The following is a 115,343-nucleotide window of genomic DNA, read 5'->3' as shown; positions in this document are numbered from 1 at the left end:
GCTGGCGGCCAAGCTGGTCATGGCCGAGCCGCTGGTGTCGGCACGGACGGTGGCCATCGCCAATTCGGCGGCCTACAACCGTTCCGGCGGGGAAATCAACAACGTGCGTGCGGCGGTGATGCGCCTGGGGTTCCGTACCCTCAATACCATCACCACCTCGGTGATCGTGCGCCAGCTGGGCCGTACCATCAATAACCCGGGCATGCGCATCAAGTCCGCGCAGCTGTGGGAGCACTGCGCCCATGTGGCCGCCACTGCCTATGTGCTGACCTCCAAGCTGACCAAGGCTGACCCGGAGACGGCGATGTTTGCCGGCATCGTGCACGAGGTCGGGGGCTTTTACCTGTTGTCGCGGACCGATGATTATCCGGGCCTGCTCGACGGCGGTACCGAGGACTGGATGGAATACGGCGAAAAGATGATCGGCCGCGCCGTGCTCAAGAAGCTGGGCGTGCCGCAGCCGGTGGTGGATGCCATCGAATCGCTGTGGCATGGCGTACGCGTCTTGCCGCCGCAGACCATCGGCGACGTGCTGCTGCTGGCCAAGGAGCTCTCGCCGGTGCCCTCACCCCTGCAGCGCGCGGCCGTGGCCGAAGCCGGCATCGGCGGCGAAAACCTGGTGGATGACTACATCGGCGATCAATCGCTGCGCGAGATGCTGGATGATTCGGAAGAGCAGATCCGTACCTTGACGGCAGCGCTGCTGGTCTGAATCGATAGTCGTTGTTGCACACCCTCTACGGGTGTGGATGCCGAGCCCCACAGGCCCCGCGTTGTGGGGCTTTTTCATGTCCGGCCGCAGCTATCTGGTCAGCCCGCGCCAGCCGACGATCAGCCAGTCGCGTTTGCCCAGCCTGGGGCGCTGTCTGAAGATATCCCCCTGCACGCGTTCGATGCGCTCCAGGATGCGCAGGCCGCCTTGCACCACCATGCGCAGTTCCAGCCCGATGCGCCCCGGCAGTCGGCGCGCCAGCGGTGCGCCGGACAGCATCAGGTTGCGTGCGCGTATGATCTCGAACTGCATGAGTTGCTGCCAGCGTGGTGCGCTACAGCCGTCGGCAATGTCCTGCGGGCTCACGCCGAAGCGCGCCAGGTCTTCCAGGGGGAGGTAGATGCGCTGCTTTTCCCAATCGATGGCCACGTCTTGCCAGAAATTGATCAATTGCAGGGCACTGCAGATGGCATCCGAATCGCGCAGGTTCTCTTCAGTTGCTGCGCCGTAGAGGTGAAGCATTAGCGTGCCGACCGGATTGGCGGAGCGGCGGCAGTAATCCAGCAAGTCTCCGTAGCGGGCGTAGCGGGTGGTCACCACATCCTGGCGGAAGGCCGAGAGCAGGTCACGGAACGGCTGCAGCGGCAGCGCATGGTCGACGATGGTCTGCTGCAGGCGCTGGAAGATCGGCGTGGTGCAGCGGCTGCCGGGGGCGATCAGATCCAGTTGTGCTTCGTAGGCCTGCAGGGCCGCCAGCCGCTGCGCCGGTTCGGCATCGCCTTCATCGGCGATATCGTCGGCGCTGCGGGCGAAGGCATAGATCGCCCCCACCGCCGGGCGCAGGTGCGCCGGCAGCAGCAGCGAGGCCACGGGGAAGTTCTCGTAATGGTCGACGGCCATGAGGGGGGCGAGCTCAGAGTGGCGGCTCAGTCGAACTTGTCCTTGAGCAGCGCCTCGATGGTGGCGATGCGGGTTTCCACGGTCTCCAGCAGGGCCTTGGGCATGGTGCCACCGGCATTGAGTTGCGCGGCCAGCGAGCGGGCGATGCCCATGGCGCCTTCGGTGAACTGCTTGCCATCCTTGGACAGCACGGCTGCGGCCGTGAAGAGGGTGGAGAACAGGATCTGGTCGGCGGTGTTGTTCTCGATGAACTTGTTCAGCAGCGCATTGTGGCTTTGCTTGAGTGCGTCGAATTCTTCCTGGGTAGGCATGGGAGATCCTCGGAGGTTGGGGCTGGACGGTGGGCGATCTCAAACGGACGCGCGCCCCGCAAAGGCGCGGATTGTAGCAGCTATGGGGGTGATGTGGCTTAGCCGGTCGGCCGGTCGATTTCGATAGCAAGAAATCGAGTGGCGCCGAGCGGCAAGCCCCATAGAGTGCGGTCTCCGATGACAACAGAAGGAGAAACACCATGGCTCTACTGGAAGGAAAGGTCGCGCTCGTCACTGGAGCGTCAGCCGGGATCGGCAGGGCGACTGCCTTGCTATTGGCCGCGCAGGGCGCGTCGGTGATCCTGAATGCGAGGAACCGGGAAGGCCTGGAGCAGCTTGCGGCCACCATCAGCAGTAGCGGCGGCAAGGCTGGCTTGCTGGCAGGAGACGTCGGGCAGCCCGCGACCCACCAGCAGTGCGTGGAGCTGGCCATGAAGGAGTTCGGCGGGCTGGACATCGCCGTCAACAATGCAGGGGCACTGGGAGCGCTCAAGCCGCTTGCGGAGATCACCCCGGACGAATGGCAACATACCCTGCATGCCAATCTCACCGCTGCCTACCTCGGCGCGCGCAGCCAGATCCCGGCCATGCTGGCGCGTGGTGGGGGCGCCATCGTGTTCACCTCCAGCTTTGTGGGGACCAGCGCAGGCATTGCCGGCATGGCGGCCTATGGCACGGCAAAGGCCGGGCTGATGGGGCTGGTCAAGGGCATTGCGGCCGACTATGCGGTGCAGGGGATACGGGCCAATGCCTTGCTGCCTGGTGGCGTCGATACCGACATGGGCGGCAGCCCGGAGCAGAAGCAGTGGGCTGCCGGCCTGCATGCGATGAAGCGGATCGCGCAACCGGAAGAGATCGCTGCAGCGGCACTGTTCCTGGTCAGTCCGATGTCCAGTTTCGTGACGGGCGCGGCGCTGTTTGCGGATGGGGGAAACAGTGCGGTGAAGTGATACGGCAGCGGGGCTGCGCTATCTGCTTGCGGGGGTGTTGGGGACACGATCGGCCTGCCCGACGGGATGGTGATCCTGTCGTGTCGGGCCGATGGTGGCGCTGCGTGATTCTGGTGCGAGGAGGGGGACTCGAACCCCCACACCATTGCTGGCGTCAGGACCTAAACCTGGTGCGTCTACCAATTTCGCCATCCTCGCTGAAGGTGTCGGGCATCGGCGCGATAGCAGTCTGGAAGCAGGTTTGCCGCAGATTTGCCGCTACCGATGCAGGTAGCATTTTGTCAAAGCGCGCCATTGTACTGCAAGCCGTTGCAGCTGTCTGCGTTTTTCTGCGCGGACATTTTCTGCTGTGAATCCATCGGTAGTACCATGCCGGCTGGCTTATCACGGACCGGGGTTTGCATGACACGCTATCGTCATTACAAGGGCGGCATTTACGAATATGTCGATGAGGCCATTCTGGAAGCTGATCTGACGCCCATGATCATTTATCGTGCGGCGGATGGGCGCTTGTGGCTGCGCCCGCGCGAGGTGTTCTTCGAGATGGTGGAGGTGGAGGGCAAGCAGGTGCCGCGCTTTCAGAAGATCGAGGAATGAGGCAAGGCACGGCGTCTGGATGGCGAAGGCGATGCAAAGCTGTGTCGCGGAGTGGCCGAGCTGAACAATGCTCGGCTTTGTCGGTCTATTTGCAGAACCTTCCTTTAACTTATTCGGCTTTTCATCATTTCATATGAATCTTCAAGTATGCCTGCGGGCTGGGGTGGCCTTTTCCGCGGCTCTTCTCGCTGTTGCTGTTGTTCCGCCGACTTCGGCGGAAGAGCTGGCCGACGTCAGCACGGCTTTCCGCTGGCTGGGCAAGAATGACCGCGTGGTTATCGAGGCCTATGACGACCCGAAGGTGGTCGGCGTGACCTGCTATGTCTCACGCGCCCGCACCGGTGGCGTGAAGGGAACGGTGGGACTGGCGGAAGACAAGTCCGAGGCCTCCATCGCTTGCCGCCAGGTGGCTCCCAACGTGCAGTTCCAGGACAAGCTGCCGGTACAGGAAGACGTCTTCAGCGAGCGCATGTCCATCCTCTTCAAGCGGCTGCACGTGGTGCGGGTGGTTGATGCCAAGCGCAATACGCTGGTCTATCTGACCTATTCGGACAAGCTCATCGATGGCAGTCCGATGAACGCCGTGACGGCCGTGCCGGTGTCGCCGTCCACCCCGATTCCGTTGAAATAGAAAAAATTCACTAAATTCTTTATAGATGGGCGCAGCGGCAGCGCGAGCGGGTACGGTCGGCTGCATCGTTGCCCGCCTGCAGGCTGGCCAGACGGGCTGTGCCCCGGTTTTCCCTCTGTTTGCAGGGTGGCAAGCCCATTTTTGGACTATCGGCGCTTTTTGCGTATAAAATAGCGAGCTTTAGCGCGGCCGGGCAGGGCGCTTGTCGTCTGCAGTCATTCGATTGGGACACAGCAGGAATGCTCCGGCTTACGGAATTCTTAACATTTGGACGATTTAAATGGCAACTGCAGTCGAAACCCTGAGCAAACTCGAACGTCGTATGACCCTGTCTTTCCCGCTGGCCGATGTTCAGGCTGAAGTGGAAAAGCGCCTGAAGGTGCGCGCCCGTACCGCCAAGGCGCCGGGTTTCCGTCCGGGTAAAGTGCCGATGAAGATGGTTGCCGCCCAGTTCGGCTACCAGGTCGAAACCGAAGTCCTGAACGACAAGGTTGGCCGCGCATTCAACGACGCCGCCGTCGAGAACAACCTGCGCGTGGCAGGTTTCCCGCGCATCGAACCCAAGACCAGCGAAGAAGCCGGCGAAGGCAAGCTGGCCTTCGACGCCACTTTCGAAGTCTATCCGGAAGTGGTCCTGGGCGACCTGACCGGCGCTGAAGTCGAAAAGACCACCGCTGCCGTCTCCGACGCCGAAATCGACAAGACCATCGACATCCTGCGCAAGCAGCGCGTGCACTACCACGTCAAGGGCGAGCAAGGCGCGCACGGCGACGGTGGTGCCGACCAGTCGGCCCAGAATGGCGACCGCGTGACCGTGGACTTCGTCGGCAAGATCGACGGCGTGGAATTCCAGGGCGGCAAGGCTGATGCCTTCCCGTTCGTCTTGGGCGAAGGCCGTATGCTGCCGGAATTCGAAGCCGCGACCATCGGCCTGAAGGTCGGCGAATCCAAGACCTTCCCGCTGGCTTTCCCCGAGGACTATCACGGCAAGGACGTGGCCGGCAAGACCGCCGAGTTCACCATCACCGTCAAGCAGATCGAGTGGGCGCACATGCCTGAAGTCGACGCAGTCTTCGCCCAATCCCTGGGCATCGAAGACGGCGATCTGACCAAGATGCGCGAAGACATCAAGAAGAACCTGGAGCGCGAAGTCACTGCCCGCACCAAGGCCAAGACCAAGGACAGCGTGATGAACGCCCTGATCAAGGCTTCCGAGCTGGACGTGCCGACTGCCCTGATCGACCAGGACGTCGAGCGCCTGTCCGAAATGGCACGTCAGGACATGGCCCAGCGCGGCATGGATCCGAAGGTCATGCAACTGCCCAAGGAGTTGTTCACTGCCCAGGCCGAGCGTCGCGTGCGCCTGGGTCTGATCCTGGCTGAAGTGGTCAAGCAGAACAAGCTGGAAGCCACCGAAGAACAGGTCAAGGCCCAGATCGAAGACTTCGCCCAGAGCTACGAAGACCCGCAACAAGTGCTGAAGTACTACTTCTCCGACCGTCGTCGCCTGGCTGAAGTCGAAGCCCTTGTTTTGGAAGAAAACGTCGTCAACTACGTTCTCGGCAAAGCCAAGGTCTCGGAAAAGCCGGTTTCGTTCGACGAACTGATGGGTAATCAGGCGCAAGCGTAATCCGGTTTTCTCTAGTAGTATCAGAAAACTCTTACGCTTAAGGATGCATACATGACAGGTCTGATGAAGCAATCTGCATTGGATACGCAAATGCTCGGCATGGTGCCGATGGTGATCGAACAGAGCGGTCGTGGCGAACGTGCCTACGACATCTATTCGCGCCTGCTGAAGGAACGCATCATTTTCCTGGTCGGACCGGTCAATGATGCGATGGCCAACCTGATCGTGGCCCAGCTGCTGTTCCTGGAAAGCGAAAACCCGGACAAGGACATTTCCCTGTACATCAACTCGCCTGGCGGTTCGGTTTCGGCCGGCATGGCGATCTTCGACACCATGCAGTTCATCAAGCCGCAGGTGTCGACCTTGTGCACGGGTCTGGCTGCCTCCATGGGCGCTTTCCTGCTGGCCGCTGGCGCCAAGGGCAAGCGTTTCTCGCTGCCGAACTCTCGCATCATGATCCACCAGCCTCTGGGCGGCGCCCAGGGCCAGGCGTCGGATATCGAGATCCAGGCACGTGAAATCCTGTACCTGCGCGAGCGCCTCAACAGCATCCTCGCTGACAAGACCGGCCGTAGCGTCGAACAGATCAGCAAGGACACCGATCGCGACAACTTCATGTCGGCTGACGCCGCCGTGGAATATGGCCTGATCGATAAGGTGCTGACCGAGCGCGCTTGATCTGCATCTTCTTGCTTCAGTGCAAGGCCGCAAAAAATGCCCGAACGGAACATGTTCGGGCATTTTTTTTATCAAATTTTGACGAATTTGGCACAGAGCGGGTTTTCTGCTTCTGTTTGCTTGATAAATGGCACTCTCGCTGACATATAACGGTCATACGGCAGTCCTCTGAAGCAATAAGGGGCAGCTTAAATGACCAAGCCGTGACGAATCCGGATTTCGCGGGTATGATCGGGTCGTAACTTCTATCCTAGTAGCTCTATGTCTGAGAAAAAATCCTCCAGCGGCGAAAAACTGCTTTACTGCTCCTTCTGCGGCAAGAGCCAGCATGAAGTCAAAAAGCTCATCGCGGGTCCTTCGGTCTTCATCTGCGACGAATGCATCGACCTGTGCAACGACATCATCCGTGATGAAGCTGCCAGCGTGGAAAGCGTAGCCGGCGCCAAGTCGGATCTGCCCACGCCACAGGAAATCACCGACCTGCTGGACCAGTATGTGATCGGACAGGCTACTGCCAAGCGCATCCTGTCGGTGGCGGTGTACAACCACTACAAGCGCCTGAAGCACCTCGGCAAGAAGGATGATGTCGAGCTGGCCAAGAGCAACATCCTGCTGGTCGGCCCCACCGGCTCCGGCAAGACCTTGCTGGCGCAGACCCTGGCGCGCATGCTCAATGTCCCCTTCGTGATCGCTGATGCGACCACGCTGACTGAAGCCGGCTACGTCGGCGAGGACGTCGAGAACATCATCCAGAAGCTGCTTCAGAACTGCAATTACGAAGTCGAGAAAGCCCAGAAGGGCATCGTCTACATCGACGAGATCGACAAGATTTCCCGCAAGTCGGACAACCCGTCGATCACCCGTGACGTGTCCGGCGAAGGCGTGCAGCAGGCGCTGCTGAAACTGATCGAAGGCACCATGGCTTCGGTGCCGCCGCAAGGTGGTCGCAAGCATCCGAACCAGGACTTCGTGCAGATCGATACGACCAACATCATGTTCATCTGCGGTGGCGCCTTCGACGGTCTGGCCAAGATCATCTCGGATCGCTCCGAGAAGAGCGGCATCGGTTTCTCGGCCAGCGTGAAGAGCCAGACCCAGAAGAGCAATTCCGAAGTGCTCCTGAACGCGGAGCCGGAAGACCTGGTCAAGTTCGGCCTGATTCCGGAACTGGTCGGTCGTCTGCCTGTGATCGCCACGCTCAACGAGCTGGACGAGGAAGCACTGATCCAGATCCTGGTCGAGCCCAAGAACGCGCTGATCAAGCAATACGCCAAGCTGTTGCAGATGGAAGGCGCTGAGCTGGAAATCCGTCCGGCCGCCATGCACGCCATCGCCAAGAAAGCCCTGGCACGCAAGACCGGCGCCCGTGGTCTGCGCTCCATCCTGGAACACGCCCTGCTGGATGTCATGTATGAATTGCCCAGCGAGCAGAACGTGGCCAAGGTCGTCGTGGATGAAAACACCATCACCAATGGTGCCAAGCCGCTGTTGATCTACCACGACCAGCCAAAGGTCTCGGGCGGCTGATCGCCCGGGCTGCAACAGGCCTGAGCAGTAAAGTGTGGTGCGGCCCCGGAGGTCTTTGGGGCTGGCCACACCGTAGCAAGAAGCCACCCCGAAGTCCGGTCACCGCAAACACGGTAAAATAAACCGGCGCACATACACTGGCTTCCATCGAAAAGCCACCCGGAGCTAGCTTCGTGTGTGGCTTTTTTATTTTGTTGCGATCATGACAACGCGCAACCGGCGAATATTTAGTCTGCCGGACTTGTGTTTTGGTCACTCGTGCCAACATCATTCACAGTACTTATTGATAAGGCCCGCCATGACGACTCCTATACTCACAGAACAATCGCAATTGCCGCTGTTGCCCTTACGGGATGTGGTTGTCTTCCCGCATATGGTGATCCCGCTCTTCGTCGGCCGCCCGAAGTCGATCAAGGCGCTGGAAGCGGCCATGGAGCAAGGCAAGAGCATCATGCTGGCGGCCCAGAAGGCTGCCGCCAAGGATGAACCTTCGGCCGAGGACATCTATGAAATCGGTTGTGTGGCCAATATCCTGCAGATGCTGAAGCTGCCCGATGGCACCGTGAAGGTGTTGGTCGAAGGTGCTCAGCGTGCACGCATCCATTACATCAGCGAACTGGAAACCCATTTCGTCGCCGACCTGACCCCGGTGGAATCCGAGCAGGGTGACGAGGCGGAAGTCGAAGCCATGCGCCGTACCATCGTGCAACAGTTCGACCAGTACGTGAAGCTGAACAAGAAGATCCCGCCGGAAATCCTGACCTCGCTGTCCGGCATCGATGATGCCGGTCGCCTGGCCGACACCATTGCCGCGCACCTCCCGCTGAAGCTGGAGCAGAAGCAGGTCATCCTGGAAATCTTCAACGTCGCCAAGCGCTACGAGCACCTGCTCGGCCAGCTGGAAGGCGAACTGGATATCCTGCAGGTGGAAAAGCGCATCCGTGGCCGCGTCAAGCGCCAGATGGAAAAGTCGCAGCGCGAGTACTACCTGAACGAACAGGTCAAGGCCATCCAGAAGGAACTGGGCGAAGGCGAAGACGGTGCCGATCTGGAAGAGCTGGAAAAGAAGATCCTGGCCGCCAAGATGCCCAAGGAAGCCCTGGAAAAGGCGCAGTCCGAGCTGAAGAAGCTCAAGCTGATGTCGCCCATGTCGGCCGAAGCCACCGTGGTGCGCAACTACATCGACACCCTGGTCGCGCTGCCCTGGAAGAAGAAGTCCAAGGTCAATAACGATTTGACCAATGCCGAGAAGGTGCTGGAAGGCGACCACTATGGCCTGGAGAAGGTCAAGGAACGCATCCTGGAATATCTCGCCGTCCAGCAGCGCGTGGACAAGCTGAAGGCGCCGATCCTGTGCTTCGTCGGTCCCCCGGGCGTTGGCAAGACCTCGCTGGGCCAGTCGATTGCCCGCGCCACGAATCGCAAGTTCGTGCGCATGGCACTGGGCGGTGTGCGTGACGAAGCCGAGATTCGTGGTCACCGTCGTACCTACATCGGTTCCATGCCGGGCAAGATCCTGCAGAGCCTGTCCAAGGTCGGCGTGCGCAATCCGCTGTTCCTGCTCGACGAGATCGACAAGCTGGGCATGGATTTCCGTGGCGATCCGTCGTCGGCCTTGCTGGAAGTGCTGGATCCGGAACAGAACCACACCTTCTCCGACCATTACATCGAAGTCGACTTCGACCTGTCGGATGTGATGTTCGTGGCGACCTCGAACTCGTTCAACATCCCGCCGGCACTGCTGGACCGGATGGAAGTGATTCGCCTGTCCGGTTACACCGAAGATGAAAAGACCAGCATTGCGCAGCGTTACCTGCTGCCCAAGCAGATCAAGAACAACGGCCTGAAGGAAGGCGAGATCAGCGTGGCCGAATCGGCCATCCGCGACATCATCCGCTACTACACCCGCGAGGCTGGTGTGCGCTCGTTGGAACGCGAAGTCTCGAAGATCTGCCGCAAGGTCGTGAAGATGCTGCTGCTGAAGAAGCAGGAGAAGAAGGTCACCGTCACCTCGCGTAACCTGGACAAGTTCCTGGGCGTGCGTCGCTTCGACTTCGGCATCGCCGAGAAGGAAAACCAGATCGGCCAGGTGGTCGGCCTGGCCTGGACCGAAGTGGGTGGCGACCTCTTGACCATTGAGGCGGTGAACATGCCCGGCAAGGGCCAGATCATCCGCACCGGTACCCTGGGCGATGTCATGAAGGAATCGATCGAAGCCGCTCGCACCGTGGTTCGCAGCCGTGCTCGCAAGCTGGGCATCAAGAGCGAAGTGTTCGAGAAGAGCGACATCCACATCCACGTGCCGGAAGGTGCGACGCCCAAGGACGGTCCGTCTGCCGGTATCGCGATGACGACAGCGTTGGTCTCGATCTTCAGCGGTATTCCTGTACGTGCGGACGTGGCGATGACCGGTGAAATCACCTTGCGCGGCGAAGTATTGCCGATCGGCGGCCTGAAGGAAAAGCTGCTGGCTGCGCACCGTGGTGGCATCAAGACCGTGCTGATTCCGGAGCAGAACGTGAAGGATCTGGCCGAGATTCCCGACAACGTGAAGAACAAGCTGGAAATCATCCCGGTACGTTGGATCGACAAGGTGCTGGAAGTTGCCCTGGAACGTCAGCCGGTGCCGCTGAGTGAAGATGAGGCCATCGTCGACACGGCGGTTGCCGCCAAGGAAGACAAGACCGATCCGGTCGTCAAGCACTGAAATGTCTGACATGTCGGACTGGCTGTGCAGGTAGCCTACTGCACAGCGGTTTGTCAAAAGCGCCTCATGAGAGGCGCTTTTTTTTATGCTCGTTTGCTTGATGATTCAGGTTCCTGCCTGCTGGGATGAAGGTAAGGATCCTCACTGAAAATCGCGACAATCCCGGAAGCCCGCTTGACACCTGGGGATGCGGCTTGTTTAATAGCCGCTACGGAATTTTTCCGTAAGGCAATCGACGGGCAGCAGGGCTCGGTCGCGATATGTCGGAGCCCGGGCGATGTCGTTTGAATTCAAACAGATCAAATACTTGTTCGAGGGGCGTAAGTGAATAAAGGCGAACTGATAGAACACATTGCCGGCGCAGCGGATATTTCCAAGGCAGCGGCTGGACGTGCAGTGGACGCATTCATTGGGGCAGTCAAGACCACGCTGAAAAAGAACGGTACCGTGACCCTGGTGGGTTTCGGCACCTTCGCCGTTGGCAAGCGTGCGGCCCGGACTGGACGCAATCCCCAGACCGGAGCGGCCCTCAAGATCAAGGCGTCCAAGGTTCCTAAATTTAAAGCTGGCAAAGCATTAAAAGATGCTATAAAATAATGTTCTTTCGTTGCAGCGGTAAGAGAGCAACGAGACTGTTAAGGTTGCCGGGCGCTTAGCTCAGTTGGTAGAGCGGAGCCCTTACAAGGCTTAGGTCGGGAGTTCGAGCCTCTCAGCGCCCACCAGCATCTTGCAGTCGGCACCAGTTTAGGAGCGGTAGTTCAGTTGGTTAGAATACCGGCCTGTCACGCCGGGGGTCGCGGGTTCGAGCCCCGTCCGCTCCGCCAGATAAAACGCCTCGTTCGAAAGAACGGGGCGTTTTTGTTTTTGCGCAGCAAAAACCAGCGGAGTGGAGGGAGCCGCCTGCGCGGCTCCCGGCGGGGCGAGAAGGGAATCGCTTGCAAGCGATTCCGCGGCCTGCGCAGGTGTAGGAGAGCCCCTGCCGCTGCGCCAGATAAAACGCCTCGTTCGCAAGAACGGGGCGCTTTTGTTTTTGTTTTTGCGCAGAAAATTGGGAGGCAAGGAGACGAATCTCTAGCACGCCGACCCCTATTTGGAAAAGACACAGTTACCGACTGGGAAGATTACGCGACACGCTAGAAAAAATTTGAGTTTTCCGTACTATTTCCATCCGGAAATGCTTACACTAAGCCGGAATTTGCAGTTTCTCAAAACAGGAGACCGGCATACGCCGGGGCGCAATGATGTTTTTGAGGGAACCCGGCCTGTCACACAGGCTGAGGAAGAGGGCTTGAGCCGCTCCCCAAAGATGTAAGAAGAACCCATCGAGATGCAGTAGCGGATTCGCGCGTAGTGCAGTGACAGCAAGAGCAGGGTGACGACCAATCGTATCGTCTTCCTGCGATGGCCTGCACGTTTGGCATCTAATGGGATTAAGAGGGGGTAGCGATGAAGCTCGCCAATTTCAACATTGGCGTCCGCTTGGGCGCAGCATTTGCAGTGGTCTTGTTGCTGATCGTGGTGACCGCCACGGTCGGGATCCGGAACCAGTCTTCCAACAACGCTGAAATCAACAGCATCGTCAACGAGAAGTACCAGCTCATCGCCTTGAGCAACCAGATCAAGAACAATGGCTACAAGGCCAACGCAGTATTGAGCAACATCCTGCTGGCCGCCACACCGGAAGCATCGGCCAAGTACATGGACGAATACGCCGGCCTGCGCAAGGCCAACACCGAGGCCTACAAGCAGCTTGAAGGCATGCTCGATTCCGACAAGACCAAGGCCCTCTACGCCGAGCAGACCACTGCCCGCGCAGCCTATGGCGTGGCCGTGCGCAAGTTCTTCGAACTGATGAAGAATGAGGACCGCGCTGCCGCCACCACGCTGTACCAGGGCGACATGTCCAAGCTCCAGCTGGACTACTTCGTCATGGTCGACAAGATGGTCAATTCGCTGGCCAAGGAAATGGTGGTCGATGCCGGCCAGGCAGCCGAAGACGGCCAGATGGCCGTGATCCAGATGCTGGTGCTGTCGGCCGTGGCCGTGGTGCTGGCCTCGGTGGTCGGGGTGCTGATCACGCGCTCCATCACCGCCCCGGTACGTCACGCGGTCATGCTGGCTGAGACCGTGGCACAGGGTGACTTGTCCTATCGCCTGCAGGCCAAGGGCAAGGACGAGATCAGCCGCCTGCTGCAGGCGCTGCAGCACATGAGCGATAACCTGCATGACACCGTCTCCAACGTGCGCAACGGCACCTCGGCCATCGACATGGCCGCACGCGAACTGGCGCAGGGCAACCTGAGCCTGTCGGATCGTACCGAACAGCAGGCCAGCTCCCTGGAGGAAACCGCCTCGGCCATGGAGCAGCTGACCTCGGCAGTGCGCCAGAATGCCGACAACGCCTTGCAAGCCAGCCACCTCGCCGTCTCGGCCTCGGACGTGGCCGTGCGCGGCGGCGCTTCGGTCGAGCAGGTGGTCAACATCATGAGCGCCATCAGCACTTCTTCCGGCAAGATCGCCGACATCATCGCCGTGATTGATGGCATCGCCTTCCAGACCAACCTACTGGCCCTGAACGCGGCAGTCGAAGCAGCCCGTGCCGGCGAACACGGTCGCGGCTTTGCCGTGGTGGCCAGCGAAGTGCGTGGCCTGGCCCAGCGTAGCGCCGTGGCCGCCAAGGAAATCAAATCCCTGATCGAAGGTTCGGTCAGTCACGTCAAGGCTGGCAGCACCATCGTCGAACAAACGGTGGCCACCATCGATGAAGTCATCGCCAGCATCAAGCATGCGACCGATCTGATCACCGACATCAGCGCCTCCAGCAAGGAGCAGAGCGAAGGCATCGAGCAGATCAACCAGGCCATCAGCCAGATGGACCAGATGACCCAGGAAAATTCCGCCCTGGTGGAGCAGAACGCTGCCGCCTCCAAGGCCTTGCAGGCCCAGGCCGAGCAGCTGTCGGCCCTGATGGGACGTTTCCGCCTGAGCGAACTGATCGCCCATTCCGGATATGCCGGTGCGGCACGCGGTGGCGTGCGCGAAAAGATCATCCAGCCCGAGCTGTCCCTGATCCAGGGCTAGTAGACGGATAGGGTTACCCGTTTTTGTGTGAACGCAGTGTGGTAAGAGGGGCCGTGAGGAGACCATGGCCGGCCATTCACGGCCGGTCGTGACAAGAACAAGGCGTCCCATCCGCAGGCATTGCGGGTGAGGACGCGATCATCGTCTTTTCCGTCAAGGGCATGTCCGCAATTTCGATTTCGAAATGATCTCGAGCTCGTTGTCGAGCGTGATGCGACATGTCCGTGCACTTGCCTAGAAAGGTTCGCCATGCCACTTCATTCTCCGAGTTCACTCGGGCAGACTTCCTCCACAGCGCGCCAGGCCCTGGCGTATGCCCGCATCCAGTCCTTCATCGATGCCTACCGCAACGAGGGGTATCGCATCGCCGATATCGATCCCCTGGGCACGATCTCGGTGCCCGACATTGCGGCTCTCCTGCCGCAGACGCACGGGCTGGAGGACGAGGACATCGCGCTGGCACAGCATCGCTTCCTCGACGGCCTGGGCCTGACCAATGTCAAGGAGCTGACCCATCACCTGAGCCGGCTGTTCTGCGGCCCGCTCGCCCTGGACTGCAGCGGCGTGCGTGACGAGCCGCGCCGTCAGTGGCTGCTGGCGCGTCTTGCTGCCCGTGACCCCGGCGCCGAGCCGCAGGCACTGGAACGCGCCGCCATCCTGGCCCGCCTGGCAGCCGCCGAGCAGTGGGAAAACTATCTGCAGCAAGACTATCCGCAGGCCAAGCGGTTTTCCCTGGAAGGTTGCGAAAGCCTGCTCCTGTTGATGGATACCCTGGTGGAGCGTTGCAGCTTCTACCAGCTGGACAAGCTGTTCTTCGCCATGCCGCATCGTGGCCGCCTCAACCTGCTGGTGAACCTGATGCAGATGCCGGCCGCCGAGATCGTGGCCTACTTCGATGCCAGCAAAACCACCCTGGCCGCCGCCAGTGCGGTGGATCTGCCTTACCACCTGGGTGCCGAGGCCGTGCGCCATACCGCACTGGGCCAGGTCGGTCTGTTCCTGGCGCACAACCCCTCGCATCTGGAGAGCGCCTATCCGGTCCTGCTGGGCATGGCCCGCGGTTACCGCGCCAGTCACCCCAAGGCAGCGCCGCCCGCCTCGGTGGTGATCCATGGCGACGCCGCCTTCTGCGGCCAGGGCGTGGTGATGGAGTCGCTCAAGCTGGCCCAGCATCCGGGTTACGACGTGGGCGGCACGGTTCACGTGATCGTCAACAACCAGATCGGCTTTACCACACCCAACCCGCTGGATCCGGAAAACCACGGCTACTGCACCGACATCGCCCGCATCGTCGGCGCGCCGGTGCTGCACGTCAATGCCGACCAGCCGGAGGCGGTGTTGCGCGCGGCGCGCATCGCCTTCGACTACCGCATGCAGTTCCACGCCGATGTGGTCATCGACCTGGTCGGCTATCGCCGCTGGGGACACGCCGAGCAGGACACGGCTACCGTGACCCAGCCGCTGCTGCATGGCTTCATCGACAAGCATCCCTCGGTGACCCGGCTGTACGCGCAATCCGGATGGCCTGGTTCTGATGCGGGAGCCGCCCTGCTGGCCACCAGCAGCCAGCAGGCGCTGGCCGCCTTCAGGGCCAGCCGTCCAGGTCATGCCGCAGCGTCGGCGGCGACCTCCACCTCGGAGCGTACGCAGGACAAGACCTCCGAAGCAGCAGCCGCGCCCAGCCTGAACCAGATGCGGCAATGGGTGGAGCGGATGACACGCCTGCCGGCTGGATTCGAACCACATCCGGCCATCGTCAAGCTGATCGCGCAATGGCAGCACAGCGTGGCCGCGCCCGAGCACCCGTGCAGCTGGAATTTTGCCGAGAACATGGCCTATGCCTCCCTGCTCAGTGTCGGTCACGGCGTCCGCATTTCCGGCATGGACGTGCAGCGTGGCACCTTCATGCAACGTCATGCCGTGTGGCATGCGGTGGATGAGGCGCAGGCGCAGCAGCGGTCCTTCCTGCCCCTGCGCGAAGTCGCAGCACCCCGCGCCAGCCTGGAAGTGATCAATTCGCCCCTGAGCGAAGAAGCGGTGGTCGGTTTCGAGTACGGCTTCAGCGTGCAGGCGCGCCCGGATGCGCTGACGATCTGGGAAGCCCAGTTCGGTGACTTCGTCAACGGCGCCCAGATCATGATCGACCAGTACATCACCTCCGGTCGTGGCAAGTGGGGCTATGCGTCGGCGTTGACGATGCTGCTGCCGCATGGCTACGAAGGCGTGGGGCCGGAACATTCCACCGGCTATCTCAGTCGCATGCTGCTGCTGTGCGCGGGTCAGAATATCCGGGTGGCCTATCCCTCCAGTTCGGCGCAGTGGTTCCACCTTCTGCGCGATCAGGCCCTGCATGCGGACCGGCCGCTGGTGGTCTTTACGCCCAAGTCGGTGCTGCATGGGGAGCCGCGTGCCAGTTCCCCGCTATCGGACTTGCTGGAGCAGGGCTTCCAGCCGCTGCTGGGCGACCCTGAGGGGCCGCAAGCGTCCGCGGTACGGCGTGTCGTGTTGTGCAGCGGCAAGGTGCGCTACGACCTGGCCGATGCCCGCGCCAGCGCGCAGGACCAGGACACCGCGCTGCTGCCGGTGGAGCAGCTCTATCCCTTCCCGACGGCGCAACTGGGTGACGTCCTGCGCAGCTATCCGCAGTTGCAGGAAGTGGTGTGGGTACAGGAAGAAGAGCGTAACCAGGGTGCCTGGCTGTGCGTGCGCGATGCCATCGAAGCCGCCTTGCCGGAGACGGTGCGCCTGCGTGCGGTCTATCGCCCGGATACCGCCTCTGGGCCGACCGCCTCCAAGGCCAGCCATTACGCCCAGCAGGCAAGCCTGGTGCAAGCGGTCTTTGCTCAAGGCTGAGCGAAGGAGGGCGAAGGAGGGCGAAAAAAAACGGTGCACTTCTGCGCGAAGTGCACCGTTTACCCCCTCCGGTTTTCCCCGGTTATCTGGTCGTGTTGACGTTGTAGTCCGCAAGTTAAGCTTTAGTCAAGTAACTTTCGTGCTGCAGCTGCTCAAGTCCGGCTTCAAAGGCGCTTCGGCATGCGGCTGCCGGGCGCGTGCAGCGTATTTGTCTCAGTAGGTCAGCGTGACCGTGACGGTATCCGAGTAGGCGCCGGCCAGCGGGGTCTGGGCGGCGGGAATCTGGCCGTAGACGGTCAGCGTCTGGGTCAGGCCCGAGCCGGTGCCGGTGGCGGTATCGGTGCCGATGGTCGAGCCCCAGTTGTTGGTGCGGGCTGCATCGCGGTAGAGGGCATAGTTCAGGGTGCCACCGCCGGCCGCGCTCATCTTGCGGCTGCTGACGGTGGAGCCGCTTCCGGTGCCGGCATCCAGGCCGACGTTGTAGGCGGTGCCATTGGTGCAGAGCACGGTGATGGTGCCGGACTGGTTGACCACGCTCTGGGTGTAGGCGCCGAAGGCGATGGCCGAGCCGACCACGGTGCAGGCGGCAACCACCGAGGCGCTGATGGTCAGCGTGCCGCTGGCGGTGGCGGCGAAGGAAGCCGGAGCGCTGGAGGCCAGGACGACGGCGGCGATGGAAGCTGCAACGAAACGATTCTTCTTGGCAAAAAACATTTGGTTTCTCCGGTGTTGGCCGCCCGTCCTTGCCCCTTGCAAGAACTTCCCTGTGCAGCGCTGGTATGGAGACACTTTAATTTCCGGGCGGCGCCAGCGACATCCGGCGATTCCCTAGCCACCCGCCAATCTGCGTCAGGGAAAACCTGAGCCGCCACATCGGCTATGCCCAGCGACGTCCAGCGACTTCCAGCGATACGGCCGGCGCCAAGCGCTCAATAGGTGATCAATACCGTCAACGTATCCAGATAGCTGCCGGCCTTGGCATTCTGGCTGCCCGGCAAGCGGCCGTAGACCGTGTAGGTCTTGACCACGGGTGTGAGAACCTGCAGCAGATAGCCATCGGTGATGAAGCTGGTGCTGGAGGAGCCGTCACCCCATGTCGAGGTCCGTGCCGAGTTGGTATAGACCTGGTAGTTGAGGCTGTTGGCGCCACTGAGCATCTTGCGCTGCGCATAGGCGCCGCTGCTGCCGGTGCTGAGCTTGACGGTATAGCCGATCAGCAACGACACCGTGGCCTGGCAGGTCACGGTGATGCTGCCGGTATTGTCCAGATGCGCACTGGACTGCGGGTCATACAGCCCGAACGCCACCGGATTTGTGGCCGACGAGCAGATCTGTTGCGCCTGCACCGGGGCGCATGCCAGCAGGACAAGGGCCCAGGCCAGGGCCGGGCGGATTGGAGGGATCGTCTTCATGTGTTCTCCATGATGCCGGTCGCGTTTCAATGGCAGATCACGACTTCGTTGCTCATGCCGCCTTCGCTGCGCGGTTGCGGCGTCAGCGTGGCGTGGCATTGCGCCCCCGAGGGCAGCAGTACGTCCAGCGTATTGACCGGTGCCAGTTCCTGCAGGTAGCTCACGCCGTCATAGCCCACGGGCGCCTGCAGACCGGTCTCGCGCACGCGGATGCTGGCGCCTAGCGGAATGAACTGGCCCACTGCATCCTTGAGGATGATGGTCACATCCGAGGCCCGTCGTGCATTGAAATGCACCACTACGCCGGAGCGATCGCGCGGCCGGATGTACTGGTCCGGTTGGTCCAGTTGCAGTGTCAGCGGCAGGTCCAGCACGTCCACCGAAATCTTGTTGACGTCGTAGGCGCGCAGGTCGGTCAGCAGTAACTGGCCGTTGTCGTCGGTGCGGCCAGCGTAGCGGTTCTCGTTGTAGATGCCGACGTTCTTGACGCCGCTGGCATTGACCACGGCAAAGCTGTCCTCGATCCAGTCCGAGGCGAAGCTGCCGCCATCGATGAAGGATACCGAGCCGCGCGCCCCCAGCCGCTGGCTGGTGGTATGGGCTGCCTGCGAGGCGGCCGCGGTGAGGCTGCCATAGCGGCTCTTGTAGTTGAGCTGGGCAATGCGCTGCTGATAGCTGCCTTCGGTGTCCTGCAACTGCCAGCCCAGGTCGCCGATGGCCACCGTCGAGCGACTGGCCTGCAGGGTGGCGGTGCGCTGGCCATTGTTGTTGCTCACGCTGGCACCGGCCACATCGCGCCCGCCGAAGGGGATGATCAGGCCGATGGTGGCGCCATAGCCGCTGTTGCGGAAGTCGCGGTAGCCGGTCAGGTACATGTTGGAGCTGCTGCCCACCGATTTGAACCAGGTCACCGTCACCGTCTCGCTGTCGGCCAGGCCGCTGGTGCCGGTATCGGTAAAGAGCAGCGGGCTCTTGCTGCGCGCATAGGCCATGCTCAGCGAGCCGCCGCTGCCCAGGTTCAGGCCCAGCGTGGCGATGGTGGCCGCGCGCGAGACCGGCGCGCCCTGGATGGCGCCGATGTCCTGGTAGTTGCGGGTGGACTGGGTGCGGGTCAATGACACGCTCACCGGATCGGCGTTGCGTTCGATGGCCAGCGACACCTGCTGGCCCGAGCCGCTGTCGGCACTGCTGGCGGCCAGCGAGGTGGCCAGCACGGCGCGGTTGCCGAGATTGAAGACAGCGCCACCACCGGCCAGTTTCAGGCTGCGCATGGCCTCGGCATGGCCCTCCAGCGTAAGGATGTCGCTCATCCCCTGGCGGGCCGTGCCGGACAGGGCGAACTGCCCGTAGTCATTGCTGCGCAGGCCATAGCGGCGGCGTACCCAGCCACCCTCGACCGAATAGGACGACAGGCCCGGTTTCAGCAGGCGATCGGTGGCGTAGAAGTTGATGGTACGCAGGGTCTGCCGTCCCAGTTCGTCGGTGACCGCCACCGCGATCTGGCCGGCGCCACTGGCGATAGGAGGCTGGCGGATCTCGAAGGGGCCGGGCGGCACCGGTTGCGAAAGCTGGCGCACGCCATTGACGAACAGGTCCACGGTGGATGGCACCACGGTTTCGCCGCCCAGCGAAGGCGTGGGGAAGCGCACCAGGTCCGGACGCAGGTTGAAGTCCGACGCGTACTGGAAGCCGCCCAGTCGCACCGAGCGGGTCCAGGCCAGGCTGCCATTGATGACGTCACCCAGGCGGTAACGCGTCAGGCTGGCCGGTTGGGAATAGGTATAGGTGGTTTCCAGGCGGGCCGATACGCCGCCGCTGTTGCCGGTATAGCCCAGCCCGGTCGAGCTGAGCACGCCGCTGCCGCTGAACCAGCGCGCATCGAACAGCCCGCCCAGGGCATGCTGGTTCTGGCTGGAAGTGGCCAGCAGATCGTAGTTCAGGACCAGCCCGCGCCCGCCCTCCGACAAGGGAACCCGGCTGGCAATGCTGGTGGCGTCGATGTCGGTCGTATTCATGAAACGGGCCGCAATCATGAGGTTGATCCGGGCAGCGCCCTCGTCGAGGTCGATCCCGGTAGCGATGGCGCGCAGGGGAATCAGTTCGTCGTCGGCACCATCCACGCGCAGCTTGAGACTGCGCAGTTCGGCCGCGGTCGCATACAGGGCTTGCTGGCGACGCGTGAATTGCGCCACCAGATCGGTGCCGCGGCCGTTGATGGACACTTCCAGCAGCAGCACCTCGTCACCGGTGGCGGCCCGTGCCACGGTCGCCGTGGCGCCCAGCAGCACCAGCATCAGAGGCATTAGCCAGAGCAGCAGCAGCCGTTTCAAGGCGCCACGGTGAGTTCGGTATCAATCGGCCCGGCATCACTGTTGGCAGTCAGTTTGACTTTGCTGCCTACGGCAAGCGGGGTCTCGGTGTCGATCAGGTATTGGCGGGTGATGCCGGCCAGCGTATAGGGGTTGCCGCCTGCCGGTGCGGTGATCTTCTTGCCGTTGGGAAGGGTCAGCGCCAGGTCCAGCAAGCGGGCACGTCGGTTGCCCAGGTTCTGCACCACCAGACGCGCCGGCTTGCCTGAGCGTAACTGGTAGTCAAGCTGCGGCTTCGGCATGCCGGTAGGGGCAATGAACACCGGCATGGAAATCCGGAACTTGAAATTGATGGTGGCGCCTTCCGCCGCGGAGGGAATTTCGTCGATCAGCAGGCGAAACGCGATCTCGCCGGCCCCCGCTGCCTGGCGCGACACCACGCGGATCACCTGGGACGCACCCGGCGCCAGGTTGAACACCGGCGGGCTGATGATCAGGTTCTGGGTAGGTTGCAGATCATCCTTGCTGTCGACCTGGTTCCAGTCGTAGGCACGGATCTGCAGCGACACATTGTGATTGTCGTTATTGACGATCTTGATCACCCCTGCCGTGCGTGAGGAGGATAGCTCCAGCACCACGGGGGCAATCTCGAAATTGGAGGCCTGCGCCTGTTGCCATCCCCCTGCCGTCATCAGGCAGCCCATTGCACAGACACGTGCGAGCCGCCACAACATGGTTTCTGATCTCGTCACGCTACGAAATCCCCATTCTGGTTGTCAGGTATTTGTCAATTTTTTGCTAGATTAAAACGAAACCGCGACAGGTCAAACAAAAAGTTGCAAGGCAGCCACAGAATTTAACTGAAAGTTAAATATTTCCTTTCGTCAACTTGCGTATTGGGATGGAAGATGTACGTCTGGCGCGGACGTAAAAATGGCGCGACTTCATGTGAAAAGTCGCGCCATGCATGGAGGGTGCGGGTAGGGAAGTGATCGCAGGCGGTGCCTGCCTGCTGGCGCATGGCCTGCGCCGGCCAATTCGGTAGTCAGTAGGACAAGGTAATGGCGACCACGTCGCTGTAGCTACCGGCTCGCGCTGTCTGGCCCGCCGGGATATAGCCGTAGACCGGCACGTTCTGGGCGCTGCCGTTACCGACCCCGGCGACCGTGTCGCTACCACTGCTGTTGCCCCAGGCACGGGTGCGGGCAGCATCCTGATACAGGCCATAGTTGAGCGAATTGGCCCCGTCGGCAGTGGTCAGCTTGCGAGTGGCGACATTGCCGCCTGCGCCGGTGCCGGCATCCAGGCTGATCGTGTAGCTGGTGCCGGCGGAACAGGCCACGCCGATCTGGGCGTTCTGTTGCAGCGCGCTGGACGCATAGACACCAAAGGGCAGGGCGGCGCTCTGCACCACGCATTGGGCCGGGACGATGGCACTGATGTCGAGCTTGCCGGTGGTGGAGACGGCCACGGCATTCACGCTCAGGCCAGCCAGGAGACCGACGGCAAGGAAGAGGGCGGGTGATTTTTTCATCATGATGCGATGCCGGCAAATGTCTGTAAAAGCTGGAATATATTATAGAATTAATTTGAGTATTTACTCTGAAAACGGAGTCAAAGGTGCAGGCAAGCAACACCGTTTTCAGCAAATTTTAAGAATTTGCTTCGATTTGCTGACAGAAAGAGAACAATTGATGCCAGATCGTCACATTCCGGCATCGCTGCAGACAGCAAGGAGACGTACCCACGGCAGCGCTGCTGACCGTGCAATGGGGGACCGGGCGCAGCACCGCCGCGCGCCCGGAATGGAGATCCTGCGAAAAGACCATGCCCGCGCATCGCTTTGCGCGCCGGTCATGCAGGCGGGCGATCAGGTAACCGCTCCGCAACTTCAGGACGTGACCGCCAGACCGATGAAAAGTAACCGATGTGACCGATGTGACCGATCTGATCATATGATACATGCCGATAACTAGACAAAGCGGGCTGGCACGCGCCAGTACCGGCCTCTTCTTCCTGCTGGCCTTGCTGCTCTCGCTGGGCGTGGCAGCATTTTCCTATTACAGCGTGCGCGATTTCGAGCAGCGCGCAGTCTGGTTGCAGCATAGTCACGCCGTCATCAACAAGCTGGAAGTCGCCAATTCGACCGTGCGCGACGCGGTCAGCAATTCACGCGGCTATGCCTTGTCTGGCAACCAGGAATACCAGGCCGGTTTCGAGGCGGGCGTCAGGCAAATCGAGGTGCTTCTGCAGGATCTGCGCCGGCTCATGAGCGACAATCAGCAGCAGCTGCAACTGCTGACCCGCACGGAAGATCTGGTATCACAGCGGATCAGCCTCTCCCGTCGCCTGATGGAGCTCAGTCCAGACGAAGGGCGCCAACGGGTACTGGAAGGCAAGGACCTGAGCGATCGCATCCGCAACGGCTTTGAAGAGATGAAGAGCAACGAGAATGCACTGCTTGCCCGGCGTGCCCATGACACCGCCGCCAGCGCCGACCTGACCATCATCATGGTGGTCAGCGGCAGTCTGCTCAGCATGGCCTTGCTGGTGATGGTCTACAGCAAGCTGCGCCGCGAGATGAGCCGTCGGGTGGAGGCGCAGCAGCGCGCCCAGGCCTATTCCGACGAGATCGAAGACCTTTACAACAACGCGCCCTGCGGCTATCACTCGGTCGATGAGACCGACAAGACCATCATCAAGATCAACGATACCGAACTCAAGTGGCTGGGCTACACACGCGAGCAGGTGGTCGGGCGCATGACCCAGCTCGATCTGCTCAGCCCCGTGAGCGCCGAGCGTTACCAGCGTGATCTGCATCCGCAATTCCTGCTCAAGCGCGAGATCAACGGCATCGATCTCGACTTCCGCCGCGCCGATGGCAGCGAATTCACGGCCCTGGTCAATGCCACGGCCATCCCCAGCCGCGACAACAGCAAACTCATTAGCCGCACGGTCATCTATGACATTTCCGAGCGCAAGCGCGCCGAGGACGAGATCGAGGCCCTCAACGCCGATCTGGAACGGCAGGCCCAGCACCTGCATAGCGTCAACAAGGAACTGGAGAGTTTTTCCTATTCCGTCTCGCATGACCTGCGTGCTCCGCTGCGTGCCATTTCCGGTTACGCCATGATCCTGGAGGAAGACTACGCCAGCGTGATCGACGAAAAGGGCCGCGAACAGCTGCAGGTGATCCGCCGCAACGTGCGCAAGATGGATGAACTGATCAACGACCTGCTCAAGCTGGCCAAGTCCACCACGGGTGAACTGACCTTGCAGCGTTTTTCGATGGAAGAGGTGGTGGGCCAGGTCATCGCCGGCCTGCGCCAGGAAAATCCGGCCGTGCAGTTCGAGGTTGCGCCGCTGGAAGGCGCCGTGGCCAATCGCGGCCTGATCACCCAGGTCTGGGAAAACCTGCTCTCCAATGCCGTCAAGTTCAGCAGCAAGAACGACCAGCCGCTGGTGCGGGTGACCATGGAAGTCGGCCCCGAAGAATACATCTATGGCGTGCATGACAACGGTGTGGGCTTCGACATGCGTTATGTGCACAAGCTGTTCGGCACCTTCCAGCGCCTGCATCGCCAGGAAGAATATCCAGGTACCGGCATCGGGCTGGCGCTGGTGCAACGCATCGTGATCCGCCATACCGGCCGGGTCTGGGCCGAGAGCACTCCCAAGGTGGGCGCGAGCTTCTATTTTTCGCTGCCGCGCAAGGGTGTCATGCCCAGCCTGGGTGATGTGCGCTGAAGTGGCATGATCGAGGCCCGGCATGAGAGCAATATCGTATGAACCAATGTGCTAGCCGCATTCTGAACAAAGAGTCTGACCGAGAGAGACCTGCCCCATGAGCATTCCCCTACGCGTGCTGTTCGTCGAAGACATGGAAGAAGACGCCGTGCTGATGGTGCGCGAACTCAAGCGCGGCGGCTTCGAACCGACCTGGCAGCGGGTCGACGACGAACAGGCCCTGTTGGCGGCACTGCACGAGCAGCGCTGGGACATCGTCATCTCGGATTACTCGATGCCCATGTTCAGCGGCGTGGAAGCCCTGAAACTGGTCAAGGCCGACAACGACCAGACGCCGTTCATCATCGTCTCCGGCGTCATCGGCGAGCAGACCGCAGTGGAGGTGATGAAGGCCGGCGCCCAGGATTACTTCCTCAAGAGCGCCATCGCCCGCCTGCCGCACGCGGTCGACCGCGAACTGCGGGACGCCCAGGCGCGGCGCAAGCAGCGCGCCAGCGCCCAGGCCCTGCGCGAGATGCAGGCGCGCTTCAACGCCTTCATGAATGCCGCGCCGATGCCGACCTGGATCAAGGATTCGCAGCTGCGCTACAGCTACGTCAACCCGGCGCAGTCGGCTTTCTTCGGCATGACCCCGCATGACATGGATGGCATGACCGACGCCGAGCTGATGAGTACCGGCGCGGCCCAGGCCTCCCAGGAGTACGACCGCAAGGTGCTCGACGAGAAGGTCGAACTGCATACCCAGGAAACCATCTTCGACCACAACCACAATGCCCGCATCCTCGATGTCGTGCGTTTTCCCATCAGCGGCGAGGGCAAGGGTGACATGGTGGCCGGGCTGGCCATCGACGTCACCGAGCGCGAGCAATCACGGCGCGAGCTGGAGCTGGCGATCCAGCGTCAGCAGTTGCTATCGTCGCGGGTGATCGAAGTACAGGAGCGCGAGCGCCAGCACCTGGCGCGCGGCCTGCATGACGACGTCGGCCAGTCCCTGACGGCACTCAAGATCAACCTGGAAACCATCAAGAAGACCGGCACCCTGGAAGGCCCGTCGCTGCAGAACGGCATCGACATCGTCACCGCCGTGCTGGCCCAGGTGCGCAGCCTGTCGCTGGACCTGCGTCCGCCGCAGCTGGACAACCTGGGCCTGATCGCCGCCCTGCGTTCCTACGTGGAGCAGAAATCCAAGCTGGCCAACGTCAATGGCTGGTTCGAAAGCAGCGGCCACGACGGCGAGTTGCACCACGACATCGAAAACACCGCCTTTCGCATCGTGCAGGAAGCGGTCACCAATATCCTGCGTCACGCCAGGTGCCAGAACATCTGGGTCAAGATCGACCGCCAGCAGGACCAGGTCTATCTCAGCATCCGCGATGACGGTCGCGGCTTCGACATCGAGCGTGCCCGCAGCAACGCCATTTCCGGCACCAGTTTCGGCCTGCTCAACATGGAGGAGCGGGCCGTGCTGGTAGGCGGTTCCATGGATATCACTTCAGCGCCCGGCGCAGGGACGGAAATCGTCATGCACCTGCCGGTCGCTCCTATCGTCAGGAGGTTGTAATGCTTACACGAATCATGCTGGCCGACGACCACGCCCTGGTGCGCAGTGGCATCAAGGCATTGCTGACCGCCATGCCGGGCGTGGAAGTGGTGGGCGAGGCGTCCGATGGCGCCGAGGTCATCGAGATGATCCCGCAGCTGAAACCCGACCTGGTGCTGCTGGACATCGCCATGAAGGGGATGAATGGCCTGGAAGCGCTACGTCGCCTGCGCGGCGAATACCCCACCATCCGCTTTTTGATGCTGTCCATGTACGGCAGCGAGGAATACGTGATGCAGGCCTTGAATGCCGGTGCCAACGGCTACCTGTTCAAGGACTCCGCCGCCACCGAGCTGGAAAAGGCGCTCTACGAGGTCAAGCACGGCCGCCAGTACCTGGACTCCCACATCTCGCGCGAGGCCCTGGACAACTACATGAAGCGGGTCGCCCAGAACGGCACGCCGGTGGAGGTGCTGACTCCGCGCCAGCGCGAAATCCTGCAACTGATCGCCGAGGGCAACAACACCAAGGAGATCGCCTACCAGCTCAATGTCAGCGCCAAGACCATCGAGACCCACCGGGCGCAGCTGATGGACCGGCTGGATATCCGCGATGTGCCGGGCCTGGTGCGGTACGCCATCCGGACCGGGATTGCCACCCCGGACAAGTGACAGCTTTACCTGGTTAAGGAAAAATCTGATTTTTTTTGAAATCGCCTGTGCAATAATCCCCTGACAGTACCGGGATCGGCGTCGGTACTGGTGTTCCAGCGAATCGCCGATGCTGGAAACTAGGGGAGGTCAGTTCCCGACGTCCCTGACGTCTTTCGGTGGTGGCCAGATGTGGTCGGTCCGGCAAGAATAGTTCCAGCTTGAAATTTACTGAAGAAAGCGATCCATCCATGGATATCGAGCAATATGACATCATCCTCGTCGACGACAGCCCGGAAGTGGCCGAGTTGACTCGCCTGGCGCTGGGCAGCCGCAAGCTGGCCGACAAGCTGACCTGGTTTGCCGATGCGGAACTGGCCGAGGAGTTCTTCTTCCAGGGGGAATATGCACACCGCAAGGACCTGCACCCCTACCTGATCCTGCTCGATCTGAACCTGCCGCTGATGAGCGGTCACGATTTCCTGAAGATCATCAAGTCCAATGCCGCCACCTCGCACATCCCGGTGGTGATGTTCTCTTCCTCGGACGACCAGCGCGACATCAACCAGAGCTATGAACTGGGCGCCAATGGTTACGTCGTCAAGTCCACCGACCCCAAGGAATTCATGGGCACCGTGGTCGATACCGGCATCTACTGGCGCAATCGCAACCGCCCGGCACGTAACGGTGAAGATGCCCCGGCATCCCCGGCGGCAGCTTCCTGAGAGGAGCCACCGGTCGCCAGGCCGTTGTCCCAACGAAAAAGCGCGGCTGTGACCGCGCTTTTTTCATGCCGTGCTGCAGGCCGAGACCGTGGACGGGTGGACGGGCCAGGCCCGGGGTTTCACCCCGGAAATTGCCGCAGGCCATCCAGGTCGTTGATGGTGATGCTGCCGTAATCCACCTTCAGCAGGCCGGCCTTTTCCAGTACCTGCAGGGCCTGGTTGGCGCGCTGGCGCGAGGTGCCGGAGAGATTGCCGACTTCCTCCTGCGAAATCTGCAGGTTGCGGCCGATGCCCGGGTTCAGGTAGGGATTGAAGAGGGCCGCCAGGCAGCGTGCCACGCGGGCATCCGGCTCCAGCATACGGTCGTATTCCACCAGCGAAATGAACAGCGCCAGGCGCTCGTTCAACTGCGTCACCAGGAAACGGTTGAAGGGGATGCTGTTGTCCAGCAACCAGATGTAGGTGGCCTTGGGCATGTACAGCAATTCGCTCTCGCGCAGTGCCACCACATCGTACTTGCGCGGCTCGTCCTTGAGCAGCGAGCCTTCGCCCAGCCAGCCGCCATTGGCCATGCCGGCGAAGGACACGGTCTTGCCCTCGGGCGAGACGCTGCTCATCTTCAGCAAGCCTTCATGCACGCCGATCCAGTGCGCCACCGGGTCACCCTTGCGGCAGACATAGCCACCGGCGGCAATCTTGCGGCTGACCACTTCGGATTCCACCCGGGCCAGTTGCTCTTCGGTCAGCGCCTGCGCCCAGATGCTCTTGGACAGCATGCGTCGAATTGATGTCTCCATGATGATGCGTCGCAATATCGAAAGTTTGTCAATTGTCGGTGAGATGACATCCACTGGCAACCTCTCACTCTACTATCATCGCAAAAAAGGCCTGAACCAAACCCAGGCCAATCATAGAGACAGGACAGCTGGCATGCCCGACACAATGACTGCCGCAGTAAGAGCAGCGTAAGCCTGGCAGCACAGACTGATCCGACACCGGATTCGCCTCGATACACGGAAAAGTGAACGGGCGAATCTTTCGAACCTGCACAAGAAGGTGGGAAGATGGTGGAGACGAGACAAGACAACCAGGCCGCGACCTTTCCGCGGCTGCTGCAGGCGCATGCCCGCCAACGCCCCGAGCGGGCCGCCTTCCGCGAGAAGGACCTGGGCATCTGGCAGACCACGACCTGGCGCCAGGTGGCCGACGAGGTACGCAGCTTTGCCTGCGGCCTGGCGGCCCTGGGCTTCAAGCGCGGCATGAGCCTGGCCATCATCGGCAACAACTGCCCGCGCCTGTACTGGGCCATGAGCGCCGCGCAGGCGCTGGGTGGTATGCCGGTGCCGCTGTACCAGGACGCACCGGCCGCCGACATGGCCTATGTGCTGGCCGACGCCAACGTCGACTTCGTCATGGCCGAAGACCAGGAGCAGGTCGACAAGGTCTTCGAGATCAAGGAAAACCTGCCTCGCATCGCCCACGTCATCTATGACGACGAACGTGGCATGCGCAACTACCACCAGCCCGAGCTGCTGTCCTTTGCCCGCGTGCAGGAACTGGGGCGCGCCTACGAGCACGCCAATCCCGACTTCTTCGAGAAGGAAGTCGCGGCCGGCTCGCCCGACGACGTCGCCATCATCCTCTATACCTCCGGCACCACCGGCAAGCCCAAGGGCGTGTGCCATTCGCACCGGGCCATGATCACCACCGCCACCACGCTGGTGGAGTTCGATCACCTGGACCAGGACGACGACATCCTGTGCTACCTGCCGCTGGCCTGGGTGGGTGATTTCCTGTACTCCTTCGCCCAGCAGCACGTTGCCGGTTTCTGCCTGAACTGCCCGGAGTCACCCAATACCGTCATGACCGACCTGCGCGAGATCGGCCCGACCTATTACTTCGCGCCGCCGCGCGTGTATGAAAACATCCTGACCCAGGTCATGATCCGCATCGAGGATGCGGGCTGGCTCAAGCGCAAGATGTTCCACGGTTTCATGCGCGTGGCACGTCGGGTCGGCATGCGCATCCTGGATGGCAAGCCGGGCGTGTCGCTGATGGACCGGCTGCAATATGCGCTGGGCGACCTGCTGGTCTACGGGCCATTGAAGAACGTGCTGGGCATGTCGCGCCTGCGCGTGGCCTATACCGGCGGCGAGGCCATCGGCCCCGACCTGTTCGACTTCTATCGCTCCATGGGCATCAACCTGAAGCAGCTCTATGGCATGACCGAGACCTGCGTGACGGTGTGCATGCAGCCCTCGGGCGACGTCAAGCTCGATAGCGTGGGCCGGCCCATGAAGGGCGTGGAAGTGCGCATCGACGACAACGGCGAAGTGCTGGTGCGTTCGCCCGGCCTGATGAAGGAATACTTCAAGCGCCCCGACGCCACTGCCGAGGCCATCGACGCCAACGGCTACTTCCACACCGGTGACGCCGGCTTCTTCGACAGCGACGGCCACCTCAAGATCATCGACCGCGCCAAGGATGTCGGCAAGATGGCCTGCGGCAGCATGTTCGCGCCCAAGTACATCGAGAACAAGCTGAAGTTCTTCCCCTTCATTAAGGAAGCGGTGACCTTCGGCAATGGCCGCGAGCAGTGCATGGCCTTCATCAACATCGACATGGATGCCGTGGGCAACTGGGCCGAACGGCGCAACCTGCCTTACAGCGGCTACACCGACCTGGCCGCCAATCCGGCAGTGTACGAACTGGTGCGCGAATGCGTGGAAAAGGTCAATGCCGACCTGGTGGCCGACCCGCTGCTGGCCGATTCGCAGGTCCATCGCTTCCTGATCCTGCACAAGGAACTGGACCCCGACGACGAAGAACTGACCCGCACCCGCAAGGTCCGGCGCGGCTTCATCGCAGAGAAGTACGCGGTGCTGATCGAGGCGCTCTACGACGGTCGCGCGTCGCAGTACATCGAGACCCAGGTCAAATTCGAGGATGGTCGCCAGGGCATGATCGCAGCCGACCTGAAGATCGCCGAGGCCAAGACCTTCAAGACGCTGCAAAGCGCCGCCTGAGCAAAACGCAGTCCCGTCCCGGGCGCCCGCAAACGGCCCGGCCAGCAGCGTAGCCCGACCAGACCACCGCTGAATGAATACGACCATGAAACGACACCTGTCTTCCGAAATCCTGCCCTCGGGCCTGCCGCCCGTGACCAGCCCCGATGAAGAAGCAGCGGCCGTGGCCGCCAACGGGCGCCGCATCGGCGAGGTCATCCTGGACCTGCAGAACATCTCGCTGTCCTTTGGTGGCGTGAAGGCGCTGACCGACATTTCCTTCGATGTGCGCGAACATGAAATCCGCGCCATCATCGGCCCCAACGGCGCCGGCAAGAGCTCGATGATCAACGTCATCAACGGCGTCTATCATCCGCAGAAAGGCCAGATCCTCTATCGCGGCCAGCCGCGCCTGGGCATGCATCCCAGCGCCATCGCGCGCCAGGGCATTGCCCGCACCTTCCAGAACATCGCGCTCTTCAAGGGCATGACGGTGCTGGATAACATCATGACCGGGCGCAACACCAAGATGCGTTCGGGCCTGTTCTCCAACGCCCTGTGGTGGGGCGCGGCCCGCAACGAGGAAATCGAGCATCGCCACAAGGTCGAGGAGGTGATCGATTTCCTGGAAATCCAGCACATCCGCAAGACCCCGGTGGGACGCCTGCCTTACGGCCTGCAAAAGCGCGTGGAGCTGGCGCGGGCGCTGGCGGCCGAACCGCACATGCTGTTGCTGGACGAACCCATGGCCGGCATGAACGTGGAAGAAAAACAGGACATGTGCCGCTTCGTGCTGGATGTGAATGACCAGTTCGGCACCACCATCGTGCTCATCGAACACGACATGGGCGTGGTCATGGATATCTCCGACCGGGTGGTGGTGCTGGACTACGGCAAGAAGATCGGCGACGGTACGCCTGAGGAGGTGATGAGCAATCCCGAAGTGATCAAGGCCTACCTGGGGACCTCGCACTGAGGCTTGATACGGGATCGGCTGCGATGCAGGGCATCAATAAATAATATAAATAATAAAAACAATATCGAAGGCTGTAGCAAGGAGACGACATGCAATTCTTCCTCGAAGTCACCCTGAGCGGACTGCTCTCCGGGTTGATGTATTCACTGGTGGCCCTGGGCTTCGTGCTGATCTACAAGGCCTCGGGCGTGTTCAATTTCGCGCAGGGGGCGATGGTCTATTTCGCCGCGCTGGCGGTGGTGGGCCTGATGGAAAAGGGCATGCCGATGTGGGCCGCCATCATCGGCGCCTTCGTGGTGATGATCCTGGTGGGCCTGGCCACCGAACGCTTCGTGCTGCGCAAGCTGGTCAACCAGCCGCCGATCACGCTCTTCATGGCCACCATCGGCCTGACCTTCTTCCTCGAAGGCCTGGGGCCCTTGCTGTTCGGCAGCGAAGTGCGCCCCATCGACCTGGGCATCGTCGACGAACCGATCCAGTCGGTGATGGACAGCGTCGGTATCGGTCTCTCCAAGTTCGATCTCTTTGCCTCGGGCATGGTGGTGGCGCTGGTGGCGGCGCTGGCGCTGTTCTTCCAGAAGACCAAGGTGGGCCGGGCGCTGCGGGCCGTGGCTGATGACCACCAGGCCGCGCTGTCGCTGGGTATCCCGCTGCAGCATATCTGGGCCGTGGTGTGGGGCGTGGCCGGTTTCGTGGCGCTGATCGCCGGCCTGCTCTGGGGCTCGCGCAATGGCGTGCAGTTCGCGCTGACCATGACGGCGCTGAAGGCCTTGCCGGTGCTGATCCTGGGGGGCTTCACCTCGATCCCCGGGGCGATCGTGGGCGGGCTCATCATCGGTGCTTCCGAAAAGCTGGCCGAAATCTATATCCCGCCGGTGATGCAGGATGCCTTCGGCGGCAACTTCGGCGGCATCGAAGGCTGGTTCCCGTATGTGTTCGCGCTGCTGTTTTTGCTGGTGCGGCCGGAAGGCCTGTTTGGCGAGCGGCATATCGACCGGGTATGAGAGTGGGGCGAAGCAACGATGGCGATCTGACGCCGTTCGCCCTGAGTAGGCCGACGGCCGTATCGAAGGGCAGTTTCCGTGATCGGCAGCCGGTGCACAGGCTTCGATACGCCGCCTGGGGCGGCTACTCAGCCCGAACGGGCTGTTCAATCCAGCAACAAGGAGGATGCAATGCTGTACCGTGAAGCCGGACAATTCAAGACAAGCTACATCGCCGACAGCCAGATCTTCCCGATCCGCCAGGATCGCATCATCTTCACGCTGTTCATGGTGTTCGCCTTCGTGGCCGTGCCGCTGCTGGGCAGCGAATACTGGTTCTCGGCCATCCTGGTGCCGTTCCTGGTCTTCGCGCTGGCCGCACTGGGCCTGAATGTGCTGACCGGCTATGCCGGCCAGCTCTCGCTGGGGTCGGCCGCCTTCATGGCGGTGGGGGCCTACGCGGCGTACAACTTCCAGTTGCGGGTGGAGGGCATCCCCATCGTCGCCACGCTGCTGCTCTCGGGCGGTTGTGCGGCACTGGTGGGCGTGCTCTTCGGGTTGCCTTCGCTGCGCATCAAGGGCTTCTACCTGGCCGTGGCCACGCTGGCGGCGCAGTTCTTCGTGGTGTGGGCGCTGACCAAGTTCCCCTGGTTCTCCAACAACAGTTCCTCGGGCGTGATCAGCACCCCCAAGATCGATTTCTTCGGCATCGCCATCGACACCCCCGTGCGCAAGTACCTGTTCGTGCTGGCCGTGGTGAGCGTGCTGGCGCTGGTGGCCAAGAACCTGGTGCGTTCCTGCACCGGGCGCGCCTGGATGGCGGTGCGCGACATGGACGTGGCCGCCGAGGTGATCGGCATTCCCCTGATGCGCACCAAGCTGACCGCCTTTGCCGTCAGCTCCTTCTACTGCGGCGTGGCCGGTGCGCTGTATGCCTTCTGCTACCTGGGTTCGGTGGAGCCGGACGGCTTCTCGCTGGACCTGTCCTTCCGCATCCTGTTCATGATCATCATCGGTGGCGTGGGCAGCATCCTCGGCTCCTTCCTCGGTTCGGCCTTCATCCTGCTGCTGCCGATCTTCCTGGACAACGCGCTGCCGCCGCTGGCCGCGCTGCTGCACCTGCCGTTCACCAATGCCACCGTATCGCACATCCAGATGATGGTGTTCGGCGCACTGATCATCTTCTTCCTCATCGCCGAGCCGCACGGGCTGGCGCGGCTGTGGCAGATCGCCAAGGAAAAACTGCGTCTTTGGCCGTTCCCGCACTGAGGGTTCGCCGAGTGACGCAACACTGCATCAAGGTAGGCGGGGGCCGGATCACCGGCGCCCGATAAAAGTCGGCAACGACAACATAAAGGAGACGAGACCATGAAGACCATGAAGCATCTCAGGCAGCTGGTAGTGGCGACCGCCTGTGCCGCCAGCCTGCTGTCGGCGGCGGCCCCGGCGCTGGCCCAGACCAATGACCAGTTCATTGCCATCCCCAGCTACCGCGTCGGCCCCTATGGGACCAATGGCCAGTCCTACTACGGCGGCTATGTCGATTACCTGAACTACGTCAACCTCAAGGAAGGCGGCGTCAACGGCGTCAAGCTGTCCTGGGAAGAGTGCGAGACCGAGTACAACAACGCCAAGGGCGTGGAGTGCTACGAGCGCATGAAGAACAAGAACACGGTCACCCACGGCACGGCCATCAATCCCATGGCCACCGGCATCTCCTATGCCCTCATCGACAAGACCGCCGAAGACAAGGTGCCGCTGGTGATGATCGGCTATGGTCGTACCGATGCGGTGGACGGCTCGGTGTTTCCGTATGCCTTCCCGCTGGTGACGACCTACCAGATGCAGGTCTCGGCCATCGTCAAGTACCTGGCCGGCAAGAACAATGGCTCGCTGGCCGGCAAGAAGATCGTCTTCCTGTACCACGATTCGGCCTATGGCAAGGAGCCCATCGTGGCGCTGCAGGCCGAGTCCTCCATCGGCAAGTTCAAGCTGGTGGAAATCCCGGTGGCCCACCCCGGCAACGAACAGGGCGCGCAGTGGCTGCGAATCCGCCAGGAAAACCCGGACTACGTCATCTTCTGGGGCTGGGGCGTGATGAACCAGACCGCGCTGAAGGCGGCGCAGAAGGTCGGTTATCCACGTGACAAGATCGTCGGTTCCTGGTGGGCCGGATCGGAAGAAGACACCATTCCGGCAGGCGAAGCCGCCAAGGGCTATCTGTCGGCGACCTGGAACGTGGCCGGCAAGGATGTCCCGGTGATCGCCGATATCGACAAGGTGGTCTATGGCGCGGGCAAGGGCAACATGCAGGACAAGAACAAGCTCGGCTCCATCCTCTACAACCGTGGCGTGTCGGCTGCCATTGCCACCGTGGAAGCGGTGCGCACCGCCCAGGACAAGTTCGGCAAAGGCAAGGTCATGAGCGGCGAGCAGGTGCGCTGGGGCTTTGAGAACCTCAACATCACCGATGCCCGTCTGAAGGCCCTGGGTGCCACCGGTCTGCTGCCGGAGATCAAGACCTCCTGCGACAACCACGAAGGATCGGGCAAGGTGAAGATCCAGCAATGGGACGGCAGCAAGTGGGTGCTGGTGTCGGACTGGATCGAGGGTAACAAGAACCTGATCCACCCGCTGTTCAAGGCTTCCGCTGCGAAATACGCAAAAGAAAAAGGCATCACTCCTGCCTGCATGAAGTAGGCGCTTGCGCCGGCGGCTTTGCTCGTCTCCCACCGCCGCCGGTGCTTTTTTGGAAATGCGACAGACCATGAATGCCACACCGATTCCGACCAGTGCCAGCACCGTCCACAGCGCAGCCGCCCCGGCGGTGGCCAAGGCATTGGCCATCAACAATATCGAAGTGATCTATGACCACGTGATCCTGGTCCTGAAGGGCGTCTCGCTGGATGTGCCCGAGGGCAAGATCGTGGCCCTGCTGGGTGCCAATGGCGCCGGCAAGAGCACCACCCTCAAGGCCATCTCCAACCTGCTGCATGCTGAGCGGGGCGACGTCACCAAGGGCAGCATCGAGTTCCGGGGCGAGCGGGTGGACCGCATGACGCCCAATGACCTGGTCAAGCGCGGTGTGATCCAGGTGATGGAAGGGCGCCATTGCTTCGGTCACCTCACCGTGGAAGAGAACCTGCTCACCGGGGCCTATACCCGTGGCATCAGCCATGCCGAGGTGAAGCATGAACTGGAAAAGATCTACGATTATTTCCCGCGCCTGAAGGTGCGGCGCAAGTCGCAGTCCGGCTATACCTCCGGTGGCGAACAGCAGATGACGGCGATCGGCCGCGCCATGATGGCCAAGCCTTCGATGATCCTGCTGGACGAGCCCTCCATGGGCCTGGCGCCGCAGATCGTGGAAGAGATCTTCGAGATCGTCAAGGACCTGAACAGCAAGGAAAAGGTCTCCTTCCTGCTGGCCGAACAGAACACCATGGTGGCCCTGCGCTATGCCGACTTCGGCTACATCCTGGAAAACGGCCGGGTGGTGATGGAAGGCGCAGCCCGCGAGTTGGCCGATAACGAGGACGTCAAGGAGTTCTACCTGGGCGTGTCCGGCGCCGGGCGCAAGAATTTCCGCGACATGAAGTTCTACCGCCGCCGCAAGCGCTGGCTGGCGTAAGGGGAGGGCCCATGTCCGATCCCACCGAATTCATGCAGCAACTGGACGCCCTGGAACGACGCGATCCGGCCCAGCGCGAAGCGCAGCTGATGCAGGCCTTGCCATCCCTGCTGGCGCGCGCGCAGGCCGCACCGGGCTGGGCGCGCATCCTGGCGGGCATCGACGCTGCGGCCATCCGTTCGCGCGCGGACCTGGCGCAATTGCCGGTCACGCGCAAGTCGGACCTGAAGGAACTGCAGACCCGCGAAAGCCCCTTCGGCGGGCTCAACACCACGCCGGCACGTCAATTGCGGCGGCTGTTCGTCTCGCCCGGACCGATCTACGATCCCGAAGGCCATGCGGCCGACTGGTGGCGCTTTGCCAGCCCGATGAAGGCGCTCGGCCTGCAGGCCGGCCACATCCTGCAGAACTGCTTTGCCTACCATTTCACGCCGGCGGCCTTCATGGTCGAAGGCGCGGCGGCCCGCCTGGGTTGTGCGGTCATTCCGGCCGGCATCGGCCAGACCGAGCTGCAGGTCAATGCGATGACGGCCCTGAAGCCGGATGCCTATGTCGGCACGCCTTCCTTCCTCAAGATCATCATCGAGAAGGCGCAGGAAATGGGCGCCGACATCTCCAGCGTGCAGCGTGCCCTGGTCAGCGCCGAAGCGTTGCCGCCGTCGCTGCGCCACTGGTTCCATGAACACGGCGTACCGCAGGTGCTGCAGCTGTATGCCTCGGCCGATATCGGCAATATCGCCTACGAGACCATGAGCGACGGCGCCGTGCATCCCGGCATGGTGCTGGACGAATCGCTGATCCTGGAAATCGTGCGGCCCGGCACCGGCGATCCGGTGGCCGAGGGCGAGGTGGGCGAGGTGGTGGTGACCTCCTTCAATCCCGACTATCCGATGATCCGCTTCGGTACCGGTGACCTGTCGGCGGTGGTACAGGGCATCTCTCCCTGCGGGCGCACCAATACCCGCATCAAGGGCTGGATGGGCCGCGCCGACCAGACCACCAAGGTGCGCGGCATGTTCGTCCATCCCTCGCAGGTGGCCGATGTGCTGCGCCGCCATGGCGACGTCCTGCGCGCGCGGCTGGTGGTGTCCGGCGAGATGGCCAATGACGTCATGACCCTGCATTGCGAAGTGGGGGATCCGGCTGATCCGGCGGTCGATGTCACGGCGCTGGCCGGTAGCCTGCGTGATGTGACCAAGCTGCGCGGGGAGGTCCTGCTGGTGGCGCCGGGCAGCCTGCCCAACGATGGCAAGGTGATCGAGGATGCGCGCAAGTACGAATGAACGCATTGCCAGCGGGCTTCGTCATCGGACAAGCCCGCGCCGCGGCTGACCGTTCGTACTGAGTAGGCCCGTCAGGGTCGTATCGAAGGCGCTCATGCGGTGCTGCCGTCACGCCGCCTTCGATACGCGGCTGCGCCGCTACTCAGTCCGCTCAGTCCGAACCGATGGTGAGGGAGGAATGCACAAAATGTCTTGCGATCAGTCGCATGCCGGCTTGTGCATATGAAGGTTCGCGCATAGAATCATTCGCGGAACATGTGTTCCAACGTCGCTCGGACGGTTCCGGGCGCTTACGTGAAAGTCTTCCATGACGCAATCCGCCGATTCGCGCGATTCCTCGCGCTCGCCTGACATTTCTTCTTCCTCTTCTTCCTCTTCCTCCGTTTCTGCTGCACCCGCCGACGCCTTCCCGGTCAGCTTCCCGCGCATTGAGCGTCTGCCCCCCTACGTCTTCAACATCACTGCCGAACTGAAGATGGCGGCGCGCCGGCGTGGTGAAGACATCATCGACATGTCCATGGGCAACCCCGATGGTCCAACCCCACCGCACATCGTCGAGAAGCTGGTGGAGGTGGCGCAGCGTCCCGATACCCACGGCTATTCGTCCTCCAAGGGCATCCCGCGCCTGCGCCGCGCCATCGCGCACTGGTACCGCAGCCGCTACGAGGTGGACTTCGATCCCAACAGCGAGGCCATCGTCACCATCGGTTCCAAGGAAGGCCTGGCGCACCTGATGCTGGCCACCCTGGACAAGGGCGATACGGTCCTGGTCCCCAATCCCAGCTACCCCATCCACATCTACGGCGCGGTCATCGCCGGCGCCAATATCCGCTCGGTGCGCATGAGCCCGGGCGTGGACTTCTTCGACGAGCTGGAACGCGCCGTGCGCGAGAGCTATCCCAAGCCGAAGATGATGATCCTGGGCTTCCCTTCCAACCCGACCGCGCAATGCGTGGAACTGGAGTTCTTCGAACGGGTGGTCAAGCTGGCACGGGAACACCAGATCCTGGTGGTGCATGACCTGGCCTATGCCGACATCACCTTCGATGGCTGGAAAGCGCCGTCCATCATGCAGGTGCCGGGCGCGCGCGAGGTCGCGGTGGAGTTCTTCACCCTCTCCAAGAGCTACAACATGGCCGGCTGGCGGATCGGCTTCATGGTCGGTAACGCTCGTCTGGTGGCGGCCCTGGCGCGCATCAAGAGCTATCACGACTACGGCAGCTTCACTCCGGTGCAGGTGGCGGCCATTGCCGCGCTGGAGGGCGACCAGGCTTGCGTGGAGGAAATCCGCGCCAACTACGAAAAGCGCCGCAACGTGCTGGTCAAGGGCCTGCACGAGGCCGGCTGGATGGTCGATGTACCCAAGGCCTCGATGTACATCTGGGCGCGCATCCCGGAACCGTATCGCCAGTTCGGCTCGCTGGAGTTCTCGCGCATCCTGCTGGAGCAGGCCAAGGTCTGCGTCTCGCCTGGTATCGGCTTCGGCGAATATGGTGACGAGTACGTGCGCTTCGCCCTGATCGAGAACGAGTCCCGCATCCGCCAGGCCATTCGCGGCATCAAGACCATGTTCAAGAACGCCAAGGGGGCGTGATACAGGTCTGAAGTCGAGACTAAAGTCGTGGCCACGGTCGAGGCCACGGTTGAGGCCACAGCCAGGGCGGCGCCGGAACCGCGCCGCCTGGCTGAGGTCTTAGCTGAACCTTCAGTTTTTTGATGATTAATATGATTAAAAAAACAATATTCGCCACCCTGTTCGCGCTTGCAGCCTCCGCTGCCGTCCTGCCGGTGGCACAGGCCCAGGTGTCGGTCAACATCAACATCGGCGCGCCGCCGCCACCGCGGGCCGAACCGTTGCCGCCGCCGCGTCATGGCTATGTGTGGGCACCGGGTTTCTGGGACTGGGACGGGCATCGCCATGTGTGGCGTCAGGGCCATTGGATGCGTGAACGGCCCGGGTATGTCTATGCCGCTCCGGTCTGGCATCAAGGGCCGCGTGGCTGGGAACTGCAGCGCGGCGGCTGGCGCGGTGGGCCGCCACCGGGTCGGGGTCCGCGTGATCATGACCGCCATGATGATCGCGGTCCCGGTGGTGGACCGGGCCACGGACCGGGCTGTCCGCCGGGGCATGCGCGCAAGGGTGAGTGCTGATCCAGCCGCAGGAACGGCTGAGACCGGTCAAGCCAAGAAAAATCGGCCGCGACGTGAAGGCGTCGCGGCCGATTTTTTATGGAACGGGCAACGGCCTCAGGTCTTGTCCATCAAGGCCGAGATGGCGAAGGAGACAATGCCGGCCGTGATGCAGATCACAGCCAGCCGGTAGTGGGGAATGAGCTTGCCGACGAAGGGCAGCAGGAAGTACAGGACGATGGCGATCAGGATGCTGGTCAGGAGTCTTTTCATTGTCATGGCGATGAGGGTTGAACGCTGCCGCTATGATAGTGCGATTTGCTCGTCGTGGTGACGTCAGCGCGCTGCGGGGCTGGCTGCCGGGGGTGTCGTCGGCGCTGCCTTGGGAACGGCGTTAGGGGGGGCGGGTGCGATGGGAGCAGTGGGCGCAGCATTGGCCGCCGGCTTGATCGGTGTCGCGCCCGGCGGCAGCTGGTCGTCCTCGTTGTCGTTCTTGGGGCCTCCGCCATGGGCATTGAAGAAGCTGATCACGGTGCGCGAGGTATCCAGGTTCTGCGAGGACTTGCCACCATTGATGATGGGCACCACGCCGCCCGGCCAGGCATGGCCGCCGCCCTTGACCTCATACAGCACCACGGCCTGCGGATCGGTCTTGCTGGCATAGGTGTATTGGCGGATAGTGGTGCCGTCGCCGGCGGTATCGGGGATGTCGTTGACGGTCGGGCGCGGATTGGCGCCGTCGGCCTTGATGAAGGCTTCGATGCTGCGTGCCACCGACAGGCGCGGCACCTGCGAGACTTCCTGCTTGCCCATGCCACCCAGGAAGGGGATGAAGGGGTCGTCGCTGCCGTGGATGTGCAGCAGCGGCATGGGGGCCTTGACGGTCTCGGGCGGCACGTCCAGTACCGCGCTGACCACGGCCACCGCCCTGAACAGTTCAGGGGCTTCGGCCGCCATGCGATAGGCCATCATGCCGCCATTGGACACGCCCACCAGGTAGACGCGCTGGCGGTCGACCAGGCCGTCGGCCACCAGCTTGCCGACCAGGGCACGCAGGAAGGCCACGTCATCGACCTTGTGCATCTGCGCATAGCCGCAGCAGCCGCCCGAATTCCAGGTGCGTGCATCGATGGCCAGACCGGTACCGTTGGGGTAGACGATCATATAACCGGCGGCCTCGGCAATCTCGGTCAGGCCGGTGGCACGCGCCATCAGCGAACCGCTGGAGCCGCTGGCATGCAGGGCGATGATCAGCGGTAGCGCTTCGCCGACAACGTTGCGTTCGGAAAAATAGGCGCGGGCCAGATTGCCCACGCGCAGGGTCTTGAGGGAGAGATCGACCGCCTGGCCGGGCAGGGCCGTCAGCAGCGACAGGCCGCACACGGCCGCCAGTACGGCACGGCGCAGTGCGCGTGAGGGACGGTGGTGTTTCGGGAAGCAAAGCGTCATGGATGCGTGGGCAGGCAGGGTTGACCAACAGGATTGGTCAACGATAGTGGGCATTCCCACGATGTTAATACCCATGACGTACCGGCGCAAAGCGATTTACACCCTGCGCCGGCAGCCAACCTGCCCGCCGACTCAGCCGCGGGGCGGGATATTCAGGCCGCGCACCACGGCCGGACGCGCCACGAAGGCTTCCAGCGCACGCGCCACGTTTGGGAAATCCTTGAAACCGACCAGCTCGGCCGCTTCGTAGAAACCGATCAGGTTGCGAATCCAGGGGAAGGTGGCGATGTCGGCGATGGAATATTCGTCGCCGGCCAGCCACTGATGCTGCGCCAGCTGCTTGTCCATGACGCCCAGCAGGCGCTTGGATTCGTTGACGTAGCGGTCGCGCGGCCGCTTGTCTTCATATTCCTTGCCGGCGAAGCGATGGAAGAAGCCCAACTGGCCGAACATCGGACCGACGCCGCCCATCTGGAACATCACCCACTGGATCACCTGGTAGCGTGCGGCGGCATCTTGCGGCAGGAACTTGCCGCTCTTCTCGGCCAGGTACAGCAGGATGGCGCCGGATTCGAACAGTGGCAGCGGCTTGCCGCCCGGGCCGTCGGGATCGATGATGGCCGGAATCTTGTTGTTCGGGTTCAGCGACAGGAAGGCCGGCGACATCTGGTCATTGGTCTCGAAGCTCACCAGGTGGGCTTCATAGGGCAGGCCGGTTTCTTCCAGCATGATCGACACCTTCACGCCATTGGGCGTGGGCAGCGAGTACAGCTGGATGCGTTCGGGATGTTGTGCCGGCCATTTCTGGTCGATGGGGAAAGCAGACAAGGGATGGCTCATGCGGGGCTCCTAGGCAGCGGAAATATGGAACTCGCGGTCCTGGGCGAATTTCTCGAAGGCCTCCACCGTCACCGGCCGGCAGAAGAAATACCCCTGATAGGCATGACAGCCGGCATCGGCCAGGAAGGAGCGCTGGGCGTCGGTTTCAACGCCTTCGGCGATGACGCCCAGCCCCAGGCTCTGGGCCAGGTTGACGATGGTCTTGGCAATCGAGGCGTCGTTGGGATCGATCAGGACATCGCGTACGAAAGACTGGTCGATTTTAAGCTGATTCAGCGGCAGCCGCTTGAGGTAGGACAGCGAGGAGTAGCCGGTGCCGAAATCGTCCAGCGAAAACTCCACGCCATAAGCCTTGAGGGCGAACATCTTCTGGATGATGTCCTCGACGTTGTCCACCAGCAGGCTTTCGGTGAGTTCCAGTTTCAGGCGACGCGGGTTGGCGCCGGTGCGTTCGATGGCGTCGAGCACGGTCTGCACGAAATCGGGTTCGCGCAATTGCGGCGCACTGACGTTGACGGCGATGGAGAGCTCGGCCATGGCCGGACGCTTGGCCCAGATCGCCAGTTGCTTGCAGGCGGTCTCCAGCACCCAGTTGCCCAGGGAGAGGATCAGTCCGGTCTCCTCGGCCAGGGGGATGAAGTCGCCCGGCGGCACCATGCCACGCTGTGGATGCTGCCAGCGCACCAGCACTTCGGCGCCGGTCACGCGTCCACCTTCGACCACCTGCGGCTGGTAGTGCAGCAGCAACTGGTCGCCCTCGATGGCCTTGCGCAGGCCGGCTTCCAGGGTGGCGCGCTCCAGCACGGCGGTCTGCATCGCCGGATCGAAGAAGCGCAACGCATTGCGGCCGGTCTCCTTGGCCTTGTACATGGCCAGGTCGGCCTGCTTCATCAGTTCGTCCACCGAGGCCGCGCGCCCCAGGAAGACGGTAGCGCCGATGCTGGCGGTGGCGCGGTATTCGACGTCGTCCAGCTGGAAGGTCGAGCCCAGCGCCGCCAGGATCTTCTCGCCGATGGCACGGGTCTGGGTGGCGGCTTCCTGCTGCAGCTCGTTGAGCCCTTCCAGCACCACCACGAACTCATCGCCGCCGACCCGGGCCACGGTATCGTTTTCGCGCACGTTGGCCACTAGCCGCTGGGCTACCTGCTTGAGCAAGGTGTCGCCCTTTTCATGGCCGACGGTGTCGTTCAAGGTCTTGAAATGGTCAAGGTCGATGAACAGCAGCGCGCCGCAGGTGCGGGTGCGCAGCGACAGGGCGATGGCCTGCTTCAGGCGATCCAGCAGCAGGGTTCGGTTGGGCAGGCGGGTCAGGGCGTCGAAGAAGGCCAGTTCGCGGATGCGCTCCTCGGCCAGCTTGCGGTCGCTGATGTCGTGATGGGTGCTGACGTAATGGGTGACCTGGTTGTCCCGGTTCTTGACCGCCGAGATGGTCAGCCATTCGGGATAGACCTCGCCGTTCTTGCGGCGGTCCCAGATTTCGCCCTGCCATTTGCCGAAGCGCCGGATGCTCTCGCGCATTTCCTGGAAGAAGGCCGGGCCGTGGCGGTCCGAGCGCAGCAGGTTGGGGTGCTTGCCGACGATTTCCTCGGCGGTATAGCCGGTGATTTCGGTGAAGGCCTTGTTCACGCGCAGGATCTTGCTGTTGGCATCGGTGATGAGCATGCCTTCGCGTGAATCGAAGGCCACTGCCGAGATGCGCAGTTCGGCTTCGATCTGCTTGCGATCGGTGATGTCGCGGCTGCTGGTACGAAAGCCCGTGAAGTTGCCCTGCGAATCGGTGATCGGTGCCGATGACAGGGCCAGCCAGAACACCGTGCCATCCTTGCGCACGCAACGGAACTCGACATCCTCGCGCTTCTGGCCGTCCATGCAGCGTGCCAGTTCGGCGCGGATGCGGCGTTCGTCATCGGGGTGCACGATGCAGCCGATGAAGTCCGGCATGGCCAGGCATTCCTCGACGCTGTAGCCGGTGTAGTCGCGCACGGCATGGTTGATCCAGCGCGGGCGGCCGTCCAGGCCCCACCAGACTTCCCAGTTGACGGTGCAGTCGGCAATGGCACGGAACTGTTCTTCGCTGGCGCGTAGCTCCACCGTCATCTTCTGCGCCAGTCGCACCGCGCGCACCCGGCTGGACATCATCAGCCAGGCCAGCAGCGCCAGGGTGATGCTCATGCCGATGCCGGTGGCGGCGATCAGGGGTTCGGCGTTGCGGCCAAACTGGGCGGTGAAGGCGTCGGTGGTGTGCATCGACAGCGTCCAGTTGTGATTGGCCACGACCAGGTATTCGTCGGCCTTCAGGCGGGCCGGCAGCTGTTGGTCGGTGACCGCGGAGCGGTACATCAGCGCTGCGGGCTCCTGGGTCACGCCGTCGTACAGCGAAAAGACGATGGTGCGGGTGTTTTCGCCATAGAGGCTGGCGATCACGTCGCTCATGCGGAAGACCGCATGCACCCAGCCGATCAAACTGGCGCGACGCTGTTCGATGGTGCCTTGCGGCTTGCCGCGCTCATACAGCGGCAGGTACATCATGAAGGCCGGTATTGCCGGTCCTTCCTGGGCCAGCTCCAGCTTGCCGGAGATGGTCGCCATGCCGGAGTCGCGTGCCTTTTCCATGGCCGTGCGCCGCACCGGATCAGACCACTGGTCGTTGCCGAAGGGGAAGCGATTGCGGCCCACGTAGGGCTCGCGCAGTACCGTGGGGGCATAGCCGTCACGGGTACCGGGCGGGCGTATCTTGTAGTCGGTCACGCCCTGGCGCGCCATGCGCGCCAGATGCGCATCCAGCCCGGCGGCGGGGACCCACTCTTCGATCGAGATGACCTGGATGCCGGAGAAATTGGCGTCCAGGTTCAGGGCCTCCACGTAATCGCGGAACTGGTTGCGGTCGATGTTGCCGGTAGCACCCACCAGGCCCTGCACGCCGTGCAGCATCTGTTGGTAGGCGGCCATGCGCTGCTCGATGCGGCTGACCGTCTCGCGCAGCACGGAGGAGAACTGGGTATGCAGTTCCTTGCTGGCGGCTTCGCGCTCGTGGTCCCAGGCGGTCCAGGTCACACCCAGTCCCGTCACCAGGATCAACAGCGGGAGCGGGAGCAGGCGCAGCCAGTTCACGGCTTGCTCTGGAACTGGACCATGGCAGCTGCCAGTTCCGGGTTGAAGTATTTCGTGAAGATGCGCAGCACCGTGCCATCGGCCAGCATGCCATCGACCAGGGCACGCCATTTATCCTGTTCGGAGGGCGTGAGCGCCTTCTTCGACATGATCAGGCCATGCGGGACCGAGGGATCCTCGAAGCTGATGATGGCGGTGGCATCGCGGATGCGTTTTTCTTCCACCACCGGATAATCGAAGGGCTCCATGATCATGCCCTGGATGCGGTTCTGCAGCAGCGCCTCGTAGAGTGGCTCCAGGCCGCCGGCAAGCGAGACCCGATTGGCTCCACTGAGCCGGTCGACCATGCGGTTGGCATTGGTGCTGTAGCGAAAGCCGCGGATCACGCCCAGCTGGAAGTTTTCGCTGCGGGCCACGTCGGCCAGTTGCGTGATGCCGGCATCCTTGCGCACCAGCAGGTAATACTTGTTGCTGAAGTACCAGGCGAAGCTGGCGTACTGGTCGCGTTCGCGGTTGGTGATGCCGGAGAGGCTGAAGTCCAGCGCCCCCGACTCGATCAGCTGCCAGATGCGCGCGCGCGACATCAGGCTGACATTGACCTTGCAGCCACTGCGACGGATCAGTTCGTCGGCGAAATCCTTGTCGATGCCGGTATCGGTGGCGGCCGAGTAGAGCAGGCCGTGATCATGCAGGGCCAGGGTGTAGGGACGCGAACAATCCGGTCCGGTGGGGCTGGCGGCCAGGCTGGCGGTACCGGGGGTGAGCAGTGCCGTCATGAACGCTGCCGCGCCTGCCCAGGCCACTGCGCGTTTGCCAAAGATGTGACTGAAAATACCGCCCCCTGTTTGTACTCCACCACACGGACGCCTCAGCCAGGACCTGGCGGATTATCGCCTTGGCCTGCAGGTCGTCCTTCCCTGAATCGTCGCTGTGGCGACGCTACCCATCTGTTCTTGTGTTCCACGCCGGAACGGACCGTGGCGTGAGCACCTGTGCCTGCAGACAAAACGCCGTGGCGCTGCAGGTCTGGCGGCTCACCAGATGTCGGGGGATGTTACCCGAGCACATTCCAATGCGCAACACAATGCGCGAGCCTTTGCAATTGGCTCTTGGGAAGGGGGGCTGGCCCGGGGAAAACGGCGCGACGCCGGGCCGGCGTCGCTACCAGCATCAGATGTACATGCCGCCGGAAACTTCCACGCGCTGGGCATTGATCCAGCCATTGTCCGGGCGCAGCAGCGAGGCAATGGCCGCGCCGATGTCGTCCGGCAGACCGACGCGTCCCAGCGCGGTCTGGCCGGCCACGAAGGCGTTGAGCTCGGCGTTGTCACGCACCCGGCCACCGCCGAAGTCGGTTTCGATGGCACCCGGCGCGACGGTGTTGACGGCGATGCCGCGCGCACCGAATTCCTTGGCCATGTAGCGCGTCATCACTTCCACGCCGCCCTTCATGGCGGCATAGGCGGCATAGCCGGGCAGGGAGAAGCGTGCCAGGCCACTGGAGATGTTGATGATGCGGCCACCCTGGGCCAGCAGCGGCAGCAGTGCCTGGGTCAGGAAGAACACGCCCTTGAGATGCACCTTGAAGAGTTCGTCGAAGACCGCCTCGGTGGTCTCTTCGATGCTGGCATGCATGCCCATGCCGCCGTTGTTGACCAGGTAGCTGAAGTGCTGGACCTGCCAGTGCTGCTGGAGTGCGCTCTTCACCGATGCGGCAAAGGCCTGGAAGCTGGTGCTGTCGGCCAGGTCCAGCTGCAGCGCCACGGCCTTGCCGCCGAGTGCTTCGATCTCGGCCACCGTGGCCTGGGCGGCGTCACGGTTGCCGACGTAGGTGAGGATGATGCCTACGCCTTCGCGGGCCAGGTGCAGGGCGGCATTCTTGCCCAGGCCACGGCTACCGCCGGTGATGACGGCGATGCGCGCCGGGGTGCTGGAAGTGGTGATGTTGCTCATGTCGGGCTCCTTGGTGGGAAAAGTCGGGATGGTCGGGGTGATGTGCTGTATCACGGAGCCCAGTATATTGAGAAGGTTTTTACTAATAAATTTCTGATTTACTATTAGACTTTTCAATATTTGATAATAATCCGGGCGCGACATGAACCAGATGGACACCCTCAAGATATTCCAGCGCGTGGCCGAGCTGGCCAGCTTCAGCGGTGCGGCGCGCCAGCTGGGCCTGCCCAATGCCAGCGTGTCGCTGGCCATCCAGCAACTGGAGCAGATGCTGGGCACGCGGCTGCTCCAGCGCACTACGCGGCGCGTGCAGCTCACGCCCGACGGCGAATCCTTCTACCGGCGCAGCAAGGAGTTGCTGGATGAATTCGAATCGCTGCGGGGGATGTTCCGTGCCGGCGGCCAGCCGCTGACCGGCAAGCTGCGGGTGGACATGTCCAGCGCCATGGCACGCGAGGTGGTGTTGCCGGCGCTGCCGTCCTTCCTGGCACAGCATCCGCAACTGGAGATCGAGCTGTCGGCCAGTGACCGCCGGGTTGATCTGGTGGCCGAGGGTTTCGATTGCGTGCTGCGCACTGGGACCCTGGACGATTCCTCGCTGGTGGCACGCTGCATCGGTCATCTGGTGCAGATCAATTGCGCCAGCGCCGCCTATCTCAAGCGTCACGGTGTACCGCGCACGCTGGAAGACCTGGCGCAGCACCAGCTGGTGCATTACCGCCAGGTGCTGGGCGGGCGTTCACCCGGCTGGGAATGGTTCGACGGCCGCCAGACGCATACCCTGCCCATGGCCGGCAGCGTCACCGTCAACAGCACCGAGACCTACTACGCGGCCTGTCAGGCCGGGCTGGGCCTGATCCAGTTGCCGCTGGTGGGCGCGGCCAAGCGCAAGATGCTCGATGGCGGCAAGCTGGTCGAGGTCTTGCCGCAATACCGGCCCGCGCCGATGCCGGTGAACCTGATGTATGCCAGCCGCCGCCACGTGCCGGCGCGGCTGGCGGAGTTCATGGACTGGCTGCATGCGCTGATCTTCCCGCTCACGCAGGAGGGTGGCCTGACCCGCTGACCCGCTGACGCGCTGACCCGAGCTGCTGAGCGCAGCGGGCTTGCCGGTGCGATCAGGCCAGCATGGTCTGGCCGACCGGATCGATGGTGACCGTGCCCCGCCCGATCTCGATGACCCGGCCACCGACCTGGATCGCGCCATCGGCGGCAACGTTCAGGTACAGCCGCGAAGGACGATCCACTGCCGCGCCCTGGTCGATGGCGAAGTGCGCCGGCAGCACATGGCCGGTGGCGCTGAGCCAGCCGCCCAGGTTGGCGCAGGCCGAACCGGTGCCCGGATCTTCGGCCACGCCGCCCCCTTGCTTGGTAAAGAAATAGCGCGCCAGCACCTGGCCAGGCTGTGTCGCGTCGAAGGCAAAGACGTAGGCGGTCTTGCGTCCCAGGCTGCTGACCGGCCAGCGTTGCAGTTGCGCGCTGTCGGGCTGGGCGCGGCGCACCGCCTCGGGCGAGACCAGCGGGATCAGGAACTGGTCGGCCCCGGTATCGACCCAGATCGGATCGCCGGCCAGGTCGCTTTCGTCCAGTGCCAGCAGGGCGGCCACCTCGGCGCGCGACAGGGGGGAGGGTGCCGTCTTCGGCCCGCCCGGGCAGGGCGCGGTAAAGGTCCAGACATCGCCTTGCGCGCGCACCGGCACCACGCCGGCCTTGAATTCCAGTGTCAGGGCGTCGCCCTTGCCGAGCAGCGCGCGCACCACCTGGGCCGTTCCCAGTGTGGGATGGCCGGCGAAGGGCATCTCGTAGCCGGTGGTGAAGATGCGCACGCGGGCATCGGCCACCGTCGAGGGCAGGATGAAAGTGGTTTCGGAAAGGTTGAATTGCAGTGCCAGCGCCAGCATGGTGGCGTCATCCAGGCCGCGTGCATCTTCGAACACGCACAGGGGATTGCCGCCGAAGGTCGATTCGGCGAAGACATTAAGCAGTCGGTAGGCGTAGGTGGTGGGCATGGAGGTCTCGCGGCAGGGTGGTCAGGCCGCCGATTGTAGCGACGGCCCCAGCCACGAGACAGGTACAGTTCACTCGTCGACGGCGATACAGTTACGGCCCAACTGTTTGGCGCGGTACAGGCGACGGTCGGCCAGTTCCAGGAACTCGATGCGCTGGTCCATGGGCGAGGGCACGATGGTAGCGACTCCCTGGGAGATGGTGACAGTCTCGGCGACCTGCGAGCTGGCATGCGGGATGGCCGCATCGATGATCAGGTTGCGGCAGCGCTGGGCCACCTGCAGGGCGGCCTTTTCGTCGCATTCGGGCAGGATCAGCACGAATTCCTCGCCACCATAGCGGGCGAAGAAATCGCGACTGCGGGTGGCGGTTTCGCTGAGGATGTGCGCCACCTGCTTCAGGCATTCGTCACCGCGGATGTGGCCGTAGCGGTCGTTGTACTGCTTGAAGTAATCGATGTCGAGCATGATCAGCGACAGCGGCGCGCGTGAGCTCACCGCATTGGCCCATTCCACTTCCAGCGCCGAATCGAACATGCGGCGGTTGGCCACATTGGTCAGGCCGTCGCGATAGGACAGCGCCTCCAGTTCCTTCTGCAATTCGATCAGGCGGGCCTCGGTCTTCTTGCGCTCGGTGATGTCGAACATGAAGCCGATCAGCGCATTGGGGCTGCCGTCTTCATTGCGCACCACGTGCACCACGTCGCGGATCCAGATGTGTTCGCCATCGCGGGTCAGGGCACGGTAATCGGCTTCGTGATCGGCGCCGGCCTTGGATTGCGAGATGCAGAAGTTGACCACCGCCTCGCGGTCTTCGGCATGGATGCGCATGGCCCAGTCGTCGGCGCTCTTCCAGCTCTCCGGCGCCCAGCCCAGCAGCTGTTCGATCTGCGGGCCGATGTAGGTGAACTGCATGCTGCTCCAGTCGATCTTCCACGGAATCGCCTTGGTCGATTCCAGCAAGGTCTTGTAGACCGTGCTATCGGGTTCCATTTGTTCTTGTGTGGGATGGGTCATGGCGAGTCGTGGCTGTCCAGTGCAATCTTGTGGTCGGGAAATTTTCGCGGGCGCTGATCGCAGCGCACTTGCCGTGCGGCAAGCAGGAAGCGTTCCAGTGCGCGCCGGTGGGCGCTTTCGCGCGCAAGGATAACGCGTCTTGCCGCATCTTTCCATTCGGCAGCAAAAAAATGCCTGCACCCCGGTCTGTGTCTGGCCGGTCTGCGCAGGCACGAAGGCAGGCACCCTGCGACCCCATCCCAGGGGTATCGTTTTTCCTTATACCCCTATCCTCATTCGGTATTTCCGCTTCCTGCGGGCCTGCGGATAGACTTCAGTCACAGCAGTTTTCGAGACGGAGATTGTTGTGTTGACCGCTACCACGGTCGAAGTGTCTGGCAGTGATGCACCGTACCCGGCGCAGTAATGGCAGACGCTATCTGAATCAAAATTTTGGAGACAAGCAATGCAGATCCGTTCGGCAGCTGAGCCTGCCGCAGCGACCGTGCCGACCGTAGAAGGCACTGGCGACTGCGCACAGGCTGCGACCCAAGTGAGCGCTCACTCGCCGGTCCCGCAAGGGAAAACCGGCAACCCCGCGACAGACGGCGTGCACACCGTTGTTGCCACCCCCACCGAGGATGTCCCGCTGGCCCCGGTCAGCCTGGATGACAAATACACCGCCACCTCCGGTGCGATCTACCTGTCCGGCATCCAGGCCCTGGTGCGCCTGCCGCTGCTGCAGCAGATCCGCGACCGCGCCGCCGGGCTCAATACCGCCGGTTTCATTTCCGGTTATCGCGGCTCGCCCCTGGGCGGGCTGGACGAAGCCCTGTGGCATGCCCAGCCGCACCTGGCCGCACACCGCGTCAAGTTCCAGCCGGGCGTGAACGAGGACATGGCCGCCACCGCCGTCTGGGGCACGCAACAGGTCAAGCTGATCGGCCCGTCCGACTATGACGGCGTCTACGCCATGTGGTACGGCAAGGGCCCCGGCGTGGACCGCTGCGGCGATGTGTTGAAGCACATGAACCACGCCGGTACCTCCGCCCATGGTGGCGTGCTGCTGGTGGCTGGCGATGACCACGGCGCCTATTCCTCGACGCTGCCGCACCAGTCCGACCACATCTTTTCGGCATCGATGATCCCGATGCTCTATCCCTGCAATGTGCAGGAATACCTGGACCTGGGCCTGCATGGCTGGGCCATGTCGCGCTATTCCGGTTGCGTGGTGGGCTTCAAGGCCCTGGCCGATACGGTCGAATCGAGCGCCTCGGTGGATGCCGATCCCTTCCGCGTGCAGATCAGGCTGCCGGGCGATTTCGTCATGCCCGAGGGCGGCCTCAATGCGCGGCTGTCGACTGATACGCTGGGCGTGCAGGCGCGCAAGCAGGAAGCGCTGATGCAGGACTACAAGATCTACGCCGCCCTGGCCTATGCCCGCGCCAACCGACTCAACCGCGTGATGATCGACAGCCCCCGTGCGCGGCTGGGCATCATCGCCTCCGGCAAGTCCTATCTGGACGTGCTGGAAGCGCTGTCCGAACTGGGCATCGACGAAACCTTCGCCGCCGAGATCGGCCTGCGCCTGTTCAAGGTCTCCATGCCCTGGCCGCTGGAGCCGGATGGTGTGCGCGAGTTCGCGCAAGGGCTGGATGAAATCCTGGTGGTGGAAGAAAAGCGCCAGATGGTCGAGTACCAGTTGAAGGAACAGCTCTACAACTGGCGCGACGATGTCCGTCCACGGGTGATCGGCAAGTTCGACGAGAAGGGCGAGTGGGTCGCGCCGCGCGGCGAATGGTTGCTGACCTCCAAGGCCGATTTTTCGGTGGCGCAGATCGCCCGCGTGATCGCGGCGCGCATTGCGCGCTTCCATACCAGCGATCTGATCAAGGCGCGCCTGGCCTTCCTTGATGCCAAGGATGCGGTGCTGTCCAAGGCGGTCAACACGCCACCGCGCCCGGCCTACTACTGCTCGGGCTGTCCGCACAACACCTCCACCCGGGTGCCGGAAGGCAGCTTCGCGCTGGCCGGCATCGGTTGCCACGTGATGGCCACGGCCATCTATCCCGAATTCAACAAGCTGACCACGCACATGGGCGGCGAGGGCGCGCCGTGGATCGGGCAGGCACCGTTCTCGAAGGTGCCGCACGTGTTCGCCAACCTGGGCGATGGCACCTACTTCCATTCCGGTTACCTGGCCATTCGCGCTGCAGTGGCGGCCCGGGTCAACATGACCTACAAGATCCTCTATAACGATGCCGTGGCCATGACCGGTGGCCAGCCGGTCGACGGTACGGTATCGGTGCCGATGATCGCGCAGCAGATGGCGGCCGAGGGCGTGCAGCGCATCGCGCTGGTGTCCGAGGACATCGGCCGCTATGCCGACCGTTCCAATCTGCCGGCCGCCGTGACCGTGCATGACCGCAAGGAGATGGATGCCGTGCAGCGCGAGCTGCGCGAGATCGCCGGCGTGAGCGTGATCATCTATGACCAGACCTGCGCGGCAGAGAAACGTCGGCGCCGCAAGAAGGGCGAATACCCCGATCCCAATGAACGGCTCTTTATCAATTCCGCCGTCTGCGAAGGCTGCGGTGATTGTGGCGTGCAATCCAATTGCACCTCGCTGCTGCCGCTGGAAACCGACCTGGGGCGCAAGCGCGCCATCGACCAGTCGTCCTGCAACAAGGATTACTCCTGCGTGAAGGGCTTCTGCCCCAGCTTCGTCACGGTCACCGGTGGCAAGCTCAGGAAGTCACGCACCGGCGTAACGAAGAAGGACGCGGCCGACGATTTCGGCGAGTTGCCGCAGCCGGTCCTGCCTTCCTGCGAGACGCCGTTCAACATCCTCATCAATGGCATTGGCGGTACCGGCGTGATCACCATCGGCGCCCTGATGGGCATGGCCGCGCACCTGGAAGGCAAGGGCGCCTCGGTGCTGGACATGACGGGCATGTCGCAAAAGAACGGCTCGGTCACCTCGCACGTGCGTATTGCCGCGCGGCGCGATGCCATCCGCGCCCAGCGTATCGCCACTGGCGAAGCCGATCTGGTGCTGGGGTGCGACATGCTGACGGCTGGCGCCTTCGACGCCATCTCCAAGATGCGTCCGGGCCGCACGCGTGCGGTGGTCAACCTGCACCAGCAACCGCCGGGGCAGTTTGCCCGCAACCCGGATTGGCAGTTCCCCTTCGAGGAGGTCAAGGCCCTGATCGTCGAGTCGGTCGGCCAGCAGGCCGATTTCATCGATGCCACGCGTCTGGCCACGGCGCTCATGGGCGACTCCATCGCCACCAACCTGTTCATGCTGGGCTATGCCTGGCAACGCGGCGAACTGCCGCTGAGCGAAGCCTCGCTGCTGCGCGCCATCGAACTCAATGGCGTGGCCGTGCAGGCCAACCAGACTGCCTTCCGCTGGGGGCGCCGGGCCGCAGTCGACCTGCTGAAGGTGGAACGCATTGCCGTGCCGGCCCAGCCGGTGGTGCTGCAGATGCCGCAGTCGCTGGACCAGTTGATCAAGCGTCGCGTGGCCCTGCTCACCGACTACCAGGACGCCCGCTACGCCGGCCAGTTTGCCGAGGTGGTGGAAGCCGTGCGCGCCGCCGAGGCGGCGCTGGGCAGCGAAAGACTGAGTATGGCGGTGGCCCGCAATCTGTCCCGGCTGATGGCCTACAAGGACGAGTACGAGGTGGCGCGGCTCTATACCGACGGCCAGTTCCAGAAGGAACTGGCGCAGCAGTTCGAGGGCGACTTCACGCTCAGTTTCAACCTGGCGCCGCCCATCCTGGCCCGCAAGGACGGGCAGGGGCATCTGCAGAAGGCGCGCTACGGCGGCTGGATGATGCAGGCCTTCAAGTTGCTGGCGCGTATGAAGGGCCTGCGCGGCGGCATGCTGGATGTGTTCGGCCGCACCGAGGAACGTCGCATGGAACGTGCCCTGATCGCCGAGTATCGTGCGCTGGTGCTGGGCCTGTTGCCGAAGCTGACGGCTGATAATCTGGCACTGGCCATCGAGCTGGCGCAGCTGCCGGAGCAGGTGCGTGGCTTCGGTCATGTCAAGCTCAAGGCAGTGGAAGCCATGCGGGTGCGGCAGGCCAGCCTGCTGGCCGCCTTTGCCAATGGTGGCAAGGCCGCGCTGGAGGCGGCGGCCTGAGCGTCACAGCCGGGGGGCGGCACTGTCGCGCCGGTGACAACTGCCCGGCACGATTTCCATTAAGCTAACTGCCACTGGCGGCATGCCCTGCGCCCGCACGGCCAGGAAAAACAACGAACAGGAGACAGGCATGGATTTTGAACTCAATCAGGACCAGTTGGCCTTCCAGCAAAGCGCACGCGACTTTGCGGCCGGCGAGATGGCGCCCTTTGCGGCCAAGTGGGACGAGGAAGCCCATTTCCCGCTGGACGTGATCGCCAAGGCCGGCGAACTGGGTTTCTGCGGACTCTATACGCCCGAGGCCGATGGCGGCCTGGGCCTGACCCGGCTGGATGCCACCGTGGTCTTCGAGGAACTGGCGCGGGCCTGTACCTCCACCGCCGCCTATCTCACCATCCACAACATGGTCAGCTGGATGGTGGCCACCTGGGGCCAGGCTTCACTGAAGGAGCAATGGTGCGAGCAACTGGCGGCCGGTCAGAAGATCGGCTCCTATTGCCTGACCGAGCCTGGTTCCGGGTCGGATGCGGCCTCGCTCAAGACCACCGCGCGCCGTGTCGACGACTTCTACCTCATCAATGGTTCCAAGGCCTTCATCTCGGGGGCTGGCAGTACCGACCTGCTGGTGGTGATGGCACGCACCGGCGGCCCCGGCGCACGCGGGGTGTCGGCCATCGTGGTGCCGGGTGATACCCCCGGCATCAGCTACGGCAAGAAGGAAAGCAAGATGGGCTGGAACAGCCAGCCCACCCGCACCATCAGCTTCGACAACGTCAAGGTCCCGGTGGACCACCTGCTGGGCGAGGAGGGCGAGGGCTTCGTGTTCGCCATGAAGGGGCTGGACGGTGGCCGCATCAACATCGCCACCTGCTCGGTGGGCGCGGCCCAGGGCGCACTGGATGCGGCCCATGCCTACATGAAGGAACGCAAGCAGTTCGGTCGCCCCATCGCCGATTTCCAGGCCCTGCAATTCAAGCTGGCCGACATGCAGACCGAACTGGTGGCGGCGCGCCAGATGGTGCGCCTGGCGGCCACCAAGCTGGACGCCGGTTCGCCCGAGGCCACCACCTATTGCGCCATGGCCAAGCGACTGGCGACCGACCTCGGTTTCCGCATCTGCAACGAGGCCCTGCAATTGCATGGCGGCTATGGCTATATCCGCGAATACCCGCTGGAGCGCTATTTCCGCGACGTCCGGGTACACCAGATCCTGGAAGGTACCAATGAAATCATGCGGGTCATCATTTCGCGCAAGCTGCTGGAACGCGACAACCTGGACGATATCCGCTGACCCGACACAAGGACGAGCATGCGCACCTACACCAACCTGAAACTGGACATCACCGGCCACACCGCGGTACTGACGCTGTCCAATCCGCCCGCCAACACTTGGACCCGCGAGGCCCTGGCCGACCTGACACAACTGGTCCGGGACCTCAATGCCGACCGCAACGTCTACACCCTGGTGGTCACCGGCGAGGGCGAGAAATTCTTTTCCGCCGGCGCCGACCTGAAGCTCTTCGCCGATGGTGACAAGGCCATGGCGCGCGAGATGGCGCGTCGCTTCGGCGAAGCCTTCGAGACCTTGTCCGCCTTCCGTGGCGTCTCGATTGCCGCCATCAACGGCTACGCCATGGGCGGCGGCCTGGAATGCGCACTGGCCTGCGATATCCGCATTGCCGAGGAACAGGCGCAGATGGCCTTGCCGGAGGCCGCAGTGGGCCTCTTGCCCTGTGCCGGTGGCACGCAGAACCTGCCCTGGCTGGTCGGTGAGGGCTGGGCCAAGCGCATGATCCTGTGCGGCGAGCGCGTCAATGCGGAGACCGCGCTGCGTATTGGCCTGGTGGAAGAAGTGGTACCCAAGGGCCAGGCCCGCGAGCGCGCACTGGCGCTGGCCCTGCAGGCGGAAAAGCAGAGCCCGTCCTCGGTGGCGGCCAGCAAGCAACTGATCCAGGGGGCGCGCCATAATCCGCTGGGCAGCATCCTGCAGACCGAGCGCGAACTCTTCGTCGATCTGTTCGATACCCAGGACCAGCGCGAGGGCGTCCAGGCCTTCCTCGAAAAGCGTAGCCCGCAATGGAAGAACGCCTGAGATTTTCTGCACCATGACCTGCTTTTGACGCCGCAAACGCGCTCCCCGCGCGGGCGCGGCGTCGGCATTCCGGACTAGACTGAAGGCCCACAGACTTGTGCGCCAGACCTTCGACCATGACCGGATTGCTGTTCCGAGGCCTCCTCGCTTCCTTCGCCTGCTTTCTTTTCCTGGCTGCCTTTGCTACGCCCGCAAGGGCTGACGACCTCGGCCAGCGCCTGGCCGCTGCTGACCAGGTGCTCATCATGCGGCACGCCCGTGCCCCCGGCATCGGCGACCCGGCGGGATTCTCGCTGGAGGACTGCAGTACGCAACGCAACCTCAACGAAGAAGGACGGGCGCAGGCACGCAAGATCGGAGCCTGGCTGCGCGAGCAGGGCGTGCGCAGCGCGGTGGTGGCGGCCAGTCCCTGGTGCCGTACCCGGGAGACGGCCAGCCTGCTGGGCTTCGGGACACCGCTGGTAGAAGATAGCCTGGCCTCGTTCTTCAATGATCAGGCTGGCCGCGCCGACAGCGCCAATGAACGTCTGCAGGCCTACCTGCGCAGCACTCTGCCGGCCAAGCAGGGGCGGGCGCTGATCCTGGTCACGCATGACGTGAACATCGCCCGCTGGACCGGTGCCAGCGTGGCCTCCGGCGAGATGGTGCTGGTCAGGGTGGATGCCACCGGCAAGCCGGTGGCGCAGCAGGTCTATCAGCGCCCGGACTGAAGCAGCGCCGGGCAGGCCAGGGTGCCGCGTGCCTTCCGGCATTTTGTGTTAACGTGGGCGGCTTCGACTGTCAGCGAGCCCGCGCATGCCCATCGTCTACCGTACCGACGTCCGCCTCACGGCGGATCAGTTCATCGATATCCTCTCCCGTACTTCGCTGGGACCCCGCCGCCCGCTCGACGACCGTGACTGCATGCAGGCCATGGTCGAGCATGCCAACCTGATCGCCACCGCGTGGGATGGCGATCTGATCGTCGGCGTGGCGCGGGGCGTGACCGATTTCGCCTATGCCTGCTACCTGTCGGAGCTGGCCGTGGACGAGCAGTACCAGCGCCAGGGCATCGGCAAGGAATTGATCCGTCATGCCCGCAGCCTGCTGGGGCCGCGTTGCCGCCTGCGCCTGCTGGCCGCGCCCGATGCCGCCGACTACTATGGCCATATCGGATTCGCCCACAGCCCGCGCTGCTGGGAGCTCACGCCGGGTCACGAACTCACGTAATCCGCTCTACACCGCAAGCCTATCCCCCTCATCCATTCTTTCGTCTGCACCCCATGATCCAGATTCAAGCTTTCTCGCCCGACCACGCCAGTGGCGTGGTGGACGTCATCCTGCCGATCCAGCAAGAGGAGTTCGGCATCCCCATCACCCTGGAAGGCCAGCCCGACCTGAAGGACATCCCCGGCTTCTACCAGAAGGGCAAGGGCAATTTCTGGGTGGCGCTGGAGGCAGGCAAGGTGGTCGGTACCATCTCCCTGCTGGACATCGGCAATGATCAGGTGGCGCTGCGCAAGATGTTCGTGGCCGCCACCCATCGCGGCAAGGAGCATGGCACGGCCGCCCGCTTGTTGCAGGGCGCGGTGGACTGGGCCAGGCAGCAGGGGGTGCGCCAGATCTTCCTGGGTACCACCGCCAAGTTCCTGGCGGCGCATCGCTTCTATGAAAAGAACGGCTTCCGCCAGATCGAGCAGGCCGACCTGCCGCCGGCCTTCCCGGTGATGGTGGTCGATACCCGCTTCTACGCGCTGGATTGCGCGGCCTGAAGCCTTACAGGCTGCGCGGGCTGTCCACGCCCAGATAGAACCACTCGTTGCCCGGCAGGGCAAGCGGGTTGGGGAAGACGATGTAGCCGTCTTCCGGTGCGGTGACCGGGCGGCCGTCGTGGCGATGGCCGATCACTTCACCGGCACGCAGCCGGTCGAAGCTGGCCCATTCGCGGACAAAGCGATCATCGGGATGGGCCATGTCGATCACATCGACCAGGCGGATGATCTGGATGTCGTCCGCCGGCGGCTGCAGGGGGCGATCGATCATGCCGTGCAAGCTCAGGGTCTGCAGGATGGCCTGATAGGCGACCTCGGGAGCCTGGGGATCATCATGCTGGCCGCATTCCAGCGTGACGCCGTACAGGCCGTGACTGCGCGCATATTCGGTGGTGCCCACGCCGTATTGCCGGTCCAGCAGATCCGGCGACACCGCATGGCCTTGCTGGCGGCGGCGTTCCACGCCACGCACGTAGGCCGTCATCCATCCTTCGACCACCCGCTTGCAGCCCAGGTGCGCCACCATGCGCTGCTCGGCCGCTGCATGGGCGAAGGGCTCGACTGCGTCCTGGTTGTCCAGCGGACCCAGCATGGCGAAGGGAACGCCGCCGGTGTGGAAGGAGTGCAGGTCCAGCAGCACCTCGTGTTCATCGATCCAGGGACACAGCACATTGCAGAGCTGGTCCTCGAAGTTGGCCGGGGCCGGATGCGGGCGCAGGTTGCGGTTGAGGTTGCGTTCGCCCTGGCGCTGGTGCTTCTGGTAGGCCAGCGGATTGGTGACCGGCACCAGCGTCAGCAGGCCGCGTTGCAGACGCAGCTGGCCGCTGTCGAGTTGCTCGCGCAGGCGGGCGATGGCCTGCGTGCCGCAGGTTTCGTTGCCGTGCACGGCACCCAGTACCAGCAGGCGAGGACCGGGTTCGAGGGATGCGTACTGGTGGCGTTGCAGGAAGGAAGGGAAGTGGTCGGACATCATGGAAATCTTTTACGCAGGAGCGGCAACGATACCCCGCTTTCGCTCATCGTGCCAGGCGGCGGCCCGGGGGGCGGCCGCCACTGGCCATCATCAGCGGATCTGCTCGCGCCAGCCTGGGCTGGCGGTGGCGGCCACCGCATCGTGCGCATGCAGGCTTTCGTAATGGCTGACCCGCACCGCGCAGCTGCCGAAGGCCGCTTCCAGTGCCTGCCGCAGGCGCCGCGCCGCATCTTCCACATACATCAGGTTGGCGCCGTTGGCCAATGCAAAGGCTTGCTCATCGGCACGTCGCACGGCCGTCTGCACGGCGGTGCCCAGTGCCGCTTCGGCGGTATCGATCAGGGCCGACAGCGGCAACTCGGCGCTGTCGGGGGCGACGTTGATGCTCAGTTCGGCCTCGCTGCGCTGGCTGTGCGGCGTGGCCAGGCTGGCATGTCGCGCCAGCCAGTCCAGCGCGGCTTCGCGCGGGATGGCGAGGCTGGCGGCGAAGTGACTGGCGAAGGCATCCTGCAAGGCCTTGCGCGACAGCGCGGCGGAACAGGGGCAGGTAGAGGAATAGGCCACCCGCACTCGCAGGCTCAGTTGCACCTGCTCGTCATGCAGTTCGGCGGCCAGGCTGACGGGATAGCTCTTCCAGCCCGACAGGCCGGGCGTGACCAGCGCCGGGCGTTGCTGCAGCAGGGAAAAATCCAGGCGCAAGGCGGCCCCGCGTGAGTGGCAATCGGCGTGGCTCTCGCGCATCTGGCGCAGCAGGGCATGGATCAGCGGCGGTGTCAGTGCCGCGCGGGCGGTGAATTGCTCCAGCAGCAGATACAGGCGCGACATGTGGATGCCCTTGGCCTGCGGGTCGGGCAGATCGACCGCCACTTCGGCGCTGGCGGGGATGGGCGCGGCGCCGTCCTGCAGATGCAGGGGCAGGGCGATGCCGCTCATGCCCACCCATTCCAGCGGCAGGGCGATGTTGGCGCGCTGTTCGCGGGCAACGTCGGGCAGGGTGCTGGTGAGGCTCATGGTATCGGCTTCCTCATTCCCAGACCGGGAAAGGGTCGGGCATGCGGGCCCAGCCCAGCGGCCCCTGGGCCATCTCGGCGTCCGACAGCAGGCAGGCTTCCAGCCTGGCGCGCAGGGTGTCCTGATCGAGGTCGATGCCGATCAGCACCAGTTCCTGGCGGGCGTCGCCGACGTTCTCATCCCATTGTTCCATGATGAAATCAATGGATTCCTGTTCCTGCGGCCATTTTTCGCGGGGCACTGCGGCCCACCATTTGCCGGCCAGTCCGTGGCGGCATACCGCCCCGGCCTGCGACCACGAGCCCGCATGGGCTGGTCGCGTGGCCAGCCAGAAGAAACCCTTGGAGCGCACCACGCCCGGCCACTCGCTATTGACCAGGGCGAAGAAGCGCTGCGGATGCATCGGTCGGCGCGCGCGCCAGGCGAAGCTGGTGATGCCGTACTGTTCGGTCTCGGGGACGTGCTCGCCGCGCAATTCCTGCAACCAGCCCGGCGCCTGGCTGGCCTGTTCGAAATCGAACAGGCCCGTGTTGAGCACGCGATCCAGCGCCACCTTGCCGAACTCGGCGCTGACGATGCGGGCACGCGGGTTGAGGCGCTGCAGGATGGCGTGCAGGCGTTCCAGGTCGGGCACCGAGACCAGGTCCAGCTTGTTGAGCACGATCACGTCGCAGAATTCGATCTGCTCGATCAGCAGGTCGACCACGGTGCGGCTGTCTTCCTCGCCCATCGATTCGCCGCGTTCCTGCAGGCTGTCCTGGGAGCTGTAATCCTTGAGGAAATTGAACGCATCCACCACCGTGACCATGGTATCCAGGCGTGCCACGTCGGACAGGCAGGCGCCGTCTTCATCGGTGAAGGTAAAGGTCTCGGCCACCGGCAGTGGTTCGGAAATGCCGGTCGATTCGATCACCAGCTGGTCGAAGCGGCGCTCCCGGGCCAGCTTGCGCACTTCCATCAGCAGGTCTTCGCGCAGGGTGCAGCAGATGCAGCCATTGCTCATCTCGACCAGTTTTTCCTCGGTGCGCGAGAGATCGGCACCACCGTCGCGCACCAGCGCCGCATCGATGTTCACCTCGGACATGTCGTTGACGATCACCGCCACGCGGCGCCCCTCGCGGTTGTTCAGGATGTGGTTGAGCAGGGTGGTCTTGCCGGCACCGAGGAAGCCGGAAAGCACCGTCACGGGAAGCCGGGTGTCGCGCGGCTGGCGTTGTGTGGTGGTCATGGGAAACGGGAAGGAGGAGGTGGAGATGCGGGTCAGGACGGGAACATGTAAATGCAACTGAGTTGCGAATATCTCACAAATGCAACAATGTTGCAAATGTGGGTGTGGCCCGTCCATTTCTGTATCGGCCATTCCCACATTCTCATGCCCTGGCCAGATCGGCGGCGGCCCGGCCCGCGCCCTGTGGAGACGGGCCGCTTGTGCTAGCATGGCGCCTCGCAACAAGGAGGTTTCATCACATGTCCCAGATCTTCCCGTACAGGGGAAATGCCGTCATTCCAGAGGTCAAGAAGCTCGATAACGGTAAATTCATGGCTTGCTTCGTGATTCACGAGGGCAAGGATGGCAGCGGCAAGCTGCGCTACCAGCGCAAGGCGCCCACCAATGAATTCGACTCCGAAGACGAGGCCATCGCCTACATCCTCGATTTCTCCGGCGACTGGATCGACCAAAACCCGATGTGAGTCTGCGCAGGCGCAGTCGTCAGGTTGTCAGGTTTGTCAGGTTCCTCAGGCAGCGCCGGTCACGAGCACATGAAAAAAGAGCCGCATGGTTTCCCTGCGGCTCTTTTTTCGTCTGTGCGCTCCGTGCGTCCTGGAGGCGTTGGATTGAATCGGAACCGGCCCTAATCCCCCAGTGCGCCGTCGGCCTTCTGCTCGAACCATTCGCTGCCGCGCTGTACGAAGGTCTGCGTGGCCTCCAGCGCGAAGGAGCGTGCCTCGGGCTGCCAGGCCAGGCGGTACACCACGATCTCGTGCGGCTGCACCTGCAGCACATTGAAGGAATTGCTCTCGCCCCGGCCCCGGGTGGAGGTGGCCGTACCGGCCTGTACCACCAGCGCCGAATAGCCTGGGATGTGATAGCGCCCGGCGCTGCTGACGGCCGAGCTGGTGTGCACGTGGCCGGCCAGCAGCAGGTCGGCGCCGCACAGGGCGAAGGCGCGCATGGCCGGTACCGCCTGGCCGACCAGACCATGATGCTGCGGCCCCGGCGGCAGGTCGAAGGGATGGTGGGTGACGATGATCTTGACCAGATGGTCGTCCACCGCCGCCAGTTCGCGCCGCGCCAGCTCGATCTGGCGGTCGTTCACGCGCCCGTCCTGGATGGTCAGCGAGCGGGCGGTGTTGATACCGACTACCGCAATCTCATCGTCCACGTACGAGGGCTGCAGGTCCTGGGTGATGTGGCGCTTGTACTTGCGCAGCGGCTGCAGCAGGCGCGCGGCGACATTGAAGAGCGGCACGTCGTGGTTGCCCGGGACCACCAGTTGCGGCTTGGGCAAGGCGTCCAGGAACTGGCGCGCCTCTTTGAACTGGCTGCTGCGGGCGCGCTGGGTGAGGTCGCCCGAGACCACCACCAGATCCGGGCGCAGTTCGTGGATCTGGGCGATCAGTGGTTCGATGATGGCCGTATCGATGCGACCGAAATGCAGGTCCGACAGATGGATGAGGGTACGCATCAGCGGTCCCCCCACAGTTTGTCCAGCATACCGGCTTCCTTCCCGGCGTCGTCATTTGCTTCCTGCGGCACGATCACCTCCAGCGAGGCGGGGCGGATGCGATAGTGCAGCGGCGTCTGCATCAGGTTGACCTCGCCATCGGTGGCCACGCGCATGCGCTTCTTGTGAGTCTCGATGTGGATCTCGGTGGCGGTCAGCACGTCGAAGTCCTGCGCCGCCTGCAGGCGCCCGAACAGCGCGTGCAAGGCCAGCCGCAGCAGGCCCCAGCGGCCGGTGCGATGGCAGACGTACAGGCTCAGGCGGCCGTCGGTGAGGGTGGAACGCTTGCCGATGTCCAGGCCGCTCATCAGGTATTCGTTGTTGCCGATGAAGACGAAGGGCGTGCGCCGCCAGTGTTCCTGGCCATCGATGGACAGGCGTACGCGCAGGAAGGGGTAGCGCCGCAGCGCGCCCATGGCTGCCCACGTGAACGCCAGCCACTTGCCGCGCCCCAGGCGGGCCTGCTGTTTCTCGCGCTCGCGCACGATGTCCGGATACAGGCCCAGGCTGGAATTGTTGATGAAGGGCTGGCCATTGACCTCGCCACTGTCGACCCGCAGGCGGCGCCCGGTGGCGATGTTGGCGATGGCCTCTTCCAAGACCAAGGGGATGCCGAGGTCCTTGGCGAAGTGGTTCAGGGTCCCCAGCGGCAGCACGCCCAGCGCACTGTGGCACTGGCCGTCGGCCAGCAGGGTGGATGCCACGGCATTGACGCTGCCGTCGCCGCCGCCGACGGCGACCACCGGGACCTGGTCGCGCACCGCCTGGCGCGCAGCCTGTAGCATGTCTTCGCCGCTGTGCGCCAAGTGCACCACGGCGCGCAGGCCGTGGCGGGCGAATTCATCGGTGATATGGGCGGCCAGCGCTTCGGCGTGACCGCCACCGGCCTTGGCATTGATGGCGGCAACGACGTCAGGACGCCTGGTTCCGGTCTTGCTGTCGGGTAAATTCTGGAGGGATTGTTGTTCTGGCATTCGCAACGAGGGGATGTTGGAAAGTCAGTTGGAACGCGACATTGTCCAATAGTGCCGCTGTATCGTGAAAACCACCGTGGTCCATAGCGCGAACCAGGCCGTGCCCAGCAGCATCGCCCCCAGTACATCGCTCAGAAAGTGGGCACCCAGATAGACCCGGCTGAACGCGGTCAGCCCGACCAGCAGCAGTGCCGCGCCCACCACGAACCGCTGTACGCCGGCAGGGCCCAAGCGCAAGCGCGCGCCGAGGGTCGCGAGCAGGGCCGGCTGGTTCAGCAGGTAGGCCGCCAGCACGGCGTAGAGCAGGGTGGCACCGATGGTGTGTCCGCTGGGGAAGCTGTAGCTGTGCAGCACCAGGATGGGATCCTCGAAGCTGGGCCGCATGCGAGCGAAGACATGCTTGAGCGTGTAGTTGAACAGCATGCCGCCCGGCAACACCAGCGCCAGGTCGGCCACCCAGGCCCATAGCCGCGCCCGCACCATGTGCCGTAGCAGCAGCGCGCCCATCACCAGTACGCCGATGGTGCCGTGCAGGTGGGTGTAGCCCAGCACCAGCTCGGTCAGGGGCGAGAAGGCACGCTGGTTGAACCAGTCCGCCAGTTGCTGATCCAGGCGCGTGAGCGCGCCCTTGGTGGCGACTTCATAGGCGATCAGGGCAAACAGCAGTGCGGTGGAGAGCACCGCCATGAGGCCAGTGGTCAGCGGCAGGCCGAGATGGTGGTCGCGCGCCAGACGGGCGCGCAGGAAGCTTTTCAGGAGCGATGGGGAAGAGGGGGGGAGCCGGGGTGTTGTCATCCGGCCATTCTAACCTCTCGCAGGTAGCTGGCGGCAGCTACCGGCAGCTCAGGCGCAGGGGTCGTTGCCCAGGGCGATGGCACGCAGGGTTGCCAGGTCGCTCAGTTCGACGTCGCGGTGGTTGACCTCGATGACGCCGGTCTTCTTGAAGTTGGTCAGCAGGCGGCTCACGCTTTCCACCGCCAGACCCAGGTAATTGCCGATTTCCTCGCGGGTCATGCGCAACTGGAAGCGGGTGGTCGAATAGCCACGGCTGGCGTAGCGCGAGGACAGGTTCAACAGGAAGGCCGCCATCTTCTGCTGGGCGGTCATGCTGCCCAGGGTCAGCATGACGCGCTGCTCGCGGGAAATCTCCAGGCTCATCATGCGATGGAACTGGCGCAGCAGGGTTGGCATGTCGCGGAACAGGTCTTCCAGCCGAGAGAAGGGGATTTCACAGACTTCGCTGTCTTCCAGCGCCACCGCCTCGCACAGGTGGTGACCGGCGCCGATGGCATCCATGCCCAGCAGTTCGCCGGCCATCTGGAAGCCGGTGATCTGCTGGCCGCCATTGGTATTGCTCTGGAAGGTCTTGAAATGCCCCAGCCGGATGGCGTAGAGCATGTCGAACTTGTCGTTGAGGCGGTACAGGGACTCGTCGCGCTTGACCTTGCGGCGGCGGTTGATGACCTGTTCCAGCCGCTGCATGTCGCCCTGGTCCAGGCCCATCGGCAGGCATAGCTGGTGCATGCTGCAAGCAGAGCAACTGGCGCGCAGGGTATGCAGCGTGAGCGGTGGCGGTGCGTGGGCGGACGTGGGGGCAGGTAGGCTGGACATAAGCGTGTGGAGATCCTCTATGTTGTGGCGGCGTCGGCTGGCCAGGGTTTGGCGTGATGATAGGTGATACGCAACATCGTGATGCGCCCACGCAGCTATTTTTTCCGTTACTTTTACCACAGTTCTCGGCTGCTGAATGCATCCGCAGGCCTGATAACAGAAACTTTCATCACTTCAATGCCCAACGTGCATTCCAGTTAAGTCAGGCCGTGCTTCCCGAGCGATGGCAGGCTTGACCTGGACCACGGGAATACGTCGCTGGTCTCACTTGATCAGCTTCAGGACCGTGCGGAACTGCGGATGCCCGCTTTCCCGCAGCCATTCATAGGCCACCATTTCCAGGGTTACCGGAACCGCGCCGGCCTGGCGCAGGCGCTCGAAGGCGGCATCACGGTCCAGGGCGCGGCGCGAGCCGCAGGCGCCCAGCAGCGGCAGCACGCGATAGCCCCGCTGCAGCAGCGAGAGCGCGGTTTGCAGCACGCAGATATGGGCCTCGCAGCCGGCCACGACGATCTGCCGCACCGAGGGGGGAATGGCCGCCGGCAGGCCCTCGGCGCAGGCGTCGAAATGGCGCTTGGAGAGGGTCTTGTCACACAGGCGGCGGATGTCGGGGTGGTTGGGGCCGAGCTTGTCGGGCATCTGCTCGGTGCCGATCACCGGCACCCCCAACAGGCCGGCGATGCTGGCCATGCGGACCATCTCGGCCAGTACGGCCTGGCCGTCATGAATGGCCGGCAGCAGCTTTTCCTGCGGGTCGACGACCAGCAGGGCGGATTCGTGGGCCTGGATCAGCATGTCGCGGGGTCTTTCAAGGATGGGTTGGCAGGAATTGAAGGTTTTGTGTCATTGACGCCAAAGCACCCTCGATCCGACAATTTTTCCATCAATCACCCTCCGGAGCAAATCCCATGCGCTTCCCCTCCGCCGCCTCTGCCGGCAGCCGCAATGCCGCCGTCCTGGCTCTGTGTCAGGGGCTCTTCACCTGCGCCATCTCGATCGACCTGACCCTGACCGCGCTGACCGGCTGGCAACTGGCACCGGACAAGGCGCTGGCCACCCTGCCGTTTGCCCTCATCACGGTGGCCGGGGCAGTGGTGACCTGGTTTGCGGCTTTCCTGATCCAGCGCCTGGGACGGCGCTGGTCCTTCGTGCTGGGGGCGGCCAGCTGCTGCGTGGGCGGGTTGATCTCGGTGTGGTCGGTGTTCCATGCCCAGTTCTGGACCTTCTGCGCCGGTACCGCCCTGGTCGGGGTATTCCAGGCCTTTGCCCAGTATTACCGCCTGGCGGCGGCCGATGCCGTCAGTGAAGCGGCCAAGAGCCGTGCCATCTCCACCGTGCTGGCCGGTGGCGTGATCGCGGCGCTGGTCGGTCCGGCGCTGGCGGCCTGGAGCAAGGACTGGTTCCCCACCGCGCTCTTTGCCGGCGCCTATCTGGTGGTGGCGGCCATGGGCCTGCTGTCGGTGCTGGTGCTGATTTTGTTCTATCGCGACCAGACCGATCACCTTGCTGCCGCCGCGGCCACGGGTGCGGAACTGGCGCCGGCACGGTCCTTGTCGGCCATCGCCCGCACCCCGGTGTTCATGGCCTCGGTGGCCAATAACGTGGCCGGGTCGATGGTGATGATGTTCATCATGACTGCCGCGCCGCTGGCGGCGGTGGCCTGTCATCACGGCATCGACGATGGCGCCGCCATCATCCAGTGGCATCTGGTGGGCATGTACGCGCCATCCTTCTTCGCCGGGCGCCTGATCCAGCGCTTTGGGCTGGGCAGCGTGTTGCTGGCGGGGCTGGCCATGAACCTGGGCTGTGCGCTCATCGCCATGCTCTCGACCACCTTGCCAGCCTTCTATGTGGCCTTGCTGCTGCTGGGCGTGGGCTGGAACTTCATGTTCGTGGGCGGCACCACCTTGCTGGCCCAGTCCTACACCCCGTCCGAACGGGCCAAGACCCAGGGCCTGGCCGAGCTGATGCGCTACGCCGCCACCGCCCTGGCCACTCTCGGTGCCGGGCCGTTGCTGGCGCGCTTTGGGTGGGAAACCCTCAACGCCGCCATCCTGCCGGTGCTGCTGGTCTCGGCGCTGGTCACCGGGCGCTGGATGCTGGCCCAGCGTGCCGGGCGGGCGACGCTGGCGGCCGGGCTGCGCTAAGATCGCACGCACCTTCACTTCTGATCTTTACTAAGCGACTACAGGGTTTGCATGGAATCCAAGCACGCACCGCGCCAGGTTGTCATCCTGGCCTATGAAGGCATGAACCTGCTCGACCTGTCCGGCCCCCTGCAGGTGCTGGCGACCACCAATCGTCTGCAGGGGCGGGAGGTGTATCGGCTGCATGTGGCTTCGGCGCAGGGCGGCGCCATCGTCACCAGTGCCGGACTGCCGGTGATGACGCAGTCGCTGGCGGCGCTGGATGGACTGCTGGACGGGCAAGCGCTGCATACGCTGATCTCACCCGGCGGCAGCCTGGGCGAGCCCTTCAGTCTGGATCTGGCACTGGTGGCATGGATACGCCGGATGGCGCCGCTTGCACAGCGTGTCTGCTCGGTCTGTACCGGCGCCTTCCACCTGGCCGAGGCCGGCGTGCTGGATGGCCTGCGGGTGACCACGCACTGGGATTCGGCCGAACAGCTGCAGCGCCGCTATCCGGCGCTGGAGGTCGATGGCGACCCGATCTACATCCGCCAGGGCCGTATCTGGACGTCCGCGGGCGTCACCGCCGGCATCGACCTGGCACTGGCACTGGTGGAGCAGGACCTGGGCCATGCCTGCGCCATCGCCACGGCACGCCAGCTGGTGGTGTTCGTCAAGCGTCCGGGCGGGCAGTCGCAGTTCAGCGCCCCGCTGGCCTCGCAAGCCACCGGGGCAGGGCGCTTTGCCGAGCTGCATGCCTGGATCGCCGCGCATCTGGAAGCCGACCTGCGGGTGGAAAACCTGGCGCGCCAGGCCAATATGAGCCCGCGCACCTTTGCCCGGCTGTATGTGGCCGAAACCGGACGCACGCCGGCTCGTACCGTCGAACTGATGCGGCTGGAAGCGGCGCGCCGTGCGCTGGAGGAGACCCGCCTGCCGCTCAAGCGCATTGCCAGCCAGGCCGGCTACGGGGAAGAGCAGAACCTGCGTCGGGTATTCCTGCGCCAGCTCGGGGTCAGTCCGGGGCAGTACCGCGAGCGTTTCGCTACCGTCGCCCACCTCGGCGCCTAGGGCGCGGGGGCGTCGGCCGGCAGCGGCTCCAGCGACTTCAGCCCGGCCAGGGAATCCAGCCACCATGACAGCGCCGGTCCGGCCGGGTGGTCGGGCTTGTAGACGCACTGGATCGGCAGCTCCTCGCCCTGGGGCGAGTGGTGGACGGTGCTGATGCTGATCAGCCGTCCCGCTGCCAGGTCATCCTTGACCACATGCAGGGGCATGTTGCCCCAGCCCATGCCGGCACGCAGCAAGGCGTGCTTGGTCCCCAGGTCGCTCATGCGCCAGGTCAGGCGCGAATGCACCGAAAAATCCTGCCGCGCGGTGAGCTCGCTGCGGTCGCTCAGCACCAGCTGGGTCTGCTGCTGGAGCATCTTTTCCGTCACCCGTCCCTTGACCTGGGCCAGTGGATGGCCAGGCGCCACCACCGCCACCAGCTGCACGCTGGGCAAGGTAATGCGCAGCAGGTTGGGTGGCGTGGTCGGCAGCGTGCCCAGGATGCCCAGCATGGAGCGGCCTTCGATGACCCGCTCGGCCACCGCTCCCAGTGCTTCCACCTCCAGCCTCACCGTCACGGCCGGGAAGGCGTCGCGAAAGCGTCGCAGCAGGTCCACCAGGCAGTCGGTGGGGAAGAACACGTCCACCGCCAGCGACATCTCCAGCTCCTGCCCACGGGCATAGGAATTGGCCCGCACCTGCAGCGAATCCACATGGTCCAGTACCTGGCGCGCATCGGCCAGCAGTGCCATTCCCGGGCGGGTCAGCTGCGGCCGATAGCCGCTGCGGTCGAACAGCAGCACCCCCAACTGATCTTCCAGCGTGGCGATGGCATAGCTCACCGCCGATTGCGCCCGCGCCAGCTTGCGCGCGGCTGCCAGGAAACTGCCACTGTCGGCAACCTGGACAAATACCCGTAACTGGTCCAGCGAGAGGCGTTCGATGTTCATGGCATTCCCCAGAAAGCAGAGCAAAAGAGAGCAAAACGCCAACTATATCTAAAAAATTGATGGTGATTATAAAAAGATAATCAGTTTTTCCGAGGCGTGATCTTGCCTATTCTGTCGTCACTGGCTGCAGTGAAACGCCGAGAGCGAACAGCACAAAGCCGGGCGTAGTCGGCAGTAGCAAGACGAACACATTGAAGTCATGTAGAAAAATGCAATAAGGCAACACGGCATCACAACTCAAACAACCGTAGTCCACCCATACCCAATATCAGAGAGGCTTACCATGATTACCAACTACACCACCTTCCGTATCGGCCGCGTCCTGCTGGCGTCGCTGTTCGTCATCTCCGGGATTTTCAAGATCGTCGGTTTCGCCGGTACCGTCGGCTACTTCACCAGCCTGGGCCTGCCGGTCCCGACCCTGGCCGTGCTGGTCACCATCCTGGTCGAAGTCGGCGGCGGTCTGCTGCTCATGAGTGGTCGCGGCGTGCGTCCGGTGTCGCTGGTGATTGCGCTCTTCACCGTCGGCGCCACCCTGTCGGCCCACCATTTCTGGACCATGGAAGGTGCCGCTGCCCAGGGTCAGATGATTCACTTCCTGAAGAACGTGGCCCTGATCGGCGCCTTGCTGCTGGTGTCCTCCATCGACACCCAGGCCCAGCCGGAAGAAGCACACTGATTCATTGATCCGCTGATCCTCACCTGTCACCGCCCCATCAATGCAGTCCCGGCCCGCGCCCAAGAGGTGCGGGCTGATTCAGATTCAAGGAGATCGACCATGACTACCCCCTACACCCGCCAGATCGAACGCCTGGTCAACGGCATCCCCACCCAGGATGGCGCCGGCGTCAGCCTCACCCGCGTGCTGACCCATGACCTGCAACGCCGCCTGGACCCGTTCCTGATGCTGGATGCCTTCCACTCCGATGAGCCCAGCGACTACCTGGCCGGTTTCCCCGACCATCCACATCGCGGCTTCGAGACCGTGACCTATATGCTGGCCGGCCGCATGCGCCACCGCGACAATGCCGGTAACGAAGGTCTGCTGGAACCGGGTGGCATGCAATGGATGACTGCCGGTCGCGGCCTGGTGCATTCCGAGTTGCCGGAGCAAGAAAATGGCCTCATGAGCGGCTTCCAGCTGTGGGTCAACCTGGCGGGCAAGGACAAGATGACCGATCCTGGCTATCAGGACATCCCCTCGGCCGGTATTCCCGAGACCTTCCCGCAACCGGGGGTGAAGGTGCGCGTGCTGGCCGGTACTGCCTTCGGTACCGATGGCGCCATCCGCCGCGAGACCACCGAGCCGCTGTACCTGGATCTGGACCTGGAAGCCGGCGTGAGCCTGGAACTGCCGATCCCGGCCACCCACAATGCTTTCCTCTACGTCTACCAGGGCAAGCTGGCCGTGGGCGGTGAGGGCGCCGAGACCCGTGCGGCCGAAGCCGGTCGCATGGCCGTGTTGACCAATCCGGTGGGTGCCGCCGGGGTGACGGTGCGGGCCGAGCAGGGGAGCCGCTTCCTGCTGATCGCCGGCAAGCCTCTGAACGAGCCCATCGCCCAATGGGGGCCGTTCGTGATGAATACCCGCGAGCAGGTCGAAGCCGCCATCGATGATTTCCGCGCCGGCCGTTTTTGAGCACATCTGCGCTGAAAAAGACTGCACTTCATCGCCAGTCATCTGAATGAAAAAACGGGCGTCCGGGACGCCCGCACCACAACAGGAGAGCACCATGAGCAACATCCTTCACAAGATCCAGGGCCTGACCCGCGACATCGGCTTCCCCGTGCGCCGTCTGCTACCCGCTGCTGCCGCCCGTACCGTCGGCCCCTTCGTCTTCTTCGATCACATGGGTCCGGTGGAATTCGACGCCGGCACCACCGAAGGCGATGTCCGTCCCCACCCGCATATCGGCCTGGCTACCGTCACCTACCTGTTCTCCGGTGCGATGATGCACCGCGACAGCCTGGGCGTGGTCCAGCGCATCACCCCGGGCGCGGTCAACTGGATGGCCTCGGGTCGCGGCATCGTGCACTCCGAGCGTATTCCCGACGACATCCGCGAGCAGAAGGTGCCGGTGCACGGTCTGCAGATGTGGGTGGCCCTGCCGGCCGACCAGGAAGAGGACGCACCGAGCTTCCATCACTACGCATCGGAAGACATGCCGCAGACCCAGGTGGGGGGTGCCAGCCTGCACGTGCTGGCCGGTTCGGCCTTCGGCGTGAGCTCGCCGGTAAAGACCGCCAGCCCGACCCTGTACGTGGCCGGCAGCACCACCGAGGGGGCCGAGCTGGAGATCAGCGCCGAGGTGCAGGAGCGCGCCATCTATGTGGTCCGTGGCGATGTGACGCTGGATGGCGAAAGCATGCCGGCCGGTACCCTGGCCATTCTGCAACCGGGTGCCACGGTCGCCCTCAAGGCGGTCGGCGAGGCGGTCTTCATGATCCTGGGCGGTGCGCCGCTGGATGGCCCGCGCTTCGTCTGGTGGAATTTTGTCGCTACCTCGCGGGACAAGATCGAAGCCGCCAAGCTGGCCTGGAATGGCCGCGACAAGCAGGTGTTCCCGGATATCCCGGGTGAAACCGAGTGGATTCCGCTGCCAGCCCATTGAGCCGCATCGCGGATTCCGGATCCACGGCGCTGAAAAGAAAACCGCCAGTCGTGTGCATTGCATGCATCACGACTGGCGGTTTTTTTACCGGCGGCGGCCGGTGGCGCAGAGCTCAGAGCTCAGAGCTCAGAGCAGTCCGATGATGCGGCCCATCTCGGTGATGTAGGGGCTGTCCTTGAGGACCTGGTTTTCCAGGCTGTCGGCGGCGCGACGCAGGGATTGCCAGGTGTCGCCGACCTGGCCGGCATGGGGTTGCGGGGCGCTCAGATGTTGCCGCAGGCGGGCGATGTCTTCGCGCAGCTGGTCGGCTTCGGTGCTGCCGGCGGGCAGTTTCTGCAGCTCCGCCTCGAACTGGCCGACCATGTCCAGCAGGCGCTGGTGATCGAAACCCGGGGTTTGCATTTGCTCGCTCATGGATTCTCCTTCGGTGATTGACCGGCTCCATCATAGGCGCATTGCAGCGCGGCCGGCGAAAAAAGCCGCCGGGGTTTGCCCGACGTCAAGTTGTCTTGTTTGGTTGTCGGTGGCGGAGGGAAGTTCCGGTTCCGGCGAGGCCACGGCGTCATGCTTTGCTACACTGGCGGCTGTTTTTGCGCGCGGCGCGTCCGGCGCCGCCATTGCCTATCCTGATTCATGACTTCACAAGACGATTTCCCGCCGCAGCTCACCTGGCAGTCCGGCGCTCTCCAACATCAGCTGCGCTGGCACTCCGAGGCCGGTAATCCGCCGCCCCGGCGGGTCCAGGAGGCGGACGACCAGATCGCTGCCGATACCGCCTACAAGCTGGCCTGCGAAGGGACCGGCCTGCTTTGGCGCGGCGACTTCCAGAATGCACGGCAACTGCTGCAGGCGTTGGGCCGGCGCGTGGACAAGGCACGCGAGCGCGCACTGGCCAAGAGCCGCAGCAAGCCAGCCAGCGACGAGGGCCCGGCCCAGGCCTTCCACCAGCATCGGCAGATGCAGGCGCAACGCGCGCGTATCCTCGGCATGCTGCTCATTCCCGTGGAGCCCGGCTTCGTGGTGCCGCTGCGGCGTGCACCGGAGGTGCAGGCGGCCTGCAGCGAGGCCTACGATGCGGCGCTGGCCAGCGAGTCCTTCGCCGTCTCGCTGCGCGAACTGCAGGGTCTGATCGGTGCCCATGAATGGCGCAAGAAGGGTGTCGAGATTGGCGCACTGGGTGGGCGCATCCATCCCTATTACGGCGTATTTTCGCCGGTGCGGGGTGAGTATGTGGACCTGGTGGCGCAGGCGCCACTGCCATCCACCGAACTGGCCTTCGACATTGGCGTGGGTAGCGGTGTGCTCTCGGCGGTGCTGGCAAAGCGGGGCGTGCGCAGGATCGTCGCTACCGACATGGATCCGCGCGCCCTGGCCTGTGCCGATGAGAACCTGCGTGGCCTGGGCCTGCGCCAGCAGGTGGAGCTACAGCAGACCGACCTGTTCCCGGCCGGACGGGCACCACTGGTGATGTGCAATCCACCGTGGCTGCCGGCGCGACCCAGCTCGGCCATCGAACATGCCGTCTATGACCCCGACAGCCGCATGCTGCTGGGTTTCCTCAATGGACTGGCGGCGCACCTGACTGCCCAGGGCGAGGGCTGGCTGATCCTCTCCGATTTCGCCGAGCATCTCGGCCTGCGCGCACCGGGCATGCTGGCGGAAGCCATAGCGCAGGCGGGCCTGGAGGTGATCGCACGGCACGACATCAAGCCGCGCCACGGCAAGGCCGTCGACCGTGACGACCCGCTGTTCGCCGCCCGCAGCAAGGAAACCACCACCCTGTGGCGCCTGCGCGCCCGGGCCTAGTCCATCCTGGTCCATTGCAATGGCCACCCTGGGAGAGCCCTGATCATGACAATTCCACGCATCCTGGCCTGCCTCTTGTGCGCAGCGGCCCTGCCTGCCCTGGCGCAGGTCACCACGCGCGACCTGGGTGGTCACTATGGCCCACACCAGCAGGCGGTGCCGATCCCGGTGCCGGTTCCCGTTCCCGTGCCGGATACCTTGAACGGCAATGGCGCGCTGGCCGAGCCCATCACCACCTCCGGCAACAGCTGCACCTGCCAGGTGGCGCCTACCAGCGGTGGCGCCTGCATGATCTTCCTGCGCACCAATGCAGCCGACTGGATCGCCAGTCATGCCGCCCAGACACCGCTGCGTTCCTCCGCCAGCGGCCGTTACTACGATGCGCCGTTCGCGCTGGCCGCCAGTGCCTGCGCCGGGCGCAAGGTGGCGCCGGCGGGCGTGAAGGTGCACTGGCTGGACCGCCGCAACGCCATCATCGAATGGAAATAGCCAGGCCCTAGGCGGGCGCTTGCCAGGCGGGGAACTGCAGCAGGACCGCAAAATGGCCGTCCGGCAGATAGGCGAACTGCATCTCGCCGCCGTGCGCGCGCATCACTTCCTCGACGATGGACAAGCCCAGGCTGGCGCCCATGCGATCCCCCGCACGCGGCGCGAAGGGCTTGCGCAGGCGCTCCCAATCGCCGGCCGGGATGCCCGGTCCGTCGTCGATGAAGCGCAACTGATGGTGTTGACCATCGCTATCCATCCGCACATGCAGCAGGCCCGGCGCGCCGTATTGCAGGGCATTGTCTAGGATGTTCTTGACGGCCTCGCCCAACGCGATGGCGTCACCCAGGATCAGGCAGGGCAGGGGCGGCACATCCAGCGCCAGGTCGTGCGGTGTGCGCGCCCGGTTGGAGAGCACCTCGGTCATCTGTGAGCGCACCAGCGCGGCCAGGTCGATGGGCTCCTGCAGGCGGCTGTCGTTGCGATGCTGCACCATGGCATGATTGATCAGCTGGTTCACCAGCGCGCCCAGGCTGCGCGTGCGTTCACGCAGCAGGCCCAGGTGGCGCTGGCGTTTTTCTTCGTTGCTCTCGCTGGCCAGCAGTTCCATCTGCGCCACCAGTGCCGTCACGGGCGTGCGCAACTGGTGCGCGGCGTCGCCGATCACGCGGCGCATGGTGGCGCGGTGTACCGCCAGCCGCTGCATGAAGGCATTGATGGCCGAAACCAGCGCATGGGTTTCGGCCGGCACCGTCAGGGCCAGGGGCGAGAGGTCATTCAGGTCGCGTTCGCGGATGGCCGCCTCGATGCGCTTCAACGGCGCCAGTGCCTGGTACAGCGTGAACATGGCGGCCACCAGCGTCAGTACACTCATCACCACGATCACCACCAGCGCCTTGCTGCCCAGGCTGTGGGCGAAGGACATGCGGGCATTATTGGTCTGCGCCAGCACGATGACGGCCCAGGGATGCGGGCTGTCGACCGGCATGCGGCGGCCGATGATCGCCATGCGCACCGGCGTGCCCAGGTATTGGCCATCGCGCAGTAGTGGACCCTGTTCCAGTTCGTTCCAGGGAATCTCGGGGCGGAATTCGGCATCGCCGGCAATCACCCGGCCACGCGGATCGAAGACGGCATAAATGGCGTGGTCGCCGGTACCCAGCATCGACAGCGCAGCGAGCGGCACATCGACATTGACCTCGCCATGGTCGTACCAGGTGTTTTCGGCGATCTGCAGGGCGCTGCCGGTGAGGATGCGGTCATAGGCTTCCTTCGCGGCCAGCTGGGTGGAAATCCAGATCGCGATCAACAGCACCGCGGCGCTGGCCAGCAGCACCGCGCCCACGCGCACCACCAGCCGGGTATAGAGCGAGCGCCCGGCCACCACGTCCTGAGTGCGGCCCTGCATCAGGGCAGGGCCTCGGCCGGGGCCTGCAGCACCAGCTGGTAGCCCAGGCCGCGCAGGGTACGGATCTCGAAGGCGGCGCCGGCCAGCTTCTTGCGCAGACGCGCCACGTATTGCTCCACCGTGTTGGCGTTGGGAGTGTCATCGACGGTGAAGAGCCGATCCATCAATTCATCCTTGTTGAAGATGCGACCCGGACGGGCGGCGATGATTTCCAGCAGGGTCACCTCGCGCCGCGTCAGGTCGATGGGCTGGCCGTCCAGCGTGGCGCTGCGGCTCTTGCGGTCGATGCACAGGTTGGCGCAGTGCAGCAGGTTGGTGGATTCGCCGCCGCTACGGCGCAGCAGGACGCGGATGCGGGCCTCCAGTTCGCGGAAATCGAAGGGCTTGACCAGGTAGTCATCCGCGCCCAGGTCCAGGGCGCGCACCCGTTCCTCGATCTCGCCGCAGGCGGTCAGCATCAGCACCGGGGTGTGCTGGCCACGCGTGCGCAATTGTTCCAGCAGGGCGAAGCCGTCCAGTTGCGGCAGCATCACGTCCAGGATCAGGAGGTCGAAGGCCTCGCCCAGGCGGCGGCTGGCGGCCAGGCCCTGGCTCTCCCATTCCACGGTATGGCCGATGCGGGTGAGGTGGGAGACGATGGCCTCGGCCACGTCGGCGGTGTCTTCGACCAGCAGGATGCGCATGGGGATCTCCAGTGTGATGGCGTTGCCGCAGCTGTGGGCGCTGCTTGGGCGTGTTGCAGGGCGCCATTGTATGCCCGAACGCATAGGGAAAAACAGCCGTCAGCTTTTAGTCAGATTCGTTACAGCTTCGCGGCCTAGCATCCGTTCCAACATAAATTCTATAAATCATTTGGAGACTTGCATGAGCGACAATGCCCATGGCGCATCTGCCATCGATCCATCGCGTCCGCTGCTGGAGATCGACCGCGTCACCCTGCAATACAAGACCACCGATTCGCTGGTGACGGCCACCCAGAGCGTGAGCTTCAACGTCCATCCGGGCGATCGCTACATCCTGCTGGGTCCCTCCGGTTGCGGCAAGTCCACCCTGTTGAAGGCTATCGGCGGCTACCTGCAACCGACCTCCGGCGCGATCCGCCTCAAGGGGCGCGAGGTGCATGAGCCGGGGCCGGACCGCATGATGGTGTTCCAGGAATTCGACCAGCTGCTCCCCTGGAAGACGGTGCGCCAGAACGTCGAATTCGCGTTGCACGCCAGTGATCGCCTGCAGGGCCGCGCCGCCGCCGAGCGCGCCGAGTACTACATCAGCAAGGTGGGCCTGGCCAAGTTCATCGACAGCTATCCGCACATGCTCTCCGGGGGCATGAAGCAACGCGTCTCGATCGCCCGTGGCATGGCCATGGAGCCGGACGTGCTGCTGATGGACGAACCCTTCGCCGCACTGGACGCGCTGACCCGCCGCAAGATGCAGGACGAGCTGCTGCGCCTGTGGGACGACACCCAGTTCACGGTGCTCTTCGTGACCCACTCCATCGAGGAAGCCATCCGCGTCGGTACCCGCATCCTCCTGCTGACCCCGCACCCGGGCCAGGTCCGCGCCGAACTCAACAGCATCGACCCCAGCCAGCTCGGAACCGCCGCCCAGGCCGAGCTGGAAACCCGCATCAACGACATGCTGTTCGCGCATCACTGAGCCGCGCCAGGAGACAACAATCATGCAAACCAATCTGCCCTACGTCCGCCCCGAGATCGTGGTGGAACCCAACCCCAATGCCACCGCCGAGGTGCAGCGCCCGCTGTCGGCCTTCGAATCGCTGTATCGCATGGGCTGGCTGCGCAAGACCGTGATCCTGCTGGTACTGGCGGTGATCTGGGAAGTCTATGGCCGCTGGCTGGACAATGCGCTGCTGTTCCCCAGCTTCAGCGAGACGGTGCAGGCCTTCCTCGCCGGCATCGGCAGCGGCGTGCTGCTGGAGCGTGCCGCGGTATCCATGCAGACCCTGCTGGTGGGCTACGGCCTGGGCATCCTGCTGGCCGGTCTGTTGACCACGGTGGCCATCAGCTCGCGCATCGGCAACGACCTGCTGGAAACCCTGACCTCCATGTTCAACCCGCTGCCGGCCATCGCGCTCTTGCCGCTGGCGCTGATCTGGTTCGGCCTGGGCACCGGCAGCATCATCTTCGTGCTGGTGCACTCGGTGCTGTGGGCGGTGGCCCTCAATACCCACGGCGGCTTCCGCGCGGTGTCCAACACCCTGCGCATGGTGGGCCAGAACTATGGCCTGCGCCGCTTCTCGCTGGTGAAGTCCATCCTGATCCCGGCTGCCTTCCCCAGCATCCTCACGGGCCTGAAAGTGGGCTGGGCCTTTGCCTGGCGCACGCTGATCGCAGCCGAGCTGGTGTTCGGGGTTTCTTCCGGCGCCGGCGGCCTGGGCTGGTACATCTTCGAAAACCGCAACCAGCTGGAAACCGCCAACGTCTTCTCGGGCCTGTTCTTCGTGATCATCATCGGCCTGGTGGTCGAGAACCTGATCTTCGCCCAGATCGAGAAGCGCACCATCCGCCGCTGGGGCATGCAGCACTGAGACCGAGCGCAACACGACTGACCACGACAAGACCGATAAACTGAGAACCCACAGGAGACAACACATGAAACGTCGTACCTTTAGCAGCATGATGATCGCCGCCACCCTGGCGCTGTCCACCGCCGCCGGTGCCGCCCGCGCCGAAGCGCCGGAAGTGCGCATTTCCCACGGCTACGGCCTGCTGTACCTGCCGTTGATGGTGATCCGCGACCAGGGCCTGCTGGAAAAGCATGCCAAGGCCATGGGCCTGGGCGATGTGAAGACCAAGTGGGTGCTGCTGGACGGCGGCAATGTCATCAACGACGCCATGCTGGCCGGTAACCTGGACATCGCCGGCACCGGCGCCCCCGGCTTCGTGACCCTGTGGTCCAAGGCCCACGGCATCCCGCGTTCGGAAGTGGTGGGCCTGGGCGCACTGTCGACCTCGCCGCTCTGGTTGAACACCAACAACCCCAACGTCAAGTCGCTCAAGGACTTCACGCCCAAGGACAAGATCGCCATCCCTGGCATCAAGACCTCGCTGTCGGCGGTGCTGTTGCAGATGGCCGCGGCCAAGACCTTCGGTGCCGAGAACTACGCCAAGCTGGACCCGCTGACGGTGAGCCTGTCACACCCGGAGGCGATGGCCTCGCTGGTTTCCGGCAAGACCGAGATCACCGCTCACTTCACCTCGCCGCCGTTCTCCTACCAGGAAGCCAAGGCGCCCGGTATCACCCGCGTGCTGAACTCCACCGACGTGTTGGGCCACATCACCATCGACGTGGTCTTCGCCCTGAAGTCCTTCACCGACAAGAACCCCAAGCTGACACAAGCCTTCATGGCGGCGCAGGAAGAAGCGAACGCCTATATCGTCAAGAATCGCAAGGGCGCGGCTGAAACCTTCCTGCGCGTCTCCAAGCTCAAGCTGCCGCAGGAAGAAGTGGAACAGATGCTGGCCGACCCCGGTACCGAGTTCTCGACCACGCCGGTGGACATCATGCAATACGTGCTCTTCATGAGCAAAGCCGGCACCATCAAGACCAAGCCGGCAGTATGGAACGAGATGTTCGTGCCCGCCTTCAAGGACCGCAAGGGGAGTTGAGGGGAGTGCAGGGAAGTTGCGTGGCGCTGTCTTGCCATGACATGACACAGCCGGGGGCGGTAGACGCTGCCCCCGGCTGTGTCATTTTTCTTGCGCGTTGATCCCGTCGCAACGCTGTGCCACCAGCTCCGCCAGTGCATCTCCCAGCGATTCCGGCCGTCCTTCGAACAGGCGTTGCAAGGCCTGCGGATCGGCCAGATGCGCATACAGCGCCTGGCGCGCCGGGTAATCGGTCGCCATGCGCACCGCCGCCAGGATGTAGTCGTCCAGAGTGGCGGCAATGGTCCAGTCGGGCAGGCCGACCCGGCGGAACAGGCCCTCGTCGATGTGCTCGAAGACTTCCGGCCCGGTCTTGCAGACCCCCGGCAGGCCGACCGTGAAGGCGTCGATGATGCCGTTGGTATTGCCGAAGGGCAGGGGCGACAGGAACATGTCGCACTGGTTGAAGATGGACAGGTATTGCTGGTAAGGCTGGTGCGGGTAGACCTGGGCATCCGGCACGTAGCGCAGCACCAGACGCTGCAGTTGCGGATACAGCAGCCCCTGCGCCTGACCGACCAGGAAGTGCAGATGCACCTGTTTGCCAGCACCGCCACCGGGCGGCCGGGCCGCCAGTTCCACGATCTTCTGGCAGGCCATCAGGAAGCGCGGATTGAGCTTCATCGTGGTGGCGGCGATGGCGATGTTGACGTGGGGCAGGTCGCGTCGCTCCAGCCGCGGTACCGCAAAGGGAATGGCCGAGGGCCGATAGGGCTGGCCGTCGGCCGGCAGGCGCAGCAGCTTTTCGCTGAAGCAGGCCGGGTCGCCGACGAAGTCGTCTTCCACGCTGATGTAGTCGATGCGCGGCGAATGCGTGGTGGCCGGGTGGCCCAGCGCCGCCACCTGCAGCGGCGCCACGCGCAGGTTGGCGGCAAACATGGTGATCGGGAACATGCCCACGCTGGGCATGTAGAACACCTGTGGCTGGCGGGCGCGGGCCTGCGCGGCGATCTGGCGCATGCAGCCCATCAGGTCCGAGGGTTGCTCCAGGATGACGAATTCATCGAAGACTGCCCGCCCCAGCTCGTCGGTATTGGCCTCGTAGCCCATGGCCACGACGTTGAAGTGGCGTCGTGCCGCCTCCAGCGTCTTGGAGTGGGTGCGATAGATGGAGTGGCCACCGGAAAACCATTCCAGCAGCACCAGCATGACCGGCTTGCCATCGACCCGGCCAGCGCCATCGTGGTCCAGGTCGGCCAGACCCTCGGCGCGCAGCTTCTTGACGATCAACTGGTTGATGGCGCCCTTGATGCGATGGCGCTGCGGCAGGTCGGCATAGCTGCAGTGCATGTAGACGTCATGCAGCACCGCCACCGGCAGCCCGTCCAGCGAGTCCAGCTGCTGCAGCCGGTCCGGCAGCCAGCCCAGCAAGGCCTCGCGCTTGGAGTGCGCTGCCGGCGTGCCGAGAAAGCGCGGCGACATCAAGGCCAGGAACAGGGCGGCCGCCAGCAGCTTGTTCTGCGCCCACAGCATTTCCACGTCCAGCGGCAGCTCCGATTCGGGCGAGTAGAGGATGCAGAATTTCACCAGGTCCAGCGGCTTGATTTCGAACACCTCGGCCTGCGGACCGCCCAGCTTGAGCGAGGCCAGGATGTGGTCGGCATTGATGAAATGGCTGGCGCCGAACAGCGCCGCCAACCAGCGCTGGAAATTGATCAACTGGCCGAAGCCGTCCGGGCTGATGTGAAAGGCGGGGTCCGAAAACAGTGCCGAGATGGCGCTGGTGACGCGGGTCAGCATGTGCTGCTCCAGCTCGGTGGCGGTGACGGCGGCCGATACCTGCAGCGAAAACTTGTCGGCCAGTTGCCCATACTGGCGGTCGATCAGCAGCAGCAGGCGCACCAGTTCGCGGGCGGCTGGCTCATGCTGCCGCGAGTAGCACAGGTACTCGAATTTTTCCAGGGAGAAAATCTCGTCGGGGCTGGCCGTCATGGCGGGATCTCTTGATCAAATGGAGGCAGCCGGCATTGTGCCGTCTATGGCAGACGACTGCCAGCGCTTTCACGTCGTGCCGCGCCAGACAGTGTGGGGAAGATCCACTGCACCGCCTCCGGCGCCCCGAACAGCCGCGCCGCACCATGGGCGGCGCCGGGGATCTGCCGTTGCGGATGATCGACCGGAATCTGCCAGCGCTGCGACAGGTCGTGTTCGCTGCCCACGTAGGCCAGTTGTCGCGCCACCCGGGTCTGGCCTTGCATCGCCGCGCCGCAGGCATGGTCGAGGTAGCGATGCTGCGGATCAGTGTCGCGAGCACCCACCATGTAGCGCACGTCCCGGGCGGCATAGCGGGCAAACAGCTGGCGTCCGTCCAGCTGCGGTGGCGGCAGGTAGGCGGGCGCATGCTGCAGCCCGTAGCGGTAGTCGTCGTAGCGCGGACAGGCCTGCATCTGCCTAGTCGGGATGGCAAAGCCGTCGCCGAGCGGGCGCTCCGGGCTCAGGTAGAGGTAGGAGGAGGGGCTGGAGATGACATAGCGCACATGGATGCCCGCCTGTTGCAGCTCTTCCGTGACCGCATTCAACACCGCGTAGCGCTGCAGCAGCTGCGCTCCGGCCGAATGGCCGATCAGCACGATCTCGCGCAGGTCCGGAAAGCGCCGCGGGTCACCCAGCCATCGCAGCAGGTCGTCCAGCACCTGGAAACTGGTGATCCCCGTCACGCCCCGCGCCGACGGTTCGCCCTGCATCCAGGCGCCGCCGCCCCATACCGGCATGCCCGGCAGCACGCCACGGTCCTTGTGGGCCATGAAGTTGGGGGCCAGCAGCAAGTTGTCGGACGCTGCCAGACCAGCCATCGTCAGCAGGTGCTGACCGATGGCGAAGTAATCGTCGGCGTTGCGCTTGACGCCGTGCAGGATCACCACGGCCTGCCGCACGTGACTTGGCAACCGGCCCAGATCGGCATTGGCATACAGGCCGAAGGTGTAGGGCGGGCGAGCGGGGCCTTCCAGCAGCAAAGGCTGGCGCATCGCGTCGCCGCTGGCAGTGGATGCAGCGGAGGCAGAGGCACAGTGGCCCAGGAGGGAGGTCAGCAGCAACGCCAGGGCGAAGGCGAGGGACATCAGGGAAGAGGGTGGTCGGGCCATGGTCTCAAAGGGGGCGAGCCTGTGCGTGCGTCGGCCTGCCACTATAGCCGGCAAATGCCCGGCCCGCTCAGTGCGACGTACGGGCCTGCAGCATGGCCGAGGGCGACTGGCCGAACAGTTTCTTGTAGTCGCACGAGAACTGGCTGAAATTGCTGAAACCCCAGGCCGCCGCAATGTCGCCGATGGGCTGTCGGCCATCGCCCTGGGCCAGCGCGCGGCGCACGCCGTTCAGGCGCAGCAGGCGCAGGTAGCTCATCGGGCTCACGCCCAGCACATCCTCGAAACAGTATTGCAGCGTACGCCGGCTCACATGCAATGCCTCGCACAGCATGGGCACGGTGACCGGGCTTTCCTGATGGGCCAGGGCCAGATCGCGGGCATCGTTGACGATGCGACGGCGGCGCAGCAGGCTGGCGCCGGCCTCGGCTTCGATATCCCCTTCGTCCAGCAGTGCCAGCAGCGAGACCAGTACCGCTTCCTGGCGCAGTTGCAGGGCGGCATGGGCTGCCTGGCCGCTGGCCTGGCCGGCCAGCGCGAGCAGGGCGCCGATCTGGTGGCGGCAATCGTCCAGGCCGCCGGCGTCCACCTTCAGCATTTCGGCCTGACCCAGCCGGCGCCAGTCGGGCTGGCAGCCGAGCCGGGCGGCGCTGGCCTGCATGGCGTCGCGCTGGACCACGACACCGAAGATGTCATGTTGATCCGGCGTGACCAGTTCGAATTCGCAGGCGCCGGGTCGGGTCATCACCACGTCCTGTGGCACCAGGCGGCCATTGATGCGCATGCCCATGGTGCGCACCTCGATGCCGAACCAGTAGGCATCCGGCCACACCTGGCAGGACTGGCGCACGGCACGGCTGCCGGCCTCGCGGAAGATCTGCAGCCCCTCGCTCTGCCACTCCTGCAGCACACCCTCGAAGCTGCCGCAGGCAAGCTGGTCGTAGCGCTGCTCCCAGTCGGTGAGGTTATGGGCATGTTCGTCCACGTCACGCGCAACGGCGGTGCGCAATGCCCGCCGGCTGTGCGTTGCCACTGTGTCAGGCTGGGACAGTGCAAGAGAGGACATGGGACGACTCCATAGATGAGTGGCATCGATAGCCGCCCGCAGGCGACGCAGTTTTGCCGAATTTCGATAACGCCGCCGATTTCGCCGTTGCTATATTGCGTCGCTAGGGCAGCGTCTTGACCAAAATCAAGCAAGCCGCATGCCCGCAAAGATGGCTCTTTTGCCACCCTGACGGCCGCCACAGTGCGGCCCACCTCTCGCGCCAACAGGAGAATTCGATGAATGCAAGCTCTTCAGGGCAGGGGCATACGCTCAAGCCCGTCCTGTCCACCCTGCAGCTCTGGGCCATTGCGGTCGGGCTGGTGATCTCCGGTGAGTATTTCGGCTGGAGCTACGGCTGGGCCAGCGCCGGCACGCTGGGCTTTACGGTGACGGCGCTGTTCATCGCGGCCATGTACGCCACCTTCATCTTCAGCTTTACCGAACTGACCACCTCCATCCCCCATGCGGGCGGCCCGTTCGCCTACAGCAAGCGCGCCTTCGGGCCGGTGGGCGGTTACCTGGCCGGGGCGGCCACGCTGATCGAGTTCGTCTTCGCGCCGCCGGCCATTGCGCTGGCCATCGGGGCCTATCTGAACGTGCAGTTTCCTGCGCTCGACCCCAAGCTGGCCGCGCTGGGCGCCTATCTGGTCTTCATGACGCTCAATATCGTGGGCGTGCAGATCGCCGCCACCTTCGAGCTGTGCGTGACGCTGCTGGCGATCTTCGAACTGCTGGTCTTCATGGGCGTGGTGGCGCCGGGCTTCTCGATGGCCAACTTCACCAAGGGCGGCTGGTCGGGCAGCGATGGCTTCAGCCTGGCGGCGGTGCCGGGCATGTTTGCGGCGATCCCGTTCGCGATCTGGTTCTTCCTGGCCATCGAGGGCGTGGCCATGGCCGCCGAGGAAGCCAAGGACCCGCGTCGCTCCATCCCCATCGCCTACATCACCGGCATCCTGACGCTGGTGGTGCTGGCCATCGGCGTGATGCTCTTCGCCGGTGGCGTGGGTGACTGGACCAAGCTGGCCAACATCAACGACCCGTTGCCGCAGGCCATGAAGCTGATCGTGGGCGAGAACAGCAACTGGCTGCACATGCTGGTGTGGCTGGGCCTGTTCGGTCTGGTGGCGTCCTTCCACGGCATCATCCTGGGTTATTCGCGGCAGATCTTCGCCCTGGCCCGGGAGGGTTACCTGCCGGCCTATTTCGCCCGTGTCCATCCCCGTTTCAAGACCCCGCACCGGGCCATCCTGGCCGGCGGCGTGGTGGGCATTGCCGCCATCTACAGCGATGAACTCATCAAGATCGGCGGCCAGACCCTCACCGCCAACATCGTCACCATGTCGGTGTTCGGCGCGATCCTGATGTACATCCTGTCGATGCTCTCGCTGTTCCGCCTGCGCCGCGACGAGGCCGGCCTGGAGCGCCCGTTCCGGGCACCCCTGTACCCGTACTTCCCGGCCTTCGCGCTGTTCGGCGCGCTGGTGTGCATGGCCACCATGATCTATTACAACCCGCTGATCTTCGGCATCTTCGTCGGCCTGCTGGCCCTGGGCTATGCCTGGTTCCTGGCAACGGCGCGACACCGGGCGGAGGGTGCGGCGGCGATGGCGAAATCCTGAGCGGCATGATTTTCCAAACGATATAAAACTTTTATTTCCCCAAGGCCATCATGAACAACAAGCACACATCGACGACCGACTCCCACCCGCCCGCGCTGCAGCGCCGTGGCTTCCTGGGCGGCCTGCTGGCCGCTGCTGCCGGCGGCACGCTGGCGACCCTGGCCAGCCCGGCCCATGCAGCCAGCCGCACCGAGGTGGCGCTGGACCGCGCCAAGTGGGCCATGCGCAATCACGACATGGTGGCGCAGATGATCGCCGAACACGGCAAGCTGGCGCCGGGCTACCAGCCCAACAAGCGCCCCTACGCGGTCTTCGACTGGGACAACACCAGCATCATGAACGACTGCGAGGAAGCGCTGCTGATGTACCAGATCAATACGCTGTCCTTCAAGCTGAGCCCGGCCGAGTTCGCCGCCATCACGCGCCAGAACGTGCCACCGGGTCCGTTCAGCAAGGACTTCAAGAATGCCGCCGGCCAGATCGTCGACCTCGACTCCATCTGCGCCGACCTGGACGCCGACTATGCCTTCCTGCATGCCAACTACAAGGGCATGGCCGGCAGCAAGTCGCTGGAGGAAGTGACGGCTACCACCGAGTTCCAGGACTTCCGCGCCAAGCTGTATTACCTCTACGAGGCGGTCAACGACACCCATGGCGTGAACGTCGGCTATCCGTGGGTGATCTATTTCTTCGCCAACATGAGCGTGGCCGAGGTGAGCGCCCTGGCCGAGGCCTCCAATGATGCCGCACTGGGCGCTGCGCTGACCAAGGTCAAGTACACCAGCCCGGCCGACCGTCCGGGCAAGGCGGGCGTGGTGAGCGTGTCGCACTTCCACGGCATCCGCCTGTGCACCGAAATCGCCACCCTGATGGACAGCCTGCGTCGCAACGGCATCGACGTCTATGTCTGTACCGCCTCGCTGGAAGATGTGGTGGCGGTGTTCGCGACCCATCCCAAGTACGGTTACCACGTCACCCGTGACAACGTCATCGGCCTGCGTCTGGAGCGCAACGGCCAGGCCTTCCGCAATGCCTACCTCAAGGACTGGCCGCTGACCTGGGGGCCGGGCAAGACGGTCGCCATCAAGCAGGTGCTGGTGGCGCAGAAGGGCTACGGCCCGCTGTTCGTGGCAGGCGACAGCGATGGCGATTACGATATGCTGCGGGACTTCCCGGAGACCCGTTTCGGGCTCATCGTCAACCGCATGAAGAACGGCAAGATCGGCGAGCTGTCCAAGCTGGCGGCCGACCAGATCAGCACCGACAAACCGCGCTTCCTGTTGCAGGGCCGGCAGGAATCGACCGGCAACTGGGTGCCGGCCGAAACCAGCATCAAATACGGCAAGACCGCACCGCAACTGCTCACCAGCTGAGCGGCAGGGTGCCAGACCGGGCCGGTGCCGCCACCCACGGCAGCACCGGCTCCGGCGAACAAGGAGGAGCAGCATCATGGCCGAACACCGTTTCCGGCACAGCGCAGGTAGCGCCAGCTACGTGTTTCGCGATCTCAAGGACCTGATGGCCAAGGCCAGCCCGGCGCGCTCGGGCGACCTGCTGGCCGGGGTGGCGGCGGGCAGCGCCGAAGAGCGGGCGATTGCGCAGATGGCGCTGGCCGATCTGCCCCTGAAGCTCTTCCTGGAAGAGCCGCTCATCCCCTATGAAGAGGACGAGATCACCCGTCTCATCCTCGACAGTCACGACCGCGCCGCCTTCGCGCCCATCGCCCATCTCACCGTGGGCGACCTGCGCAACTGGCTGCTGGCCGACGACACAGACAGCACCGTGCTGGCAGCGGTGGCGCCCGGCATCACCCCGGAGATGGCCGCGGCCGTCAGCAAGATCATGCGCAACCAGGACCTGATCCTGGTGGCCAAGAAGTGCCGCGTGGTGACGGCCTTTCGCAATACCATCGGCCTGCCGGGCCGGCTCTCGACCCGCCTGCAGCCCAATCACCCGACAGACGACGCCAGCGGCATCGCTGCCAGCATGCTCGATGGCCTGATGTACGGTAACGGCGACGCCGTCATCGGCATCAACCCCGCCACCGATAACGTGCCGCAGGTGGTCAAGCTGGTTGGCATGATGGCCGACGTCATTGCGCGCTATGACATCCCCACCCAATCCTGCGTGCTGACCCACGTCACCAACACGATTGCCGCCATCGAGCGCGGTGCGCCGGTGGACCTGGTATTCCAGTCGATTGCCGGCACCGAGGCCGCCAATCGCAGCTTCGGCATCGACCTCTCCCTGCTGGGCGAGGCGCGTGAGGCCGCCCTGTCGCTCAAGCGCGGTACCGTGGGCGACAACGTCATGTATTTCGAGACCGGGCAGGGCAGTGCGCTCTCCGCCAATGCCCATCACGGCATCGACCAGCAGACCTGCGAGGCCCGTGCCTATGCGGTGGCGCGGGCGTTCAAGCCGCTGCTGGTGAATACCGTGGTCGGCTTCATCGGTCCCGAATATCTCTACGACGGCAAGCAGATCATCCGCGCCGGTCTGGAAGACCACTTCTGCGCCAAGCTGCTGGGCCTGCCCATGGGCTGCGACGTCTGCTACACCAACCACGCCGAGGCCGACCAGAACGACATGGACGTGCTACTGACCCTGCTGGGCGTGGCCGGCTGTACCTTCGTGATGGGCATCCCCGGCTCGGACGACATCATGCTGAACTACCAGACCACATCCTTCCACGATGCCCTGTATGCGCGCCGGGTGCTGGGTTCGCGCCCCGCGCCCGAGTTCGAGGCCTGGCTGCACCGGATGCAGATCTTCAACCAGGGCAGCGACGCCGCCGCCTTCCGCCTGCATGCCGACATGGCACCGGGTTTTCGCGATACCTTGCTGCGGCTGCAATGACCATGGACGACCAGCCCATTTCCCCTTCAGGTGCAGAAAACCTCAGCGCCGGTGCGGAATCGGTCACGGCCAATCCGTGGGAAGCGCTACGCCGTTTCACCGCTGCACGCATCGCCCTGGGGCGCAGCGGTGTCAGTCTGCCGACCGCGCCGCAACTGGCCTTCCAGCTGGCGCATGCGCAGGCGCGGGATGCCGTGCATCTGCCGCTGGATGTGGCAGCCTTGACGGCACAGTTGCAGCAGCAGGGCATCTGCGCTGCCGAAGACGTACTGCAGGTCCAGAGCGCAGCAACGGACCGCCTGGTCTATCTGCAGCGCCCTGACTTCGGACGCAAGCTCTCGGAGGCATCGTGCCAGCAGTTGCTGGCGCGTTTCGGCGGCCAGGCGCCACGTAGCTATGACGTCGGCTTCGTCATCGCCGATGGGCTCTCGGCCCGCGCCATCGTGCGCAATGCCGCGCCTTTTCTGGGCGAGGTGATGCAACGCATCGCACCGGAAGGCTGGACCATGGCGCCGCCGGTGATCGTGCAACAGGGCCGGGTGGCGGTGGCTGACGAGATCGGGGAATTGCTGGGCGTGAAGCTGGTGGTGATTCTGATCGGCGAGCGCCCGGGCCTGAGCTCACCCGACAGCATGGGTCTGTACCTGACCTGGATGCCGGCACGCGGATTGACCGATGCCAGCCGCAACTGCATTTCCAACGTACGTCCGGAAGGCTTGCCGTATCCGGAAGCGGCCTACAAGCTGCACTACCTGATGGCCCAGGCGCACCAGCGCAGCCTGTCGGGCGTGGCCTTGAAGGATGAGACGGCTGGTGAGGGCGCGGAGCTGGATGTGCGGCGCAATTTCCTGCTCGATGGCGCCTGAAATCGGGCCGGAACATGATCATGGGAGGATGCCCTGAGAACCGTTCGGACTGAGTAGCGGCCTTGCCGCGTATCGAAGACTCACCGGCATGCGCGCCTTCGATACGCCGCACTGACGTGCGGCTACTCAGTCCGAACGGTAGACGGTTGGTTTGTCGCTATTCAAGATGGCCGTTCGGACTGAGTAGCGGCTCTGCCGCGTATCGAAGACTCACCGGCATGCGCGCCTTCGATACGCCGCACTGATGTGCGGCTACTCAGTCCGAACGGTAGTTGGTTCACCAGCAGCTTTCCCGCATGCCCCTGCCATGCAGGCTCAGCCCGCAAAAAGCAAAAAGGCCGCGAACTTGCATTCGCGGCCTTTCCGTTTTCACTGCGGGAGGGTGCTCCAGCTACCCTCCGGCAGATGAAGGCGCCTTACAGCGATTCCAGCGCCTTGTTCAGCGTGGCGCTCGGACGCATCACGGCGAAGGTCTTTTCGCGGTCCGGCAGGTAGTAGCCGCCGATGTCCACTTCCTTGCCCTGCACCGCATTGAGCTCTTCCACGATCTTCTGCTCGTTGTCGGTCAGTGCCTTGGCCAGCGGTGCGAACTGCTTGGCCAGATCGGCGTCGTCCTTCTGCGCGGCCAGTTCCTGGGCCCAGTACAGGGCCAGGTAGAAGTGGCTGCCGCGGTTGTCCAGTTCACCGGTCTTGGGCGAAGGCGACTTGTTGTTGTCCAGCAGCTTGCCGGTGGCGGCGTCCAGAGTCTTGGCCAGCACCTTGGCGCGGTTGTTGCCGGTCTTGATGCCCACGTCTTCGATGGACACGGCCAGGGCCAGGAATTCACCCAGCGAATCCCAGCGCAGGTGGTTTTCACCGACCAGCTGTTGCACGTGCTTCGGCGCCGAGCCGCCAGCGCCGGTTTCGAACATGCCGCCGCCGGCCATCAGCGGAACGATCGACAGCATCTTGGCCGAGGTACCCAGTTCCATGATCGGGAACAGGTCGGTCAGGTAATCGCGCAGGATGTTGCCGGTCACCGAGATGGTGTCCAGGCCGCGGATGACGCGCTCCAGGGTGTAACGCATGGCGCGCACTTGCGACATGATCTGGATGTCGGCACCGGTCAGGTCGTGATCCTTCAGGTAGGTGTTGACCTTCTTGATCAGTTCGGCTTCGTGCGGACGGTACGGGTCCAGCCAGAACACGGCCGGCATGCCGGACAGGCGGGCGCGGGTCACGGCCAGCTTGACCCAGTCGCGGACCGCTGCGTCCTTGACCTGGCACATGCGCCAGATGTCGCCTTCTTCCACGTTCTGCTCCAGCAGGACCTGGCCATCCAGGGTCACGATGCGGGCCACACCGGCTTGCGCGATTTCGAAGGTCTTGTCGTGCGAACCGTATTCCTCGGCCTTCTGGGCCATCAGGCCGACGTTGGGCACGGTACCCATGGTGGTCGGGTCGAAGGCGCCGTTGGTCTTGCAGAAGTTGATGATTTCCTGATAGATGCGGGCGAAGGTCGATTCCGGCAGCAGGGCCTTGGTGTCTTCGGTCTTGCCGGCGGCGTTCCACATCTTGCCACCCGCGCGGATCATGGCCGGCATGGAGGCATCGACGATCACGTCGTTGGGGGCGTGCAGGTTGGTGATGCCCTTGGCGGAGTCCACCATGGCCAGGCGCGGACGCTTGGCTTCGTCGGCCTTCAGGTCGGCCAGCACTTCAGCCTTTTTGGCTTCGGGCAGGGTGTTGATCTTTTCATAGACACCCGACATGCCGTTGTTCGGGTTCACGCCGATCTCGGCGAACAGGGCGGCGTGCTTGGCGAAAGTGTCCTTGTAGTAGGTACGCACGGCGTGGCCGAAGACGATGGGGTGCGAGACCTTCATCATGGTGGCCTTGACGTGCACCGACAGCAGCAGGTCGGTATCGAAGGCATCCTGCATCTGTTCTTCGTAGTAGGCGCACAGGGCCTTCTTGCTCATGAACATGCTGTCGATGATTTCACCGGCCTGCAGCGAGACCTTGGACTTCAGGACGATGGTTTCACCGGACTTGGTGACCAGGTCCATCTTGACGTCGACGGCCTTGTCCAGGGTCAGGCTCTTTTCACCGGCGTAGAAGTCGCCGCCATGCATGTGCGCCACGTGGGTGCGCGAGGCCATGGACCACTTCGCCATCGAGTGCGGGTGCTTGCGGGCGTAGTTCTTGACGGCGTTGGGTGCGCGGCGATCGGAGTTGCCTTCGCGCAGGACCGGGTTCACGGCGCTGCCGGTGACCTTGGCGTAGCGCTTTTGCAGGGCCTTCTCTTCGTCGGTGGAGGGGTTTTCCGGATAGTCGGGCAGCTTGTAGCCGCGTGCCTGCAGTTCGCGGATGGCCGCTTGCAGTTGCAGGATGGAGGCGCTGATGTTGGGCAGCTTGATGATGTTGGCGTCCGGGCTCTGGGTCAGTGCGCCCAGTGCGGCCAGGTTGTCGGGGACTTTCTGCTCATCGGTGAGGTACTCCGGGAATTCAGCCAGGATACGCGCAGCCACCGAAATATCGCTTTCGACGACGTCGATGCCAGCCGGAGCGGTGAACTTCTTGACGATGGGCAAGAGCGAGTGGGTCGCCAGATAGGGTGCCTCGTCGGTCAGCGTATAGATGATGGTCGGGTTGCCAGTAGTCACGATGATGTCCTTGCGTTGGTGTGTTGATGTGCTTTGGTGCGATCCTCGCAGCGCCGGATGGACCGTCCTTGCTCTGTCGGCCTGGACTGGTGCCATCTCCTTGTCGGCTTGCTGCGCGGAAATTCGTCTCCCGGGGCGGCGTTCCCGGCGTACTGCTGCCAGAGGGCCGCGGCAAAAAACAGCGGTAGTTTACTCCTAAGCGGGCGGAAATGCTTCAACTCTTATATAAGACTTGAAGAAATTTTTGTATTTCCTTCGATTCAAGGGGCAGCGGTTTGTCGGGCAGTGATGATCGATTAACCTTTTTGGTTTAATCACCTATTGGGTTAGAATCCGCATGGAAAAGCGCACTGCACACTGCAAGCTTGCCGTGGTCCATGCCCTGGTCCAGGCCGGGCAGGTCCAGGCCACGGCCGCTGCCTTCCAGGGCGCCCGTGCCATCGGGATCGAGGACCTTGATGGCATCTGCGCCGTGGTGCTGCGGCTGACGCCTGACGACTTCCATAAAAGCATGACAACGCACATGGACCATCGTATCTGGCAGGACGTCTATCACGCCCGGCTCGCTGCGGGCGTATGGGCCTACGTCAAGTTGACGGTGGTCGATGAGGTGCTTGTCGTTTCCTTCAAGGAGCTATGAAATGAAATGTCCCTCCTGTGGTGGCGCTGAACTGGTGCGCGACACCCGCAACCTGACCTACGTCTACAAGGGTGAAAGCACGGTCATTGAAGCGGTGACGGGGAATTTCTGTCCGGCTTGTGGCGAGATACTGCTCAATCGCGAGCAGGGGGATCGCTACAGCGCCCTGATCGGGCAGTTCCAGCGCCGCATCAATGCAGCCTACGTCGATCCGGACTACATCGCCCGCGTGCGCCGCAAGCTCGACCTCGACCAGCGTCAGGCTGCTGAACTCTTCGGGGGCGGTGTCAATGCCTTTTCCCGCTACGAAAACGGCAAGACCAAGCCGCCGCTGGCACTCGTCAAACTGTTCCGGCTGCTGGACCGCCACCCGGACTTGCTGGAAGAGATTCGCACGGCCTGAGCGTTGCGCGCATAAAAAAGGGCCGCTTAGCTTCAGCGGCCCATCATTCCAATAGCTATTGCAAAAACGCTTGTCAGGCTGCAGCCACCTGCTGTGCCGTCTTGTTGCGGTAGAGGATCAGGGTGGCGATCAGGCCGCACACCGCGGCTGCGCTCATCCAGATGCCAGGCGCCGCCTTGTCGCCGGTGGCCTGGATCAGGCCGGTGGCGATGGCCGGGGTGAAGCCGCCGAACACTGCCGTGGCCAGGCTGTAGGCCAGCGAGAAACCTGCGGTACGCACGTCGGCCGGCATCACTTCGGTCAGTGCCACCACCATCGCGCCGTTGTAGCTGGCGTAGAGGAAGGACAGCCACAGTTCCACGATCAGCATCTTGCCGAAGGTGGCGTCATGCACCAGCCAGTTCACGGCCGGGTAGGCGGTCAGGATGGTCAGTACCGTGAAGGCCACCAGGATGGGGCGACGGCCGATGCGGTCCGACAGCGCGCCCATGATGGGCAGCCAGATGAAGTTGGACACGCCCACGCACAAAGTGACGATCAGGCTGGCTTCGGTGGACAGTTTCAGGACGTTCTTGCCGAAGGTCGGGGTGTAGACCGTGATCAGGTAGAACGACACGGTCGTCATCGACACCAGCATCATGCCGGCGATGACCAGCTTCCAGTTCTCGATCATGGAGCGGAAGATCTGGCCGGTGCTCGGACGATGCTTGCGGCGCATGAATTCTTCGGTTTCCTGCAGCGAGCGGCGGATCACGAACAGCACCGGCACGATCAGGCAGCCGATGAAGAAGGGAATACGCCAGCCCCAGTCACCGACCTGGGCCGGGGTGAGGGTGGTCGAGAGTGCGTAGCCGATGGCGGCCGCCACGATGATGGCCACCTGCTGGCTGCCGGACTGCCAGCTCACGTAAAAGCCCTTGCGGCCGGGCGTGGCCATTTCAGCCAGGTAGACCGACACACCGCCCAGTTCCACGCCGGCCGAGAAGCCTTGCAGCAGGCGGCCGATCAGCACCAGCACGGGCGCCAGCGCGCCGATGGTGGCGTAGGAGGGGACAAAGGCGATCAGCATGGTGCCCAGCGCCATCAGGGCCAGGGTCACGATCAGGCCCTGGCGGCGACCGACGCGGTCCACGTAGGCGCCCAGGATGATGGCACCCAGCGGACGCATCAGGAAGCCGGCGCCAAAGGTCATGAAGGTCAGCATCAGGGACGCGAACTCGTTGTCGCCCGGGAAGAAGGCCTTGGAGATGTGCGTCGCGTAGAAACCGAACAGGAAGAAATCGAACATTTCCATGAAGTTGCCGCTGGTAACCCGCAGCACCGTGGAAAACTTCGACGGCGAAGAAGTGGATGTCGTCATGATATGTGCCTCGTTATCTGTTGGGCGGACCGTGTTGCTTCCGGTCTTGCGCCTGTCTCGTCCCGCCATGCGGCAGGTTGTGTCAGGATCTTTTTTGTGGGGACAGCTATTGCGCCGCCGATTCTATGCCCGAATTCCCGACCATGGACCACCCCGACCCGGGATGGAAGCAAATATCGGTTTTTTCGATAGCTGGATGAAAGCTTGGGGAGCCAATCCGGCCAAAAGAAGGGCTTTCCGGCGTTGTTTTGCGTAGTTCTGCACTGCGTCAAGGCAAGCTGGCCGTAAATATGGTGCAATGCCGCATCACGTTTGTGCGGCTCTGCGGCCCACCCACCGTTCCCGATCTCCACCCGTCTCGAAAGGTCTCCATGAAAACCGCCGTCTACAGTGCCCGCCGCTACGACCAGACCCTGCTCCTGCGTGCCAATGCCCAGTCTGGCGCGGGCCACGAGCTGGTGTTCCTGCAGGATCGGCTCGACAGCGATACCGCCCAACTGTGCAGCGGCTGCGAGGCGGTGGCGGCCTTCGTCAACGACGATCTCGGTGCACCCGTGCTGGAGCGTTTGGCGGCCCAGGGCATACGCTTTGTCACCACCCGCTCCACCGGCTTCAACCATATCGATATCCAGGCTGCGCGCCGGCTGGGCATCACGGTGGCGCGGGTGGCGGATTATTCACCTTATTCAGTGGCCGAGTTCGCGGTGGGTCTGCTGCTGGCGGTCAACCGCAAGATCGCCCGCGCCAGCATGCGCACGCGCGAAGGCAATTTCGAACTGGATGGATTGATGGGTTTCGACCTGCACGGCAAGACCGTGGGCGTGATCGGCACCGGCAAGATCGGCGCGCTGTTTGCCCGCATCATGGCCGGTTTCGGCTGCACCGTGCTGGGCAGCGACGTGCATCGCAATCCGGATTTCGAAGCACTGGGCGGCCGTTACGTGGAGCGCGAGGCCTTGTTCGCGGCCAGTGACGTGATCTCGCTGCATTGTCCGCTCACCGAGGCCACGCGCTATCTGGTCAATGCGCAGACCCTGGCGGTCACCAAGCCCGGCTGCATCCTGGTCAATACCAGCCGCGGCGCGCTGGTGGATACCGAGGCCGCCATCGCTGCCCTCAAGAGCGGCCAGCTGCGCGGCCTGGCCATCGATGTCTATGAGCAGGAGGCCAGCCTGTTCTTCCAGGACCTGTCCTCCACCATCATCACCGACGACGTGATCCAGCGCCTGGTGTCCTTTCCCAACGTGATCGTTACCGGTCACCAGGCCTTCTTCACCGAGGAAGCCATCGGTCAGATCATGCAGACCACCATCGACAACCTCAACGATTTCGCCGCCGGCGCCAGCCTCGGGGAACGCCTGGTGGCTTGAGCGGCGCTGCTTTCAACCTGCAGCGCCGCGGGTATTGAACAGCGAACCCAGTTGCTCGCCGATGCGCGGACGCAGGTGCTCGCGCACGCGATGGATGATCTCTTCGGCGTCGGCCGTGCCATAGGTCTGGGCCAGTTGCCGGTGCATGTCAAAGTGCAGGTAGAGCAGGCCACGCAGGCTCTGGAAGGCGGTGGGGTGGGACTGTCCGCAGATCTGCTCGTTGTTGTCCATCACCTGGTTGAGCACGCCCGGATCGAACAGCCGCACCTGGCAGATCACGGCGAAGCGCACGATCTCCAGGTCCAGGGCTTCCAGTTCCTGGGTCAGCTCATCGGGGGTGTGGCGCTCGGCGCTGAGTTTCTCGGACATGAATTCTTTCGGAGGAGGAGGGGCCTCCAGCTTAGCATTTGCTGCGTCGCGAAAAATTGTCGGAAATCAATCCTGCCTTGATAATCAGAGGTGATCAGGGCAATGGCGCTAGGATTTGGGCGAGAGAGTGGTAATTTTTTGCTGCATGGCAGCGAGGTTGGGCAATGGGCGACGCCGGCTGCCAGCGCCGCCCACTACAAGCTACGCCGCTTCCACCATGGGATAGAAGTCCCGGTTCTCACGGCCAATGCGGTCGAACAGCAGCTTCAACACCCGATTGGCATCGGCACGGAACAGTTCGGGTTGTTCCGCGATGCGCTGGGCGTCATTCCATTGGCGCGAAAACTGGGCGTATTGCGCCGAGATGTCCTGCATCTCCTCCTGATAATGCCTGGCCTTGGCGGCCAGTGCGGGCGACGCCTCCTGCATGGCGGGATAGAGGTAGCGGTCTTCCACCGACAGGTGCAGCTTGATGACCGAGCTCATCGCAATCACTTCGCGGGCGATGGAGGCAGCCTCTTCGGCGATGCCCTGCGAGCACAGGGCCTTGAGTTGTTGTACGTGGCCGATGATGTCGGCGTGTTCACGGCGGTATTTGTCCAGGTTCATATCGTTTCGCTCATGGGTGATGGAAGAACCCGCACCCGGCCAGGTCGGCCGGCTGCGGGGGCAGGGGCATTACTGCAGGGCGGCTGCGGGTCCGAAGAATTCGTAACGCGCCTGCGCCGCCGGTACGCCCAGTTCCTCCAGCGCCTGCCTGATGGCCTTCATGAAGGGCTTGGGGCCGACGAAGTAGGCGTCCACATCACGATCGGCCGGCAGCCACTGCTGCAATAGCGCGGCATCGATGAAGCCGTGGGCATGCGGCGCCACATCGCCGGCACGCTGGTTCTCGTAGCAGAAGCGCACCTGCAGCTGGGGATGGCGGGCAGCCAGTTCTTCCAGCGTACCGCGGAAGGCATGCACACCCGCATGACGGGCGGCGTGGATGAAGTGCACCGGGCGGCCGCTGGGCAGGGCCGCGACCAGCATGCTCATCATCGGCGTGATGCCGACGCCGCCGCTGATGAGCACCAGCGGCCTGGCGCTGGCGGCCAAGGTGAACTCGCCGGAGGGCGGGAACAGTTCCACCACCGATCCCACATGGATCTGGTCATGCAGATGGCGCGAGACCTTGCCCTTGGCTTCGCGCTTGACGCTGATGCGGTACTGCGCCGGCTGACCGTTCTGACGCAGCGGCGCCGACAGCGAATACTGGCGACGCTGCTCCTCCCCGTCGACCATCATGCGCAGGCCGATGTACTGGCCCGGTTCGAAGTCCAGCAGGCTGCCGCCATCCTGCGGCACGAAGTAGAAGGACGTGATTTCCTCGCTCTCGGCCACCTTGCGGCTGACCACGAAATGGCGGCCACCGCGCCAGCCACCGGGCGCTTCGGCCTTGCTGTCGTACTGCTGGCGCTCGGCGCCGATGAGGATATCGGCCAACTGCCCATAGGCCGCGCCCCAGGCGTCGATGACGGCATCGGTGGCGATATCCGCACCCAGCACTTCGCGGATGGCGCGCAGCAGGCAATCGCCCACCATCGGGTAGTGCTCGGGCATGACCTGCACGGCGACGTGCTTGTTGATGATCTGTGCCGCCAGGGGGCCCAGTTCTTCCAGGCGGTCGATGTGGCGGGCATACATCAGCACGCCGTTGGCCAGCGCCCGTGGCTGGTCGCCGCTGGCCTGGTGGGTGCGATTGAACAGGGGACGCACTTGCGGATAGTCACGCATGAGCATCTGGTAGAAGTGCGTGGTCAGGGCCTCGCCGCCCGATTCGAGCAGGGGGACGGTGGACTTGACGATGGCGAGTTGGGCTTCGGTCAGCATGCTGGGCCTTTCAGTGGTGGAGTGGAGGTGCCGGAGTACCGGTCTGCCCTGATGTATTACAAAAGCCGTGCCATCATCCCGCCCCAATAAAATCAATGACTTAGGAAATATCCATGTCATTTATACCTGTGTCATAATGACTTTAATTCACATTATCGGTAGTCAATATGACCTCAAAGGCCTTGCTGGATGCGCTGTTGCCGCTGGTGGCCGACCTCTCCCGGGAGATCGATGATCGGGAGCGCTATCGGCGCCTGCTGCAGACCTTGCGCACGCTCTTTCCCTGCGACGCGGCCGCGCTGCTGCGGCTGGAGGGCGAGGTGCTGGTACCGCTGGCCATCGACGGTCTTTCTGGCGACACCCTCGGGCGGCGCTTCCGGGTGGCAGATCATCCGCGCTTCGGCGTGCTGCTGGCCAATGTTGCACCGACGCGCTTCCCGGCCGATTCCAGCTTGCCCGACCCCTATGATGGGCTGGTCGACGGGCTCAACGACGCCCATTCCGGCCAGCTGGAAGTGCACGATTGCATGGGTTGCGCGCTGACCGTCAACGGCCGTCCCTGGGGCCTGGTCACGCTGGATGCGCTGGGGCCGGGGCGCTTCGACCGGGTCGACATGGCCTCGCTGCATGCCTTTGCCGCGCTGGCGGCCGCCACCGTCAACGTGGCCGAGCGCATCAGTGACCTCTCGCAAGCCGGAGAACAGGCGCGCCAGCGTGCCGAAGCCTATCGTCTCGGGCTGGAGGAAAGCCAGGGCAAGCGTGAACTGATTGGCCAGAGCCCGGCCCAGCGCCAGCTGATGGAAGAAATACGCATGGCCGCACCCAGCGACATGACGGTGTTGGTCAGCGGCGAAACCGGCACCGGCAAGGAGCTGGTGGCGCACGCCCTGCATGCCGCCTCGCCCCGCGCCCACAAGCCCATGATCAGCCTGAACTGCGCCGCCTTGCCCGACACTCTGGTCGAGAGCGAACTGTTCGGCCACGTCCGTGGCGCCTTCTCGGGCGCGGTGGCTGATCGTCGCGGCAAGTTCGAGATGGCCGATGGCGGCACGCTGTTCCTGGATGAAGTCGGCGAGTTGCCGCTGGCGGTGCAGGCCAAACTGCTGCGGGTACTGCAGAGCGGGCAATTGCAGCGGGTGGGATCGGACCGTGAACATCGGGTCGATGTACGCCTGATCGCCGCCACCAATCGCGACCTGGCCGAAGAGGTCAAGCGCGGTCACTTCCGCGCCGACTTCTATCACCGCCTGTCGGTCTTTCCCATCCGGGTGCCGCCGCTACGTGAGCGGGGTCGCGACGTGCTGCTGCTGGCCGGGTATTTCCTGGAGCAGAACCGCGCCAGACTGGGCCTGGCCAGCCTGCGGCTGTCCGCCGACGCCCAGCGCGCCCTGCAGGATTACCCATGGCCGGGCAACATCCGGGAGCTGGAACATCTGGTCGGCCGCTGTGCCTTGCGTGCCCTGGCAGCACAGCCGCAGCGTCCGTCCATCCTCACGCTGGACGCCGAGGCGCTGGACCTGCGCACACCGCTGGCGCTCGCGTCCGATGCAAGCGCGGCAATGGGGAATGCTGTCGCGGGAGTCAATCCGACCGGCGCCACGCCGGGGCCGCTCTCTCTGTCACTGCGCGATGCAGTGGAGCGCTACGAGCGCGAGCTGGTCGGTGCCAGCCTGGAGCGACACCAGGGCAACCTGGCGGCTGCCGCACGCGAGCTGGGGCTGGACCGGGCCAACCTGAGCCGACTGGCCCGCAGACTGGGATTGCGTTGATGGCTTCAGGAGGAACAGGGCCTGAGCATGAGAGCAGGGCGCCTGAGCCTGAGAGCGCAGGCACAGCAGTCGACACGCTCTAAAAAAATCGGCCAGTGCTCGCCGGGTAGAGACCCGTGAGCACTGGCCGCAGCGTCCTACCGACGACGCCGGGAAGTTCAGGCCTGTGGCCGTTCGCTGTCCAGTTCCGCCAGTTGCCCGCGAATGCGGAGGGCGGTCAGGTGGCGGGCGGCGGCGGCATCGTCGTTGACGTGTTGCAGGTCTTCCGGCGGTGCGCTGATCGCTTTGACGGGAGCCCCTTGCTGCGGGCTGCCTGGAATGCCAGGGTTGAGTTGCGACATGATGTTCTCCAAGGGATGAAAATCTTGTGCAGACCCGCGGCCGGCAGGGCCGACGGGCAGGGCTGCCAAATCCCGTCCGCAGGGGGCCGGCGCGGAAACATCGCGGCCGATATGTGAACGTTTTGGCAAGCCAGATGAATGCATATTAGCCGTTTTAGCTGCGCTGCAACAGGTGTTCGAGGACCTAAATTTTTGTAGGAAGTCGCGAAATGTTGGGGTGGGGCAAGGATAAGCACCTGCCATCCTCTTCGAATTTGCTGCGCAGCAATGCAAGGTGAGTTTCGGGCCCTCCATGCGCGAGCTTGCCGATTGGTACCCGAGTCCCGCTATCCCTGCGCATCGATTCCTACGCCAACTGGTGGCATTGGCCGATGCCGGTTGCCGGCATGAGCGGCTAGCCTTGCTGAATCGTCCATCCCCTCATACCTCATGCAAGGAGTCCCAATGAACGAGCGCAAGCACGACAATTCCAACACCTACAAGATCATAGAAGTCGTGGGCAGTTCGCCCAACAGCAGCGACGAGGCCATCCGCAATGCCCTGGCCGACGTCGTCAAGACCGTCAAGAACGTCGACTGGTTCGAGGTCACCCAATGCCGTGGCCATGTCGAAAATGGCAGCATCGGCCATTTCCAGGTCGGTCTGAAGATCGGCTTCCGGGTCGAGGCCTGATCCAGCCAGCCATGCCGTGGACTGCACGGCAGAGCTTGGGCGGCCCTTCCCACGGATGAGGGATACAGGGCCGCAATCGGGCTGGTCCCCATATAGCGAGGTTCAATTGGCGGCTTTCAGGCTCCTTTGGCTAAAGTGGGGGTTCATCACCGCGTGCAGCGGCGATACTCGCCACGGCAGCCACGGCAGCCACGCCAGCACCGCCACTTGAATCGCCGGCACTGCACCCTCTTCATCGTCAATTCGTCGTCAATTCGTCGTACTGCGGCCCGAGCTTCGTGGCCCGGTCGGCGTTTGCGTCTTCGTGCAGTGCGGTAGCAGGCCTCGTCACCAACACGGATTTCTGCCCAGCGTGCAGCTCCGGTTTTTTCGCCGCGCTGCAACAGTAGGATTCATCCTACGCGATCTCAGGCCGCTGTCCGATAGTGAGGGCTGATCCTGATCCGTATAACGTAATCATCGGCGCTCAAAAGTTTGTCCAGGCCAACATAACAACAAGGACATGTCTTCGCCCGGCCACCGGATCAAGCCCGGCCGAGGTGCAGATGCAATGCGATGCGACGAGCCAAGGGTGCTTTCCATCTCAGGTGCTTTCACACATTAGGGGTCCATCTTGCAAGCTCGAGTTCTGTTAGTCAGCTCGGAGGCCGTACCGCTCGTCAAGACCGGTGGCCTGGCCGACGTCATCACCGCTTTGGCGGTAGCGCTGCGCAAAGTCGGCATCGACGCCAGCATCCTCATGCCCGCCTATCCGGAGGCGGTGCGCAATCTCGGCGAGACGGTACAGATCGGTCTCAAGCATGGGCTGCCCGGCGGCGCCGGCCGGCTCCTGCGCGGCACGGTCCCCGGCACCGACGTGCCGGCACTGCTGCTCGATACCGCGCGTTTCCGCCAGCGCGGCGCCAACCCCTATCTCGATGCCGATGGCGTGGAGTTCAGCGACAACGCGCTGTGCTTCGCCGACCTCTCGCATGCGGCCGTGGCCATCTGCGCCGGCGAGACCAGCCTGCCGGCACCGCACGTGGTGCACGCCAATGATTGGCACGCCGGGCTGATTCCCTGCCTCCTGAAGCTGCGCGGGCTGGATCACATCGGTACCATGCTGACCATCCACAACCTGGCCTTCCAGGGCAATTTCGCGCTGAGCTCGGCCGAGCAGATCGGTATTCCCCAGCACCTGCTGACCGGCGATGGCGTGGAATACTGGGGCAAGCTGTCCTTCCTCAAGGCCGGCATCCGCTTCTCCGATTGCGTCTCCACCGTCAGCCGCAACTATGCCGAAGAGATCATGACCCCGCGCTTCGGCTGCGGCATGGACGGCATCCTGTCCTTCCGCAAGCTGGACCTGCGCGCCATCCCCAATGCCATTGACGCCGAGCTGTGGAACCCCGCCAACGATCCGCTGATCGCCCGCAATTTCAGCGTCGGCAACATGAAGGGCAAGTCTGCCTGCAAGCGCGACCTGCAAAAGCTGTTCGGCCTGCCGGTCGATCCCTTCGCCCCGGTGATGGGCCTGGGCAGCCGCATCTCGCACCAGAAGATGGCCGACGTCGTCATCGAGGCATTGCCGGGCATCATGGAGCGCCATCCGCGCCTGCAGGTGGTGGTGCTGGGCTGCGGCGACCATGACTACGAAGACGCCTTCCTGGCCCTCACCCGCCAGTATCCTGGCCGCATCGCCGTGCATATCGGCTATGACGAGCGGCGCGCCCATGCGCTGCATGCCGGCAGCGACATGCTGTTGCACCCGACCCGTTTCGAGCCCTTTGGCCTGACCCCGCTGTATGCCATGCGCTATGGCGCCATTCCCATCGGCTCCCGCGTGGGTGGTCTGGTCGATACCGTATGCGACGCCGATCTCGATCCGCAACGCGCCACCGGCGTGCTGTTCGAAGGCGAGCGCGTGGAAGACATGCAGCACGCCGTCGCCCGCGCCTTTGCGCTCTACAGCGACAACGAGCGCTGGCAGTCCATCCAGCGCAATGCCATGAGCATCGACTGCGACTGGGCCGGCCCCACCCGCGCCTACATCGACGCCTATGCCCACGTGGCGGACATGGCCGTGCGCCCACTGTTTGCCCCGCGTCCCTTGCCGGTGGAGCGGCCGGCCGCGCAGGTCGCCCAGGGCGCAGTTGCCCATGAGCGGGTGGCTGGCATGGTCAGTCCGGCAGCGGCCATTGCAGCGGCCCTGGCGGGTGTGGTTGCCGGAACTTCGGCCGTGGCGGCGGCCTGATTGCGTCGCTGCAGCCGTGGCAGCTGCGGCCGTCTTTTGACAATTTTCTTTCAAGCCCGACCGCGTCCCTGCATCCATCAGGGACGCGGCAGGGAAGGTGTTTGCCGGCGTGCCGCCACGCGGTGCGCCGGATGCTGACTATCGATATTTCGATCAACCCAGATAACAACAACAGGAGTGTGCATGTCCGGCATGTCTGTCATGGCGTATAGGGAATCCCTGGACTCCGCGGATTCGTCTTCCGACGCCAGCTCGGCGCCCCCCCATCATGCCCCCGGCGCAAGCCCGGAGCCGTCCCTTCCTCCCCTCGAAAAAACCGCGCTGTCCCTGTCCTTTGAAGAGCAGGGCCTGCTGGAAGCCCTGCTGGCAGGGCGCCTGAACCAGCCTTTCTGCCTGCTCGGCCCCCGCTATGCGCGCGAGGCCAGCGGCGTCAGCGCCATTCGTTGCTTCCACCCCGGTGCCGAAGCGGTCCGCGTGCGCTGCCGGCATAGCGGCGCCCTGTTGGGAGAACTGCAGCAATATCCGCTCAACGGTTCGCCCAGCGGCTTCTTCAGCGGTGTCGTCACCGGTCTGGAGCAGCGCCGCTACCAGGTCCCCTATGTGTTGGAAGTGGATTGGCATATCCCCGACGGCAACCGCAGCGTGCAGAGCACCGAAGACCCGTACGCCTTCGGCCTGTTGCTGGGCGAGCTGGACTTGCACTTGCTGCAGGAAGGTCGCCATCGTCAACTGGCCGATTGCCTGGGGGCGCGCCCGATGGAAATCGATGGCGTGCCCGGCACCCGCTTTGCCGTGTGGGCGCCCAATGCCGAGCGCGTCTCGGTGGTGGGCGACTTCAACCAGTGGGACGGGCGCCGCCACGTGATGCGCCTGCGCCATGAGCCCGGCGTGTGGGAGCTGTTCATCCCCCGTATCGGCCCTGGCGACGTCTACAAATACGAAATCCTCGGCCGGGACGGCGTACTGCTGCCGCTCAAGGCCGATCCGGTGGCGCGCGCGACCGAGCCGCCGCCGGCCACCGCCTCGGTGGTGGCCGATGCCCGTCCCTATGTCTGGCAGGACCAGCAGTGGATGGCCGAGCGTGCCCAGCGCCAGTCGCGCTCGGCGCCCATGTCCATCTACGAGGTGCATCCCGCCTCCTGGCGCCGCGTGCCTGAACAGGCGCATCGCAACCTCACCTGGGATGAGCTGGCCGATGAGCTGATCCCCTACGTGGTCGGCATGGGCTTCACCCATATCGAACTGATGCCGGTGATGGAACATCCCTTCGGTGGCTCCTGGGGCTACCAGCCGATCAGCATGTTCGCGCCCAGTGCCCGCTTCGGCAAACCGGAGCGCTTCGCCGCCTTCGTCGACCGTTGCCACCAGGCCGGCATCGGCGTGCTGCTGGACTGGGTGCCGGCGCATTTCCCCAGCGACCAGCATGGCCTGGCGCAGTTCGACGGCACCGCGTTGTACGAACACGCCGACCCCCGCGAAGGTTTCCACCAGGACTGGAATACCCTGATCTTCAACCTCGGCCGCAATGAGGTGCGTGGTTTCCTGATCGCCAGCGCCCTGGAGTGGCTGGAACACTTCCACGTCGACGGCCTGCGCGTGGACGCCGTGGCCTCCATGCTCTACCGCGACTACAGCCGCAAGTCCGGCGAATGGGTGCCCAACATCCATGGCGGACGCGAAAACCTGGAAGCCGTGGCCTTCCTGCGCGAGCTCAACACCGTCGTGACCCAGCGCTGCCCGGGCGCGCTGATGATTGCCGAGGAATCCACCTCCTGGCCGGGCGTGACCGCCGAAGTCAAGGACGAGGCCGATCATCACGGCCTGGGTTTCCACTACAAGTGGAACATGGGCTGGATGAACGACACCCTGCGCTACATGCAGCATGACCCGCTGTTCCGCCGCTATCACCACCACGACATGACCTTCGGTCTGCTCTACGGCTTCTCGGAAAACTTCATCCTGCCGATCTCGCATGACGAAGTGGTGCATGGCAAGCGCGCCTTGCTCAACAAGATGCCGGGCGACGAATGGCGCCGCTTCGCCAACGTGCGCGCCTACTATGGCTTCATGTGGACGCACCCGGGCAAGAAGCTGCTCTTCATGGGCAGTGAATTCGGCCAGCCCGACGAGTTCGACCACGACAAGTCGCCGTACTGGCACCTGCTGGACGAACATGGCGGCCACCCGGCCGGCCACCGCCAGCTGCGCCAGCTGGTCAGCGACCTGAACCATCTCTATTGCAGCGAACCGGCACTGCACCAGCGCGACTGCCGCGCCGACGGCTTCTCCTGGGCGGTCGGCGACGACAGCGTCAACAGCGTGCTGGCCTACTTCCGCTACGCCGACGAGGGACCGCCGGTGCTCATCGTGGTCAACCTGACCCCGGTGCCACGCACCCACTACCGCATTGGCGTGCCACCCATCGCACCGGGCCAGCCCGGTGTGTGGCGCGAAGTGCTCAATACCGATGCCGCCGTCTATGGCGGCAGCAACAGCGGCAACATGGGCCGGGTCGAGGTGCAGGACATGGGCTGGCATGGCCACCCCAACTCCATCGAACTGAACCTGCCGCCGCTGTCCACCCTGATCCTGCGTAGAGAGTCCTGAAATGAGTGTCGCCTTTCCTGATCGCCTGATGCCAGGCATGCCTTACCCCCTGGGCGCCAGCTCCGATGGCCTGGGGGTCAATTTTGCGGTGTTCTCGGCCAACGCCACCCGCATGGATCTCTGCCTGTTCGACCCTTCCGGCAAGCGCGAACTCAAGCGCATCCAGCTGCCCGAATGCACCGACGAGGTGTGGCACGGCTACCTGCCCGGTGCCGCCCCCGGCCTGGTCTACGGTTTCCGCGCCCATGGCCCCTACGAACCCAACAAGGGCCATCGCTTCAACCCCAACAAGCTGCTGCTGGACCCCTATGCCAAGCGCCTGGTGGGTCAGGTGCGCTGGACCGATGCGCTCTATGGCTACCGCCTGCATTCGGCCCGCGCCGACCTGTCCTTCGACCGGCGCGACAGCGCCGCGGCCATGCCCAAGGCCATGGTCACCGAAGACGCCTTCGTCTGGGAACATGACCGCCTGCCGCAGGTGCCGTGGAACAAGACCGTGATCTATGAGGCCCACGTCAAGGGCATCTCCAGGATGCGCGAAGACCTGCTGCCGCACGAACGCGGCACCTTCGCCGCGCTGTCCGATCCGGCCTTCATCGACCACTTGCTGCGCCTGGGCGTGACCACACTGGAACTGATGCCGGTGCATGCCTTCCTGCAGGACAGCTTCCTGGTCGAGCGTGGCCTGAGCAACTACTGGGGCTACAGCACGCTCTCGTATTTCGCGCCTGAGCCGTCCTACATGTCCATGGGCGACCCCAACGAACTGCGCATGGCCGTGCGACGCCTGCACAGCGCCGGTATCGAGGTCATCCTCGACGTCGTCTACAACCACACCAGCTGCGGCAGCGAACTGGGCCCCACGCTGTCCTTCCGGGGGCTGGATAATGCCAGCTACTTCCGCCTCATGCCCGGCCAGGAGCGCTATCACATCAATGACACCGGCTGTGGCAACACGTTGAACCTGTCACACCCTCGGGTGTTGCAGATGGTGCTGGATTCACTGCGCTACTGGGCGCAGTCCTTCCATATAGACGGCTTCCGCTTCGACCTCGGTTCCACCCTGGGACGCGAGCCGCATGGCTTCGACCCCGGTTCGGGCTTCTTCGATGCGCTGCTGCAGGACCCGGTGCTCTCGCGCCTGAAGCTCATTTCCGAACCCTGGGACATCGGCCCCGGCGGCTACCAGCTGGGCAACCATCCAGCCCGTTTCGGCGAATGGAACGACAAGTTCCGCGACGACATGCGCAAGTTCTGGAAGGGCGACGAGGCCATGCGCGGCGGCTTCGCCCAGCGCATGCTGGGTTCGGCCGAGCTGTTCGAACACCATCGCCGCAAGCCCTGGGCCAGCATCAACTTCATCGCCTCGCATGACGGCTTCACCCTGCGTGACCTGGTCAGCTACAACGGCAAGCACAACGAGGCCAATGGCGAGAACAACAACGACGGCCACAACGACAACGCCAGCTACAACTGGGGGGCCGAAGGCGAGACCGACGATGCCGCCATCCAGGCCACCCGCGCCAATGTGCAACGCTCCATGCTGGCCTCGACCCTGCTGGCGCAAGGCACGCCGATGCTGCTGGCCGGTGACGAATTCAACCGCAGCCAGGGCGGCAACAACAATGCCTACTGCCAGGACAATGAGATTTCCTGGATCAACTGGGAGCAGGCCCGCTCGCCCGAAGGCGCTGCGCTGACCGCCTTCGTGGGCCGCGTCACCGCCATCCGCCGCGACTTCGAGGTCCTGCGCGCCAGCTATTTCCTGCATGGTGCGCAGATGGTGGCCGACGGCCTGCCCGATGTGGCCTGGTTCGACGAGGCGGCGCACCCGGTCTCCAGCGAGGACTGGAACAATCCGGTGGCCCGCGCCATCACCTTGCAACTGGCCGGCAAGCGCCAGGAGGCGCACAAACAGCTGAGTTCGCGCATCCAGGATGCCGCCAATACCGATGCGCCCGGCGACATTCCCGAAGCCACCCCCGATGTGCTGATGATCTTCGTCAATGCCGGCCATGAGCCCATCGAGTTCCACTTCCCGCGCACCGAAGGCGAATACTGCCTGCTGCTGGACAGCGCCCAGCCCACCGGCATGCCGGAAGGCGAGGGTGCCGCAGCAAGGGTGCAGGGCAGCGCCACGGTGCAGGTACAGGCCCACAGCCTGCAGGTGTTCGCCAACCGGCCGCTGCACCTGTCCTCGGCCATCTATCCACTGGCGGCCAATGAATGGATTGCCCGCAATGAATGGGGAGAGCGCGCATGACGGCCCGCTTTTCGCTGCCGCTGCCTTTTGGCGCCCAGGTCACGGCGCCTGGCCAGGTGCGTTTTCGCATCTGGGCACCTGGCGCCGATGCCGCTGCGGTGGAGATCACCGGAGGCGGCCGCCTGCCGATGTCACCCGATTCCGCGGCGCCGGGCTGGTACCTGCTGGACACCGCCTGCGAACCCGGCACCCTCTATCGCTATGTCCTGCACTCAAAGGTGGAGGGTGAAGTCACCGTCCCCGATCCGGCCTCGCGCGGGCAGGCCGGGGACGTCTTCGATCCCAGCGTGGTGGTGGATGCCCACGCCTACCAATGGCAATACCCGCACTGGCAAGGCCGGCCCTGGGAAGAAACGGTGCTTTACGAGCTCCATCCCGGCGCCATGGGTGGCTTTGCCGGCATCCAGCAGCGCCTGGCGGAACTGGCCGAGCTGGGCATCACCGCCATCGAACTGATGCCGGTGGCCGAATTCCCCGGCGCCCACAACTGGGGGTATGACGGCGTGCTGCCCTTCGCCCCGGACGCCAGCTATGGCACGCCCGAACAACTCAAGGCGCTCATCGATACCGCGCATGGCCTGGGGATGATGGTGTTCCTCGATGTGGTGTACAACCACTTCGGCCCGGCCGGCAACTATCTCAACAGCTATGCTCCGGAGTTCTTCCGGCACGACAGCAACACCCTGTGGGGGGCGACCATCGATTTCCGGCGCCCCGAGGTGGCCGATTTCTTCACCCTCAATGCCCTCTACTGGCTGCAGGAATACCGCTTCGACGGCCTGCGCCTGGATGCCGTGCACGCCATCTGCGAGCCGGACTGGCTGGTCAGCCTGGGTCACCGTATCCGCCAGGAGATCGGCACCGAACGTCATGTCCACCTGGTGCTGGAACACGACGGCAATGCCGCCCATCTGCTGGGCTATGGTGGCCAGGGCGAACAGGTTGCCGATCCCGATCAGGGCGAAGTGCGGCCGCGTACCAGCCATGTCTACGATGCCCAATGGAATGACGACGCACACCATGTCCTGCACGTGCTGTTGACCGGTGAAGACGGCGGCTACTACAGCGCCTACGCTGAACAGCCGGCCGAGAAACTGGCACGCTGCCTGCAGCAGGGCTTCGTCTACCAGGGCGAGGTCTCTCCGTACTCCGGTGAGCCTCGCGGCGAACCCAGCGCCGAGCTCCCGCCCACGGCCTTCGTCAACTTCTTGCAGAACCACGACCAGATCGGCAACCGCGCCTTCGGTGAACGGCTCACCGTACTGGCCCATCCGCTGGCCCTGCATGCCGCACAGGCCCTGATCCTGCTGGCGCCGCAAGTGCCGATGCTGTTCATGGGCGAGGAATTCTGTGCCGTGCAGCCATTCCTGTACTTCACCAGCCATCAGGACGAGGCCCTGGCCACGGCCGTGCGGGAAGGGCGGCGACGCGAGTTTTCCCGCTTCCCGCAGTTCGCCGATCCGCAGTTGCTGGAGCAGATTCCCGATCCCAACAGCTTCGCCACCTTCGTCTCATCCATCCCCGAGCCGGGTCCGGCACCGGGTTCGGCGGCCTGCCTGCGCCGTGTGGCCGAGCTGCTGCATATCCGCAAGCTGCATATCGCACCCTACCTGCGCGGCGCGCGCGCGCTGGAGGCCCGTGCCATCGGTCCCAAGGCGGTGCAGGCGCGCTGGCGCCTGTCCAACGGCAGCGTGCTCAACATCACGGTCAACCTGGATGAGCAGCCGCTGCAGGAGTCGCTGGAACAACTGGCCCATCCGGCTGGCGCCGATGTGCTCTTCGACAGTGGTGCCGTGCTGGAAACCCTGGCCGAGGGCACATTCCCGCCGCACGCCATCCTGGCCCTGCGTGAACCGGCCTCGGACACGATGTCGACCCAGCCTATCGGGAGACCGACATGAGCAGCACTCTCATGCGCGAAGCCGCGCCATCCCGAATGTCAGCTCCCGTGCCCCGCCCGGCCACCCAGGAAAGCGATCTCTATCGCCTGGCACGCAAGGCCGGCATCGCCGTCCAATGGACCGATGCCTACGACCAGCCGCAGGTGGTGCAGGAAGACGCGCTGCGCGCCATCCTGGCCGCACTGGGCTTGCCCTGTGCCACCCCCGGCGACTGTCGCGACAGCCTGGCCGAGCTGGATCGTCAGCAGGCGGTCGGCTACCTGCCACCGCTGCTGACCGGGGTGCTGCACCAGCCGGTGGCGCTGCCCATGCATTCGCGCCTGCACGGCCTGTCATGCCGCGTGGAGCTGGAAAACGGCGCACGCCTGATGCTGCTGATTTCCTCCGACCTGAACCGCCCGCCGACCTTGCCGCCCATCGAGGTGCCCGGTTATCACCGTCTGCTGGTGGCCGGCCATATCCTCACGCTGGCCATCGCCCCCGCGCGCTGCTACACCATTGCCGACGCCCTGGCCGACCGTGGCAGCGAGCGCGGCTGGGCACTGGCGGCCCAGGTCTATGGTCTGCGCAGCGACAGCCTGAACCCGGCCCGCACCATCTACGGCGACGGCGGCATCGGGCATTTCGGCGCGCTCAAGGCGCTGGCACCGATGGCAGCCGAGTACGGCGCGGCAGCGCTGGCGATGTCGCCACTGCACGCCATGTTTGCCGCCGACCCCGGTCGCAGCAGCCCCTATTCGCCTTCCAGCCGGCTGTTCCTCAACCCCTTCCTGATCGACCCTGCCGGCATTCTCGGCGAAGAGGCCCAGGCCCAGGTGCTGGCCGAGGGGGGATCGGAAATGATCGCCGCCCATGAGCGCCTGCAGCAGGCCAGCCTGATCGACTGGCAGCGTGCCGGTGCGCATCGCCTGACGTTGCTGCGCCGCCTGTACGCCTTATTCCGTACCGAACAGGCGGGGCAGGGACAGCACGCACACCATCAGGCCGCTTTCAAGGCCTTCCAGAGTGCCGGGGGCGCGGCCCTGCATGCGCATGCGCTGTATGAGGCCTATAGCCACCACCTGGCCGCGCAAGGCGTGGCCGGCAGTTGCGACTGGCGCCAATGGGGCCAGGCTGGCCTGCATCCGGAGACCCCCGAGATGCGCGCCTTCGCCGAGCAGCATGCCGGCGAGATCGATTTCCACCTGTTCCTGCAATGGCAGGCGGCGCATCAACTGGGCCAGGCCCAGCAGGCCGCCCGCGATGCCGGCATGCCCATCGGCCTGATCGCCGACCTCGCCGTCGGTGCCGACAATGGCGGCAGCCAGGCCTGGAGCCATCAGGCCGAGATCGCCGCCGGCCTGACCGTGGGCGCGCCGCCGGACCGCCTGGCCCCGCAAGGCCAGAACTGGGGGCTGGGCGCGTTCTCGCCACTGGCCCTGCGCCGCACCGGCTACCAGGGCTACCTGGCGATGCTGCGCGCCTGCTTCGCCCAGGGCGGCGGCGTGCGTATCGACCACGTGCTTGGCTTGAACCGCCTCTGGCTGGTGCCGCAAGGACTGGACGCCGATGCCGGTGCCTACGTCAGCTATCCGCAGCAGGACCTGCTGCGCCTGATTGCGCTGGAATCCTGGCGCCACCGCGCCGTGGTCATCGGCGAAGACCTCGGCACCGTGCCGCCCGGCTTCGACCAGGCACTGGATACGGCGGGCGTGGCGGGCATCCGCGTGCTCTGGTTCCAGCGTGACAAAACCGGCTTCCTGCCGCCGGCCGACTGGTCGGATCAGGCCATTGCCGTGACGACCACGCACGACCTGCCCACCGTGGCCGGATGGTGGTCCGGTGCCGACATCGCCTGGCGCGACCGCCTCGGCCATCTGGATGAAGGCGTGACCGCCGCGCAGGAACAGCGCAGCCAGGACCGCCGCCAGCTGTGGCACAGCCTGGTCGAGCAGGGACGGGCCAGCGGCCCCTTGCCAGAGGTGGCACAGGCCCTCGTCGAGGAGGTGTCTGAAGAACACCATCCCGCCACCCTGGAAGACTGCGCCATCGCCGTCGACGCCGCACTGGACATGGTGGCTGCCACGCCCTCGCCGCTGGCCGTGGTACCGGTGGAAGACATCCTCGGCCTGAGCCAGCAACCCAATCTGCCCGGCCTGACCGACCCCCACCCCAACTGGCGCCGCCGCCTGCCGGCCGATACGCCACAGCTGTTTGCCGCCTATGCCGCCCGGGCCAGGCTGGAACGCCTGCGCCGCGTGCGCGGCTGCGGCCCCAAGGAGACCTGATGCCCGACCCGACCGCACCCCATCCGCATGGTGAGCGCAGTGACCGCCGTGAGCGCAGTGACCGCAATGACATCCCGCGCGCCACCGCCCGTCTGCAGCTGCATCGCGATTTCCGTTTCGAACATGCCGCCGAGGTGGTGGATTACTACCATCGCCTGGGCGTCAGCCATTACTACCTGTCACCCATCCTGGTCGCCCGTCCCGGTTCCACCCATGGATACGACGTGGCGGACGCCACCCGCATCAACCCCGAACTGGGCGGCGAGAAGGGCCTGCGCCAGCTGTGCCAGCGCCTGCATGCCAAGGGCATGGGGGTGATCGTCGACATCGTCCCCAATCACATGGCCGTGGGCCAACACAATGCCTGGTGGCAGGATGTGCTGCGCTGGGGCCGTCACAGCCACCACGCCGACTGGTTTGACATCGAGTGGGACAGTGCCGACCCGGCCCTGGCCGGCAAGGTCCTGCTGCCTTTCCTCGGCCAGCCCTATGCCGAGGCACTGGAAGCCGGCGAACTGGTGCTACGCCTGGATACCGAACGGGGCGAGCTCTATGTGGCGCACCACGACAACGTCTTCCCCCTGGCCATGCAAGACCACGCGGTGGTGCTGGAGACCGCCGGCAGCCCACGCCTGGCGGAGCTCATCAGCGCCTTCCAGGCGGTCGAAGCCGGTCACCCCGAGCAGTACCGCCAGGCAGCGGAGGCCTGCAATCTGATGCGCAGCCTGGCCGCCGACCCCGATGTGCTGGCCGATATCGACGCCGCCCTGGCAGCCTTCTCCGCCGTGCAGCCGCATGGACGTAGCGCCATGCACGAACTGCTGGAATGCCAGCATTACCGCCTGGCCTACTGGCGCAATGCGGCTGACGAAATCAACTGGCGCCGCTTCTTCGAAGTCAGCGAACTGGTCGGCATGCGGGTCGAACGCGAGGATGTGTTCGAGGCCATGCACGCCGAGATATTCCGCCTCTATGGGGAAGGTCTCATCGACGGCCTGCGCCTGGACCACATCGACGGCCTGACCGACCCGGCCGCCTATTGCCAGCGCCTGCGTGCGCGTCTGCGCAGCCTGCGACCCGACCATGAACCCTATCTGATCGCCGAAAAAATCCTGGCCGGCGACGAGATGTTGCCGCCCGGCTGGGCGCTCGATGGCAGCACCGGCTATGAATTCATGGACCAGTGCGCCGCCGTCCTGCACGACGGCGAAGGCGAACCGGTGCTGGACGAACTGTGGCGCGACATCGTTGGCGAAGTCACGCCGACGGTGGATCACATGCAGGGCCATGCGGCGGGCGAACTCAGCCATTTCCCGACCATCGTGCAGCAGGCGCGCCGCAGTTTTCTGGTGCGCAATTTCGCCGCCGAATTCAATGCCCTCACGCACTGCCTGCACCAGCTCGCCCGCACCGCCACGCAGACCCGCGACCTGACACTGATGTCCATCCGTCGCTGCGTGGCCGAATTGCTGGTGCATTTCCCGGTCTATCGCACCTACGCCAACGCCGAAGGCATGCCCGCCCTGGACCGTGAACTGCTGGCCCGCACCGCCCGCACCGCAGCGGCTACCCTGCATGCTGCCGATCAGCCGACCCTGCACGTGGTGGAAGGCTGGCTGGGTGGGGATCTGCTGCTCAATACCAGCGACGCCCGCCGCCGCGCATTGCAACTGCGCGCCATCGCCCGCTTCCAGCAACTGACGCCGCCGCTGACGGCCAAGTCCATGGAAGACACCGCCTTCTATCGCTATGGGCGCCTGCTGTCGCGCAACGAAGTGGGCGCCGAACCGGCCCACCTCTCGCTCTCCGTGGCGCACTTCCACCAGCTGGCTGCGCGCCGCGCCGAACAGACGCCCTACAGCCTCCTGGCCACCGGTACGCACGACCACAAGCGCGGCGAAGATGCCCGCATGCGCCTGGCCGCACTCTCCGAGATCGCCGAGGAATGGGCCACCGTACTGCGCCACTGGCATCAACTCAATGCCCCCATCGTCGCGGCCACCGCCGGCCCGCAGGGCGGCATCGACGCCGTCGACGAAAGCATGCTCTACCAGACGCTGGTAGGTGCCTGGCCCGATGGCATGCGTGCCGGCGACGACGACTTGAGCGCCCTGGGCCAACTGGCCGAACGCGTCATCGAATGGCAGCGCAAGGCCCTGCGCGAAGCCAAGCGGCGCAGCGACTGGGTGGCGCCCCAGCACGACTATGAAGACGCCTGCGAACGCTTCACCCGCGCCTTGCTGTGCGACCCCGGACTGGACCCGCGCCATCATTCCTTCCTCACCGAGCTGGAAGACTTCGTACGTCGCCTGGGACCGCTGGGTGCCATCAATAGCCTGTCGCAGACCATGCTCAAGCTGGCCAGCCCAGGGGTGCCGGACTTCTACCAGGGTAGCGAGCTCTGGGACCTGAGCATGGTCGACCCCGACAATCGCCGACCGGTGGACTTCGCCCTGCGCGCGCGTCGCCTGGACGAAGCCACCAGCCGCCCGGTCTCCCTGCGCGAATGGCAGAGCGGCGCCGCCAAGCAGCAACTGATCCATGCGGTGCTGCAGTACCGGCGCCGCCATGCGCCACTCTTCGCCGATGGTGGATACATCCCCCTCACGGCCCATGGCAAGCTGGCGCGCCACGTCATCGCCTTTGCCAGATTGCTGCCGGTGGAGCAGGGCGATGAAACGCAGGGCCTGCAGGCGGTGGTCGTCATCTGTACCCGACTGGCGGGCCACCTGCTGTCCTTCGAAGGACGTCGTGAAGAAGCCTTGCCGTTGATCTCTGCCCAGGCCTGGGGCGATACCAGCATCGCGCTCCCGCAGTCACTGTCGCATGTGGCCGGGCAGGGCATGCGACTCTGGCGCAGCGTGCTCACCAGCGGCCAGGGTCAGCTGGAGGAATGCGCCATGCCTGATGGCGAACGGGGTGGCAGCATCGCCGTGGCGGAGATTCTGGGGAGTTTGCCGGTGGAGATGCTGGAGTTGCATCTGGAGTGAGGGAAGGCGGGGCGCCTTCCCTCAAAGCAGCCCGGGGTCGACGATGCCCGGGTCTGTAGTCATGCTGAGCGCCATGGCAGGCAGCGACCGATCTTTCTGCCAGTTTTTTGCTGCCGGTGGTTCTTATGCCGCTAGTACGGCGGTGCTGAATGACAGGGTGCTAATGCCGCTCACCGGCTGAATCAGTCGTTCCAGGTCAGTATTGAGGATGGTGACATTGTCGGCAGTACTGATTCGCTCGATCTGGTAGGCGCTGCCGAGATACCAGTTTTCGATGATCGTCTTGTCTCCAGTGCCGCTCACCGAAATCTCCAGATTATTGCCGACATGACTGAAGCTCAAGCGCTTACTGGTAATGCCGGCGCCGAAATTGAGCGTGTCGATGTTGGCGGGATTGTAATCATCGTTGCTGATGGTATCGACGCCATCGCCCAGATTGAAGACGTAGATGTCGTTTCCTGCGCCAGCACTGAGGTAATCATTGCCTTTGCCGCCGGACAGCGTATCCGCGCCGTCGCCACCAATGAGCGCGTCACTGCCATTGCCGCCGAAGAGGGTGTCGTTGCCGGCGTAGCCGTAAAGGTTGTCGTTGCCATCGCCGCCGTCGATGGTGTCTGCAATTTGGCCGCCGTAGAGAAAATCATTTCCTACCAAGCCAAACATGCGATTGCTCTGGTCCGCGAATCCTGTCCAGTTTTCGTTTTCGGCAGTGCCGGTCTGGGTCAGGCGGGACGCCAGGCTGGAATAGGACCAGGTCGTGCCACCATCGAAGGCGATCTTTTCGATGTGGTAATTAGCGGACGAAAAATAATGCTCGATGGTGATGGCATCACTTCCCCAGGTCAGCGTCAGATGGTTACCGGATCGCGTCAGGACGGTCTCTGCCGCGCTGATGCCTTTGCCGAGTCGGATGGTGTCAATATTGCCAGCAGTGCTGTCGGAGTCGTTGATAGTATCGGCACCATCCCCCCGATTGAAGACATAGACGTCGTTGCCTGCATCACCGCTCAGATAATCGCTGTCCTTGCCGCCGATCAGCGTATCGTTCCCGTTGCCGCCACGGAGCGAATCGTATCCATTGCCGCCGATGAGCGTGTCATTGCCACCATTGCCTGAGAGACCGTCATTGCCGTCGCCGCCGTCGATGGTGTCTGCAAGTTGGCCGCCATAGAGCAAATCATTTCCTGCCAAGCCAACCATGCGATTGCTCTGGTCAAAGAATCCTGTCCAGTTTTCGTTTTCGGCAGTGCCGGTCTGGGTCAGGCGGGACGCCAGGTTGGCATAGGCCCAGGTCGTGCCATCATCGAAGGCGATCTTTTCGATGTGGTAACTGATAGACGAAAAATAATACTCGATGGTGATGGCATCAGTCCCCCAGGTCAACGTCAGATGGTCACCGGATCGTGTCAGTACAGTGTCTGCCGCCTTGATGCCTTTGCCGAGTCGGAT

95 protein-coding genes and 3 tRNA genes (1 of these 98 running past the window's edge) are annotated in these 115,343 nt (G+C 63.9%); 59 read left to right on the top strand and 39 right to left on the bottom strand.

All coding sequences use genetic code 11. From position 1 onward, the window contains the following. Positions 1-712, top strand: the 3' portion of a protein-coding gene (locus HWE04_RS04165; protein WP_077236870.1) for an HDOD domain-containing protein. It extends 128 nt beyond the left edge of the window; only the last 712 of its 840 coding nucleotides appear in the window; the start codon falls outside the window, past its left edge; the stop codon is at positions 710-712. Positions 713-802: 90 nt separating this feature from the next. On the opposite strand, the gene hpnC is transcribed toward HWE04_RS04165, so the two are convergent. Beyond that, positions 803-1,612: a squalene synthase HpnC gene (hpnC, locus tag HWE04_RS04160; protein WP_241811602.1), complete on the bottom strand. Its 810-nt coding sequence runs from the start codon at positions 1,610-1,612 to the stop codon at positions 803-805. Positions 1,613-1,638: 26 nt separating this feature from the next. Then, positions 1,639-1,923: a hypothetical protein gene (locus HWE04_RS04155; RefSeq protein WP_006463927.1), complete on the bottom strand. Its 285-nt coding sequence runs from the start codon at positions 1,921-1,923 to the stop codon at positions 1,639-1,641. Positions 1,924-2,123: 200 nt separating this feature from the next. On the opposite strand from HWE04_RS04155, the gene HWE04_RS04150 reads away from it, so the two are divergent. Then, positions 2,124-2,873 carry an SDR family oxidoreductase gene (locus HWE04_RS04150; RefSeq protein WP_241811601.1) on the top strand — a complete coding sequence of 250 codons (750 nt, stop codon included), beginning with the start codon at positions 2,124-2,126 and terminating at the stop codon, positions 2,871-2,873. Between the two features lie 111 nt (positions 2,874-2,984). On the opposite strand, the gene HWE04_RS04145 is transcribed toward HWE04_RS04150, so the two are convergent. Next, positions 2,985-3,071 (bottom strand) — tRNA-Leu (locus HWE04_RS04145). Between the two features lie 204 nt (positions 3,072-3,275). Between HWE04_RS04145 and HWE04_RS04140 the strand changes: the two genes are divergently transcribed. The 11 genes from HWE04_RS04140 (at position 3,276) to HWE04_RS04090 (ending at position 16,577) form a co-directional block, all read left to right on the top strand. Then, positions 3,276-3,470: a DUF1653 domain-containing protein gene (locus HWE04_RS04140; protein WP_006463925.1), complete on the top strand. Its 195-nt coding sequence runs from the start codon at positions 3,276-3,278 to the stop codon at positions 3,468-3,470. Positions 3,471-3,603: 133 nt separating this feature from the next. Next, entirely contained in the window at positions 3,604-4,101 is a 498-nt protein-coding gene (locus tag HWE04_RS04135) for a CreA family protein (RefSeq protein WP_241811600.1), read from the top strand. A gap of 280 nt (positions 4,102-4,381) precedes the next feature. Further along, positions 4,382-5,731, top strand: a complete 1,350-nt coding sequence (tig, locus tag HWE04_RS04130) for a trigger factor (RefSeq protein ID WP_006463923.1) — start codon at positions 4,382-4,384, stop codon at positions 5,729-5,731. Positions 5,732-5,782: 51 nt separating this feature from the next. Next, entirely contained in the window at positions 5,783-6,409 is a 627-nt protein-coding gene (gene clpP / locus HWE04_RS04125) for an ATP-dependent Clp endopeptidase proteolytic subunit ClpP (RefSeq protein WP_006463922.1), read from the top strand. 261 nt (positions 6,410-6,670) lie between these two features. Next, positions 6,671-7,936 carry an ATP-dependent Clp protease ATP-binding subunit ClpX gene (gene clpX / locus HWE04_RS04120; RefSeq protein ID WP_006463921.1) on the top strand — a complete coding sequence of 422 codons (1,266 nt, stop codon included), beginning with the start codon at positions 6,671-6,673 and terminating at the stop codon, positions 7,934-7,936. Positions 7,937-8,234: 298 nt separating this feature from the next. Beyond that, the gene (gene lon / locus HWE04_RS04115; protein WP_241811599.1) at positions 8,235-10,643 is read left to right on the top strand and encodes an endopeptidase La; all 2,409 of its coding nucleotides are present in this window, start codon (positions 8,235-8,237) and stop codon (positions 10,641-10,643) included. A 324-nt stretch (positions 10,644-10,967) separates the two neighbouring features. Next, complete coding sequence (locus tag HWE04_RS04110; RefSeq protein ID WP_006463919.1) at positions 10,968-11,240, top strand: HU family DNA-binding protein; 273 nt, start codon at positions 10,968-10,970, stop codon at positions 11,238-11,240. 49 nt (positions 11,241-11,289) lie between these two features. Then, positions 11,290-11,365, top strand: a tRNA-Val gene (locus HWE04_RS04105). Positions 11,366-11,390: 25 nt separating this feature from the next. Continuing rightward, positions 11,391-11,467, top strand: a tRNA-Asp gene (locus HWE04_RS04100). 622 nt (positions 11,468-12,089) lie between these two features. After that, on the top strand, positions 12,090-13,724 hold the full coding sequence (locus HWE04_RS04095) for a methyl-accepting chemotaxis protein (protein ID WP_241811598.1): 1,635 nt from the start codon (positions 12,090-12,092) through the stop codon (positions 13,722-13,724). Between the two features lie 249 nt (positions 13,725-13,973). Continuing rightward, on the top strand, positions 13,974-16,577 hold the full coding sequence (locus HWE04_RS04090) for a 2-oxoglutarate dehydrogenase E1 component (RefSeq protein WP_241811597.1): 2,604 nt from the start codon (positions 13,974-13,976) through the stop codon (positions 16,575-16,577). Positions 16,578-16,790: 213 nt separating this feature from the next. Here HWE04_RS04090 and HWE04_RS04085 read toward each other — a convergent pair whose 3' ends face one another. The 5 genes from HWE04_RS04085 to HWE04_RS04065 all read right to left on the bottom strand — a co-directional run bounded on the left by HWE04_RS04085 (position 16,791) and on the right by HWE04_RS04065 (position 21,835). Continuing rightward, positions 16,791-17,291, bottom strand: coding sequence for a Csu type fimbrial protein (locus HWE04_RS04085; RefSeq protein WP_006463916.1), 501 nt, complete (start codon positions 17,289-17,291; stop codon positions 16,791-16,793). A gap of 215 nt (positions 17,292-17,506) precedes the next feature. Beyond that, entirely contained in the window at positions 17,507-17,989 is a 483-nt protein-coding gene (locus HWE04_RS04080) for a Csu type fimbrial protein (protein ID WP_006463915.1), read from the bottom strand. A 26-nt stretch (positions 17,990-18,015) separates the two neighbouring features. Further along, positions 18,016-20,292 (bottom strand): fimbria/pilus outer membrane usher protein, encoded by a 2,277-nt coding sequence (locus HWE04_RS04075; RefSeq protein WP_241811596.1) that lies wholly within the window; start codon positions 20,290-20,292, stop codon positions 18,016-18,018. Between the two features lie 23 nt (positions 20,293-20,315). Continuing rightward, complete coding sequence (locus HWE04_RS04070) at positions 20,316-20,990, bottom strand: fimbrial biogenesis chaperone (protein WP_241811595.1); 675 nt, start codon at positions 20,988-20,990, stop codon at positions 20,316-20,318. 353 nt (positions 20,991-21,343) lie between these two features. After that, on the bottom strand, positions 21,344-21,835 hold the full coding sequence (locus HWE04_RS04065) for a Csu type fimbrial protein (RefSeq protein WP_102663824.1): 492 nt from the start codon (positions 21,833-21,835) through the stop codon (positions 21,344-21,346). 425 nt (positions 21,836-22,260) lie between these two features. Here HWE04_RS04065 and HWE04_RS04060 point away from each other — a divergent pair, with 425 nt between their 5' ends. From HWE04_RS04060 to HWE04_RS04045, 4 genes are all read left to right on the top strand, one after another. Beyond that, the gene (locus tag HWE04_RS04060; RefSeq protein ID WP_241811594.1) at positions 22,261-24,045 is read left to right on the top strand and encodes a sensor histidine kinase; all 1,785 of its coding nucleotides are present in this window, start codon (positions 22,261-22,263) and stop codon (positions 24,043-24,045) included. A 97-nt stretch (positions 24,046-24,142) separates the two neighbouring features. Further along, positions 24,143-25,606 carry a hybrid sensor histidine kinase/response regulator gene (locus HWE04_RS04055; protein ID WP_077235390.1) on the top strand — a complete coding sequence of 488 codons (1,464 nt, stop codon included), beginning with the start codon at positions 24,143-24,145 and terminating at the stop codon, positions 25,604-25,606. Then, on the top strand, positions 25,606-26,256 hold the full coding sequence (locus HWE04_RS04050) for a response regulator (RefSeq protein WP_039875663.1): 651 nt from the start codon (positions 25,606-25,608) through the stop codon (positions 26,254-26,256). The genes HWE04_RS04055 and HWE04_RS04050 overlap by 1 nt, the downstream gene beginning before the upstream one ends. Positions 26,257-26,486: 230 nt before the next feature. Then, complete coding sequence (locus tag HWE04_RS04045; protein ID WP_077235391.1) at positions 26,487-26,960, top strand: response regulator; 474 nt, start codon at positions 26,487-26,489, stop codon at positions 26,958-26,960. A 119-nt stretch (positions 26,961-27,079) separates the two neighbouring features. Here the strand turns inward: HWE04_RS04045 and HWE04_RS04040 are convergent, their stop codons facing one another. Next, complete coding sequence (locus tag HWE04_RS04040; protein WP_039875661.1) at positions 27,080-27,757, bottom strand: Crp/Fnr family transcriptional regulator; 678 nt, start codon at positions 27,755-27,757, stop codon at positions 27,080-27,082. Positions 27,758-28,024: 267 nt separating this feature from the next. On the opposite strand from HWE04_RS04040, the gene HWE04_RS04035 reads away from it, so the two are divergent. The 9 genes from HWE04_RS04035 to HWE04_RS03995 all read left to right on the top strand — a co-directional run bounded on the left by HWE04_RS04035 (position 28,025) and on the right by HWE04_RS03995 (position 38,989). Then, positions 28,025-29,986, top strand: a complete 1,962-nt coding sequence (locus tag HWE04_RS04035) for an AMP-dependent synthetase/ligase (protein WP_241811593.1) — start codon at positions 28,025-28,027, stop codon at positions 29,984-29,986. Between the two features lie 73 nt (positions 29,987-30,059). Further along, a complete protein-coding gene (locus tag HWE04_RS04030) occupies positions 30,060-30,941 on the top strand; it encodes an ABC transporter ATP-binding protein (protein WP_241811592.1) in 882 nt (293 codons plus the stop codon). 89 nt (positions 30,942-31,030) lie between these two features. Beyond that, the gene (locus tag HWE04_RS04025; protein ID WP_006463904.1) at positions 31,031-31,945 is read left to right on the top strand and encodes a branched-chain amino acid ABC transporter permease; all 915 of its coding nucleotides are present in this window, start codon (positions 31,031-31,033) and stop codon (positions 31,943-31,945) included. Positions 31,946-32,116: 171 nt separating this feature from the next. Next, positions 32,117-33,193, top strand: coding sequence for a branched-chain amino acid ABC transporter permease (locus tag HWE04_RS04020; RefSeq protein WP_241811591.1), 1,077 nt, complete (start codon positions 32,117-32,119; stop codon positions 33,191-33,193). 99 nt (positions 33,194-33,292) lie between these two features. Further along, complete coding sequence (locus HWE04_RS04015) at positions 33,293-34,624, top strand: ABC transporter substrate-binding protein (RefSeq protein ID WP_241811590.1); 1,332 nt, start codon at positions 33,293-33,295, stop codon at positions 34,622-34,624. A gap of 67 nt (positions 34,625-34,691) precedes the next feature. After that, positions 34,692-35,555 (top strand): ABC transporter ATP-binding protein, encoded by an 864-nt coding sequence (locus tag HWE04_RS04010; protein WP_006463901.1) that lies wholly within the window; start codon positions 34,692-34,694, stop codon positions 35,553-35,555. 11 nt (positions 35,556-35,566) lie between these two features. Further along, positions 35,567-36,838, top strand: coding sequence for a phenylacetate--CoA ligase family protein (locus tag HWE04_RS04005; RefSeq protein WP_241811589.1), 1,272 nt, complete (start codon positions 35,567-35,569; stop codon positions 36,836-36,838). Between the two features lie 307 nt (positions 36,839-37,145). Then, entirely contained in the window at positions 37,146-38,432 is a 1,287-nt protein-coding gene (gene alaC, locus HWE04_RS04000; RefSeq protein ID WP_241811588.1) for an alanine transaminase, read from the top strand. 134 nt (positions 38,433-38,566) lie between these two features. After that, positions 38,567-38,989: a YXWGXW repeat-containing protein gene (locus HWE04_RS03995; protein WP_413628911.1), complete on the top strand. Its 423-nt coding sequence runs from the start codon at positions 38,567-38,569 to the stop codon at positions 38,987-38,989. 96 nt (positions 38,990-39,085) lie between these two features. Here the strand turns inward: HWE04_RS03995 and HWE04_RS03990 are convergent, their stop codons facing one another. From HWE04_RS03990 to HWE04_RS03965, 6 genes are all read right to left on the bottom strand, one after another. Continuing rightward, positions 39,086-39,241 (bottom strand): hypothetical protein, encoded by a 156-nt coding sequence (locus HWE04_RS03990; protein ID WP_166757930.1) that lies wholly within the window; start codon positions 39,239-39,241, stop codon positions 39,086-39,088. A 63-nt stretch (positions 39,242-39,304) separates the two neighbouring features. Further along, positions 39,305-40,417 carry an alpha/beta hydrolase family esterase gene (locus HWE04_RS03985; RefSeq protein ID WP_241811586.1) on the bottom strand — a complete coding sequence of 371 codons (1,113 nt, stop codon included), beginning with the start codon at positions 40,415-40,417 and terminating at the stop codon, positions 39,305-39,307. Positions 40,418-40,549: 132 nt separating this feature from the next. Next, positions 40,550-41,257, bottom strand: coding sequence for a glutathione S-transferase N-terminal domain-containing protein (locus tag HWE04_RS03980; RefSeq protein WP_241811585.1), 708 nt, complete (start codon positions 41,255-41,257; stop codon positions 40,550-40,552). A 9-nt stretch (positions 41,258-41,266) separates the two neighbouring features. Continuing rightward, positions 41,267-44,368 carry a bifunctional diguanylate cyclase/phosphodiesterase gene (locus HWE04_RS03975; protein ID WP_241811584.1) on the bottom strand — a complete coding sequence of 1,034 codons (3,102 nt, stop codon included), beginning with the start codon at positions 44,366-44,368 and terminating at the stop codon, positions 41,267-41,269. Then, positions 44,365-45,144, bottom strand: coding sequence for a substrate-binding periplasmic protein (locus HWE04_RS03970; RefSeq protein ID WP_241811583.1), 780 nt, complete (start codon positions 45,142-45,144; stop codon positions 44,365-44,367). The genes HWE04_RS03975 and HWE04_RS03970 overlap by 4 nt, the downstream gene beginning before the upstream one ends. Positions 45,145-45,538: 394 nt before the next feature. Beyond that, positions 45,539-46,321 (bottom strand): SDR family NAD(P)-dependent oxidoreductase, encoded by a 783-nt coding sequence (locus HWE04_RS03965; RefSeq protein WP_241811582.1) that lies wholly within the window; start codon positions 46,319-46,321, stop codon positions 45,539-45,541. Positions 46,322-46,463: 142 nt separating this feature from the next. Between HWE04_RS03965 and HWE04_RS03960 the strand changes: the two genes are divergently transcribed. Then, positions 46,464-47,387, top strand: coding sequence for a LysR family transcriptional regulator (locus HWE04_RS03960; protein ID WP_077238102.1), 924 nt, complete (start codon positions 46,464-46,466; stop codon positions 47,385-47,387). A gap of 52 nt (positions 47,388-47,439) precedes the next feature. Here HWE04_RS03960 and HWE04_RS03955 read toward each other — a convergent pair whose 3' ends face one another. After that, positions 47,440-48,330 carry a PhzF family phenazine biosynthesis protein gene (locus tag HWE04_RS03955; protein WP_241811581.1) on the bottom strand — a complete coding sequence of 297 codons (891 nt, stop codon included), beginning with the start codon at positions 48,328-48,330 and terminating at the stop codon, positions 47,440-47,442. Positions 48,331-48,399: 69 nt separating this feature from the next. Next, positions 48,400-49,320, bottom strand: a complete 921-nt coding sequence (locus HWE04_RS03950; RefSeq protein ID WP_182992076.1) for a GGDEF domain-containing protein — start codon at positions 49,318-49,320, stop codon at positions 48,400-48,402. A 613-nt stretch (positions 49,321-49,933) separates the two neighbouring features. On the opposite strand from HWE04_RS03950, the gene HWE04_RS03945 reads away from it, so the two are divergent. The 6 genes from HWE04_RS03945 (at position 49,934) to HWE04_RS03920 (ending at position 57,319) form a co-directional block, all read left to right on the top strand. After that, positions 49,934-53,476, top strand: a complete 3,543-nt coding sequence (locus HWE04_RS03945; RefSeq protein WP_241811580.1) for an indolepyruvate ferredoxin oxidoreductase family protein — start codon at positions 49,934-49,936, stop codon at positions 53,474-53,476. Between the two features lie 130 nt (positions 53,477-53,606). Beyond that, positions 53,607-54,767, top strand: a complete 1,161-nt coding sequence (locus tag HWE04_RS03940; RefSeq protein WP_006463888.1) for an acyl-CoA dehydrogenase family protein — start codon at positions 53,607-53,609, stop codon at positions 54,765-54,767. A gap of 18 nt (positions 54,768-54,785) precedes the next feature. Continuing rightward, positions 54,786-55,568 carry an enoyl-CoA hydratase gene (locus HWE04_RS03935; RefSeq protein WP_241811579.1) on the top strand — a complete coding sequence of 261 codons (783 nt, stop codon included), beginning with the start codon at positions 54,786-54,788 and terminating at the stop codon, positions 55,566-55,568. Between the two features lie 116 nt (positions 55,569-55,684). After that, positions 55,685-56,278 carry a histidine phosphatase family protein gene (locus tag HWE04_RS03930; protein WP_241811578.1) on the top strand — a complete coding sequence of 198 codons (594 nt, stop codon included), beginning with the start codon at positions 55,685-55,687 and terminating at the stop codon, positions 56,276-56,278. 85 nt (positions 56,279-56,363) lie between these two features. Then, a complete protein-coding gene (locus tag HWE04_RS03925) occupies positions 56,364-56,777 on the top strand; it encodes a GNAT family N-acetyltransferase (protein WP_077238098.1) in 414 nt (137 codons plus the stop codon). A 53-nt stretch (positions 56,778-56,830) separates the two neighbouring features. Then, positions 56,831-57,319 carry a GNAT family N-acetyltransferase gene (locus HWE04_RS03920; RefSeq protein ID WP_241811577.1) on the top strand — a complete coding sequence of 163 codons (489 nt, stop codon included), beginning with the start codon at positions 56,831-56,833 and terminating at the stop codon, positions 57,317-57,319. Between the two features lie 4 nt (positions 57,320-57,323). Here the strand turns inward: HWE04_RS03920 and HWE04_RS03915 are convergent, their stop codons facing one another. The 3 genes from HWE04_RS03915 to zigA form a co-directional block, all read right to left on the bottom strand. Further along, positions 57,324-58,289 (bottom strand): succinylglutamate desuccinylase/aspartoacylase domain-containing protein, encoded by a 966-nt coding sequence (locus HWE04_RS03915; protein ID WP_241811844.1) that lies wholly within the window; start codon positions 58,287-58,289, stop codon positions 57,324-57,326. 93 nt (positions 58,290-58,382) lie between these two features. Beyond that, positions 58,383-59,303, bottom strand: coding sequence for a GTP cyclohydrolase FolE2 (folE2, locus tag HWE04_RS03910; protein ID WP_241811576.1), 921 nt, complete (start codon positions 59,301-59,303; stop codon positions 58,383-58,385). Positions 59,304-59,316: 13 nt separating this feature from the next. Further along, positions 59,317-60,531 carry a zinc metallochaperone GTPase ZigA gene (gene zigA, locus HWE04_RS03905; protein ID WP_241811575.1) on the bottom strand — a complete coding sequence of 405 codons (1,215 nt, stop codon included), beginning with the start codon at positions 60,529-60,531 and terminating at the stop codon, positions 59,317-59,319. 239 nt (positions 60,532-60,770) lie between these two features. Between zigA and HWE04_RS03900 the strand changes: the two genes are divergently transcribed. Further along, complete coding sequence (locus HWE04_RS03900; protein WP_241811574.1) at positions 60,771-60,995, top strand: hypothetical protein; 225 nt, start codon at positions 60,771-60,773, stop codon at positions 60,993-60,995. Positions 60,996-61,156: 161 nt separating this feature from the next. On the opposite strand, the gene HWE04_RS03895 is transcribed toward HWE04_RS03900, so the two are convergent. From HWE04_RS03895 to HWE04_RS03875, 5 genes are all read right to left on the bottom strand, one after another. Next, positions 61,157-61,990 carry a metallophosphoesterase family protein gene (locus HWE04_RS03895; protein WP_241811573.1) on the bottom strand — a complete coding sequence of 278 codons (834 nt, stop codon included), beginning with the start codon at positions 61,988-61,990 and terminating at the stop codon, positions 61,157-61,159. After that, positions 61,990-63,003 carry a diacylglycerol/lipid kinase family protein gene (locus tag HWE04_RS03890; RefSeq protein WP_241811572.1) on the bottom strand — a complete coding sequence of 338 codons (1,014 nt, stop codon included), beginning with the start codon at positions 63,001-63,003 and terminating at the stop codon, positions 61,990-61,992. Before HWE04_RS03890 ends, HWE04_RS03895 begins: the two co-directional genes overlap by 1 nt. 24 nt (positions 63,004-63,027) lie before the next feature. Continuing rightward, a complete protein-coding gene (locus tag HWE04_RS03885; RefSeq protein WP_241811571.1) occupies positions 63,028-63,798 on the bottom strand; it encodes a phosphatase PAP2 family protein in 771 nt (256 codons plus the stop codon). Between the two features lie 48 nt (positions 63,799-63,846). Then, on the bottom strand, positions 63,847-64,614 hold the full coding sequence (fnr, locus tag HWE04_RS03880) for a fumarate/nitrate reduction transcriptional regulator Fnr (RefSeq protein ID WP_102662363.1): 768 nt from the start codon (positions 64,612-64,614) through the stop codon (positions 63,847-63,849). A gap of 264 nt (positions 64,615-64,878) precedes the next feature. Continuing rightward, a complete protein-coding gene (locus HWE04_RS03875; RefSeq protein WP_241811570.1) occupies positions 64,879-65,409 on the bottom strand; it encodes an isochorismatase family protein in 531 nt (176 codons plus the stop codon). A gap of 113 nt (positions 65,410-65,522) precedes the next feature. Between HWE04_RS03875 and HWE04_RS03870 the strand changes: the two genes are divergently transcribed. Continuing rightward, positions 65,523-66,761: an MFS transporter gene (locus tag HWE04_RS03870; protein ID WP_241811569.1), complete on the top strand. Its 1,239-nt coding sequence runs from the start codon at positions 65,523-65,525 to the stop codon at positions 66,759-66,761. Positions 66,762-66,812: 51 nt separating this feature from the next. Then, positions 66,813-67,814, top strand: coding sequence for a GlxA family transcriptional regulator (locus HWE04_RS03865; RefSeq protein WP_241811568.1), 1,002 nt, complete (start codon positions 66,813-66,815; stop codon positions 67,812-67,814). Here the strand turns inward: HWE04_RS03865 and HWE04_RS03860 are convergent. Beyond that, on the bottom strand, positions 67,811-68,743 hold the full coding sequence (locus tag HWE04_RS03860; RefSeq protein ID WP_241811567.1) for a LysR family transcriptional regulator: 933 nt from the start codon (positions 68,741-68,743) through the stop codon (positions 67,811-67,813). The genes HWE04_RS03865 and HWE04_RS03860 overlap by 4 nt on opposite strands. 283 nt (positions 68,744-69,026) lie before the next feature. Here HWE04_RS03860 and HWE04_RS03855 point away from each other — a divergent pair, with 283 nt between their 5' ends. From HWE04_RS03855 to HWE04_RS03845, 3 genes are all read left to right on the top strand, one after another. Beyond that, positions 69,027-69,422 carry a DoxX family protein gene (locus tag HWE04_RS03855; RefSeq protein ID WP_006463871.1) on the top strand — a complete coding sequence of 132 codons (396 nt, stop codon included), beginning with the start codon at positions 69,027-69,029 and terminating at the stop codon, positions 69,420-69,422. A 99-nt stretch (positions 69,423-69,521) separates the two neighbouring features. After that, on the top strand, positions 69,522-70,382 hold the full coding sequence (locus HWE04_RS03850) for a pirin family protein (RefSeq protein WP_241811566.1): 861 nt from the start codon (positions 69,522-69,524) through the stop codon (positions 70,380-70,382). A gap of 94 nt (positions 70,383-70,476) precedes the next feature. Next, positions 70,477-71,355: a pirin family protein gene (locus tag HWE04_RS03845; protein WP_241811565.1), complete on the top strand. Its 879-nt coding sequence runs from the start codon at positions 70,477-70,479 to the stop codon at positions 71,353-71,355. A 126-nt stretch (positions 71,356-71,481) separates the two neighbouring features. On the opposite strand, the gene HWE04_RS03840 is transcribed toward HWE04_RS03845, so the two are convergent. Continuing rightward, positions 71,482-71,769 (bottom strand): hypothetical protein, encoded by a 288-nt coding sequence (locus HWE04_RS03840; RefSeq protein ID WP_006463868.1) that lies wholly within the window; start codon positions 71,767-71,769, stop codon positions 71,482-71,484. A 219-nt stretch (positions 71,770-71,988) separates the two neighbouring features. Between HWE04_RS03840 and HWE04_RS03835 the strand changes: the two genes are divergently transcribed. Continuing rightward, a complete protein-coding gene (locus HWE04_RS03835) occupies positions 71,989-73,161 on the top strand; it encodes a methyltransferase (protein ID WP_241811564.1) in 1,173 nt (390 codons plus the stop codon). 45 nt (positions 73,162-73,206) lie between these two features. After that, complete coding sequence (locus tag HWE04_RS03830; protein ID WP_241811563.1) at positions 73,207-73,650, top strand: hypothetical protein; 444 nt, start codon at positions 73,207-73,209, stop codon at positions 73,648-73,650. A 7-nt stretch (positions 73,651-73,657) separates the two neighbouring features. Here the strand turns inward: HWE04_RS03830 and HWE04_RS03825 are convergent, their stop codons facing one another. Both HWE04_RS03825 and HWE04_RS03820 read right to left on the bottom strand, forming a co-directional pair. Beyond that, positions 73,658-75,055: a sensor histidine kinase gene (locus tag HWE04_RS03825; RefSeq protein ID WP_241811562.1), complete on the bottom strand. Its 1,398-nt coding sequence runs from the start codon at positions 75,053-75,055 to the stop codon at positions 73,658-73,660. Beyond that, complete coding sequence (locus HWE04_RS03820) at positions 75,055-75,738, bottom strand: response regulator transcription factor (RefSeq protein WP_077238083.1); 684 nt, start codon at positions 75,736-75,738, stop codon at positions 75,055-75,057. Before HWE04_RS03820 ends, HWE04_RS03825 begins: the two co-directional genes overlap by 1 nt. A 181-nt stretch (positions 75,739-75,919) precedes the next feature. On the opposite strand from HWE04_RS03820, the gene HWE04_RS03815 reads away from it, so the two are divergent. The 3 genes from HWE04_RS03815 (at position 75,920) to HWE04_RS03805 (ending at position 78,684) form a co-directional block, all read left to right on the top strand. Then, on the top strand, positions 75,920-76,711 hold the full coding sequence (locus HWE04_RS03815; RefSeq protein ID WP_241811561.1) for an ABC transporter ATP-binding protein: 792 nt from the start codon (positions 75,920-75,922) through the stop codon (positions 76,709-76,711). A 22-nt stretch (positions 76,712-76,733) separates the two neighbouring features. Then, on the top strand, positions 76,734-77,603 hold the full coding sequence (locus HWE04_RS03810; RefSeq protein WP_006463862.1) for an ABC transporter permease: 870 nt from the start codon (positions 76,734-76,736) through the stop codon (positions 77,601-77,603). A gap of 64 nt (positions 77,604-77,667) precedes the next feature. After that, complete coding sequence (locus HWE04_RS03805) at positions 77,668-78,684, top strand: ABC transporter substrate-binding protein (protein WP_077238082.1); 1,017 nt, start codon at positions 77,668-77,670, stop codon at positions 78,682-78,684. Positions 78,685-78,765: 81 nt separating this feature from the next. Here HWE04_RS03805 and HWE04_RS03800 read toward each other — a convergent pair whose 3' ends face one another. The 3 genes from HWE04_RS03800 to HWE04_RS03790 all read right to left on the bottom strand — a co-directional run bounded on the left by HWE04_RS03800 (position 78,766) and on the right by HWE04_RS03790 (position 82,869). Continuing rightward, complete coding sequence (locus tag HWE04_RS03800) at positions 78,766-80,655, bottom strand: peptide transporter (protein WP_241811560.1); 1,890 nt, start codon at positions 80,653-80,655, stop codon at positions 78,766-78,768. 44 nt (positions 80,656-80,699) lie between these two features. Next, a complete protein-coding gene (locus HWE04_RS03795; protein ID WP_241811559.1) occupies positions 80,700-81,806 on the bottom strand; it encodes a hypothetical protein in 1,107 nt (368 codons plus the stop codon). A gap of 67 nt (positions 81,807-81,873) precedes the next feature. Further along, positions 81,874-82,869: a helix-turn-helix domain-containing protein gene (locus HWE04_RS03790; protein WP_241811558.1), complete on the bottom strand. Its 996-nt coding sequence runs from the start codon at positions 82,867-82,869 to the stop codon at positions 81,874-81,876. Positions 82,870-83,087: 218 nt separating this feature from the next. Between HWE04_RS03790 and eat the strand changes: the two genes are divergently transcribed. The 4 genes from eat (at position 83,088) to eutC (ending at position 88,192) form a co-directional block, all read left to right on the top strand. Further along, a complete protein-coding gene (eat, locus tag HWE04_RS03785) occupies positions 83,088-84,470 on the top strand; it encodes an ethanolamine permease (protein ID WP_077238078.1) in 1,383 nt (460 codons plus the stop codon). A 50-nt stretch (positions 84,471-84,520) separates the two neighbouring features. Further along, on the top strand, positions 84,521-85,843 hold the full coding sequence (locus HWE04_RS03780) for an HAD family hydrolase (RefSeq protein WP_241811557.1): 1,323 nt from the start codon (positions 84,521-84,523) through the stop codon (positions 85,841-85,843). A gap of 76 nt (positions 85,844-85,919) precedes the next feature. Then, on the top strand, positions 85,920-87,326 hold the full coding sequence (locus HWE04_RS03775; protein ID WP_241811556.1) for an ethanolamine ammonia-lyase subunit EutB: 1,407 nt from the start codon (positions 85,920-85,922) through the stop codon (positions 87,324-87,326). Further along, entirely contained in the window at positions 87,323-88,192 is an 870-nt protein-coding gene (gene eutC, locus HWE04_RS03770) for an ethanolamine ammonia-lyase subunit EutC (RefSeq protein WP_241811555.1), read from the top strand. The genes HWE04_RS03775 and eutC overlap by 4 nt, the downstream gene beginning before the upstream one ends. Positions 88,193-88,608: 416 nt before the next feature. Here eutC and HWE04_RS03765 read toward each other — a convergent pair whose 3' ends face one another. Further along, positions 88,609-90,837 carry an NADP-dependent isocitrate dehydrogenase gene (locus HWE04_RS03765; protein ID WP_241811554.1) on the bottom strand — a complete coding sequence of 743 codons (2,229 nt, stop codon included), beginning with the start codon at positions 90,835-90,837 and terminating at the stop codon, positions 88,609-88,611. Between the two features lie 337 nt (positions 90,838-91,174). On the opposite strand from HWE04_RS03765, the gene HWE04_RS03760 reads away from it, so the two are divergent. Together HWE04_RS03760 and HWE04_RS03755 are read left to right on the top strand one after the other, a co-directional pair. Then, positions 91,175-91,477 (top strand): type II toxin-antitoxin system MqsR family toxin, encoded by a 303-nt coding sequence (locus tag HWE04_RS03760; protein WP_241811553.1) that lies wholly within the window; start codon positions 91,175-91,177, stop codon positions 91,475-91,477. Between the two features lies 1 nt (position 91,478). After that, complete coding sequence (locus HWE04_RS03755; RefSeq protein ID WP_241811552.1) at positions 91,479-91,880, top strand: type II toxin-antitoxin system MqsA family antitoxin; 402 nt, start codon at positions 91,479-91,481, stop codon at positions 91,878-91,880. A gap of 73 nt (positions 91,881-91,953) precedes the next feature. Here the strand turns inward: HWE04_RS03755 and tcuC are convergent, their stop codons facing one another. Next, entirely contained in the window at positions 91,954-93,240 is a 1,287-nt protein-coding gene (gene tcuC / locus HWE04_RS03750) for an MFS transporter (RefSeq protein WP_006463849.1), read from the bottom strand. A 371-nt stretch (positions 93,241-93,611) separates the two neighbouring features. Between tcuC and HWE04_RS03745 the strand changes: the two genes are divergently transcribed. Continuing rightward, entirely contained in the window at positions 93,612-94,610 is a 999-nt protein-coding gene (locus HWE04_RS03745) for a 2-hydroxyacid dehydrogenase (protein ID WP_241811551.1), read from the top strand. Between the two features lie 12 nt (positions 94,611-94,622). Here HWE04_RS03745 and HWE04_RS03740 read toward each other — a convergent pair whose 3' ends face one another. The 3 genes from HWE04_RS03740 to hmpA all read right to left on the bottom strand — a co-directional run bounded on the left by HWE04_RS03740 (position 94,623) and on the right by hmpA (position 96,851). Then, positions 94,623-94,979, bottom strand: a complete 357-nt coding sequence (locus HWE04_RS03740) for a hypothetical protein (RefSeq protein ID WP_006463847.1) — start codon at positions 94,977-94,979, stop codon at positions 94,623-94,625. A gap of 201 nt (positions 94,980-95,180) precedes the next feature. Continuing rightward, positions 95,181-95,588, bottom strand: a complete 408-nt coding sequence (locus HWE04_RS03735) for a hemerythrin domain-containing protein (protein WP_241811550.1) — start codon at positions 95,586-95,588, stop codon at positions 95,181-95,183. 69 nt (positions 95,589-95,657) lie between these two features. Next, positions 95,658-96,851, bottom strand: a complete 1,194-nt coding sequence (gene hmpA, locus HWE04_RS03730) for an NO-inducible flavohemoprotein (protein ID WP_241811549.1) — start codon at positions 96,849-96,851, stop codon at positions 95,658-95,660. Between the two features lie 167 nt (positions 96,852-97,018). Between hmpA and norR the strand changes: the two genes are divergently transcribed. Further along, entirely contained in the window at positions 97,019-98,620 is a 1,602-nt protein-coding gene (gene norR, locus HWE04_RS03725; protein WP_241811548.1) for a nitric oxide reductase transcriptional regulator NorR, read from the top strand. A gap of 158 nt (positions 98,621-98,778) precedes the next feature. Here norR and HWE04_RS03720 read toward each other — a convergent pair whose 3' ends face one another. Continuing rightward, complete coding sequence (locus HWE04_RS03720) at positions 98,779-98,961, bottom strand: hypothetical protein (protein ID WP_039875641.1); 183 nt, start codon at positions 98,959-98,961, stop codon at positions 98,779-98,781. 444 nt (positions 98,962-99,405) lie between these two features. On the opposite strand from HWE04_RS03720, the gene HWE04_RS03715 reads away from it, so the two are divergent. From HWE04_RS03715 to treY, 7 genes are all read left to right on the top strand, one after another. Further along, complete coding sequence (locus HWE04_RS03715; RefSeq protein WP_006463842.1) at positions 99,406-99,633, top strand: dodecin; 228 nt, start codon at positions 99,406-99,408, stop codon at positions 99,631-99,633. A 613-nt stretch (positions 99,634-100,246) separates the two neighbouring features. Beyond that, positions 100,247-101,866, top strand: coding sequence for a glycogen synthase GlgA (gene glgA / locus HWE04_RS03710; RefSeq protein ID WP_241811547.1), 1,620 nt, complete (start codon positions 100,247-100,249; stop codon positions 101,864-101,866). A 183-nt stretch (positions 101,867-102,049) separates the two neighbouring features. Continuing rightward, positions 102,050-104,473 carry a 1,4-alpha-glucan branching protein GlgB gene (gene glgB / locus HWE04_RS03705; protein ID WP_241811546.1) on the top strand — a complete coding sequence of 808 codons (2,424 nt, stop codon included), beginning with the start codon at positions 102,050-102,052 and terminating at the stop codon, positions 104,471-104,473. 1 nt (position 104,474) lies between these two features. Continuing rightward, complete coding sequence (gene glgX, locus HWE04_RS03700; RefSeq protein ID WP_241811545.1) at positions 104,475-106,736, top strand: glycogen debranching protein GlgX; 2,262 nt, start codon at positions 104,475-104,477, stop codon at positions 106,734-106,736. Beyond that, complete coding sequence (treZ, locus tag HWE04_RS03695; RefSeq protein ID WP_241811544.1) at positions 106,733-108,637, top strand: malto-oligosyltrehalose trehalohydrolase; 1,905 nt, start codon at positions 106,733-106,735, stop codon at positions 108,635-108,637. The genes glgX and treZ overlap by 4 nt, the downstream gene beginning before the upstream one ends. Beyond that, complete coding sequence (malQ, locus tag HWE04_RS03690; RefSeq protein WP_241811543.1) at positions 108,634-110,904, top strand: 4-alpha-glucanotransferase; 2,271 nt, start codon at positions 108,634-108,636, stop codon at positions 110,902-110,904. The genes treZ and malQ overlap by 4 nt, the downstream gene beginning before the upstream one ends. Continuing rightward, a complete protein-coding gene (gene treY, locus HWE04_RS03685; RefSeq protein ID WP_241811542.1) occupies positions 110,904-113,894 on the top strand; it encodes a malto-oligosyltrehalose synthase in 2,991 nt (996 codons plus the stop codon). Before malQ ends, treY begins: the two co-directional genes overlap by 1 nt. A gap of 123 nt (positions 113,895-114,017) precedes the next feature. Here treY and HWE04_RS03680 read toward each other — a convergent pair. Beyond that, the coding region (locus tag HWE04_RS03680; protein ID WP_274620041.1) for a calcium-binding protein at positions 114,018-115,343 on the bottom strand (1,326 nt) is incomplete at its 5' end.

This window comes from Herbaspirillum sp. C7C2, from assembly GCF_022627865.1.
In the GTDB taxonomy this organism is placed as follows: Bacteria; Pseudomonadota; Gammaproteobacteria; order Burkholderiales; family Burkholderiaceae_D; genus Herbaspirillum; species Herbaspirillum frisingense.
This window is presented reverse-complemented; position numbering and strand designations above follow the sequence as displayed.

Bases quoted from the DNA above. Each gene is read 5' to 3' on its own strand.
- HWE04_RS04030 (WP_241811592.1), top strand. From the start codon at position 30,060: ATGAATACGACCATGAAACGACACCTGTCTTCCGAAATCCTGCCCTCG.
- malQ (WP_241811543.1), top strand. From the start codon at position 108,634: ATGAGCAGCACTCTCATGCGCGAAGCCGCGCCATCCCGAATGTCAGCT.
- HWE04_RS03790 (WP_241811558.1), bottom strand. From the start codon at position 82,869: ATGTCCTCTCTTGCACTGTCCCAGCCTGACACAGTGGCAACGCACAGC.
- HWE04_RS03865 (WP_241811568.1), top strand. From the start codon at position 66,813: ATGGAATCCAAGCACGCACCGCGCCAGGTTGTCATCCTGGCCTATGAA.
- HWE04_RS03845 (WP_241811565.1), top strand. From the start codon at position 70,477: ATGAGCAACATCCTTCACAAGATCCAGGGCCTGACCCGCGACATCGGC.
- hmpA (WP_241811549.1), bottom strand. From the start codon at position 96,851: ATGCTGACCGAAGCCCAACTCGCCATCGTCAAGTCCACCGTCCCCCTG.
- HWE04_RS04135 (WP_241811600.1), top strand. From the start codon at position 3,604: ATGAATCTTCAAGTATGCCTGCGGGCTGGGGTGGCCTTTTCCGCGGCT.
- HWE04_RS03760 (WP_241811553.1), top strand. From the start codon at position 91,175: ATGGAAAAGCGCACTGCACACTGCAAGCTTGCCGTGGTCCATGCCCTG.
- HWE04_RS03885 (WP_241811571.1), bottom strand. From the start codon at position 63,798: ATGACAACACCCCGGCTCCCCCCCTCTTCCCCATCGCTCCTGAAAAGC.
- HWE04_RS03950 (WP_182992076.1), bottom strand. From the start codon at position 49,320: ATGGAACCCGATAGCACGGTCTACAAGACCTTGCTGGAATCGACCAAG.
- treZ (WP_241811544.1), top strand. From the start codon at position 106,733: ATGACGGCCCGCTTTTCGCTGCCGCTGCCTTTTGGCGCCCAGGTCACG.
- HWE04_RS03960 (WP_077238102.1), top strand. From the start codon at position 46,464: ATGAACCAGATGGACACCCTCAAGATATTCCAGCGCGTGGCCGAGCTG.
- HWE04_RS04085 (WP_006463916.1), bottom strand. From the start codon at position 17,291: ATGTTTTTTGCCAAGAAGAATCGTTTCGTTGCAGCTTCCATCGCCGCC.
- HWE04_RS04075 (WP_241811596.1), bottom strand. From the start codon at position 20,292: ATGCCTCTGATGCTGGTGCTGCTGGGCGCCACGGCGACCGTGGCACGG.
- HWE04_RS04080 (WP_006463915.1), bottom strand. From the start codon at position 17,989: ATGAAGACGATCCCTCCAATCCGCCCGGCCCTGGCCTGGGCCCTTGTC.
- HWE04_RS03720 (WP_039875641.1), bottom strand. From the start codon at position 98,961: ATGTCGCAACTCAACCCTGGCATTCCAGGCAGCCCGCAGCAAGGGGCT.
- HWE04_RS03805 (WP_077238082.1), top strand. From the start codon at position 77,668: ATGAAACGTCGTACCTTTAGCAGCATGATGATCGCCGCCACCCTGGCG.
- glgX (WP_241811545.1), top strand. From the start codon at position 104,475: ATGAGTGTCGCCTTTCCTGATCGCCTGATGCCAGGCATGCCTTACCCC.
- HWE04_RS04095 (WP_241811598.1), top strand. From the start codon at position 12,090: ATGAAGCTCGCCAATTTCAACATTGGCGTCCGCTTGGGCGCAGCATTT.
- HWE04_RS03860 (WP_241811567.1), bottom strand. From the start codon at position 68,743: ATGAACATCGAACGCCTCTCGCTGGACCAGTTACGGGTATTTGTCCAG.
- HWE04_RS03970 (WP_241811583.1), bottom strand. From the start codon at position 45,144: ATGACGGCACTGCTCACCCCCGGTACCGCCAGCCTGGCCGCCAGCCCC.
- treY (WP_241811542.1), top strand. From the start codon at position 110,904: ATGCCCGACCCGACCGCACCCCATCCGCATGGTGAGCGCAGTGACCGC.
- clpX (WP_006463921.1), top strand. From the start codon at position 6,671: ATGTCTGAGAAAAAATCCTCCAGCGGCGAAAAACTGCTTTACTGCTCC.
- HWE04_RS03735 (WP_241811550.1), bottom strand. From the start codon at position 95,588: ATGAACCTGGACAAATACCGCCGTGAACACGCCGACATCATCGGCCAC.
- HWE04_RS03955 (WP_241811581.1), bottom strand. From the start codon at position 48,330: ATGCCCACCACCTACGCCTACCGACTGCTTAATGTCTTCGCCGAATCG.
- HWE04_RS04050 (WP_039875663.1), top strand. From the start codon at position 25,606: ATGCTTACACGAATCATGCTGGCCGACGACCACGCCCTGGTGCGCAGT.
- HWE04_RS03745 (WP_241811551.1), top strand. From the start codon at position 93,612: ATGAAAACCGCCGTCTACAGTGCCCGCCGCTACGACCAGACCCTGCTC.
- hpnC (WP_241811602.1), bottom strand. From the start codon at position 1,612: ATGGCCGTCGACCATTACGAGAACTTCCCCGTGGCCTCGCTGCTGCTG.
- eutC (WP_241811555.1), top strand. From the start codon at position 87,323: ATGACCATGGACGACCAGCCCATTTCCCCTTCAGGTGCAGAAAACCTC.
- HWE04_RS03830 (WP_241811563.1), top strand. From the start codon at position 73,207: ATGACAATTCCACGCATCCTGGCCTGCCTCTTGTGCGCAGCGGCCCTG.
- HWE04_RS03930 (WP_241811578.1), top strand. From the start codon at position 55,685: ATGACCGGATTGCTGTTCCGAGGCCTCCTCGCTTCCTTCGCCTGCTTT.
- HWE04_RS03775 (WP_241811556.1), top strand. From the start codon at position 85,920: ATGGCCGAACACCGTTTCCGGCACAGCGCAGGTAGCGCCAGCTACGTG.
- HWE04_RS03915 (WP_241811844.1), bottom strand. From the start codon at position 58,289: ATGTCCGACCACTTCCCTTCCTTCCTGCAACGCCACCAGTACGCATCC.
- HWE04_RS04155 (WP_006463927.1), bottom strand. From the start codon at position 1,923: ATGCCTACCCAGGAAGAATTCGACGCACTCAAGCAAAGCCACAATGCG.
- HWE04_RS03740 (WP_006463847.1), bottom strand. From the start codon at position 94,979: ATGTCCGAGAAACTCAGCGCCGAGCGCCACACCCCCGATGAGCTGACC.
- HWE04_RS04005 (WP_241811589.1), top strand. From the start codon at position 35,567: ATGTCCGATCCCACCGAATTCATGCAGCAACTGGACGCCCTGGAACGA.
- HWE04_RS03825 (WP_241811562.1), bottom strand. From the start codon at position 75,055: ATGCAGGGCCGCACTCAGGACGTGGTGGCCGGGCGCTCGCTCTATACC.
- HWE04_RS03755 (WP_241811552.1), top strand. From the start codon at position 91,479: ATGAAATGTCCCTCCTGTGGTGGCGCTGAACTGGTGCGCGACACCCGC.
- clpP (WP_006463922.1), top strand. From the start codon at position 5,783: ATGACAGGTCTGATGAAGCAATCTGCATTGGATACGCAAATGCTCGGC.
- HWE04_RS03990 (WP_166757930.1), bottom strand. From the start codon at position 39,241: ATGAAAAGACTCCTGACCAGCATCCTGATCGCCATCGTCCTGTACTTC.
- HWE04_RS04040 (WP_039875661.1), bottom strand. From the start codon at position 27,757: ATGGAGACATCAATTCGACGCATGCTGTCCAAGAGCATCTGGGCGCAG.
- HWE04_RS03820 (WP_077238083.1), bottom strand. From the start codon at position 75,738: ATGCGCATCCTGCTGGTCGAAGACACCGCCGACGTGGCCGAGGCCATC.
- HWE04_RS03810 (WP_006463862.1), top strand. From the start codon at position 76,734: ATGCAAACCAATCTGCCCTACGTCCGCCCCGAGATCGTGGTGGAACCC.
- tcuC (WP_006463849.1), bottom strand. From the start codon at position 93,240: ATGACGACATCCACTTCTTCGCCGTCGAAGTTTTCCACGGTGCTGCGG.
- eat (WP_077238078.1), top strand. From the start codon at position 83,088: ATGAATGCAAGCTCTTCAGGGCAGGGGCATACGCTCAAGCCCGTCCTG.
- HWE04_RS03980 (WP_241811585.1), bottom strand. From the start codon at position 41,257: ATGAGCCATCCCTTGTCTGCTTTCCCCATCGACCAGAAATGGCCGGCA.
- HWE04_RS03985 (WP_241811586.1), bottom strand. From the start codon at position 40,417: ATGACGCTTTGCTTCCCGAAACACCACCGTCCCTCACGCGCACTGCGC.
- HWE04_RS04020 (WP_241811591.1), top strand. From the start codon at position 32,117: ATGCTGTACCGTGAAGCCGGACAATTCAAGACAAGCTACATCGCCGAC.
- HWE04_RS03900 (WP_241811574.1), top strand. From the start codon at position 60,771: ATGTCCCAGATCTTCCCGTACAGGGGAAATGCCGTCATTCCAGAGGTC.
- HWE04_RS04065 (WP_102663824.1), bottom strand. From the start codon at position 21,835: ATGATGAAAAAATCACCCGCCCTCTTCCTTGCCGTCGGTCTCCTGGCT.
- HWE04_RS04010 (WP_006463901.1), top strand. From the start codon at position 34,692: ATGAATGCCACACCGATTCCGACCAGTGCCAGCACCGTCCACAGCGCA.
- HWE04_RS04015 (WP_241811590.1), top strand. From the start codon at position 33,293: ATGAAGACCATGAAGCATCTCAGGCAGCTGGTAGTGGCGACCGCCTGT.
- HWE04_RS03875 (WP_241811570.1), bottom strand. From the start codon at position 65,409: ATGCTGATCCAGGCCCACGAATCCGCCCTGCTGGTCGTCGACCCGCAG.
- HWE04_RS03780 (WP_241811557.1), top strand. From the start codon at position 84,521: ATGAACAACAAGCACACATCGACGACCGACTCCCACCCGCCCGCGCTG.
- glgB (WP_241811546.1), top strand. From the start codon at position 102,050: ATGTCCGGCATGTCTGTCATGGCGTATAGGGAATCCCTGGACTCCGCG.
- HWE04_RS04140 (WP_006463925.1), top strand. From the start codon at position 3,276: ATGACACGCTATCGTCATTACAAGGGCGGCATTTACGAATATGTCGAT.
- norR (WP_241811548.1), top strand. From the start codon at position 97,019: ATGACCTCAAAGGCCTTGCTGGATGCGCTGTTGCCGCTGGTGGCCGAC.
- HWE04_RS04060 (WP_241811594.1), top strand. From the start codon at position 22,261: ATGCCGATAACTAGACAAAGCGGGCTGGCACGCGCCAGTACCGGCCTC.
- HWE04_RS03850 (WP_241811566.1), top strand. From the start codon at position 69,522: ATGACTACCCCCTACACCCGCCAGATCGAACGCCTGGTCAACGGCATC.
- zigA (WP_241811575.1), bottom strand. From the start codon at position 60,531: ATGACCACCACACAACGCCAGCCGCGCGACACCCGGCTTCCCGTGACG.
- HWE04_RS03890 (WP_241811572.1), bottom strand. From the start codon at position 63,003: ATGCCAGAACAACAATCCCTCCAGAATTTACCCGACAGCAAGACCGGA.
- HWE04_RS04090 (WP_241811597.1), top strand. From the start codon at position 13,974: ATGCCACTTCATTCTCCGAGTTCACTCGGGCAGACTTCCTCCACAGCG.
- HWE04_RS03800 (WP_241811560.1), bottom strand. From the start codon at position 80,655: ATGACGGCCAGCCCCGACGAGATTTTCTCCCTGGAAAAATTCGAGTAC.
- HWE04_RS04055 (WP_077235390.1), top strand. From the start codon at position 24,143: ATGAGCATTCCCCTACGCGTGCTGTTCGTCGAAGACATGGAAGAAGAC.
- HWE04_RS03920 (WP_241811577.1), top strand. From the start codon at position 56,831: ATGATCCAGATTCAAGCTTTCTCGCCCGACCACGCCAGTGGCGTGGTG.
- HWE04_RS03855 (WP_006463871.1), top strand. From the start codon at position 69,027: ATGATTACCAACTACACCACCTTCCGTATCGGCCGCGTCCTGCTGGCG.
- tig (WP_006463923.1), top strand. From the start codon at position 4,382: ATGGCAACTGCAGTCGAAACCCTGAGCAAACTCGAACGTCGTATGACC.
- HWE04_RS03870 (WP_241811569.1), top strand. From the start codon at position 65,523: ATGCGCTTCCCCTCCGCCGCCTCTGCCGGCAGCCGCAATGCCGCCGTC.
- HWE04_RS03965 (WP_241811582.1), bottom strand. From the start codon at position 46,321: ATGAGCAACATCACCACTTCCAGCACCCCGGCGCGCATCGCCGTCATC.
- HWE04_RS03940 (WP_006463888.1), top strand. From the start codon at position 53,607: ATGGATTTTGAACTCAATCAGGACCAGTTGGCCTTCCAGCAAAGCGCA.
- folE2 (WP_241811576.1), bottom strand. From the start codon at position 59,303: ATGAGCCTCACCAGCACCCTGCCCGACGTTGCCCGCGAACAGCGCGCC.
- HWE04_RS03715 (WP_006463842.1), top strand. From the start codon at position 99,406: ATGAACGAGCGCAAGCACGACAATTCCAACACCTACAAGATCATAGAA.
- fnr (WP_102662363.1), bottom strand. From the start codon at position 64,614: ATGTCCAGCCTACCTGCCCCCACGTCCGCCCACGCACCGCCACCGCTC.
- HWE04_RS04035 (WP_241811593.1), top strand. From the start codon at position 28,025: ATGGTGGAGACGAGACAAGACAACCAGGCCGCGACCTTTCCGCGGCTG.
- HWE04_RS03935 (WP_241811579.1), top strand. From the start codon at position 54,786: ATGCGCACCTACACCAACCTGAAACTGGACATCACCGGCCACACCGCG.
- HWE04_RS03815 (WP_241811561.1), top strand. From the start codon at position 75,920: ATGAGCGACAATGCCCATGGCGCATCTGCCATCGATCCATCGCGTCCG.
- HWE04_RS03835 (WP_241811564.1), top strand. From the start codon at position 71,989: ATGACTTCACAAGACGATTTCCCGCCGCAGCTCACCTGGCAGTCCGGC.
- HWE04_RS04150 (WP_241811601.1), top strand. From the start codon at position 2,124: ATGGCTCTACTGGAAGGAAAGGTCGCGCTCGTCACTGGAGCGTCAGCC.
- alaC (WP_241811588.1), top strand. From the start codon at position 37,146: ATGACGCAATCCGCCGATTCGCGCGATTCCTCGCGCTCGCCTGACATT.
- lon (WP_241811599.1), top strand. From the start codon at position 8,235: ATGACGACTCCTATACTCACAGAACAATCGCAATTGCCGCTGTTGCCC.
- HWE04_RS04045 (WP_077235391.1), top strand. From the start codon at position 26,487: ATGGATATCGAGCAATATGACATCATCCTCGTCGACGACAGCCCGGAA.
- HWE04_RS03895 (WP_241811573.1), bottom strand. From the start codon at position 61,990: ATGCGTACCCTCATCCATCTGTCGGACCTGCATTTCGGTCGCATCGAT.
- HWE04_RS03840 (WP_006463868.1), bottom strand. From the start codon at position 71,769: ATGAGCGAGCAAATGCAAACCCCGGGTTTCGATCACCAGCGCCTGCTG.
- HWE04_RS04025 (WP_006463904.1), top strand. From the start codon at position 31,031: ATGCAATTCTTCCTCGAAGTCACCCTGAGCGGACTGCTCTCCGGGTTG.
- HWE04_RS03795 (WP_241811559.1), bottom strand. From the start codon at position 81,806: ATGGCCCGACCACCCTCTTCCCTGATGTCCCTCGCCTTCGCCCTGGCG.
- HWE04_RS04070 (WP_241811595.1), bottom strand. From the start codon at position 20,990: ATGACGGCAGGGGGATGGCAACAGGCGCAGGCCTCCAATTTCGAGATT.
- HWE04_RS03925 (WP_077238098.1), top strand. From the start codon at position 56,364: ATGCCCATCGTCTACCGTACCGACGTCCGCCTCACGGCGGATCAGTTC.